Annotated in this window: 92 protein-coding genes (1 of these 92 cut by a window edge); 53 read left to right on the top strand and 39 right to left on the bottom strand. The window is 61.9% G+C overall.

Translation table 11 applies throughout. The features are described from left to right. Together ISS99_RS22515 and ISS99_RS22510 are read right to left on the bottom strand one after the other, a co-directional pair. Window positions 1-1,087 carry the 5' portion of a phosphoenolpyruvate carboxykinase (GTP) gene (locus ISS99_RS22515; RefSeq protein WP_204633827.1) on the bottom strand. It extends 686 nt beyond the left edge of the window, so the window shows 1,087 of its 1,773 coding nt (coding positions 1-1,087); its start codon is at window positions 1,085-1,087; its stop codon lies off the left edge, out of view. Between the two features lie 186 nt (window positions 1,088-1,273). Then, on the bottom strand, window positions 1,274-1,852 hold the full coding sequence (locus ISS99_RS22510; protein ID WP_204633826.1) for a TetR/AcrR family transcriptional regulator: 579 nt from the start codon (window positions 1,850-1,852) through the stop codon (window positions 1,274-1,276). A gap of 99 nt (window positions 1,853-1,951) precedes the next feature. Here ISS99_RS22510 and ISS99_RS22505 point away from each other — a divergent pair, with 99 nt between their 5' ends. The 3 genes from ISS99_RS22505 (at window position 1,952) to ISS99_RS22495 (ending at window position 5,885) form a co-directional block, all read left to right on the top strand. Further along, the gene (locus tag ISS99_RS22505; protein ID WP_239538302.1) at window positions 1,952-2,854 is read left to right on the top strand and encodes an alpha/beta fold hydrolase; all 903 of its coding nucleotides are present in this window, start codon (window positions 1,952-1,954) and stop codon (window positions 2,852-2,854) included. Between the two features lie 22 nt (window positions 2,855-2,876). After that, the gene (locus tag ISS99_RS22500; protein ID WP_204633825.1) at window positions 2,877-5,345 is read left to right on the top strand and encodes an acyl-CoA dehydrogenase; all 2,469 of its coding nucleotides are present in this window, start codon (window positions 2,877-2,879) and stop codon (window positions 5,343-5,345) included. Window positions 5,346-5,411: 66 nt separating this feature from the next. Next, entirely contained in the window at window positions 5,412-5,885 is a 474-nt protein-coding gene (locus ISS99_RS22495) for a hotdog fold domain-containing protein (RefSeq protein ID WP_204633824.1), read from the top strand. A gap of 5 nt (window positions 5,886-5,890) precedes the next feature. Here ISS99_RS22495 and ISS99_RS22490 read toward each other — a convergent pair whose 3' ends face one another. The 6 genes from ISS99_RS22490 to ISS99_RS22465 all read right to left on the bottom strand — a co-directional run bounded on the left by ISS99_RS22490 (window position 5,891) and on the right by ISS99_RS22465 (window position 12,934). Next, complete coding sequence (locus tag ISS99_RS22490) at window positions 5,891-6,796, bottom strand: CPBP family intramembrane glutamic endopeptidase (RefSeq protein ID WP_284343643.1); 906 nt, start codon at window positions 6,794-6,796, stop codon at window positions 5,891-5,893. Window positions 6,797-6,897: 101 nt separating this feature from the next. Then, on the bottom strand, window positions 6,898-8,499 hold the full coding sequence (locus ISS99_RS22485; RefSeq protein ID WP_204633823.1) for a peptide chain release factor 3: 1,602 nt from the start codon (window positions 8,497-8,499) through the stop codon (window positions 6,898-6,900). Between the two features lie 167 nt (window positions 8,500-8,666). Then, the gene (gene fusA / locus ISS99_RS22480) at window positions 8,667-10,805 is read right to left on the bottom strand and encodes an elongation factor G (RefSeq protein WP_204633822.1); all 2,139 of its coding nucleotides are present in this window, start codon (window positions 10,803-10,805) and stop codon (window positions 8,667-8,669) included. Window positions 10,806-10,919: 114 nt separating this feature from the next. Further along, window positions 10,920-11,591, bottom strand: coding sequence for a M24 family metallopeptidase (locus tag ISS99_RS22475; RefSeq protein WP_239538300.1), 672 nt, complete (start codon window positions 11,589-11,591; stop codon window positions 10,920-10,922). A 25-nt stretch (window positions 11,592-11,616) separates the two neighbouring features. Continuing rightward, complete coding sequence (locus ISS99_RS22470; RefSeq protein WP_204633821.1) at window positions 11,617-11,976, bottom strand: DUF1304 domain-containing protein; 360 nt, start codon at window positions 11,974-11,976, stop codon at window positions 11,617-11,619. 22 nt (window positions 11,977-11,998) lie between these two features. After that, window positions 11,999-12,934 (bottom strand): carbohydrate kinase family protein, encoded by a 936-nt coding sequence (locus tag ISS99_RS22465; protein WP_204633820.1) that lies wholly within the window; start codon window positions 12,932-12,934, stop codon window positions 11,999-12,001. A gap of 317 nt (window positions 12,935-13,251) precedes the next feature. Between ISS99_RS22465 and ISS99_RS22460 the strand changes: the two genes are divergently transcribed. From ISS99_RS22460 to ISS99_RS22400, 13 genes are all read left to right on the top strand, one after another. After that, on the top strand, window positions 13,252-14,298 hold the full coding sequence (locus ISS99_RS22460; RefSeq protein ID WP_204633819.1) for a rod shape-determining protein: 1,047 nt from the start codon (window positions 13,252-13,254) through the stop codon (window positions 14,296-14,298). A 203-nt stretch (window positions 14,299-14,501) separates the two neighbouring features. Further along, entirely contained in the window at window positions 14,502-15,506 is a 1,005-nt protein-coding gene (gene mreC / locus ISS99_RS22455; protein WP_204633818.1) for a rod shape-determining protein MreC, read from the top strand. Then, window positions 15,503-15,991: a rod shape-determining protein MreD gene (gene mreD / locus ISS99_RS22450; RefSeq protein WP_204633817.1), complete on the top strand. Its 489-nt coding sequence runs from the start codon at window positions 15,503-15,505 to the stop codon at window positions 15,989-15,991. The genes mreC and mreD overlap by 4 nt, the downstream gene beginning before the upstream one ends. A gap of 169 nt (window positions 15,992-16,160) precedes the next feature. Next, window positions 16,161-18,176 carry a penicillin-binding protein 2 gene (mrdA, locus tag ISS99_RS22445; protein WP_204633816.1) on the top strand — a complete coding sequence of 672 codons (2,016 nt, stop codon included), beginning with the start codon at window positions 16,161-16,163 and terminating at the stop codon, window positions 18,174-18,176. Beyond that, window positions 18,173-19,288 carry a rod shape-determining protein RodA gene (gene rodA, locus ISS99_RS22440; RefSeq protein WP_204633815.1) on the top strand — a complete coding sequence of 372 codons (1,116 nt, stop codon included), beginning with the start codon at window positions 18,173-18,175 and terminating at the stop codon, window positions 19,286-19,288. The genes mrdA and rodA overlap by 4 nt, the downstream gene beginning before the upstream one ends. 136 nt (window positions 19,289-19,424) lie before the next feature. Further along, a complete protein-coding gene (mltB, locus tag ISS99_RS22435; RefSeq protein WP_204634022.1) occupies window positions 19,425-20,393 on the top strand; it encodes a lytic murein transglycosylase B in 969 nt (322 codons plus the stop codon). Beyond that, on the top strand, window positions 20,390-21,298 hold the full coding sequence (locus tag ISS99_RS22430) for a septal ring lytic transglycosylase RlpA family protein (RefSeq protein ID WP_204633814.1): 909 nt from the start codon (window positions 20,390-20,392) through the stop codon (window positions 21,296-21,298). Before mltB ends, ISS99_RS22430 begins: the two co-directional genes overlap by 4 nt. A 67-nt stretch (window positions 21,299-21,365) precedes the next feature. Then, a complete protein-coding gene (locus ISS99_RS22425; protein WP_204633812.1) occupies window positions 21,366-22,610 on the top strand; it encodes a D-alanyl-D-alanine carboxypeptidase family protein in 1,245 nt (414 codons plus the stop codon). Window positions 22,611-22,694: 84 nt separating this feature from the next. Beyond that, window positions 22,695-22,985 carry a DUF493 family protein gene (locus tag ISS99_RS22420; RefSeq protein WP_204633811.1) on the top strand — a complete coding sequence of 97 codons (291 nt, stop codon included), beginning with the start codon at window positions 22,695-22,697 and terminating at the stop codon, window positions 22,983-22,985. Window positions 22,986-23,253: 268 nt separating this feature from the next. Further along, entirely contained in the window at window positions 23,254-23,922 is a 669-nt protein-coding gene (gene lipB / locus ISS99_RS22415) for a lipoyl(octanoyl) transferase LipB (protein WP_204633810.1), read from the top strand. An 8-nt stretch (window positions 23,923-23,930) separates the two neighbouring features. Further along, window positions 23,931-24,941 carry a lipoyl synthase gene (gene lipA, locus ISS99_RS22410; RefSeq protein ID WP_204633809.1) on the top strand — a complete coding sequence of 337 codons (1,011 nt, stop codon included), beginning with the start codon at window positions 23,931-23,933 and terminating at the stop codon, window positions 24,939-24,941. Between the two features lie 10 nt (window positions 24,942-24,951). Continuing rightward, complete coding sequence (locus tag ISS99_RS22405; protein ID WP_204633808.1) at window positions 24,952-27,273, top strand: carboxy terminal-processing peptidase; 2,322 nt, start codon at window positions 24,952-24,954, stop codon at window positions 27,271-27,273. A 137-nt stretch (window positions 27,274-27,410) separates the two neighbouring features. Then, window positions 27,411-28,040 (top strand): DUF4126 domain-containing protein, encoded by a 630-nt coding sequence (locus tag ISS99_RS22400; protein WP_204633807.1) that lies wholly within the window; start codon window positions 27,411-27,413, stop codon window positions 28,038-28,040. A 39-nt stretch (window positions 28,041-28,079) separates the two neighbouring features. On the opposite strand, the gene ISS99_RS22395 is transcribed toward ISS99_RS22400, so the two are convergent. The 4 genes from ISS99_RS22395 to ISS99_RS22380 all read right to left on the bottom strand — a co-directional run bounded on the left by ISS99_RS22395 (window position 28,080) and on the right by ISS99_RS22380 (window position 33,329). Next, window positions 28,080-29,462 (bottom strand): leucyl aminopeptidase family protein, encoded by a 1,383-nt coding sequence (locus ISS99_RS22395; RefSeq protein ID WP_204633806.1) that lies wholly within the window; start codon window positions 29,460-29,462, stop codon window positions 28,080-28,082. 176 nt (window positions 29,463-29,638) lie between these two features. Beyond that, entirely contained in the window at window positions 29,639-30,340 is a 702-nt protein-coding gene (locus ISS99_RS22390) for an HAD family hydrolase (protein ID WP_204633805.1), read from the bottom strand. A gap of 24 nt (window positions 30,341-30,364) precedes the next feature. Then, window positions 30,365-31,753, bottom strand: a complete 1,389-nt coding sequence (locus tag ISS99_RS22385; protein WP_204633804.1) for a LysM peptidoglycan-binding domain-containing protein — start codon at window positions 31,751-31,753, stop codon at window positions 30,365-30,367. A gap of 202 nt (window positions 31,754-31,955) precedes the next feature. Beyond that, window positions 31,956-33,329: a DegQ family serine endoprotease gene (locus ISS99_RS22380; protein ID WP_204633803.1), complete on the bottom strand. Its 1,374-nt coding sequence runs from the start codon at window positions 33,327-33,329 to the stop codon at window positions 31,956-31,958. Between the two features lie 355 nt (window positions 33,330-33,684). Between ISS99_RS22380 and ISS99_RS22375 the strand changes: the two genes are divergently transcribed. The 5 genes from ISS99_RS22375 (at window position 33,685) to ISS99_RS22355 (ending at window position 40,274) form a co-directional block, all read left to right on the top strand. Then, complete coding sequence (locus ISS99_RS22375) at window positions 33,685-36,954, top strand: LAGLIDADG family homing endonuclease (protein WP_204633802.1); 3,270 nt, start codon at window positions 33,685-33,687, stop codon at window positions 36,952-36,954. A 96-nt stretch (window positions 36,955-37,050) separates the two neighbouring features. Further along, on the top strand, window positions 37,051-37,545 hold the full coding sequence (locus ISS99_RS22370; RefSeq protein ID WP_204633801.1) for a hypothetical protein: 495 nt from the start codon (window positions 37,051-37,053) through the stop codon (window positions 37,543-37,545). 219 nt (window positions 37,546-37,764) lie between these two features. After that, a complete protein-coding gene (locus ISS99_RS22365; protein ID WP_204633800.1) occupies window positions 37,765-38,520 on the top strand; it encodes a TSCPD domain-containing protein in 756 nt (251 codons plus the stop codon). A 75-nt stretch (window positions 38,521-38,595) separates the two neighbouring features. Then, on the top strand, window positions 38,596-39,180 hold the full coding sequence (locus tag ISS99_RS22360) for a hypothetical protein (RefSeq protein ID WP_204633799.1): 585 nt from the start codon (window positions 38,596-38,598) through the stop codon (window positions 39,178-39,180). Next, window positions 39,177-40,274, top strand: coding sequence for a GmrSD restriction endonuclease domain-containing protein (locus ISS99_RS22355; RefSeq protein ID WP_204633798.1), 1,098 nt, complete (start codon window positions 39,177-39,179; stop codon window positions 40,272-40,274). The genes ISS99_RS22360 and ISS99_RS22355 overlap by 4 nt, the downstream gene beginning before the upstream one ends. A 64-nt stretch (window positions 40,275-40,338) precedes the next feature. On the opposite strand, the gene ISS99_RS22350 is transcribed toward ISS99_RS22355, so the two are convergent. Further along, window positions 40,339-41,796 (bottom strand): DUF4082 domain-containing protein, encoded by a 1,458-nt coding sequence (locus ISS99_RS22350; protein WP_204633797.1) that lies wholly within the window; start codon window positions 41,794-41,796, stop codon window positions 40,339-40,341. A gap of 435 nt (window positions 41,797-42,231) precedes the next feature. On the opposite strand from ISS99_RS22350, the gene ISS99_RS22345 reads away from it, so the two are divergent. The 7 genes from ISS99_RS22345 to ISS99_RS22315 all read left to right on the top strand — a co-directional run bounded on the left by ISS99_RS22345 (window position 42,232) and on the right by ISS99_RS22315 (window position 46,842). Further along, window positions 42,232-42,735, top strand: coding sequence for a hypothetical protein (locus ISS99_RS22345; protein WP_204633796.1), 504 nt, complete (start codon window positions 42,232-42,234; stop codon window positions 42,733-42,735). Between the two features lie 27 nt (window positions 42,736-42,762). Then, window positions 42,763-43,476: a hypothetical protein gene (locus ISS99_RS22340; RefSeq protein ID WP_204633795.1), complete on the top strand. Its 714-nt coding sequence runs from the start codon at window positions 42,763-42,765 to the stop codon at window positions 43,474-43,476. A gap of 335 nt (window positions 43,477-43,811) precedes the next feature. Next, entirely contained in the window at window positions 43,812-44,321 is a 510-nt protein-coding gene (locus tag ISS99_RS22335) for a hypothetical protein (RefSeq protein WP_204633794.1), read from the top strand. Window positions 44,322-44,663: 342 nt separating this feature from the next. Then, window positions 44,664-44,996, top strand: a complete 333-nt coding sequence (locus ISS99_RS22330) for a hypothetical protein (protein ID WP_204633793.1) — start codon at window positions 44,664-44,666, stop codon at window positions 44,994-44,996. 114 nt (window positions 44,997-45,110) lie between these two features. Then, window positions 45,111-45,377 carry an XAC0095 family protein gene (locus ISS99_RS22325; protein ID WP_204633792.1) on the top strand — a complete coding sequence of 89 codons (267 nt, stop codon included), beginning with the start codon at window positions 45,111-45,113 and terminating at the stop codon, window positions 45,375-45,377. A 169-nt stretch (window positions 45,378-45,546) separates the two neighbouring features. Next, window positions 45,547-46,239 (top strand): hypothetical protein, encoded by a 693-nt coding sequence (locus ISS99_RS22320; protein ID WP_204633791.1) that lies wholly within the window; start codon window positions 45,547-45,549, stop codon window positions 46,237-46,239. 189 nt (window positions 46,240-46,428) lie between these two features. Then, the gene (locus ISS99_RS22315) at window positions 46,429-46,842 is read left to right on the top strand and encodes a hypothetical protein (RefSeq protein WP_204633790.1); all 414 of its coding nucleotides are present in this window, start codon (window positions 46,429-46,431) and stop codon (window positions 46,840-46,842) included. Window positions 46,843-47,021: 179 nt separating this feature from the next. Here the strand turns inward: ISS99_RS22315 and ISS99_RS22310 are convergent, their stop codons facing one another. Continuing rightward, the gene (locus tag ISS99_RS22310) at window positions 47,022-47,561 is read right to left on the bottom strand and encodes a hypothetical protein (protein WP_204633789.1); all 540 of its coding nucleotides are present in this window, start codon (window positions 47,559-47,561) and stop codon (window positions 47,022-47,024) included. 166 nt (window positions 47,562-47,727) lie between these two features. Here ISS99_RS22310 and ISS99_RS22305 point away from each other — a divergent pair, with 166 nt between their 5' ends. From ISS99_RS22305 to ISS99_RS22295, 3 genes are all read left to right on the top strand, one after another. Next, the gene (locus ISS99_RS22305; protein ID WP_204633788.1) at window positions 47,728-48,582 is read left to right on the top strand and encodes a LytTR family DNA-binding domain-containing protein; all 855 of its coding nucleotides are present in this window, start codon (window positions 47,728-47,730) and stop codon (window positions 48,580-48,582) included. 143 nt (window positions 48,583-48,725) lie between these two features. Further along, a complete protein-coding gene (locus tag ISS99_RS22300; RefSeq protein ID WP_204633787.1) occupies window positions 48,726-50,954 on the top strand; it encodes a CocE/NonD family hydrolase in 2,229 nt (742 codons plus the stop codon). A 136-nt stretch (window positions 50,955-51,090) separates the two neighbouring features. After that, window positions 51,091-51,378: a DUF2845 domain-containing protein gene (locus ISS99_RS22295; RefSeq protein WP_204633786.1), complete on the top strand. Its 288-nt coding sequence runs from the start codon at window positions 51,091-51,093 to the stop codon at window positions 51,376-51,378. 91 nt (window positions 51,379-51,469) lie between these two features. Here the strand turns inward: ISS99_RS22295 and ISS99_RS22290 are convergent, their stop codons facing one another. From ISS99_RS22290 to ISS99_RS22280, 3 genes are all read right to left on the bottom strand, one after another. Then, window positions 51,470-52,723: an ABC transporter permease gene (locus ISS99_RS22290; protein ID WP_204633785.1), complete on the bottom strand. Its 1,254-nt coding sequence runs from the start codon at window positions 52,721-52,723 to the stop codon at window positions 51,470-51,472. Between the two features lie 14 nt (window positions 52,724-52,737). Further along, window positions 52,738-54,057 carry an ABC transporter permease gene (locus ISS99_RS22285; protein ID WP_204633784.1) on the bottom strand — a complete coding sequence of 440 codons (1,320 nt, stop codon included), beginning with the start codon at window positions 54,055-54,057 and terminating at the stop codon, window positions 52,738-52,740. A 168-nt stretch (window positions 54,058-54,225) separates the two neighbouring features. Next, on the bottom strand, window positions 54,226-54,849 hold the full coding sequence (locus ISS99_RS22280) for a hypothetical protein (RefSeq protein WP_204633783.1): 624 nt from the start codon (window positions 54,847-54,849) through the stop codon (window positions 54,226-54,228). A gap of 392 nt (window positions 54,850-55,241) precedes the next feature. On the opposite strand from ISS99_RS22280, the gene ISS99_RS22275 reads away from it, so the two are divergent. The 8 genes from ISS99_RS22275 (at window position 55,242) to ISS99_RS22240 (ending at window position 63,220) form a co-directional block, all read left to right on the top strand. Next, on the top strand, window positions 55,242-55,424 hold the full coding sequence (locus ISS99_RS22275) for a hypothetical protein (RefSeq protein ID WP_204633782.1): 183 nt from the start codon (window positions 55,242-55,244) through the stop codon (window positions 55,422-55,424). Between the two features lie 220 nt (window positions 55,425-55,644). Further along, the gene (locus tag ISS99_RS22270) at window positions 55,645-56,466 is read left to right on the top strand and encodes a prolyl hydroxylase family protein (RefSeq protein WP_204633781.1); all 822 of its coding nucleotides are present in this window, start codon (window positions 55,645-55,647) and stop codon (window positions 56,464-56,466) included. Between the two features lie 25 nt (window positions 56,467-56,491). Further along, a complete protein-coding gene (locus ISS99_RS22265; protein ID WP_204633780.1) occupies window positions 56,492-57,643 on the top strand; it encodes a hypothetical protein in 1,152 nt (383 codons plus the stop codon). Window positions 57,644-57,717: 74 nt separating this feature from the next. Continuing rightward, complete coding sequence (locus ISS99_RS22260) at window positions 57,718-57,873, top strand: hypothetical protein (RefSeq protein ID WP_204633779.1); 156 nt, start codon at window positions 57,718-57,720, stop codon at window positions 57,871-57,873. A 141-nt stretch (window positions 57,874-58,014) separates the two neighbouring features. Beyond that, complete coding sequence (locus tag ISS99_RS22255) at window positions 58,015-59,166, top strand: radical SAM protein (protein ID WP_204633778.1); 1,152 nt, start codon at window positions 58,015-58,017, stop codon at window positions 59,164-59,166. Window positions 59,167-59,458: 292 nt separating this feature from the next. Further along, window positions 59,459-59,821, top strand: a complete 363-nt coding sequence (locus tag ISS99_RS22250; RefSeq protein WP_204633777.1) for a hypothetical protein — start codon at window positions 59,459-59,461, stop codon at window positions 59,819-59,821. A gap of 5 nt (window positions 59,822-59,826) precedes the next feature. Beyond that, on the top strand, window positions 59,827-61,941 hold the full coding sequence (locus ISS99_RS22245; RefSeq protein ID WP_204633776.1) for a peptidase domain-containing ABC transporter: 2,115 nt from the start codon (window positions 59,827-59,829) through the stop codon (window positions 61,939-61,941). Beyond that, window positions 61,934-63,220 (top strand): glycosyltransferase, encoded by a 1,287-nt coding sequence (locus ISS99_RS22240; RefSeq protein WP_204633775.1) that lies wholly within the window; start codon window positions 61,934-61,936, stop codon window positions 63,218-63,220. The genes ISS99_RS22245 and ISS99_RS22240 overlap by 8 nt, the downstream gene beginning before the upstream one ends. Before the next feature lie 75 nt (window positions 63,221-63,295). Here the strand turns inward: ISS99_RS22240 and ISS99_RS22235 are convergent, their stop codons facing one another. Next, window positions 63,296-63,583, bottom strand: coding sequence for a hypothetical protein (locus ISS99_RS22235; protein WP_204633774.1), 288 nt, complete (start codon window positions 63,581-63,583; stop codon window positions 63,296-63,298). A gap of 233 nt (window positions 63,584-63,816) precedes the next feature. On the opposite strand from ISS99_RS22235, the gene ISS99_RS22230 reads away from it, so the two are divergent. Beyond that, window positions 63,817-64,476 (top strand): glutathione S-transferase family protein, encoded by a 660-nt coding sequence (locus ISS99_RS22230; RefSeq protein WP_204633773.1) that lies wholly within the window; start codon window positions 63,817-63,819, stop codon window positions 64,474-64,476. A 4-nt stretch (window positions 64,477-64,480) separates the two neighbouring features. On the opposite strand, the gene ISS99_RS22225 is transcribed toward ISS99_RS22230, so the two are convergent. The 3 genes from ISS99_RS22225 to ISS99_RS22215 form a co-directional block, all read right to left on the bottom strand. Next, window positions 64,481-65,080 (bottom strand): hypothetical protein, encoded by a 600-nt coding sequence (locus ISS99_RS22225; RefSeq protein ID WP_204633772.1) that lies wholly within the window; start codon window positions 65,078-65,080, stop codon window positions 64,481-64,483. A gap of 135 nt (window positions 65,081-65,215) precedes the next feature. Next, on the bottom strand, window positions 65,216-66,226 hold the full coding sequence (locus tag ISS99_RS22220; RefSeq protein ID WP_204633771.1) for a sensor domain-containing diguanylate cyclase: 1,011 nt from the start codon (window positions 66,224-66,226) through the stop codon (window positions 65,216-65,218). 177 nt (window positions 66,227-66,403) lie between these two features. Then, on the bottom strand, window positions 66,404-66,922 hold the full coding sequence (locus ISS99_RS22215; protein WP_204633770.1) for a nuclear transport factor 2 family protein: 519 nt from the start codon (window positions 66,920-66,922) through the stop codon (window positions 66,404-66,406). A 223-nt stretch (window positions 66,923-67,145) separates the two neighbouring features. On the opposite strand from ISS99_RS22215, the gene ISS99_RS22210 reads away from it, so the two are divergent. The 4 genes from ISS99_RS22210 to ISS99_RS22195 all read left to right on the top strand — a co-directional run bounded on the left by ISS99_RS22210 (window position 67,146) and on the right by ISS99_RS22195 (window position 71,653). After that, window positions 67,146-68,231, top strand: a complete 1,086-nt coding sequence (locus ISS99_RS22210) for a sensor histidine kinase (protein ID WP_204633769.1) — start codon at window positions 67,146-67,148, stop codon at window positions 68,229-68,231. After that, window positions 68,228-68,977, top strand: a complete 750-nt coding sequence (locus tag ISS99_RS22205; protein WP_204633768.1) for a LytR/AlgR family response regulator transcription factor — start codon at window positions 68,228-68,230, stop codon at window positions 68,975-68,977. The genes ISS99_RS22210 and ISS99_RS22205 overlap by 4 nt, the downstream gene beginning before the upstream one ends. A gap of 122 nt (window positions 68,978-69,099) precedes the next feature. Then, complete coding sequence (locus ISS99_RS22200; protein ID WP_204633767.1) at window positions 69,100-70,419, top strand: ABC transporter permease; 1,320 nt, start codon at window positions 69,100-69,102, stop codon at window positions 70,417-70,419. Between the two features lie 4 nt (window positions 70,420-70,423). Further along, window positions 70,424-71,653, top strand: a complete 1,230-nt coding sequence (locus ISS99_RS22195) for an ABC transporter permease (RefSeq protein WP_204633766.1) — start codon at window positions 70,424-70,426, stop codon at window positions 71,651-71,653. 21 nt (window positions 71,654-71,674) lie between these two features. On the opposite strand, the gene ISS99_RS22190 is transcribed toward ISS99_RS22195, so the two are convergent. The 7 genes from ISS99_RS22190 to ISS99_RS22160 form a co-directional block, all read right to left on the bottom strand. Continuing rightward, the gene (locus ISS99_RS22190) at window positions 71,675-72,256 is read right to left on the bottom strand and encodes a DUF3501 family protein (protein WP_204633765.1); all 582 of its coding nucleotides are present in this window, start codon (window positions 72,254-72,256) and stop codon (window positions 71,675-71,677) included. 21 nt (window positions 72,257-72,277) lie between these two features. Next, window positions 72,278-73,621 (bottom strand): heterodisulfide reductase-related iron-sulfur binding cluster, encoded by a 1,344-nt coding sequence (locus ISS99_RS22185; RefSeq protein WP_204633764.1) that lies wholly within the window; start codon window positions 73,619-73,621, stop codon window positions 72,278-72,280. A gap of 118 nt (window positions 73,622-73,739) precedes the next feature. Next, on the bottom strand, window positions 73,740-74,159 hold the full coding sequence (locus ISS99_RS22180; RefSeq protein WP_204633763.1) for a rubrerythrin family protein: 420 nt from the start codon (window positions 74,157-74,159) through the stop codon (window positions 73,740-73,742). A gap of 148 nt (window positions 74,160-74,307) precedes the next feature. After that, window positions 74,308-75,255: a DNA-binding transcriptional regulator OxyR gene (oxyR, locus tag ISS99_RS22175; protein ID WP_204633762.1), complete on the bottom strand. Its 948-nt coding sequence runs from the start codon at window positions 75,253-75,255 to the stop codon at window positions 74,308-74,310. 118 nt (window positions 75,256-75,373) lie between these two features. Continuing rightward, window positions 75,374-77,341 (bottom strand): S8 family peptidase, encoded by a 1,968-nt coding sequence (locus ISS99_RS22170; RefSeq protein WP_204633761.1) that lies wholly within the window; start codon window positions 77,339-77,341, stop codon window positions 75,374-75,376. 147 nt (window positions 77,342-77,488) lie between these two features. Further along, a complete protein-coding gene (locus ISS99_RS22165) occupies window positions 77,489-84,817 on the bottom strand; it encodes an ESPR-type extended signal peptide-containing protein (RefSeq protein WP_204633760.1) in 7,329 nt (2,442 codons plus the stop codon). Between the two features lie 421 nt (window positions 84,818-85,238). After that, window positions 85,239-86,009, bottom strand: a complete 771-nt coding sequence (locus tag ISS99_RS22160) for a response regulator transcription factor (protein ID WP_239538295.1) — start codon at window positions 86,007-86,009, stop codon at window positions 85,239-85,241. Window positions 86,010-86,152: 143 nt separating this feature from the next. Here ISS99_RS22160 and ISS99_RS22155 point away from each other — a divergent pair, with 143 nt between their 5' ends. The 4 genes from ISS99_RS22155 to ISS99_RS22140 all read left to right on the top strand — a co-directional run bounded on the left by ISS99_RS22155 (window position 86,153) and on the right by ISS99_RS22140 (window position 93,882). Further along, window positions 86,153-88,837: a M1 family metallopeptidase gene (locus tag ISS99_RS22155; RefSeq protein ID WP_204633759.1), complete on the top strand. Its 2,685-nt coding sequence runs from the start codon at window positions 86,153-86,155 to the stop codon at window positions 88,835-88,837. Window positions 88,838-88,870: 33 nt separating this feature from the next. Continuing rightward, entirely contained in the window at window positions 88,871-89,719 is an 849-nt protein-coding gene (gene prmC / locus ISS99_RS22150; RefSeq protein ID WP_204634020.1) for a peptide chain release factor N(5)-glutamine methyltransferase, read from the top strand. A gap of 106 nt (window positions 89,720-89,825) precedes the next feature. Then, the gene (locus ISS99_RS22145) at window positions 89,826-92,153 is read left to right on the top strand and encodes a TonB-dependent receptor (protein WP_204633758.1); all 2,328 of its coding nucleotides are present in this window, start codon (window positions 89,826-89,828) and stop codon (window positions 92,151-92,153) included. 106 nt (window positions 92,154-92,259) lie between these two features. Continuing rightward, window positions 92,260-93,882, top strand: coding sequence for a family 43 glycosylhydrolase (locus tag ISS99_RS22140; protein ID WP_204633757.1), 1,623 nt, complete (start codon window positions 92,260-92,262; stop codon window positions 93,880-93,882). Window positions 93,883-93,934: 52 nt separating this feature from the next. On the opposite strand, the gene ISS99_RS22135 is transcribed toward ISS99_RS22140, so the two are convergent. The 3 genes from ISS99_RS22135 to ISS99_RS22125 all read right to left on the bottom strand — a co-directional run bounded on the left by ISS99_RS22135 (window position 93,935) and on the right by ISS99_RS22125 (window position 99,105). After that, entirely contained in the window at window positions 93,935-96,535 is a 2,601-nt protein-coding gene (locus ISS99_RS22135; protein WP_204633756.1) for an MMPL family transporter, read from the bottom strand. A gap of 103 nt (window positions 96,536-96,638) precedes the next feature. Then, window positions 96,639-98,411, bottom strand: a complete 1,773-nt coding sequence (gene dxs / locus ISS99_RS22130; RefSeq protein WP_204633755.1) for a 1-deoxy-D-xylulose-5-phosphate synthase — start codon at window positions 98,409-98,411, stop codon at window positions 96,639-96,641. A 94-nt stretch (window positions 98,412-98,505) separates the two neighbouring features. Continuing rightward, window positions 98,506-99,105, bottom strand: a complete 600-nt coding sequence (locus tag ISS99_RS22125; protein WP_204633754.1) for an HNH endonuclease — start codon at window positions 99,103-99,105, stop codon at window positions 98,506-98,508. A 257-nt stretch (window positions 99,106-99,362) separates the two neighbouring features. Here ISS99_RS22125 and ISS99_RS22120 point away from each other — a divergent pair, with 257 nt between their 5' ends. Beyond that, window positions 99,363-100,124 carry a SapC family protein gene (locus ISS99_RS22120; protein WP_204633753.1) on the top strand — a complete coding sequence of 254 codons (762 nt, stop codon included), beginning with the start codon at window positions 99,363-99,365 and terminating at the stop codon, window positions 100,122-100,124. 93 nt (window positions 100,125-100,217) lie between these two features. Here ISS99_RS22120 and ISS99_RS22115 read toward each other — a convergent pair whose 3' ends face one another. The 6 genes from ISS99_RS22115 to ISS99_RS22090 form a co-directional block, all read right to left on the bottom strand. After that, entirely contained in the window at window positions 100,218-100,685 is a 468-nt protein-coding gene (locus tag ISS99_RS22115; protein ID WP_204633752.1) for a c-type cytochrome, read from the bottom strand. Window positions 100,686-100,753: 68 nt separating this feature from the next. Continuing rightward, entirely contained in the window at window positions 100,754-102,334 is a 1,581-nt protein-coding gene (locus ISS99_RS22110) for a flavin monoamine oxidase family protein (RefSeq protein WP_204633751.1), read from the bottom strand. Between the two features lie 133 nt (window positions 102,335-102,467). Further along, window positions 102,468-102,941: a GNAT family N-acetyltransferase gene (locus ISS99_RS22105; protein WP_204633750.1), complete on the bottom strand. Its 474-nt coding sequence runs from the start codon at window positions 102,939-102,941 to the stop codon at window positions 102,468-102,470. Between the two features lie 119 nt (window positions 102,942-103,060). Beyond that, window positions 103,061-105,037, bottom strand: a complete 1,977-nt coding sequence (locus ISS99_RS22100; protein ID WP_204633749.1) for a CocE/NonD family hydrolase — start codon at window positions 105,035-105,037, stop codon at window positions 103,061-103,063. Between the two features lie 314 nt (window positions 105,038-105,351). Then, window positions 105,352-107,127 (bottom strand): acyl-CoA dehydrogenase C-terminal domain-containing protein, encoded by a 1,776-nt coding sequence (locus tag ISS99_RS22095; protein WP_204633748.1) that lies wholly within the window; start codon window positions 107,125-107,127, stop codon window positions 105,352-105,354. Window positions 107,128-107,162: 35 nt separating this feature from the next. After that, a complete protein-coding gene (locus ISS99_RS22090; protein WP_204633747.1) occupies window positions 107,163-107,660 on the bottom strand; it encodes a hypothetical protein in 498 nt (165 codons plus the stop codon). 351 nt (window positions 107,661-108,011) lie between these two features. On the opposite strand from ISS99_RS22090, the gene ISS99_RS22085 reads away from it, so the two are divergent. Beyond that, a complete protein-coding gene (locus ISS99_RS22085) occupies window positions 108,012-108,479 on the top strand; it encodes an SET domain-containing protein (RefSeq protein ID WP_204633746.1) in 468 nt (155 codons plus the stop codon). A 50-nt stretch (window positions 108,480-108,529) separates the two neighbouring features. On the opposite strand, the gene ISS99_RS22080 is transcribed toward ISS99_RS22085, so the two are convergent. Next, the gene (locus ISS99_RS22080; RefSeq protein ID WP_204633745.1) at window positions 108,530-109,033 is read right to left on the bottom strand and encodes a GreA/GreB family elongation factor; all 504 of its coding nucleotides are present in this window, start codon (window positions 109,031-109,033) and stop codon (window positions 108,530-108,532) included. 138 nt (window positions 109,034-109,171) lie between these two features. Then, the gene (gene fusA / locus ISS99_RS22075; protein ID WP_204633744.1) at window positions 109,172-111,211 is read right to left on the bottom strand and encodes an elongation factor G; all 2,040 of its coding nucleotides are present in this window, start codon (window positions 111,209-111,211) and stop codon (window positions 109,172-109,174) included. Window positions 111,212-111,716: 505 nt separating this feature from the next. On the opposite strand from fusA (ISS99_RS22075), the gene ISS99_RS22070 reads away from it, so the two are divergent. The 3 genes from ISS99_RS22070 (at window position 111,717) to ISS99_RS22060 (ending at window position 115,230) form a co-directional block, all read left to right on the top strand. After that, on the top strand, window positions 111,717-112,763 hold the full coding sequence (locus ISS99_RS22070) for a hypothetical protein (RefSeq protein ID WP_284343649.1): 1,047 nt from the start codon (window positions 111,717-111,719) through the stop codon (window positions 112,761-112,763). Between the two features lie 94 nt (window positions 112,764-112,857). Next, window positions 112,858-114,807 (top strand): hypothetical protein, encoded by a 1,950-nt coding sequence (locus tag ISS99_RS22065; RefSeq protein WP_204633743.1) that lies wholly within the window; start codon window positions 112,858-112,860, stop codon window positions 114,805-114,807. Window positions 114,808-114,843: 36 nt separating this feature from the next. Continuing rightward, complete coding sequence (locus tag ISS99_RS22060; RefSeq protein ID WP_204633742.1) at window positions 114,844-115,230, top strand: hypothetical protein; 387 nt, start codon at window positions 114,844-114,846, stop codon at window positions 115,228-115,230. Window positions 115,231-115,343 lie beyond the last annotated feature (113 nt).

The following is a 115,343-nucleotide window of genomic DNA, read 5'->3' as shown; positions in this document are numbered from 1 at the left end:
GATGGGCGGCGGGGCCGTTGGCCGGATCGTACGGACGCCCCTGCCAATCGGTAACCGGAGTGCCCGGCAGGCCTTCCCACCATGGCTGGTTGTCGGCGGTGACGGCGACGTTGGTGAAGATGGTGTCGCGCGAAATGGTCTGCAAAGCATTGGGGTTGCTGAGCGTGCTCGTGCCCGGTGCGACACCGAAGAAGCCGGCCTCCGGATTGATGGCGTAAAGACGCCCGTCTGCGCCGGGGCGCATCCAGCAGATGTCGTCGCCGACCGTCCACACGCGCCAGCCTTCCTTGCGATAGCCCTCCGGCGGAATCAGCATTGCAAGGTTGGTTTTGCCGCATGCTGAAGGGAAGGCCGCCGCGACGTAGTGCGTTTCTCCCTGCGGGTTTTCGATGCCCACGATCAGCATGTGCTCGGCCAGCCAGCCTTCACTGCGCGCCTGGTGGCTGGCGATGCGCAAGGCATGGCACTTCTTGCCGAGCAGGGCGTTGCCGCCGTAGCCGGAACCGTAGGACTTGATCGACAGCTCTTCCGGGAAGTGGATGATGAAGCGGCGTTCCGGGTCCAGCTCGCCGGTGGAATGCAGGCCCTTTACGAAGCGGCCTTCGCGTTCGATGCGGGCAAGTGCCGGTGCGCCCATGCGCGTCATCGTGCGCATGTTCGCGACGACGTATGGGCTGTCGGTGATCTCGACGCCGCATCGCGAAAGCGGCGAATCGATCGGCCCCATGCAGTAGGGGATGACGTACATGGTGCGACCTTCCATGCAGCCATCGAACAGCGCATCCATTTTCGCGTGCGCCTCGGCAGGCGCCATCCAGTGATTGTTCGGACCGGCATCGGCTTCGTCCTTGGTGCAGACGAAAGTCAGGTGCTCCACACGCGCCACGTCCGACGGACTGGAGCGATGCAGATAGCAGCCCGGATGGGTCTGCTGGTTGAGTTCGATCAGATCACCGCTTTGCAGCATCTGTTGTACTAGCGCCCGATACTCGGTATCGGAGCCATCGCACCAATGGATCTTCGCGGGGCGGGTCATAGCCGCCACGTCATTAACCCATTGATCGAGCGAATCCAGCTTGCTCGTCATGTTTCCCTCGCCTTGGTCTACCCACAAAAAAGAGGAATGACGGTAAGTTACGGAAACTGGCATTGCAAGGTTGCATGCAGCAACGGACGGGGATCGGAGGGGTGGGTCGAGAATCGGCAACAGTCATCCGTCGCCGGGCAAGCCGTGCCCGGCGATTTCCGATTCTTTATTTTTGGGTCCCCGCTTTTAGGCCGGGATCAGGGTCGCGATCATGTGTTCGACATAGGTGTCGAACTCTTCGTGACTCAATCGTGGCAGCCCGAGTGTGAAATTCAGCTGCAGGAAGCCGACATAGGCGGCGTAGGTAAGGCGTGCCCGGTTGAGGGCCTCGTTCGAATCCAGCCCGGCTTCGATATATGCCGTGTGGAGAAACTCCGTACGCCTCTTTGAGACGCGAGCCATCACCGGAACGACCAGCGGATGGTCCAATGCCTTCAGCAGGGCGGCATAGACGCGATGAGGATGCAGTTCGTGAGCGACGCGGCGGAAAAGTTCGGGCAGACGCTCGCGCGGATCGGCAATGGCCTCGATCTGACTGATGATTTCGCGTTCGCCGTATTGCTCCCAACGCTCCAGCGCCGCCTGCAGCAAGGCTTCGCGCGTACGGAAATGCCAGTAAAAACTGCCTTTGGTGACACCCAACTGGCGCGCCAGGGCCTCAACGGCCAGGGCGCCGACGCCTTGCTCGGCGATCAGATTGAGGGCGGCATCTTCCCAGTCTTCTGCGGAAAGGCGCGTGCGTTCGGGTTTTTGGCGGACATTCATTCACGTATGGTAGCCCAGACAGGCATGGAACTGTGGGCGGCTTCATGCCTTGCTGTTGCAGTAGATCGCCGATACTGGCGTCAGTTGACGGCGCCTTGGATGCAATCCATACTCGTGCGTATGGACTCATTCGCATCCACTCGAACCACCTACTGTGCGGCCGATGGCGTCTCGCTGGCGGTGGATGTGTGGCGCGCATCCGGACAGCCCACGCTGCTGTTCGCGCATGGCTTCGGCCAGACCCGCGGTGCCTGGAATACGGCCGCGGCAACCATGGCGGCACAGGGTTATCGCTGCGTCAGCTTCGATAGCCGCGGGCATGGCGAAAGCGATCGCGTCCCTGGCGGCGACTATCACATGCAGCAATTCGTCGACGATCTGCTGGAGCTGGCGCGCGCCCAGCCGGAACCGCCGATCCTGGTCGGCGCTTCCATGGGCGGCCTGCTCGGCCTGGTGATTGCCGGCGAGACCCGGCCCGCACCGTTCCGCGCCATGGTGCTGGTGGATATCACTCCGCGCTGGGAGACCGCCGGTGTCGAGCGCATCCTGGCCTTCATGCAGGCGCATCCGGATGGATTTGCCAGCTATGCCGAGGCTGCCGAGCAGATTGCGGCCTATTTGCCGCAGCGGCGCGAACGCAAGAGCGAGCAGCAATTGCGCCCGCTGCTGCGCGAAGGTGCGGACGGCCGGCTTCGCTGGCATTGGGATCCGGCTTTGCTGGCGGGCGACCTGATCAGCGAAAGCGAGCGCTATCAACCGCGCTTGCTGGCTGCCGCGGGCCAGGTCGATGTGCCGGTATTGCTACTTTCCGGCGAGCGCAGCGACGTGGTTTCGCATCGCACCGTGGATGAATTCATGGCCTTGGTACCGCATGCACGGCACGTGCAGGTTCCAGGCGCCAGCCACATGCTGGCCGGGGATGCGAACGACGCATTCACGGCCCAGATAGCAGGCTTCATTGGAGGCCTTCAGTTCAGCGACGCGCCGGTCGGCGCGATCTAGCAACCTGCAACGAGGTGTTGAGATGTCCGTACTATTGACCGTGTTGGCAGCGCTATTGGCGACCGGTGCCTGCGCTTATCACCGCAGCAGTTTTCGCACCTGGGCCATCGTCACGATCGCGGCCACGCTGGTGGTCGGCTTGCTCACTCCCGCACCGGTGACGATGGTGTTGCTGCTGGCGATCGAGCTGCTCATCGCAGTACCGCTGCTGATGATCGATTTTCGCCGCAAGAACATCAGCGCGCCGCTGTTGAAGATGTTCGCCAAGGTGACCCCCAAGCTGTCCGACACCGAGCAGACGGCGCTGGAAGCGGGCACGGTCGGCTTCGAAGGCGAACTGTTCTCCGGCAAGCCCGACTGGCACGAATTGCTCAAGCAGCCCAAGCCGGAGCTCAGCGTCGAAGAAAAGACTTTTCTCGACGGCCCGGTAGAACAGCTGTGCGGCATGCTCGACGATTGGCAGATTACGCACGAGCTGGCCGACCTGCCGCCGGAGGTGTGGGACTTCGTCAAGAAGAACAAATTCTTCGGCATGATCATTCCCAAGCAGTACGGCGGCCTGGGTTTCTCTGCGCTGGCGCACTCGGCGGTATTGCAGAAGCTGGCGACCATGTCGGCCACCGTCGCCTCCACCGTGGCCGTGCCCAACTCGCTCGGCCCGGCTGAGCTGCTGCTGCACTACGGCAGCGACGAACAGAAGAATTTCTATCTGCCGCGCCTGGCGGTCGGCGAGGAAATTCCGTGCTTCGCGCTTACCGGTCCGTACGCGGGTTCCGACGCCACCTCGATTCCCGATTACGGCATCGTGTGCAAGCAAGTGGTCGATGGCGTCGAGACCGTCGGCATGAAGCTCAACTTCGACAAGCGCTACATCACGCTGGCACCCATTGCCACGGTAGTGGGTCTTGCTTTCCGTCTGTACGATCCCGAGCACCTGCTCGGCGACAAGGAAGACCTGGGTATCACGCTGGCGCTGTTGCCGCGCAATACCCCAGGCCTGGAAATCGGCCGCCGCCACTTTCCGCTCAATATTCCGTTCCAGAATGGTCCGGTGCGCGGCAAAGACATCTTTGCGCCGATGTCGACCTTGATCGGCGGCCCGCACATGGCCGGCCATGGCTGGCGCATGTTGGTGGAGTGCCTGTCGGTGGGGCGCGCAATCTCGCTGCCCTCCAACGCTACCGGCGGCGTGCGCATGGCGGTCGCATCGACCGGTGCCTATGCGCGCATGCGCAAGCAATTCGGTTTGGCCGTGGCGCGTTTCGAAGGCGTCGAGGAGGCGCTGGCACGCATCGGCGGACTTACCTATGCCACCGCGGCATTGTCGCGCGCGACGGCCGCGGCCGTGGATCGCGGCGAGAAGCCGGCCGTGCCTTCGGCCATCGCGAAATACCACGCCACCGAATGGGGCCGTGCGATTGCCGGTGACGCGATGGACGTGCACGGCGGCAAGGCCGTGCAGCTCGGCCCGAAGAACTACGCGGGCCGCGCCTGGCAGGGCGTGCCGATCGCCATCACCGTGGAAGGCGCGAACATCATGACGCGCAGCCTGATGATCTTCGGACAGGGTGCGATCCGCTGCCATCCTTATGTACTGAAGGAAATGCAGGCGCTGTCCATTGCCGACTACAGCGAGAGCCTGCGCACCTTCGATCGCGCGCTGTTCGGGCACATCGGCTTTGGCATTTCCAATGCCGTGCGCAGCTTTGCGCTGGGCGTCACCGCCGCGCACATCGGCGATGCGGCCGGCGACGCCTACACGCGGCGCTACTACCGCAAGCTCAATCGCTATTCCGCGGCGCTGGCGCTTTGTGCGGACACGTTCATGGGCGTGCTGGGCGGCAAGCTGAAATTCAAGGAGAAGCTTTCCGCGCGCCTTGGCGATGTGCTGAGCTATCTGTATATCGCCAGCGCCATGCTCAAGCGCTACGAAGATACCGGCCGTCCGGAAGCGGATCGTCCGCTGCTGGCGTGGGCGTTCCACGAGTGCATGTGGCGCACGCAGATGGCATTGGATGGCGCGATCCGCAACTTCCCGGTGCGTCCGGTGGCCTGGCTGCTGCACGTGCTGGTGTTTCCGTTTGGTCGCCGCGAAGTGCCGCCGTCGGATCGCCTGGGCCGTCGCGTCGCCGCCATCATTACGGCGCCGGGCGAAGCGCGCGATCGCCTGCTGGAGTGGGCGTATCTCACGCCGACGCCGAACAACACCGTGGGTCGCATGAACGAATTGCTGCCTGACGTCATTGCCGCGGAACCGGTCGAGCGCAAGTTCGGCAAGGCGCTGAAGGCCGGACAGTTCAGCTCGCACGATTACCTGGCCCAGTTGGACGAAGCCGTCAAGGCAGGGGTGATCGATCCCAGCGAGGCCGCTTTGCTCAAGCGCGTGCGCGAGGGTGTGTTCGAGTTCATTTCGGTGGACGACTTCGATCCGGCCGAATTGCGCTCGGCAGTCACTCGCAAGGATTCCAAGAAACTGGCCGACGCGGCGTAACGCTCGGCTCGTTCATGCCAAAAGATGGGCGGCGACCTCGGTCGCCGCGACGGGAGAGAGTGGGGGATGAGCATGCCGTTGTTGTCGTTGTACCGGCGCATCACGCGTTGGCCGGCCGGCCATTGGCTGTTCTCGCGCGCCGTGTGTTTTCGGGCGCCTTACTTTTCGACAATTTCGCCGCGCTTCGTAATGTTGGAGCCGGGGCGGTGCGAAGTGCGCATGGCGGACCGTCGTCGCGTGCACAACCACATCGGCACGGTGCATGCGATTGCCCTGTGCAATCTGGCTGAATTGAGCGCCGGCGTCATGGCGGAGGCGACCTTGCCGGCCAGCATGCGCTGGATTCCTCAGGGCATGACGGTCCAATACCTGGCAAAGGCACGGGGCACGATGCACGCCGTGGCCGCACCCGAAGTTGCCGCAGTGGAATCGGCCGAAGGCTACGAATGGCCTGTCGTGGTTCGCGTCAGCGATCCTGCCGGCAAGGAAGTATTTCGAGCACGGATCGCCTTGTGGCTATCTCCGCGCCCGAAACATTGAGCCGGTCATGCCTTTTTTCTGCGCCAGCTCGGCGGCACGATGAGCTGGCGCCGGCATGCGACAACCAATAGCGCCACCGACACCAATGAGCAGGTCGCGAGCGCAACCACCGATGCTTCGGCACCGAAGGCGCCGCCGCTGAGCCATTCCGGACCCGTGCGGTTGGAGATGAGCCAGCCATGGGCCTGGCCACCCGACACCGGAATGCCGTAGATCGTACCCTGCGTAATATTCCATGCGGCATGCAGGCCAATGCAGGCCCACAGTGAGCGTGTGACCAGATAAAGCAGGGCAAGCAGGATGCCCGCCTCAATGGCGATAGCGGCCGAACTCCACCACGTGGCGGCCGGATTGAAAATGTGCGCGATGCCGAAGAAGGCAGCGGAAATCACCAGCGCCCACCAGGTTCCGAGGCCTTCCTCCGTCACACGGAACAACACGCCGCGTGTCAGCACTTCTTCGCCGATACCCGCGGCAACGCCGGCAACCAGTACATCGGGCAGCCAATCGACGCCCGGGTTGGTGCCCATTACGTGGTAACTGCCGAACATCCACAGCAGGCCCACGACAACACTGAACAGCACAACGCCTCCGATGAATCCAGGGATGCCACGGGTCACGATGGCGCGCGGGGACAGTTCCCGTACGGGGCGTCGCTCGATCAGCAGCACCAGGATCAGATAGGAGAGCACCATCGGCACCAGTTCCAGAATCAGGTGCGCAACTGCCCGTTGTACTGGACTGGATGTCTTGGCCAGCCAGCCGGTGGGTTCCAGGCCGGCACGCGCGGCATAACCGATGCCGAACATCATCGCCGCATAAATGACGATACGCGCCAAGGGAGAAAACACCAGCCAGCGTTGCCATGCTGGGGCGGAAGCAGGAGTGCTGAACGCTACGCTCTGGACCACGTAAATACCTCCCCTTCAGGATGGTACGCAGCTTAGAGCATCGCCGATTGGCAATGTGGTTCCGGGTTTTGCGCGCGCCACAACGAGGGCGCGCGACGATGTCAAACGGCGACGGAAGCGGCGTGCTCGCGGGTCGCCGAGAAGCGCACGGACGGTGCGCGCTCCTGCGCCAGCTGCAGGTTGACGCGGGAAGGAGCCAGATAGACCAGTTCGCCCGCGGCGTCGATGCCGAGGTTCATGATGTTCTTCTCGCGGAACTCTTCCAGCTTCTTTTCGTCGTCGCAGTGGATCCAGCGCGCGGTAACCACGCCGACCGGTTCGAACGTGGCATCCACGCCGTATTCGTCCTTCAGGCGATAGGCGACCACGTCGAACTGCAGCACACCGACGGCGCCGAGAATCAGGTCGTTGCTCATCAATGGGCGGAAGAACTGCGTGGCGCCTTCTTCGGAAAGCTGCGCCAGGCCCTTCTGCAGCGCCTTCATCTTCAGCGGATCACGCAGTCGCGCGCGGCGAAACAGTTCCGGTGCAAAGTTAGGAATGCCGGTGAAGCTGATCGCCTCGCCTTCGGTAAAGGTGTCGCCGATGCTGATGGTACCGTGATTGTGCAGACCGATCACGTCGCCGGGGTAGGCGCTTTCCACGATTTCGCGATCGCTGGCCATGAAGGTGAGCGCATTGGCGATACGCACTTCCTTGTTGGTGCGCGTCTGCATCATCTTCATGCCGGCGGTGTAGGTACCCGAGCACACGCGCATGAAGGCCACGCGGTCGCGGTGGGCCGGGTCCATGTTTGCCTGGATCTTGAACACGAAGCCGGTGAGCTTTTCTTCCTCGGGTTTCACTTCGCGGCCCAGCGTGTTGCGCGAACGCGGCGAGGGCGCGTGTTCGACGAAGAAGTCCAGCAACAGCTGCACGCCGAAATTGTTTACCGCCGAGCCGAAGAACACCGGGGTGAGCTTGCCGGCGAGATACTTGTCCAGTTCGAACGGATGCGAGGCGCCTTGCACCAGCTCCAGCTCTTCGCGCAATTCGTTCAGCGCTTCGGTGCCGATGGCTTCTTCCAGCCCGGGGGCATCCAGGCCCTTGAAGATGGTGGAATCCTGCCGCGTGAAATTCTTGCCCTGCTCGAATACGTGCACTTCGTCCAGCAGCAAGTGATAAACGCCCTTCAGGCGCTTGCCCATGCCGATCGGCCAGGTGAGCGGTGCGCATGCGATGCCCAGCACCGATTCCACTTCGTCGAGCAGTTCGATAGGCGAGCGGCCTTCGCGATCGAGCTTGTTGATGAAGGTCATGATCGGCGTGTCGCGCAGGCGGCACACTTCCATCAGCTTGATGGTGCGCTCTTCGACGCCCTTGGCGCAGTCGATCACCATCAGCGCCGAGTCCACGGCGGTGAGCACGCGATAGGTATCTTCGGAGAAGTCTGCGTGGCCGGGGGTGTCGAGCAGGTTGACGATCTTGCCCTCGTAGGGGAACTGCATCACCGAGGAGGTCACCGAAATGCCGCGCTCCTTTTCCAGCGCCATCCAGTCCGAGGTGGCGTGACGCGCCGCCTTGCGGCCCTTTACCGAGCCGGCCATCTGGATCGCGCCGCCGAACAGCAGCAGTTTTTCCGTCAGCGTGGTTTTGCCCGCGTCAGGGTGGCTGACGATGGCGAAGGTGCGGCGGCGGTGGGTTTCTTGGAGGTGGGCGGACATGGCTGGTGTCAAGCTGGGCGCGAACCGGGCATTTTAGCGTGGATTGGCTTGCCTGGTTTGCGGCGCGTGCTCGCCCGTCCCAAAGTGTCGCCTGGGGTGAGGTGCTGGCGCAAAAAATAAAGCCCGGGATGACCCGGGCTTTGCGGTTTGAAGCATGAAGTAAAAACTTACTTCGCTTCCTTCTCCATCAACGCAGCGACCATGTTCGCCGGCACTTCTTCGTAATGATCGAAGATCATCGTGAAGTTGCCGCGACCGCTGGTGGCCGAGCGCAGGAAGTTGATGTAGCCGAACATTTCCGCCAACGGCACGAAGCCCTGCACGAACGCGTTCGGGCCTTTCTGGCCCTGCTCGGTGATCTGGCCGCGACGACGGTTCATGTCGCCGATCACGTCGCCGAGGTAATCGGCTTCGGTAACTACTTCCAGCTTCATCACCGGCTCGAGCAGCTTCGGCTTGGACATGCGCTGAGCTTCACGGAAGCAGGCGCGGGTGGCGATTTCGAAGGCGAGAGCCGAGGAGTCGACGTCGTGGAACTTGCCGTCGATCAGGCGCGCCTTGAAATCCAGCACCTGATAGCCGGCAACCTGACCCTGGCGCGATTCCTTGGTGATGGCCTGTTCCACCGCCGGGATGTACTCGCGCGGCACGCGACCGCCGACGACTTCGTCGGAGAACACCACGCCGCTGCCCGGTTCGCCCGGCTCGAAGATGATCTTCACTTCGGCGAACTGACCCGTACCGCCGGTCTGCTTCTTGTGGGTGTAGGTGTGTTCGACGGTGCCACCAAACGCTTCACGGAAGCTGACCTTGGGCTTGCCCATGTTCGCGTCCACGCCCAGTTCGGTGCGCATACGGTCGATGGTGATTTCCAAGTGCAGTTCGCCCATGCCCTTGAGCACGGTCTGTCCGGTTTCCTGGTCCACTTCCATGCGCAGCGACGGATCGGCCTTGACCATCTTGTAGAGCGCGGTGGACATCTTGTCGACGTCGCCACGGGTCTTCGGCTCCACCGACACGCTGATCACCGGGTCGGGGAAGCGCATGCGCTCCAGCAGAACCTGGTGGTTCGGATCGGTAAGCGAATCGCCGGTCTCGGTTTCCTTCAGCGAAACGAAGGCGCAGATGTCGCCTGCGCGCACTTCATCGATTTCCTTGGTGGCGTTGGCCTGGACTTCCACGATGCGGCCGATGCGCTCTTTCTTGCCGCGCGTCACGTTCTGCAGGGTGTCGCCTTTCTTGATCACGCCCGAGTAGATGCGCGTGAAGGTCAGCGTACCGAACGGGTCGTTGATGACCTTGAAGGCCAGTGCGCGAACCGGTGCGTCGTCGGTGACGTTCTGTTCGCCAATGATGTTGCCGTCTTCGTCCACCATCGAGATGCCGCCGTTCTCACCCGGGTACGGCATGTAGTCGATCACGCCGTCGAGCATCTGCTGCACGCCCTTGTTGCGGTACGACGAGCCGCAGAACACCGGCACCAGTTCGCCCTTCACGCAACCCTGGCGGATGCACTTCTTCAGCGTTTCCAGGGACGGCTCGTGGCCTTCCAGGTAGGCGTGCATGGCGTCATCGTCCATTTCCACCGCGGTTTCGATGCTTTCCGCGCGCAGCTCGGCGAGCTTGGACACCCATTCGGTGTCGGCGGAGGTGGTAAAGGCTTTCACTCGCGGGTGATCGGCGATCTGGTCGAGCGGGAGCGTGTCCCACTTGCTGTCCTTGTCGCTGGTTTCCCAGATGTAGCCGACGCCGGCGATCAGGTCGGCCATGCCGATGAAGTCGTCGTGGCTGCCCAGCGGCACCTGGCAGAGCACGATCTTGGCGCCCAGGCGGTTCTTGATGCCTTCCACGGCGTGTTTGAAGTTCGCGCCGATGCGATCCATCTTGTTGATGTAGCACATGCGCGGCACGTTGTACTGGTCGGCCAGGCGCCAGTTGGTTTCGGTCTGCGGTTCCACGCCGGCCACGCCGTCGAACACCACCACGGCGCCGTCGAGCACGCGCAGGGAGCGGTTCACTTCAATGGTGAAGTCCACGTGCCCTGGGGTGTCGATCACGTTGATCTGGTGACCCTTCCACTCGGTCGACACAGCGGCGGACTGAATGGTGATGCCGCGCTTTTTTTCCTGTTCCAGGTAGTCGGTGGTCGTGGAGCCCTTGCCGTCCTTGGTGTCGTGCACGTCAACGATCTGATGCTTCTTGCCCGTGTAGTACAGGATGCGCTCGGTCGTGGTGGTCTTGCCGGCGTCGATGTGGGCAATGATGCCGATGTTGCGATACAGGTTAAGGGGTTTTTGGCGGGCCACAGTCTTAGGTTCCGTAAGTAAAAGTCGTTGGGCAAAGCGGGGCGGACACTTCAGCACTGCCCGCAGCGTACGTTTTCATTGTGTATCCGGCGTTTCCGAGTGCCTTGGGCTTCCTCAGGAGGCTGCGTCGGTCAACAGGTCCTCGTAGAAAGCGCCGAACGGCCGGGTCGGGTGAGCAATCTGGATTTCCAGGATCCACAGGCCTTCACCAGGCTCGTGCTCGAAATCACCCAGATCGCCGCCCTTGTGTACCGAGTGCGGAAAATCGCTGACGCGATGGCCTTTGGTGGCGTGGTTGAAACGCCAGCCCATCGCTTCGGCGCGCTCATCCGCATAATTATACAGGTTGTGGCCGCTCAAACCTTCATTTCGCCATTTTGCGGCCACGTCCCGGTAGAGATCGCGCGCCGCCTGGGCGCAGGCGGCCTGTTCCGGGGCATGGCCGATGGTGAAGGTTTCGCCTACGTCGCCCTCGTGGCCATCGAAAACCAGCCCCAGGTCGATGAAGTAAATGTCGTTTTCGCCCAGGCGCACGCCGGGAATCGAGCGCTCCCGGTAGGTTTTGGTGGTATTGGGGCCGATACGGATGAGCACCGGATGCCACAGGCGCTCCATGCCCAGTGCGGCGAATACGTCGGCGGCCTCGGCCCTGGCTTCGTCTTCGCTGATGCCGGGGCGCATGCGCTCGCGGATGCCGTGCAGGGCCGCCCAGCTCCGGGAGCGCGCATGCAGCATGTGCGACGGATCAAACGCCGGTCCGACAGCTTCGCGATCTCGATCGTTCATGACACGGGCCGTTCCGCAATACGGGTCAGCTCAGCACTACCAGCGCCATGCCGATGGCGGCCGGCAGGGCCTGCACCCAAAACACTTTGCGCGTGGCCGTGAAGCCGCCGTACAGGCCGGCCAGCAGCACGCAGCCAAGGAAAAACAGCTTCAGATGCGTGCCCTCGCTGCCGCCGAGCAGCAGTCCCCAGAACAGGCCGGCGGCCAGGAACCCGTTATAGAGCCCCTGGTTGCCGGCCAGAACCTTGGTCTGCGCGGCGTATTCGGGCGTGATGCCGAAGGCGCGCAGGCCGGCGGGCTTGTCCCACAGCAGCATTTCCAGGGCGAGGAACCACACGTGCATCAATGCGATGATCGTGACCACGATGCCGGCGAGGGTGGACATGCTGCTCTCCCTTGTGCGCAGCTCAGGCCAGCGCGTAGCCGAACTGAGTCTTGAACTCGGCCGCGAATTCTTCGTAGTTGAAGTGCTGGTTCTGCGTGCCGGGGTGCTCGACCTTCAGTGCGCCCATCAACGACGCCATGCGGCCGGTCGTGGGCCAGTCCAGGCCTTTCATGATGCCGAAGATCAGGCCGGCGCGGTAAGCGTCGCCGCAACCGGTGGGATCGACCACTTGGCGCTCGCGCGCCGGCGGAATCTCGTGCGTGGTGCCTTCGGCGTGGATCAGCGAGCCGCGCGGGCCGAGGGTCACGATATAGGCCTTCACGCGCGAAGCGATGTCCGCGGCGCTCCATCCGGTGCGCTGCTGCAGCAACTGCGACTCGTAGTCGTTGACGATCACGTAGGTGGATTTTTCGATCATCGCCCGGAATTCTTCGCCGTTGAACAGCGGCATGGCCTGGCCCGGATCGAAGATGAAGGGTGTGCCGCGCGCCGCGAATTCATCGACGTGTTGCAGCATCGCCTCGCGCCCGTCGGGGGCGACTATGCCGAAGCTGATGTGCGGGATACTGCGCACGTGGTTTTCGTGGGCGCTGGACATCGCGCCCGGATGGAAGGCGGTGATCTGGTTGTTGTCCAGGTCCGTGGTGATGAAGCACTGCGGCGTGAACTGGTCCTCGAACACGCGGATGCCGTCCATGCGGATGCCGCATTTTTCCAGGTGTTCGCGATAAGGCGCGAAGTCCTGGCCCACCGCGGCCACTGGCAGCGGATCGCCGCCGAGCAGCTTGAGGTTGTAGGCGATGTTGCCGGCGCAGCCGCCGAATTCGCGGCGCATCCGCGGCACCAGGAACGACACGTTCAGGATGTGCACCTGGTCCGGAATGATGTGGTTCTTGAACTGGTCCTGGAACACCATGATGGTGTCGTAGGCAAACGATCCGCAGATGACGGCAGACATGGGTGTGGCGATCCCCGATGGTTAACTGGTATGGCCTTCAGCCTGAAGGCGGCAAACACATCATCGTAGCTTGAAGCGCGTGAAACGGGAAACCGGCGGGCCGTCGTTCCGGGTGGTGCGGCGCGCTCTGTTGGCCCCGAAAGGCAGGGAGGAGGCGTAAATCTGGCATTCGCCTGACCGGCCCCTTTTCCCCTTCTTCGATCCTCGTTCTTCAGCGAAAACAAGCCTTTCTTAACGAGAATATCCTTGCGGACAAGGGGTTTGCTGACTAGACTGGCGCGCTTACTTTTTAGCCAGAGTCGACACGCGGCGGACCCATGTTCAAGAAGTTTCGCGGGATGTTTTCGAACGATGTATCCATCGACCTTGGCACGGCCAATACGCTTATTTATGTGAGGGGTCAGGGCATTGTCCTGAACGAGCCTTCCGTCGTGGCCATTCGCCAGGATCGCGGCCCGGGCGGCCCCCGCACCGTGGCTGCCGTGGGCGGCGACGCCAAGCGCATGCTCGGCCGTACCCCTGGCAATATCGCCACGGTGCGCCCGATGAAGGACGGCGTGATCGCCGACTTCACCATGACCGAGGCCATGCTGCAGCACTTCATCCGCCAGGTGCATCGCTCGCGACTGCTGCGCCCGAGCCCCCGCGTACTGGTCTGCGTGCCCTGCGGCTCCACCCAGGTGGAGCGCCGTGCGATCAAGGAATCGGCCGAAGGTGCCGGTGCCCGCGACGTGTTCCTGATCGAGGAGCCGATGGCAGCCGCGATCGGCGCCGGCATCCCGGTGCACGAGGCGCGTGGCTCGATGGTGCTGGATATCGGCGGCGGCACCTCCGAAGTGGCGGTGATCTCGCTCAACGGCATCGTCTACTCGCAGTCGGTGCGCGTGGGCGGCGACCGCTTCGACGAGGCCATTATCAACTACGTGCGCCGCAACCACGGCACCCTGATCGGCGAGTCGACTGCCGAGCGCATCAAGCTGGAAATCGGCTGTGCCTTCCCGCAGAGCCAGGTTCGTGAGATCGAGATCTCCGGCCGCAATCTGGCTGAGGGCGTGCCGCGCATGTTCACGGTCAACTCCAACGAAATTCTCGAAGCCCTGCACGAACCGCTCGCCGGCATCGTGGCCGCTGTAAAGGCGGCGCTGGAGCAGACCCCGCCCGAGCTGTGCTCCGACGTGGCCGAGCGCGGCATCGTGCTCACCGGCGGCGGTGCCCTGCTGCGCGACCTGGATCGCCTGCTTTCCGAAGAAACCGGCCTGCACGTGCAGGTGGCAGACGATCCGCTGACCTGCGTGGCGCGCGGCGGCGGCAAGGCGCTGGAACTGATCGACCAGCACGGCAGCGATTTCTTCGCACCCGAATAAACCGTCCTCGCCAGCGAGGACTCATAGCCCCTCTCTCCGCCGGGGAGAGGGTAGGGTGAGGGGCCAAGGCTTGCGTCCATGCCGATTCGAAGCGCATCTAAAAAGGCACCCGCCGTGAAGTCTCTCGCGAGATTGTTCCCTCATCGCAACCTTCTCCCTGCCGGGGAGATGGTGTTGAATGCGGGCATGGATGGACGCTCCCGATGCCGCTGACGCGCGAGGAATCCTCGCCGCTGTTCGCCGGTACCGCTGCCGGCACGCTGCGGCTGATCTTTTATCTCGCCATGGCGATGGTGTTGATGGTGCTCGATCACCGCAACGGCTGGTTGTGGCGCATGCGCTACGCCACGGCGATCGTGGTGGAACCGGTTTACCGCCTGGTGAGCCTGCCGGCTGACGGCGCGCATGAACTCGGCGTGGCTTTCGCCGATCGCCGCATGCTTACCGAGCAGAATCAGCGCCTGCGCGAAGATCTGCTGCTGGCCAATGCCAAGCTCAACCGCATGGCGGCCGTGGCGCAGCAGAACCAACGCCTGAAGGAACTGCTGGATACCCAGCACAGTCTTGAGCTCCACGTGCAGCTCGCGCGGGTGATCGGCGTGGACATGGGGGCGTTCCGCCATCGCATGATGATCAATCTCGGCGCGCGCGACGGCATCAAGACCGGCCAGCCGGTGATCGACGCGCACGGCGTGATGGGTCAGATCATCGATGTCCTGCCCAATTCCGCCTCGGTGATGCTGGTGACCGATCCGGATCACGCCTTGCCGGTGATGGTCGAGCGCACCGGCTTGCGCACCATTGCCTACGGTTCTCGCAATGGCGAGCAGCTCACGTTGCCGACCATTCCGATGGCCGCCGACGTCCGGGCTGGCGACAAACTGCTCACTTCTGGTCTTGGCGGGCGCTTCCCCGAAGGTTTTCCGGTCGGCGAAATCAGCGCCGTGGCGCCGGCAGCCAGCGGCATGTTCCTGGAGGCGCACGCCAATCCCAGTGCCGACCTGGATCGCAGCGACGAAGTGCTGGTGCTGCACGACCTGGCCGAGCCGGCCGGTCCGCCGCCGCCGCCATCGCCCGCGGGGCCTCCGTCCGACGAGGCGCCAGTTCCTGCGCCGGCAAGTACGGCGGCGTTGCCGCGGCCGGCCATCCTGGTCAAGCCGGCACCGGCGCATTCCGCATCCACGCCGGCTGGAGTGCCGCAAACGTGAGCCGTCAGCGATTCTCCTTCTGGTGGTTTGTCGGCACCCTGGTGGCATCGTTGGTGCTGATGCTGATTCCGCTGCCGCGCGTACTCGATCCGTTCAAGCCCTACTGGCCGGCCCTGGTGCTGCTGTATTGGACGATGGAGTCGGGCGAGCAGCGTGTAACCCTGGGCCTGGCCTTCGTGCTGGGCGTATGCGCAGATATGTTCAACGGCGTCTTGCTGGGCGAGCAGGCGCTGCGCCTGTGCGTATTGGCCTTCATTGCGTTGCGCTTCCGCTCGCGCCTGCGTTTCTTTCCGATGTGGCAGCAGACGCTCGCCGTGCTGGCATTGCTGCTCAACGACCGTTTCCTGCTGCTGATCGTGCGGGCCTTTGCAGGCGAATCTACCCCGCCGGCGTTGTGGTGGGCCTCGCCCTTTGTCAGTGCGTTGCTGTGGCCGTTCCTGTTCCTGCTGCTCGACGACTTGCGGATGCGGTTGAGGGTGCAATGAAGGCGGGGAACAGGGAACGGGCAACGGGGAATCTGCAGGTTGCGCGAGCAGCGGCGTGTCGCTTCGTTCTTGCTGCAGCACGTGTGCTTCGGACTGAGTCCACGGGCAACGGGTACCCACACGTTCCCCGTTCCCTGTTCCCCGTTTCCGGCGGCGGAGAGCGTCGCCCATGAAAAAACTGCGTCGTTTCAAAGATACACGTGGCGAAGGCGAACTGTTCCGCCGCCGCGCGTTGTCGGGTTTTGCGTTGATTCTGCTGGGGCTGGCAGCGCTGATCGGGCGCTATGTGTTCCTGCAGGTTCTGCACCACGACGAATTCGCGCTGCGTTCGGTCAACAACAGCGTGAAGCCGCGTGCCATTCCGCCGGCGCGCGGCTTGATCTACGACCGCAACGGCGTGTTGCTGGCCGACAACGTACCTGCGTTTCGACTGGAAGTGCGGCCGGACCAGGTGCAGGGCATGAACCAGATGTTGGTCCAGCTGGGCAAGGTCGTGCCGCTGGATCAGGACGATCTGGACGCGTTTCGCAAGCAGCTCAAGCAGTCGCGCCGGTTCGACAGCGTGCCCTTGAAGATGCGCCTTACCGAGGACGATATCGCGCGTTTCGCAGTCAACCGCTGGCGTTTCCCAGGCGTGGACGTGGTGCCGTATCTCACTCGTTACTATCCGCTCGGGCCGCTGTTTGCGCACGTCGTGGGCTACGTAAGCCGCATCGACGCGGATGATCTGGTCAATCTGGACCAGGACCGCTACAAGGGCACCACGCACATCGGGCGCATCGGCCTGGAGCGCTCATACGAAGACATGCTGCACGGCACGCCGGGCTATGAACTGGATGAAGTGAACGCCGACGGGCGCATCCAGCGCGTGCTGAAAACCGATCCTCCGGTGCCGGGCAAGAACCTTTACCTGAGCATCGATGCGCGCGTGCAAAAGGCGGCGCAGGATGCCTTCCAGGGCCGGCCGGGTGCAGCGGTAGCCATCGATCCGCGCAACGGACAGGTGCTGGCCTTGGTCAGTGTGCCGGAGTTCGATCCGAACCTGTTCGTCAACGGCATCAGCCAGGCTGACTACAAGGCGCTGATGACCGATCCGGACAAGCCGCTGATCAATCGAGCGTTGAAGGCGGCATATCCGCCCGGTTCGACAGTCAAGCCGTTCATGGGCCTGGCTGGTCTGGAATACGGCGTGCGCACGCCGCAGGACACGGTGCTTTCCACCGGCGTGTTCTACATCCCCGGGCAATCGCGCGGTTATCGCGACGACCAGCGGGGCGGCGTGGGCACGGTCAATCTCTACCGTGCGATCGAAGACTCGGTCAATACCTACTTCTACAAGCTTGCGCTGGATCTGGGTATCGATCGGATCAGCGAGTTCATGGCGTCGTACGGTTTCGGACGGCCGAGCGGCGTGGACTTGCCGGGCGAGGTGTCGGGCATCCTGCCCTCGCGCGAATGGAAGGCCAAACGCTCTCCCAAGCATCCGGCCTGGTATCCGGGCGAAACCGTCATTGCCGGCATCGGCCAGGGCTACTGGAACGTAACCACGATGCAGCTGGCGCACGCACTGGCAACGTTCGCCGGCAAGGGCGTGCCGTATGCGCCCCGCGTGGTGATGGAGACCGCCGATGTCGGCAAGCGGCCGGTGCCGCTGCCCAATCCGCCCACCGGGCCTTCGGTGATCAAGAACCTGAAAGACTGGCTGGCGGTGAATCAGGGAATGCAGCTGGTGATCTACGGCACTGATCCGTTCTCCACCGGCGCCGGCATCAAGCTTGGCGACGGCTTCCCGTATCGCATTGCCGGCAAGAGCGGCACGGCGGAGCGCTTCTCGCGCACCAGCGATGCCTACAACGAAAACCGCAACACGGCGTACCTGGCTGCGCGCCACCGTGCGTGGTTCGAGATGTTTGCGCCGGCCGACGATCCGCGCATCGCGGTGGCCGTGGTGCTCGAAGCGGGTGCCTGGGGCGCCAAGGATGCGGGCCCGATCGCGCGCAAGATCCTCGATGCATGGCTTGCCACGCAGGGAGGAGCGGTGCCGGCGGACAATCCGTTGCCGGAATCGGCCGATGCGCCCGATACCCCTGTCGCAGCATCGAGCAGCGCGGTGACGCCGGAAGACACGCCGCAGGACGACATGCCCGCCACGGACAGTTCCAGCTCAGGAGACGATTCGCAATGATCGACACCTGGCGTACGCGCTTTTATCGCTTCCTGCGGCGTCACCTGACGCGTCCGCGCATCGACCTGCCGCTGGCCTTCGCATTGATGCTGCTCTGCGGTGTCGGCCTGGTAACGCTGTACAGCGCCGGCGACAGCAACCTTTCGCTGGTGGGCGGACAGGCTGCGCGCTTCGTGCTGGGCGGCGCGCTCATTCTGCTGATGTCGCGCATACCGCCGGCAACGCTGCGCAACTGGACACCGTGGCTGTATGTCGGCAGCACCGTGCTGTTGCTCGTAGTGGCCGTACTCGGCGAAGGGCGCGGTGCGGATCGCTGGCTCAATCTGGGCATCATGCGCTTCCAGCCTTCGGAGCTGATGAAGCTGACCATGCCGATGATGGTGGCCTGGTACCTGCACCCGCGCCAATTGCCGCCGGGCTGGAAAGATATTGCCGTGGTGGGCGCACTGATCGCCATTCCGGCGGGGCTGATCGCCAAGCAGCCGGATCTCGGTACCGCCTTGCTGGTCACGGCGGCCGGCGCCTTCGCCTTGTTCCTGTCGGGCATGGCCTGGTGGCGCATCGGTCTGTTACTTGCTGCAGCGGGTGGCATGGTGCCGGTCGCATGGCATTTCATGCACCAATACCAGCGCGAGCGCATTCTCACCATGCTCAATCCGGAATCGGATCCGCTCGGCAACGGCTGGCACATCATCCAGTCGCAGATTGCCGTGGGTTCCGGCGGCATCTTCGGCAAGGGCTTCGAGCAGGGCACACAATCGCGCCTGGATTTCCTGCCCGAACACACCACCGACTTCATCTTCGCGGTGTTCTCCGAAGAGTTCGGCTTGATCGGCGTGTGCGCGATCCTGGTGCTGTACGCCTTCATCATCGGACGCTGCCTGTGGATCGCCATGGAAGCACGCGATACCTACTCGCGCCTGCTCGCCGGCGCGATCGGCATGAGCTTCTTCGTCTACGTGTTCGTCAACGGCGGCATGGTGGCCGGCTTGCTGCCGGTGGTGGGCGTGCCGATGCCGATGGTCAGCTACGGCGGCACATCGGCGGTATCGCTGCTGGTGGGCTTCGGCGTGCTGATGTCGATCCACGCCAATCGCAAAGTGCACGACTGAACAGTCGTCGGTGCATTGCCTGCGTGCTGCCAGAGATTGCGCCGCATTGCATGCTACGCTTTGCGCAATGCCGATCACGATAGCGAAATCCATCTTGCAGCCGGCCCGCAGGCCGGGCCGTAGTCGTCCCTGGTGGATGTTCGCCTTGTTGCCGATGGCGTTCGCCATGCCGGCATGGGCCGATCATCCCGGGCAGGCGCAACTGGTGCAGGAAGTCGCACGCGACACTGGTAAAGATCCTGGCGCGCTCAACGCGCTGCTCAACGGTGCAACGCGGCAGCAAAGCATCCTCGATGCGATCAGCCGCCCGGCCGAAGCCAAGCCCTGGAGCCAGTACCGGCAAATCTTCCTGACCCAGGGCCGCATCGACGCCGGCATCGATTTCTATCGCGATCATCGCGCCCTGCTCGAAAAGATCGGCGCGCAATACGGCGTGGCGCCCGAATACATCGTCGCGATCCTTGGTGTGGAAACCTTCTACGGGCGCAACACCGGCAAGTACAAAGTGCTCGATGCGCTGGTGACGCTGGGCCTGTACTACCCGCCGCGCGCCGCTTTTTTCCGCAGTGAGCTGAAGACCCTGCTGGAACTGCCCGACAATCGCCTGGCCGGTCCGGTCGATACGCTCACCGGCTCCTATGCCGGCGCACAGGGCTGGGGCCAGTTCATGCCCAGCAGCATCCGCGATTTTGGCGTGGATGAAGACGGCGACGGCCACATCGATCTGCAAAATTCACTGCCGGACATCCTGGCCAGCGTCGCTAACTATTTCGCCAAGCACGGCTGGGTGACCGGCGGCATGGTGGCGGCGCCTGCGCAACCCGATGCGGCGGCCAAACCCCTCACGGTGAAGGATTCCACGCCGCAATGGACCATCGAGCAGCTCGAGGCGTGGGGTTACGCGCCGGTGCAGCATCTGGATCCGGGTGCGAGCAGCAGCCTGCAGACGCTGCAGGGGCTCAACGGTCCGGAACACTGGTTCACCTTCCAGAATTTCTACGTGATCACGCGCTACAACCGCAGCCCCATGTATGCGATGGCGGTGAACCAGCTCGCGCAGGCGATCGCGCAAGGCGTCAGCGGGCAGGAGAGCGCAACGCAATGAGGGCGGCCTCGCGCCTGCCCTGGTTGCTTGCGATCGTGCTGGTGCTGGCCGGCTGCGGCGGCCATGGCAGTACGCGTCCTTATGCCGCATCGTCACGCGGTGGCGGCGCAAGCGGTTCCGGCGGCCTGTACGACGACACCAGCCGGCCGCAAAGCAGCCGCTATCGCAGCAACAGCGACAGCGTGCCGGATGGTCCGCCGCCCGATTTCAGCAAGCTGCCCGAGCCGGTGCCGAAGGTCGAACCGCGCTCGCTCTACGGCAACAAATCGCCCTACAGCGTGCTGGGCCAGACTTACAACGTGCTGCCTAGCGCGCGCGGTTACGACGAACGCGGCATCGCGTCGTTCTACGGCAGCAAGTTCCACGGTTACAAGACCTCGAATCTCGAGGACTACGACATGTACAAGTTCACCGCCGCAAGCAAGGTGCTGCCGCTGCCGAGCTACGCGCGGGTGACCAATTTGCAGAACGGCAAAAGCGTGGTCGTGCGCATCAATGATCGCGGCCCGTTCCACGAAGACCGCATCATCGACCTGTCCTACGCCGCGGCGGTGAAGATCGGCGTGTGGCCCAAGGGCACCGGCCTGGTGGAAGTGCAGGGCATCGATCCCTCCGCCCCCGCGCCGGAAGTGGCGCCGCCCCCGCCGGTGGTGACGCTTTCGGCGCCGCCGCCGGGCATCTACCTGCAGGTGGGAGCCTTTGCCGACCCGGCCAACGCGCAAAAAGTGGCCGATCAGCTGCGCGTGGCGAATTTCGCCCCGGTGCAGGTGGTGGATGCCACCATTGGCGGCCGGCTCGTGCACCGGGTGAGGGTGGGGCCGCTGGCCGACGTGGACACCGCCGACCGGGTGACGTCGCAAATCGAACAAATGGGCCTGCCCCATCCGCAGGTCGCGGTAGACTGAGCGTTTCCTCCCAGTAAGTAGTGGCGCCTTGCGCCGAGACCAAAGCAAAAACGGAAGTAAGCCCACGATGAACCTGTTCCGCCGCCCCGTGTACGCCATCGCCGCCGCCGCCCTGGTGTTCGGTGCCAGCGCCGTCGCCCAGCAGACGCCGACGCCCAACCCGCTGCCGCCCAAGCCCGTTCCCACCGTGGCGTCCCCCGCCGCCGTGCAGGTGCCGGTGCCGCCGCCGCCGGATGTGGACGGCAAGGCGTGGGTGCTGATGGATTACGCCACCGGCCAGATCCTCGCCTCCAAAGAAGCCGACACGCGCGTGGTGCCGGCCTCGATCACCAAGGTGATGACCGACTACGTGATCTCCGCGCAGATCGCCTCGGGCAAGATCCACCTCACCGATCAGGTCAGCATCAGCGAGCACGCATGGCGCGCCGGTGGCGCTGGCACGGACGGCTCCACCAGCTTCCTCAAGCTCAACAGCCAGGTGCCGCTGAAGGACCTGCTGTACGGCATGATCATCCAGTCCGGCAACGATTCCGCCATTGCCCTGGCCGAGCACACCGCCGGTTCCGAAGAAACCTTTGCCAACCTGATGAATGCCTACGCCAAGCAGCTGGGCATGGTGAACTCGCACTTCGCCAACGCATCGGGCTATCCGGTCGACGACCACTACACCACCGCGCACGACGTGGCGATCCTCACCCGCGCGCTGATCCACGATTATCCCGATGACTACGCGATCTCCGCCATCAAGGAGTTCGAGTGGAACGGCATCAAGCAGGGCAATCGCAACACCCTGTTGTGGCGCGATCCCACCGTGGACGGTGTGAAGACCGGGCACACCTCCGAAGCGGGTTTCTGCCTCGACGCCTCGGCCAAGCGCGGCGACGAGCGCATGATCGCCATCGTGATGGGCGCCAGCAGCGAAAAGGCGCGCGCCGATTCGGCCATGGCCTTGCTCAACTACGGCTTCCGCTTCTTCGAGACCCACAAGTTGTATGAGGCCGGCAAGCCGCTGGCCACGCCGCGCCTGTGGAAGGGCGAAGAAGACCAAGTGCCGCTGGGCGTGCAGCAGGACGTGCTGGTGACGGTGAAAACCGGCGACTACGACAAGCTCAAGGCCACCATGGACATCCCGTCCACCCTGATCGCTCCCTTCAAGAAGGGCCAGCAGGTCGGCACGCTGCACGTGACCGACGATGGGCAGCCGGTGATGGACGTGCCGCTGGTGGCGTTGAACGATGCTCCGCAGGGCGGCTTCTTCAAGCGCTTGTGGGACAGCATCCTGCTGTGGTTCCACGGCAGCGGCAAGAAGTAAGCATGCTGCGGAACGTTTGAATCCTCGCAGGTTGGGGCTGGCGCCCCAACCTGTGTTTGTCATCGAGTCCGATGGAGGCTCCGCATGAAAGACCTGGGCGAGATCAAAGCGCAACAGGACGGCCAGGGGTTCCAGTTCCCCGGCGAATTCGAAATCACCGCGATGGGCAATGCCAGTGCGGACCTCAAGGCCCGCGTGCCGCAGATCCTGGAAGGCATCGGCTTGCACGTGCTGCACGAGACGGTGAAACACAAGCATTCACGTGAAGGCAACTTCCTATCCGTCACCGTGAGTTTTCACTGCGACACGCGCGAGCAGTACGACCTGGCCCATAGCTCGCTGCGTGCCGATCCGGATATCCGCTTCACGCTGTGAGCTTTTCCTTCTCCCCTTTCGGGCGACGCAAAGCTAGTCCCGTGGGAGAGATGGCAGGGTGAGGAGGGGGCTGGCGCAAGCGCACGAGACGAAGCGTTTTTGTTTGAAATGTTTCGCAAGATTGCCCCCTCATCCCAGCCTTCTCCCCCGAGGGGAGAAGGGGCAGAGCGTTGAGCTGCGGAAGCACGGCAGGGCAATGCGTTCCTTCACTTGCAACCTCCCCGTTCCGACCACAGATCGGCTCCATTCCCAAGCAGGCCCGCGATCCATGTCCCAACCGCTGAAAATTCGCCGCCTGGGCCGCCAGCCCTACGAGCCGGTTTGGCAGGCGATGAGCGCCTTCACCGACAACCGCACCGCCAACACCGTCGACGAGCTGTGGGTGCTGGAGCACGACCCCGTTTTCACCCTCGGCCAGGCTGGCAAGATGGAGCACGTCCTGGCCCCCGGTGAGATTCCGGTGGTGCCGGTGGATCGCGGCGGCCAGGTGACCTATCACGGTCCCGGCCAGATCGTGGCCTATCCGCTGATCGACCTGCGCCGCGCCGAGGTCGGGGTGCGGGAAATGGTCTGCAAGATCGAACAGGCCATCATCGATACGCTGGCGCATTGGAATATCGAGGCCGTGCGCCGCGAGGGCGCCCCGGGCGTCTACGTGGCGGACGCCAAGGTCGCAGCCCTGGGGTTGCGGGTCCGGCGCGGCTGCAGCTTCCATGGCCTGGCCTTCAACGTGAACATGAATCTGGAACCCTTCCACCGCATCAATCCCTGCGGTTACAAGGGCCTGGCGGTCACGCAGGTGCTAGACTTGGGGGGTCCGTCGCGGCTGTCGGACGTCGAAGACGTGCTGATCGGCGAGTTTTGCCGGCAGTTCGGCTTCGATGGCGAAACGGCTGCCCCCCTCATTCCCGAACTCCCCGCACGCGTGGCGGTCTGACCTACTACATGAGCGATACGTCAGCTTCATCCACGAAGACCATTCCGATCAGCGTCGTCAGCAATACGCCGGTTGTCGAGAAACAGTTGGGCAATGACAAGATCGCGCTCAATCGCGCGGGCTTCGATACCAACACGCCGACACTGCGCAAGCCGAGCTGGATCCGCGTGCGTCTTCCGCAAGGCAATGCGGTGCAGCAGTTGAAGGCGCGCCTGCGCGAAAATTCGCTGGTAACGGTGTGCGAGGAAGCCTCCTGCCCGAACATCCACGAATGCTTCAGCAAGGGCACCGCCACCTTCATGATCCTCGGCGAGGTGTGCACGCGGCGCTGCTCGTTCTGCGACGTGGCACATGGCCGCCCGGCCGCGCCCGATCCGCTGGAACCGGCTCGCCTGGCCGAAACCATTCACGACATGCGCCTGAAATACGTGGTGATCACGTCGGTGGATCGCGACGATCTGCGCGACGGCGGCGCCGAGCATTTCGCCGCCTGCATCCGCGCGGTGCGCCACGCCAGTCCGAACATCAGGATCGAAATCCTCACCCCGGATTTCCGCGGCAAGGGACGCATGGAGCGCGCACTGGAAGTGCTCAAGGATTTCCCGCCGGACGTGTTCAACCACAACCTGGAAACCGTGCCGCACCTGTATCGCGAAGTGCGCCCGGGCGCCGACTATCAGTGGTCGCTGGACCTGCTCAAGCGCTTCAAGGCGCAGCATCCGGACGTGCCCACCAAGTCCGGCATCATGCTCGGCCTCGGCGAAACCTACGAACAAGTCATCGAGACCATGCAGGACCTGCGTGCGCACGATGTCGAGATGATCACCATCGGCCAGTACCTGCAGCCCACGCCGCATCATCATCCGGTGGTGCGCTACTGGACGCCCGACGAATTCGAAGCATTGCGCGTAGCTGGCGAAGCGATGGGGTTCCATCACGTCGCCTCCGGTCCGCTCGTGCGTTCCTCTTACCATGCCGATCTGCAGGCCCATGCAGCTGGCGTCACCGAGCAAGCTTGAAGAGAATTCCATGACCTTTCGCTTTCGCCCCCTGCTCGCGCTGCTGATCGCATTCAGCGTCACGGCTCCTGCTGTCGCATTGGCCCAGTCCGCCGCAGACATGGGCGCGTCCAAGCCGCGCAAAGTTGCCGAGCTGCCGCTGAAGCCGAACGACACGCAGGCCAACGCCGCGCTGATCTCGGCCCACCTGCTGACCCGCTTCCACTACGACGCGCAGCCGCTCGACACGGCGATGTCGGAGAAGATCTACAAGCTGTACTTCAAGTTGCTGGACAGCGAAAAGGTGTTCTTCACCCAGCAGGACATGGCCAACTTCGCCAAGTACAAGGATCAGTTCGGCAACGAGATCTGGAACAAGGATCTCTCTGGCCCGTTCGACATCTTCAACCAGTACATCCTGCGCGCGATCGATCGCATGACCTATGCGCGCAGCCTGTTGAAGCAGGGCTTCGACTTCAACACCAACGACACCTACGACACCGACCGCAAGAACGCCGACTGGCCCAAGGACAAGGCCGAGCTCGACGACCTGTGGCGCAAGCGCACCATGAACGATTGGCTGCGCCTGAAGCTGGCCGGCAAGAGCGACGATGACATCCGCAAGACGCTCGACAAGCGCTACAGCAACTACATCGACCGCGTGAAGCAACTGGACGGCGAAGACGCCTTCCAGACCTTCATGACCGCGTACGCCAACTCCACCGATCCGCACACCGATTACATGGGGCCGCGCCAGGCGGAGAACTTCGACATCTCGATGAAGCTCTCGCTGGAAGGCATCGGCGCCGTGCTGCAGGCACGCGACGACTACACCCAGATCCGCGAGCTGGTGCCTGCAGGCCCTGCGGCCAAGTCCGGCAAGGTGCACGTCGGCGACCTGGTGCTAGGCGTCGGCCAGGGTGTGAGCGGCCCCATCACCGACGTGGTCGGCTGGCGCCTTGACGACGTGGTCAACCTGATCCGCGGCAAGAAAGACACCACCGTGCGCCTGGAAATCGTGCCGGCCGACCAGGGTCAGGACGGCAAGCACGAGATCATCAGCCTGGTGCGCCAGAAAGTGGCGATCGAAGAACAATCCGCCAAGAAGAAAGTCATCGACATCACCGACGGCGGCGTCACCCGCAAGATCGGCGTGATCGAGTTGCCGATGTTCTATTCCGACTTCGGTGCGCGCAGCGAAGGCGACAAGAACTTCAAGTCCGCCACTCGCGACGTCGCCAAGCTGCTCGGCGAACTCAAGACCGAAGGCGTGCAGGGCGTGGTGATCGACCTGCGCAACAACGGCGGCGGTTCGCTGTACGAAGCCAACGAACTGACCGGCCTGTTCATCGACAAGGGTCCTGACGTGCAGGTGCGCGGCGCCAAGGGCGACGTGACCCCGCTGGGCAAGGACGATCCGTCGGCGATGACCTGGTCCGGCCCGATGGCGGTGCTGGTCAATCGCGGCACGGCCTCGGCCTCGGAGATTTTCTCCGCCGCCATCCAGGACTACGGCCGCGGCCTGATCATCGGTACCCCGACCTTCGGCAAGGGCACCGTGCAGACGCTGATCGACCTCAACCGTTTCGCGTCCGATCCGGCCAGCAATCCGAACTACGGCCAGCTGAAGATGACCGTGCAGGAATTCTTCCGCATCAACGGCGGTTCCACCCAGCTGAAGGGCGTGACGCCGGACATCCTGTTCCCGACCAACGGCGACGAGAAGGAATTCGGCGAATCGACCTACGACAACGCCTTGCCGTGGACGCAGATTCCGCCGGCCGACTACAAGCCGGTCGCCGACATGAAGGCCTACCTGCCGCAGCTGGAGCAGGCGCACGAGGCACGCGACGCCAAGTCGCCGGCGTGGCAGCTGATGCTGGATGAAATCGCGCAGTACAAGAAACTGGCCGATCGCACCACCATCTCGCTCAACTACGACCAGCGCCAGGCCGAGCGCAAGCAACTGGATGCGACCCAGGCGGATTTCCGCGCACGCCACAAGGCGATCGGCGGCAGCGATGCCGAAGCCGACGACGACAGCCAGCTCGACGATGGCCTGAACCCCAGCGAGCGCAGCCTGAAGACCGAACTGAAGGAACAGGAAGACGCCAAGAAGGCACCCGATCCGCAGTTGCAGGAAACGGCGCACATCCTGTTCGACGCCATCGGCATGATCCAGGCCGATCCCAAGCTGGCAGCCGAAGTGCTGCCCTATGGCGGCAAGGAAAATGTCGACGCGGTAGCCGCGGTGACTACCGCGCCGTCCGTGCCGACGGCGCCCGCGGCGGCTCAAGGTGGCGCCAAGGACACCGGCGCACCTGCTGCGGCGAGTTCGGCCGGCGGCCACTGAGGTTTCACGCCTCGGTATCGAAAAAGCAGCGCTCCGGCGCTGCTTTTTTTATTTGCGGCCTGCAAACATTCAGAAGAGGATAGGGCGGGAGAACGGTCCGCACGCTGTCGCGCTGGTACACCAGGGAGGTATCGCTCGTGAACGAGGTATCGAACCTTGCACTGGCCGGCGGCCTGGCCTGGGCCAGCGGTATCCGGCTCTATGCCACGCTGTTCCTCGCCGGCCTGCTCGGGCGGCTAGGCTATGTGGATTTGCCGCCAGGGCTGGCCGTGCTCAGCCACGACTGGGTGCTGGTCGTGTCGGGCGTGCTGATGGTCGGCGAATTTCTCGCCGACAAGATTCCGGTCTTCGACAGCGTGTGGGATTCGATCCAGACCTTTGTCCGCATTCCGGTCGGCACGTTGCTCGCCTGGGGCGTGTTCAAGAACTCGGGTGTGGATCAGCAGATCATTGCGGCCTTGCTTGGCGGCGCCGTGGTCACCGGCACGCATCTGGCCAAATCGGGCGGACGTGCATTGATCAACACCTCTCCCGAGCCCTTCAGTAACTGGGGAGCAAGCGCGGGCGAAGATGTTTCGCTGCTGGGCATTTTCTACCTGATGATTGCCCACCCGGTGGTGCTGTTGGTCGTGCTGGCGCTGTTCCTGTTGCTACTGTGCTGGCTGCTGCCAAAGATCGTACGTGGCTTGCGCGTACTGGTGCAGCGCTTGCGCGGTGTCGGCACGTGGCTGTCCGGCAACGGGAAAAGTATCGATACAGGCCAGTGAGCCCCTCTACCGCAAGCAGAGGGGCTAGCGCCGAACCCGTCAACGCGACCGGTAGCGCTGCTGCAGCATCTCGAATATCGCGCGCAACCCCATCGCCTCGCCGCCGCGCGGGCGGCCCGGACGATCGCCGTCGTTCCAGGCATAGGTATCCAGGTGCACCCATGGCATGCCCTCGGGAATGAAGCGCTCCATGTACAACGCTGCCGTGATTGCGCCGGCGTGACGCGACGGTCCGCCATTGGCGAAATCGGCGATGTAGGAATCGATCATCTTGCGGTAAGGGCGCCACAGCGGCAGTCGCCACATCGGATCGGCCACGGCGCGTCCACAAGCCAGCGCCGCCTCGGCGATCGCATCGTCGTTGGCAAATAGCGCAGGCAGGTCCGGGCCCAACGCGACGCGTGCGGCACCGGTGAGAGTGGCGAAGTCGACGATCAGATCCGGCTTCTGCTCGGCGGCGTAAGCCAGCGAATCGCACAGCACCAGGCGGCCTTCGGCGTCAGTGTTGTCGATCTCCACGCTGAGGCCTGCGCGCGTCATCACCACTTCGCCCGGACGCAGCGCATTGCCGGCCACGGCGTTTTCAACAGCAGGAATCAGCAGCGTCAGGCGCACCGGCAGCTTGGCTTGCATCACCAGTCCGGCCAGTGCGATCGCGTGCGCGGCGCCGCCCATGTCTTTCTTCATCCAGCGCATGCCGTCGCTGGTTTTCAGATCCAGGCCGCCGGTATCGAAGCAAACGCCCTTGCCGACCAGCGCCAGCTTCGGGTGGTCGGCCTTGCCCCAGGTCAGCTCGACCAGGCGCGGCGCACGATGGCTGGCGCGGCCGACGGCATGGATGGTGGGGAAATTGTCTTCCAGCAATTCGTCGCCGACCCACTCGCGCACTTTGGCCTTGTGCGCCTTGCCCAGTTGCTTCACGGCATCGGCAAGATGCTTGGGGCCCATGTCTTCGGTCGGCGTATTGACCAGGTCGCGCACCAGGCTGGTTGCTTCAACCAGCGGTGCCAGCGCAGCCAGCGTCTTGGCATCCACGGCGAGCGTGGACGGTGCGCGGCGCGCCTTGCGGTAGCGGGTGAACTGATACGCACCCAGCGCCCAGCCGAGCGCGGCGAGTTGTAGGTCGAGCGGCACGCTTTCGCCGGCAAGCGAGTATTCGCCGACCGGCAAGCTCATCGGCAGGCTCGCCAGCGCAGCCAGCGCATCGTGGCGATCCACGCCAACCAGTACGCGTGCCAGCTTGCCGTTCGCGTCGGCAAGCAGGCAGAAGCTGCCGGGTGTCGCATCGAAACGGTTTTCGTCCAGCCAGTGGCGTTGCGCGGCGCTCAGGCGCTTGCGCGAGGAAGCCAGGTGCACGGCATCGGTGGCTTCGATCGGGGTAGGGGCCTGGCGGTTGGCGCGCAGTTCGGTCAAGGCGGGCATGTCATTCCTTGCGCACGTTGCGGCATGCGCTTGTGGTGGGTCGTTGGTCGGACATGATGCGCGTTTTTGCCGGGGCGATCAAAACGATGCGGCGTCTTCCCACGGCAAAAACTTGCTCCTCGCGTGCGGACAGGGAAGTGTCGCTGCCCATCCGGTGCGGCCGCGCGAAGATCTATTTATGCGCCGCCATCGTGCCGATGCAGCCAATCCACCAGCGCAGCCAGGTCCGGCAGATCCAGGTCTGGCGCAGTGCCCAACGCACCCGGCCAGGGATGGCCTTCGCGATTGATCCAGGCCGTGCGCATGCCCGCTTCGCGCGCACCGACCACATCCAGCTCCGGATCGTCGCCGACGTGCAGGATGTTTTCCGGCAGCACGCCCAGGCGTTCGGCCGCTGCCAGGAAGATTTTCGCATTGGGCTTGGCCGAGCCGATATCGCGTGCGGCGATGTGATGCGCAAAGTGCGCATGCAATCCGATGCGCGCCAGGTCGGCATTGCCGTTGGTGAGGCTGGCGACCGGCCGCGCGTTGCTCAGCCATTCCAGCGCGGGCAGGGCATCGGGATAAAGCTCGACGCTGTTGCGCGCCTTGGCGTAGATCTCCCACAGCGTGTCCAGCGGCGCTTCGGTCATGCCGCAGGCATCGAAGGCCATCTGCAGGGTGATGTAGCGCTGCGCGGTGAAATCGTGCGCCAGGTCGAGCCGTTCGGCGGCGACGCGGGCGCGCAATTCACGCATGGCCGGAATGGGCCACGTGCGCGCCACCTGCGGATAGTGCTGACGCAGGTAATTGTCCAGATCGCGATCAGCGCGCTCCAGGGCCGGCATCACCGGCCACAGGGTATCGTCCAGATCGATAGTGATGGCAAGGATGCGCATCAAAGCATCCCTCTGGCGCGGCGCTCAGCGCGCGTCGATGCGCAGCACCTGTCCGGTGCGCACGGTGTTGTCTTTCAGGTGATTCAAGCTGCGGATCTGCGCCACGTCCACGCCGTGCTTACGGGCGATCGAGTACAGCGTTTCGCCCGCGGCGACGCGATAAGTACGCGTCGCCTTGGTGCTGGTGGCGCTGGCCACCTTCTTGGATTCCACCTTCTTGTCGGCCACCGTGGCGGCCTTGCTGACCTTGGCCGTTGCCTTGGCCACGACCTTGCCGTAGCTCACGTACGCATCGGCGGTGACCTTGGCGAAACTGCCGCCGCGAGCGGTGGCGTCGGCCACGGTGAACGCATCGCCGCGCACGCCCTTGAGGCTGGTCGGCTCCGGCGCGGCCACGACCGCGCTGGTGACGTTCTTCAGGCTCGGCGTGCTGGCGACGGCGGCACGCGATGCGGCAGCCACGGCGGCCGGCGAAACCGGGCGCGGCGCAGCCGCGGCAACCGCGGTCGGCTCGGCGCTGGCGTGCGCACCCACGGCAGCCAGAATGCGGCTGCGACGCGAAGCATCCATGGCGACCAGTGCGCTGCCTTCGGCATACGGCACCAGGCTATGCGAGCGCAGCACGGCCTCGCCCTTGGCACTCTGCGTGAAGTCCACGAAATCCTTCGCGGCCGCAGCGTTCGGGCTGCTCGGGTTGGTCACCAGGTAAAGCTGGGTAAACAGCGGATAGGTACCGCTGGCCACGCTGGAAGCGGTGGGCGCCACGCCATCGATGCGCAGCATCTTGATCTTCGAATTGCCGGCCACGCTGGACAGCGTGGTCACGCCGAACGAGCGCGGGTCCAGTGCCACCGAGGCTTCCAACTGCGTGGTGTTGACGTACAGGCGCGGCGCTGCCACCGGCTGGCTGCCGCGGCCGAACAACAGCTTGCGCAGGCTGAATTCCACGCCGTCGCCAGGGCTCGCCACGGCGAACACGTCCATCGGCGCATCGTTGCCGCCGACTTCCTTCCAGTTGGTGATCTTGCCGTAATAGATGTCGTGCACCTGCTGCAGCGTGAGGCTGCTGACCGGGTTGGACGGGCTGGTCACCAACACCAGGCCATCCCATGCCACCGGCGTAAAGGTCAGGCCGCCGTCCTCGGCGCTGCCCGAGCTCGGGCGCGCACTGCCGGCGATATCGGCCGAACCGCCGGACACGGCATCCAGACCCGATGCGGTGTTGAACGGCTGCATGACGATGTTGCCGTGGCCGGACGACTGCCAGGCCTTCGCCATGCCCTTGACCACGCTGTTGCCGGTGACGACGTCGCCGCGCCAGGTCAGTGATTGCGTGGCCGCAGCAAGCACCACGGTGGAGAGGCCGGCGCTGATCAGGGCGACGGAGAGCAGGCGGGTAAGGCGTACTGGCATAGGATGGCGCGACCTACATAAGGGGATTAAAGCGAGTGTGCCGTGCACGGCAAGCACTTGCAGTGACGGGGTCGCAATATTTCAGCGGCCCGGAGGCAAAACATCAAGCAAAAACATCAAGCGCGTTCATATATTTGCGTCAAACAGTTGATTGAGACGGAACGAGTCGAAGGGAAAATCCGACACGTCCCGTCCAAATCCCCTACTGAATCACCACGTAATTGAGCCCGTCATCCGTCGCCACCAGCAACACCAGCTGACGTGGCCGAGCGCCTGCAAGTCCCTGCAAATCCCGCAGATTGGTGACGCGGCGATTGCCCACGCCCACAATCACGTCGCCCGCCGACAGTCCAGCCTGTGCCGCGCGACTGCCCGGATTGACCGATGCCACCGTGATGCCCGCCATCCCCTGGCTCGCCTGTTGTGCACTCAGGTCGCTGAACGTTACGCCAACCAGACGCGGGTCCAGCTTGCCTCCATCCAGCGTCGCCACCTTCTCCGGTGCAAGCTTTGCGCTGATCTGGCGCGTGCTGCCGTTGCGCAGCACGCTCAGGCTTACTGTGCTGTCGGCCGGCAGCAGGCCCTCGGCATTGTTGAGCTGATCGGAGTTTTGCAGCGAGCTGCCGTTGATCGCGGTGATCACGTCGCCCACCTGCAGCCCGGCGCGATCGGCCGCCGAGCCCGGCAGCACGCGCGTCACCACCGCGCCGTTGTTGTCCTTCAACCCAAGCAGCTTGGCGATATTGGGCGTGATGTCCTGCGTCTGCGCACCCAGGCTGCCGCGGCTCACCTTGCCGTGCGCGATCAGCTGCTGCATCACGCTGCTGGCGATATCGGTGGGAATTGCAAAGCCGATGCCCACGTTGCCGCCCGACGGCGACAAGATCATCGTGTTGATGCCGATCAGCTCGCCGCGCAGATTCACCAGCGCGCCGCCCGAATTGCCCGGATTGATCGAGGCATCGGTCTGGATGAAGTTCTGGAAGCTCGAACCGCCCAGGCCCGAGCGGCGCAGCGCCGAGACGATGCCCGACGTCACCGTCTGCCCCAGCCCGAACGGGTCGCCCACCGCCACCACGAAATCGCCCACGCGCAGCGCTGACGAATCGGCAATCGGCAACGCCTGCAGGTGATCGGCGTTGATCTTCACCACCGCCACGTCGGTAGCGGGGTCGGTGCCCACCAGCGTGCCTTTGAAATTGCGCCCGTCCTGCAGCGTCACCGTGATGTCGTCCGCGCCGCCCACCACGTGGTTGTTGGTGAGGATGTAGCCCTTGCTCGCGTCGACGATCACGCCCGAGCCCAGGCTCTGTTCCACCTGTTCGCGCGGCGAGTTGTTCAGCCCGAAAAACTGCCGGATCACCGGATCGTCGAAGAACGGATTGCTCACCCGCACCCGCGTCTTGGTGGAAATGTTCACCACCGCCGGCGTCACCTTTTGCAGCATCGGCGCGAGCGAAGGCAGGGGTTGTCCATCCACGATCGGCGGTAGCGCGGCGCGTGCGCCGAGCGGTAGCGCAGCCATCGAGGCGAGGGCGAAAGCAGTGCAGGCACTGCGAAGGAAACGGCGTTGCATAAGTCTCCTGGTCAGCGATCGAAAGTTTGGCTTGTTCGACTCGATACCTGGCAAGCGGTTCCCGACAAATGAGACCGGGTAGCCACTTTACATCGCCCGTGCGCGGGGGTAACGTTCGCCTACGTTCGCAACCACAACATCTTGTGTCCAGGTACCGAAGCTTGACCCAATACTGGTACCTGGGCGGATATCGCCAGCACGGGGGCTGCCGTTATTCGCAAGACCACGCCAGGCCTGGTTCATACGCGGGGTATGAGCTGGGCGGGACCGAGTCGTTTCCGGTCCGCTGACGCCTTCACATCTACCTATAAGAAACCAATCGGCCGCGAGGCCACACCGGGAGGTCAGGAAGCCGATGAGCACCTTGCGTGCAACAAACATGGGTCTCGATGCCACTGCCATTCCGTTGCAGCCTGCATCGCAAGACATCTGGGACAAAAAGTATCGCCTGCGCACCAAGACCGGCGAGCCGGTCGACGCCAGCATCGACGATACCTGGCAGCGCGTCGCGCGCGCCCTGTCCGAGGTGGAAGCCACGCCCGAGTTGCGCGAAGAATGGTTCGAACGCTTCCTGTGGGCACTGCGCCGCGGTGCCATTCCCGCCGGCCGCATCACCTCCAACGCCGGTGCGCTGGAGCACAAGCCCGCCACCTCCACGATCAACTGCACCGTGTCCGGCACCATCCGCGACTCGATGGACAACATCCTGGAGAAAGTGCACGAAGCCGGGCTTACGCTGAAAGCGGGTTGCGGCATCGGCTATGAATTCAGCACGCTCCGCCCGCGCGGCGCGTACGTCTCGGGTGCCGGTGCCTATACCAGCGGCCCGCTGTCCTTCATGGATATCTACGACAAGATGTGCTTCACCGTCTCCTCCGCCGGCGGTCGCCGCGGTGCGCAGATGGGCACGTTCGACGTCAGCCATCCCGATGTGAAGGAATTCATCCGCGCCAAGCGCGAAAACGGCCGCCTCCGTCAGTTCAACCTCTCGCTGCTGATCACCGACGGCTTCATGCAGGCGGTGGAGCACGACCAGGATTGGCCGCTCGTATTCCCGGTGCACGTCAAGGAAAAGGACGACATCGACCTCCACGACACCGCCAAGGTCGTGTGGCGCGAATGGCCTACCCACGAGAACTACGTCGAGCGCGAAGACGGCCTGGTCGCCTGCAAGATCTACGGCCACATCCGCGCGCGTCACCTGTGGGACATGATCATGGTCTCGACGTACGACTACGCCGAGCCCGGGTTCATCCTCATCGACAAGGTGAACGAGATGAACAACAACTGGTGGTGCGAGCACATCCGCGCTACCAACCCCTGCGTCACCGCCGATACCTGGGTGCAGACCGCCGAAGGCCCGCGCCAGGTGAGCAGCTTGTTGGGGCAGGGCTTCCTGGCCCGCGTGGACGGCAAAGACCACGCGACCGGTGTGGAAGGCTTTTTCCGCACCGCCACCAAACCGGTGCTGGCGCTGCAGACCGAAGAAGGCTATCGCCTGCGCCTCACCGCCGACCATCGTGTGCGTCGCGTCGCGCGGCTCACCCGTTGGAGCCTCGATACGGAATGGTGCGCGGCCAGCGAATTGCGCGCGGGCGATCGCGTGCTGCTGAACGATCATCGCGCCAACGCCAGCTGGGCCGGTGCGCTGACCCAGGAGCAGGGCTACCTGCTTGGCCTGCTCGTCGGCGATGGCACGCTGAAGAACGAAACCGCCGTGCTGTCGGTATGGCCGCAGGCCGCTGCCGTGAACGCAGCGAGCGACGGCGGCGCACGTGCCGTGATGCGCGAAGCGCTGCGCTGCGCGGCAACCCTGCCGCATCGCGCCGATTTCGCCGGCTGGTCCGAAGTACAGGGCCGCGGCGAGTGGCGCATGAAATCCGCTTCGCTGCGCGATCTCGCCTTCGACCTGGGCATGGCCCAGGGAGACAAGTGCATCTCGCCGGCACTGGAGCAAGCGTCCAGCGAAGCCTATCGCGGCTTCCTGCGCGGCTTCTTCGATGCCGACGGTTCGGTGCAGGGCAATCAGGCCAAGGGTGTATCCGTGCGCCTCGCGCAGTCGGATATCGCGCGCCTGGAAGCCGTGCAGCGCATGCTGCTGCGTCTTGGCATTCCCTCTCGCATCTATAAGCAACGCCGCCCCGCCGGCAGCGCCGTGCTGCCCGACGGCAAGGGCGGCTCCGACGTCTACGCCACGCAGGCCCAGCACGAGCTGGTCATCGCGGGCGAATCGCTGCAGCGCTTCCAAGAGCTGGTCGGCTTCGCCGACGGCGACAAGGCCGCACGCCTCAAGGCCGCACTGTCCGGCTATCGCCGCACGCTCAACCGCGAGCGTTTCGTTGCCACCGTGGCAACGCTGCATGAAGACGGCGTGGAAGACGTCTACGACGTGCAGGTGCCGGGCATCAACACCTTCGACGGCAACGGCCTGCACGCGCACAACTGCGGCGAACAGCCCTTGCCGCCCTACGGCTCGTGCCTGCTCGGCTCGGTCAACCTCACCACCTTCGTGCGCGATCCCTTCGGCCCCAAGGCCCGCTTCGACTGGGACGAATACCGCGACGTGGTGAAAATCTTCACCCGCATGCTCGACAACGTAGTGGAGATCAACGGCCTGCCGCTGGAACAGCAGCGCAACGAGATCCTCTCCAAGCGCCGCCACGGCATGGGCTTCCTGGGCCTGGGCAGCACGCTCACCATGCTCAAGATGCGCTACGGCAGCGAAGAAGCCGTGGCCTTCACCGAAGACGTCTCGCGCGAAATGGCCGTCGCCGGCTGGGAAATGGCGCTGGACCTCGCCAAGGAAAAAGGTCCCGCGCCGGTACTTACCAAGAACTACACCGTCACCGGCGACATGCTGCGCAAGCGTCCGGAAATGGCCGAGGACGGCTTCAAGGTAGGCGACCTGATCCCCGGCCGCGTGCTACACGCCAAATACAGCCGCTACATGCAGCGCGTGGCCAGCGTGGCGCCCAACCTGGTAAGCGAGCTGGCCGAAGTGGGCGCGCGCTTCACCCACCACAGCTCCATCGCGCCTACCGGCACCATCTCGCTGTCGCTGGCCAACAACGCCAGCAACGGCATCGAGCCCAGCTTCGCCCATCACTACTCGCGCAACGTGATCCGCGAAGGCCGCAAAACCAAGGAGAAAGTGGAGGTGTACAGCTTCGAGCTGCTCGCCTACCGCGCCCTGATCAACGCCGAGGCCATGCCCTACAGCGACGATCCCAGGACCAAGCTCCCGGAATACTTCGTGGCCGCCGATGACATCTCCCCGAAGGAGCACGTCGACATCCAGGCCGCCTCGCAGTTGTGGGTCGATTCATCGATTTCCAAAACCGCCAACGTACCTACCGACTACCCGTACGAAGACTTCAAAGACATCTACTTCTACGCCTATAAACAGGGCCTCAAGGGCTGCACCACCTTCCGCTTCAACCCTGCTGCATTCCAGGGTGTGCTGGTAAAAGAAGCGGATTTGGAGAACACCCTCTACCGTTTCGAATTGGAAGACGGTAGCGTTGTGGAGCTGAAAGGCAACGAGGAAGTGGAGTACGACGGAGAGATGCACACCGCTGCCAATCTGTTCGACGCGTTGAAGGAAGGCTATTACGGAAAATTTTAGTTGTGGCACGTAAAGCAAATTCGCGCTACGTTTCCGCTCACACCGTAATAGAATTAACGCAAGTTCCATAACAAACGTCCGGAGGGGAATACCCGCATGTCTATCGATACCGAGTTCGAAGTTCACCAAGACGATCTGCTTGCCCCGGTTGCACCGGCCGCCGAAGAAGCCGCCCCCGCACCGAAGAAAGCCCGCCGCAAGCGCGCTGCCAAGAAAGTTGCCGCCCCTGCCAAGAAAGCCGCCAAGAAAGCGGTGAAGAAGGCTTCCGCCAAGAAGGGCGCAGCCAAGAAAGCAACCAAGAAGGCCGCCAAGAAAGTTGCCAAGAAGGTAGCGAAGAAGGCTGCCAAGAAGGTGACGAAGAAAGCTGCCAAGAAGGTTGCCAAGAAAGCCAGCAAGGCCGTAAAGAAGACGGCCCGCAAAGCTGCAAAGAAGGTCAGCAGCAAAAAGACGGCCCGCAAGGCCGCCCCCAAGAAGACGGCCAAAAAAGCCGCTAGCAAGAAAACCGCCAAGAAAGCGGTGAAGAGGTCCACTGCCAGCAAGAAGGCCGGCCGTAAGGCGACCAAGCGCGTCGCCAAGAAGGCCCGCAAGTAAGCAACACCGATCCGGCCCGGCGAGCTGCCGGGCCGGATTTTTATTTTTCAGGCGCTCCCTTTTCGCAGTTACGCATCAGGTGAGCCCACGCTTTTCTCCCTCGCCCCTCCGGGGAGAGGGCCGGGGTGAGGGGCCAAGTCGCCACTGAGCCACCTACGCAGCACCCCCACACCTCCGCAAGCACCAGGCACCGCGCACGCACCACCTCAGGAGTCACCCATGACGATCAAGATCGAAAAGAAGATCAAAGGCTACGAGGTCGTCAAACCCGAGGACAAAAACGCGCCGGCCGCCGCTGCACCTGCCATCGAGCCCAAAGAGGCCCCCATGGCGGAAGTGATCCAGATGCACGAGAGCCTGGAGCGCCCCGAGGCGCTGATCGGCTCCACCTTCAAGATCAAATCGCCCCTGTTCGAGCACGCCCTCTACGTCACCATCAATGACATCGTGCTCAACGCCGGCACCCAGTACGAACAGCGCCGCCCCTTCGAGATATTCATCAACTCGAAAAACATGGACCACTTCCAGTGGATCGTGGCGCTCACCCGCATCCTCTCCGCCGTGTTCCGCAAAGGCGGCGACGTCACCTTTATCGTCGAAGAGCTCAAGGCCGTCTTCGACCCCCGCGGCGGCTACTTCAAGGCCGGCGGCATCTACATGCCCAGCATCGTCGCCGAGATTGGCGCGGTGATCGAGCAGCACATGAAAAACATCGGCCTCATCCACGATCCGGAGATGAGCGACGCCCAGCGCACACTGATTGCCGAAAAGCGTGCTGCTTACGAACAGGCTGCGCAAAAAAAAACTGAGCTGAGCGGCGCCGCTGCGCCCACCAGTCCTACCGATGCCGATACCAACGACTCAGCTGGTTTTCCGCCGGGGGCGACCCTTTGCGCCAAGTGCAATACGAAGGCGTTGGTGTTGATGGATGGGTGTCAGACTTGTTTGAATTGTGGGTATTCGAAGTGCGGTTAGGTCTCCAAAGTCTTTAGTGGTTGAACATCAGGTGTGACGAGTCTGATTTGGCTCGACGTTAAAAAAGGGAGCTTTGTGGCTCAGATTGACCGCGCGGACTTAATGAGGCAGGGCTTTAAGAGCGGGGTGCCTTTGCCCAAGCTTGCGATCAGAACGCTTTTACTCTCTCCCACCTACGCCTTTGAACAACATCATCAGACGGGCTTTGAAATCACAGAGAGGGTGGCGGAGTTTTTCAGCGTATCAGTACGCGCCGTGCATGCATGTGGTTCCGCGAAGCTTGGGTTTAGCCCTGTAAAGCGAACCCCCTTTTTACCTACTGAATCCGATTTAGATTTGGCAATCATTGATCATGACTGTTTTACTAGATATTTAGAAATTGTTATTAGAGAAACAGAGCAATATCGAGATCTTAGAGGGTTTCAGCAAGGAAATTATTTGTCATTCTCTAAGTACATAGCTAAAGGTATCTTTAGGCCGGATTTTATGCCGGCCAGCGAAGCCAGAAAGAAGTGGTTCGCTTTTTTTGGAAAATTGTCTCAAGAGTATTCTGGTCTATTTTTAAAAATATCGGCTGGTATATATTTATCCGATAGTTCGTTTGAACTTAAGCAGTCTGAGGCGCTTAAAAGTTTTCTAGAGGACGAGAGAGGTTTATGATTAAATATCACGTTAGATCAAGGGATTTAATAACTGTAATTAATGAAATTAAGGCGGGCCGCCTAATTTTAGATGCTTATTTTCAAAGAAATCTCGTTTGGCGAGAAATTCACAAGCAAGATTTTATTAAAACTATTTTGCTCGGCTTTCCTTGTCCTCAGATATTTATCTCCAGGGGCGCGATTGATGTTGTAAAGATGGAAACAACATCCTGCGTAGTGGATGGGCAGCAGCGACTAAGTGCGATCAAGTCCTATATTGAAGGGGACTTTCTTGTTGATGGCAGGTCTTATTCTGATCTGAGTGGTGACGAGAAATCGGATTTTTTAAAATATGAATTGGCTGTAATTGAATTAGATTTGGATAACAATGATAATAGAATTAAAGATATATTTCAGAGATTGAATAGAACGTCAAATTCTTTGACTGCCATTGAAAAAATTGCCTCGCAATATGCGCCTTCGGAATTTATGTTGGTTGCGACGTATCTGGCGGGTGAGCTGGAATTTCCCTCCGATGACGATAGTGAGGAAAGGTTTAGAATTGACCCGGAAGTTGATCGTAACTTTTTTGATTGGGCGGCTTCTCATTCAGTTTCAAATATTACAAGTCTTTATCAGGATTTTTCGATATTCCGTTCGCATGAGCTGTCTAGAAAGGTGCATTTGATGCACATTCTAAATTTGATGACAACTATGCTGGTGGGATTCTTTAATAGAAATGAGAAATCCAGAATTTGCCTCGAAGATTACGCTCAGACTTTTGCGGAAAAGGAAGAAATTTCTAATGCATTAGATCAGGCGGCTGCGGTAGTGATTTCCATGGATCTTTCGGTGGGGTCTTACTGGCTAAACAAGGCAAATGTATTTTCATTGCTCTATGCAATATCCGTCCCGCTTAGACAAGGTAAGACGGTGGATGCAAATATACTTCGAAGCGAATTGGATGCCTTTGAGAAGGAGTTGCCTAGCTCCTATAGAATCGCTGCTGCTGAGGGCGTCAACGATGTGCGTGAAAGAAAGATCAGGCACGAAGCACTTTCAAAATTGGTGGGCACGGCGACTCCAAAAATGGGGTCAGGTTCAATTGTCTAGTTCCGGCACGTATACCCCCTGATACCGGTCCCGATAACAGGGGGTATGGCTGGCGCCGCTATCCTCAATTCGTGCAATGACTCCCATCCAGCGTCACCGCCGTTCCATCGGCATCCACATTGCCGCTGAAAGAATTGAATGAGGCCGTGGCCGGAAGGTAATAGCAATTGCCATAGGCCCAGCCGCCGCCGAACGTGTTGTTGTTGAAAATCAGCCCGGTCGACGATTCGTTTGCCATCGTATAGCCGCCGCCATAGAGGTAGTTGCCAATCACCTGGTTGGCGCTCGATGCATTCTGGAAAAAGATGGGTGAGGTGGCGTTGACGTTGGTGCTGGCGATGTAGTTGCCCTGCACGAGAACGCCGCTGGCCCCTTCGTTGTAGACGCCGTCGACGTGGGCATTGCCTTCGTCCTGCACGTAGATCTCATTGTTCTCGATCACGCTGCCGTCGCCCATGCCAACCACGCCCTGCGGAAAGCCGCCGAATACGTCGTTGTAAAGCATCATCGGGAACGAGCCATTCGCGAAAATCGGGCCGTTGTCCGATGCGCCGCCGCTACCCGTGACGGACGTGGACACGGGATAAACGGCATTGGGCGCGGTTCCGGTAGGAAGCCCCGTGACCAGGGTGGAATTGCTCACCGTGATGGTGGCGTTGCCGTTCCAGGTCGCACAGTGATCGGCGATGGCGGCGCTGAATACACCGGTGATCGGTTGCTGCTCGATGATCGAGTTGGTGATGGTCACGTTGCCGCAACCGCTCATGTAGATGCCGCCTTGGATGTGTACGTGGTCGAGCGTCAGGTTTCCGCTTGCGTCGCCGCCGCAGCGCAGGCCGTAGGGTTCCCACTTGTAGCAATTCGCCGGCACCAGGCCATTGGCTGCGGAATACAGCGTGAGGGCGTCCATGGAACCCTGGTAGCCCTGGGTGCCTGGTTGCACATAGGCGGTCGTGGTCGTCGCAACCGCCGGAACGAACAAGGGCGTAATTTCGTAATTGGTGGCGTGGAACGAGGCCGTGGTGGGCGGCATGCCGGATGAGTCGGCTTCATATTTGAAAACGCCGGCATTGGCTGAAACCACCAGGTTGCCGTAGAGCGTCGTGGGTGAAGCGAAATAGTTTGATGTGTAGGCGTAGTGCCCATCTGCCGCGTGATAGGAAACTTCGTAGGGTGTCCCCGCCGTAATATTCAGCGGCGTGGGCAACATTACCGTCTGCCAGCCGGCGGTGGTGACATCGACCGAGGTGCTTGCCAGCAAGGTGCCCGCCCCGGTGGCCTGCCACACGTTGATCGTATGCACGCCAGGATTGAGGTAGGCCACTACGCCGGGAAGCGATCCATCTTGCGTCGTGCTGAACCACGCGCCGAGTTCCACCGAATTGGCATCGGTAGACGTCAAGGTTGCTGGCGGAGGTGTTGTGCCAAACAAGGTTTCCGGAGCGGATGCGTGCGCTTCCGAGAAGGCGCACGTCAGGAGCAGTGCCGTAAACGCCAAAGATAGTGCGGCGATCTTTCGCATAAAACCCTCCGTTGAATCGATGCCGTGAATCGAAAAGGGGATGGTCTGGTCCGGCGGCGCGCATCAAGCCATCGCACGCGACTTCCATGGATGCCGGCTTCTGCAACGGCTGAACTCTATTCCTTCGGCATGAGCGTGACCCATGACGGCACTGCGTCAGGCGTCACAGTTCCACGCGGTCCGGCGCTGACCGGGCTCGGCGACTGGCGATGTGGTGAGCTGGAAATGGGCGCGATCAGGGAGGAGCAAACGGGTCAAGAACCAAAGGGGGCGGAAGGTCTAGAGCCAAAGAGTTCAGAACACTTTTTGTGGTCCGGCGCGTGGCCGATGGTGCTTTGAGGTGGTCTCGGAGGGGCGCTGAAAGCTGTTTACCCTTTAATATCGGACGTGCAAAGGGAGGGGGCGTCGCCCCCATCATCATCTTCAGGGGGATGTATGAGCAAATGCGCAACGTGCGGCAAATCCATTATTGCCGGCGGCATCAAGGATCACGGGTTTCGCTTTTGCAGCAAGCCATGCCATCAGCGCAAAGCAGGCTACATTGCAAAGATGCGGCAGATTCCGGAGGCGGTGGTAAAAATCGAGGTCGAGAAGATCCGCAACATGCGCTGTTCCCGCTGCAAGAAAAACACCGGCATCGATGTACACAAGAGCGCTTTCGTCTGGTCGATGATCTTTCTCACCCGCTTCGGCGAAAACAAGCACATATGCTGCAAGACGTGCGCGCTGAAGTCGCAGGCGATGGATACCTTGCGCACCACGGCTTTCGGGTGGTGGGGCATTCCGTTTGGCTTGATCATGACGCCGATCAGTATCGTTGCCAATGTCACGCAGATGGTTAGTACGGCCAGAAGAAAGCAGCCGAGCGCGGCATTGAGCGAGTTTGCCAGGGAGCGCCTGGCGCGGCAGGCGGCAGCGCGGGAAGCGGCGCCAGGTTGAGTCACTGCGTGATATCAAAGGATGGACATGGAAGACGATCTCATACGCTATTTTGCTCATTTACCAAACGACGCATTGCTCGCGCAGTTCGCGTCCGGTGAAGTTGGTGAGCGTGCCTTGCCATTCTTGATTGCGGAGCTGAACCTGAGAGGCCTGCGATCGTACGCAACAGACCATGCTGCCGATGCGGAAAACAATGGCTCGTTACCGCCTCCGGGCTATCAGCATCTGGTGCGCGGTCTTTTGCCGCTGAATGCGCAAATCCTTCTTGGCCGCCTGCGAGCGGAAGGGATAGACGCGCATTTGTCGGGCGCGAATGTCACGCACCTCGATCCGTTCTGGTTTCAAGCCCTGGGAGGGGTTCGCCTCTTTGTGCGCAAGGAACATCTGGCCATGGCCGTCGATGTGATAAACGCTACCAGGGATGGCGAATATGACGTAGAAGAGCCCCAGCAAACCCCATCCGAAATGGATCGCTTAAACAGGAAGCGCATGCTTGGATGGACCATCGTGCTGACAGTAGCTGTCGTGTGGGGCGGGTTGACGCTTGCTGCTTTGTGGTCGTTGGCCAGCGTGTCCAGCGCTCAGGCCACCAGTTTCGCTATCGCAAAGATAGTAGCGAGTGTCTTGCTCATCGGTTATGCGGCGGTGTTTCTGCGTGTCGTTGACGTGGCTGTCAGGGTGCAGAAGAGAGCAGTCGAAGATGCTGCAAGATCCGTTTCGCCAGCAGGCGGGCAATAACCAAAGAGGCGGTGTATGGACACGTGGGTGAGCGCACGCACTGAAAGAGTGCCGAAGTATTGGTTCAAAAGAGGTTTGTTTGGGCGCGTTCTAGGGCGCCCGGTGACCTGGGAGGGTTGGACTGTCCAAACCATCTGGTTTGTGCTGACGCTGATCAATTCAGGCGTCCTGGAAGGCACGGATTTCTATGGTCACGCTCAACGTTGGCTCATTTTCCTCGTTCTTTCCATCGCCTTCTGTCTCATTACCCGGTGGACGTGCGAGCCGTGACGGGTCACCGGTTTCGGTTTTCGTTTGATTGATCACAACAAGCGTAGCTGGCTAAAGGAGCGGATATGAGCGCAAGGCAGTGCGTAGCGCTAGGTTTGCGTCTTTTCGCGATATGGATGTGTCTCGACGCCATTCAAGCCGCCTTATTCATGGTGGCATCGGGGACATCGGATACCGCGCCACCGTTTTGGTGGCAGAAGATTCTTGGGATACTCGTTACTCTGATCGTTGCGCTGATTGTCTGGGTGCTCAGCGGACCCGTCGCGCGCGGCCTGATGTCCCGTCTTGAGGACGTGCCAGACACGAAATTCTCGGCCCATCAAGCCGTGGTGGTGGGGTGTGTATTGATGGGTTTGTGGTGGCTCGAGCAATCCATCTTTGTGGTTGTCGTGGAGTGGCTGCGTACCCTTTCCGTTTCACCCGAATATGGCCAGTCGGCCAAGGACTGGCTCCGGACCGATCACAAGATCACCCTTTTCTCCGGGCTACTACAGATCGGCGTTAGCCTGTTCTTTGTATGTTGCCCTCACGTAATTGCGAACGCGGTGCTTCGTCGGGCGAATATCCGCAAGTAGTAGGGGATATAGCGCTCCCGCGTTGCGATACCAGATCATGCCGTGATGGCCACTGAGCCGAGTAGCGCGTGACTCGTGGGACGCACCTAGGAAATATCCGGAAGCAGAAGTGGATGCTCGGGCTGCATCGAGGCGGGCATGGCTTGCGAACTTTCGTGTACACACGAATCGGCAACCGCCTACATACCCGGAATTCGCATCTGGTTATTTTGGGCTTGCCATCGATGCAGTCTTTTGCGGCGACGTCGATGGCCATGGCAGTGATGCTGTGTAGAGCGCGGAACGTGAGAGATAGCAGCTCCCACGCTCCGCTAACCAAGCCAACTAGAAGGATTAGTTGATATGGCTGTGCCAGATCATACGTCACTCTCGCGCCTGTCGGGTCTCCCCGACCACCTGTTCACTCATCTTCCCGGCGCTCCGCCGGACAGCGTGAACATGACTGAGGATGCGCTACTGGAACTGCACTCCGCGCTGGCGGGCATCGAAGACGTCAAGCACGTCATCACGTGCCTACTCGCTGACAGCGATGCCTTTCGTGAAGTGTTGGAAAGTGGCCGTGGTACGTCTCCACGCTTGTGGCCGTTGCCTGCAGTGGTTTACGGCAGCTTGCTGGTGGCGATTCACTTCCTCGACGAGTGCGCGCTAATGCTTCGGCGTGAAGCGCACGGGTAACGCGCCAGGGTCCGCATGATCGTTACCGCGGCACACCCCTGGAGGTGGTGTGCCGCACCTGGTGCGAGCGTGCGGACGGATAAAACGAAATCCGTACGAAAAGGAGTCATCAATATGGCAGGAAAAGCCAATCCCACCTTGCCGCGTGCCGGCGAGGCGTATTACCGGCTGCCCGAATCGGCACACCAAAAGCTGGGCGAACTTCGCGATCAACTGGATATGCTTGCGCATCTCACCGAGCGTCATTGCTGCGGTGAAGACGAAGCTTTGCAGCTCTCGCCCACGGCGCTATCGCAATGCTTTGCTCGCTTATCGATAGATATTGGCGATGCGGTGGAGGCCTGTCTTGCGCCATCCGAATACACGAGGCGTTCCGTGTGACGAGCGCATTTCCCAATGGTCATTTGGAGAAAGGATCGGGCGGCGATAGCGTGCTAGGCTTGTTCGGATAACGAGTTCGGAACTCAATAACCTCTGAGACGCCAGAGGTGGTCAGCCAACCGCAATTGCACCCGTTCTTTTCCATCCATCGAACGTAGGGAGATGTGCAATGGGCAATACCCCTTCCCGAGGCGCCACGCCTGCAAATAAAACCATCGGTGCGCCGGCTGTTGTCAGTCGGCCCGCTGCTGTCGTGCCGCCCGCTCCTGTGGTCGCGGTTGCTCCGACCATCCCCATCGTGCCGGCCAAACCGGCTTGGGCGTATACCTATTTGTTTGAGGAGATTGTTGCCTACAACAAAAGGGAGGCCGAAAAGGCAGATGAATCCAGCAAGGCCGCGACGGCTGGCTATTACGAAAGGACTTTCAAGGAAACGACCGCCCAACTCCAGTCGCAATACAAATTGACCCACGGCTCCAATGACGAGAAGGCGGCCTGGTTGGAAGAGGCCAAGGGCATCGCAATGAGAATGGGCACCCAGTTCAAGCCCAAGGACGATGACCTCAAATCCACCGCTTCAACATCGACATCGGCCGAGTCTTCCGCGTCGGCAGCAGCCGAGTCCGCGGTAAAAAAAGTGGGGGATTGGGCCGGGGATTATGTAGATAACTGGCGGCAAGTGAGCGGAAACGCACCGACGGTCAGAGACATGGTGATCGCTGAACTCGAAAACGCCTACGAGCTGAAGATCGATGTTCGAAGGAAGGAGGTCATTGGAAAGATGTTTACCTTGGCGACGTCGACGTGGTCGACATTCGGAAGCTACGCCGGGCCATCAGACTCGCAATTTGTGAGGCGTTGATGGTGCGCTTCGCGGAGTAATTGGGCTCGAAGGCAAGAGCTTGATCTATCCAGACCCTCCTCCATCATGCGGAGGAGGCGGCAGTCTTCTCGCTATCGGGAGTCGACGAATCGGTTCAGGGTTACCTATGGTTAGGTGGTTGCAACAAGACGCCAATGACGATCAAACAAACGCAATAACGGTGCAGGGATGGAAGAGCTCTGGTTTCTGCTTGCTTTCGCTGCCGTGGCCCTGGCCACGCCAATACTCAACTCAAAAATGGGTGCTATGGGATGGAGCGACGAGTTGGAGGCATCGTTCGCTGAGCAGGATGTGACCGTTGATGACGTCAATGTTCCGGCTTCGGAGCTGACGGTTCTTCACCGCGCGCCCGGCGGGGCTGTGGGGGGACGTTCTGGTGTTGTGGCCATGGATGCGCAATGGTTGTGCCGTTATGGGCATGACGTTTATTTGCTTGCCATTGCTCAAGGGGCATCGGAGGAGGGGCTAATGGTTATCCGATGGAGCTGGCGCCGTTTGACCGAGGAGCGTGCGCGACATTCGTTGTTGAATGACCCAAAGGCGTATCGGGCAGTATTCGGGGATGGTTCTGACAGGCCGTAGCTACTCCTTCCGCGTCTAGCCACGAAAGGAGCGGCCTGACTCCCATGGGGAGTCGCCAACCCAATCTTCGTCGTCCCGGCGAAAGCCGGGACCCAGCGACTTGGCTTTGGCGACAGTCACTGGGCCCCGGCCTGCGCCGGGGCGACGGTTTATGGCGCTTCAAGTTTGGTTTGCGAACTTCAATCGCTGATCCCGCTCATCGACACCCCATTGGTCACATATCGCCCCAGCCCCAGCTTCCTCATCAGGTTGGACTGGCGCTCGCCTTCGTGCGGATAACCGGCATCGAGCTGCTTTCCGTTCAAGTCAAACAGGCGGGACCACTCGCGGTCGTCGCCTTCGCACTTTGGCCGCAACGGGCTCTCGGTGCAGGTGTAGCCGAGATAGAGGTAAGGCGTACCGTCGGTGGCGGTGATGCATGCCCAGCCGGTAACGGTCGCGTCGAGCACCGGCACGTGCTTGAGGAAGGGCTGGTGCAATGGCCGGCCTTCGTGCGGCAACGTGATTGCTTGGCTGCGCCCGGGTGGCGTCAAGGTGATGCGTTGGGCGACGGTCTGCCAATCCTGGTCGACGACATCCACATACGTGGTGCTGGCGACCAGCTTTGCGCCGCCGCAACTCAGATAGCCCATGCGCGGCGGGTTGGCCGTGGGCGGGGTGCCGGCCTGCACGCTCGATGCGGCCAGGGCGAGCGAGAGCAGGGTGTGTTTCGGGTTCATGGCTTCCCTGGCGGTATGGCGGCGTCTGTTCCTTGCGCTATGGTAGATCGTTCTGCCGGAGGCGCCATCCTCGCAAGGCCGGGGGTGTCGATGCGCTCACTTGAAGCCGTGACGGCAACCCTGCACGCTTCGCTTCCGGGTTGACGGGGAGGCGTTGGGAAAACGGATGAATCGGCGGTTTTTCGATTTACTGGCGGTCGTCGGCATCTTTGCCGCCTATTCGATCACGCTGCGGCTGGCCAACCACACGGGCTTGAGCGAGAGCCTGCTGGGCGGGCTTGCCAATACCATCCCCGTGGCGATTTTCGGCGGGATCGTGCGTCATCTGATCATCGGCAGGGTGGCGGGCCGGTCCGCGGCATTCCAATTGGCGGCTCACCTGGTGATGTGCGCGGTGTTCACGGTTCTGTCGTATGGCTTGCTGATCGTCCTGCTGGGCTTGTTCGATGGCGAAGGGCCGACCGGGTTCCTGGTGAAGCCGTTCACGATCCAGGGGGCAGCCTGGCAGTCGCTGGAGAATGTGACCACCTATGCCTTGATCGCCACGGTGTCGCACTTGCAGGCGCAAAGCGCGGGTCCCGTCGCGCGACCGGTTGTTCCGGCGCCGGAGGCGGAGCCGCCCAAGGCGGATGATTTTGTCGTCGCTCCCCCGGAACCGACGCCGGGCGAAGATCCCGATGCACGGGCCGATGTGGCGCTGTCGCGTTACTTCGTGCGAATCGGCGACGAGCTGCGCCCCATCGATGTGGACACCGTGGTCAGCATTGGTGGCGCGGACGACTATGCCGAAGTGCGAACGCTCACCGGCAAGCACCTGGTGCGCATGACCCTGGCCGAATTTGCCAAGTCGCTGGACCCGGCGCAGTACGTTCGCGTGCACCGCTCCTGGATCGTCAACGTGCATCGCATCGCCCGCGCGGAACCGGCCGGCGGCGGGCGTCTGCTGCTGCACATGGAGACCGGCCACACCGTGTCGACTAGCCGCACCGGCGCCAAGCTGTTGCGCGACCGCGTTATCTGACCCCTCGCCGGTGTCGTTCGCCGAACGGAGGTGTCCGTTCACCGATTTTTTGGCCGTTTCTCTCCGCTCGTGGGGATCATCGCCGTGTCCGTGCCGTCTTCGGCTCGACCGTCCCCTGACTTGTACCGGAGAGAAAAGCTCGTATGAAATCGCTCGCTTTATCGGCCCTGCTTGCCGTGAGCCTGGCTGCTTCCGCGGCCGCCGCGACGCCCGTGGCGGAAACCTCGTTCGCCACGGAGGCGGCCGCGCTGATTCCCGCCCATGCCTCGGCAACGAGCGCCAAGGACCTCAATACGCTGTTCCAGCTTCAGCTCGTCGCCGGGCATTTCACCGATGCCCAGGCCACGCTGGATCGGTTGGAGGCGGCAGACCGGACAGAGGACCCCAAGCGCGTCCCGAGCGTCACTCTCTGGCGTGTCTACACCCGGGCAAAAATCTACGAAGCGGCCGGCCAGGGTGCCTCGGCGGCGCGGTCTCGCGCGTTCTCCGAGCTGTATGGGGCGCTGCCCGACGTTGAGGCGGCCAAGGCCCTGCCGTGGTTCGAGGTGAACTTCGACAGCCTTCGCGACGAGGAGTCCGCGCAGCAAAAGGCCTGTGCGGGAACCACGCTCGCGCATTGCACTTCGGCAGCTGCCTATATCCGCGTCCACGGAGAAGGCATTGCCCTGAGCTACCTCATGCCTGCTTTGGAGCCGTTGCTGAAGGCGGATACGCAGCGCCGCTACTTGGTCGACGACCAGGTACTGATCCCCACGCCCGACGGTGCCCGGATTGCCGCCATGGTGGTGCGCCCGCGTTCCACCGGTGCGGCGAAGTTGACCAGTCTTTTGAACTTCACCATTTACGCGGATGACTTCTACGGCATGGGCGATGCGGTATCGATGGCTGCCCATGGCTATGTCGGCGTGGTGGCTTATACGCGTGGCAAAGGACGGAGTCCGGGGCCGGTGGTTCCCTATGTGCACGATGGCGAAGACGCGGCCACGGTGATCGAGTGGCTCGCCCGCCAGCCGTGGAGCGATGGCCGCGTCGGCATGTTTAGCGGCAGCTATAACGGCTTCACGCAATGGGCTGCCGCCAAGCACCATCCCGCCGCGTTGAAGGCCATCGCCACCCATGCCACCAACGCCCCGGGCATCGATACGCCGATGCAGGGCAATGTGTTCCAGAGCTTTATCTACTACTGGCCGTTCTACACCACGGACAACAAGACGCTGGATGCCAAAATGATGGGCGATCGGCAGCATTGGAACTCGCTGCAGAAAAAATGGTACGTCAGCGGCCGGCCTTATCGTGACATGGACAAGATCGACGGCCGGCCCAATCCGATCTTCGATACGTGGTTGCAACATCCTTCCTACGATGCGTTTTGGCAGCGCCTGATTCCGTTCCGCAACGAATTCGCCAGCATCGATATTCCGGTGTTTACGGAAACCGGCTATTACGACGGCGGGATGGTGGGCGCGCTCTATTACTTTCAGCAGCATCTCAACTATCGCCCGAACGCCGACGACCGCATGCTGATCGGTCCCTATCATCACTTCGCCATGGGCGACGGCGTGCTGCCCGAGATCGATGGCTATGTGATCGACAAGGCGGCGTTGATCGATCTGCAAGAAGTGCGGCTGGAATGGTTCGACCACGTGTTTCACGGTGCGCCGCTACCTGAGTTGCTCAGCGATCGGGTGAATTTCGAAGTGATGGGCGCGAACACCTGGCGGCATGCTTCGACGCTTGCCGATATGGCTCCAAGCCGGCAGCGCTTCTATCTCACCGGACAGAGCGAGGCAAAGCGATGGCTGCTTGCCGATGCACCCGGCACGCAGGCACCGCCCGCACTTTCGGTCGACTTTCGCGATCGCAGCGACGCGGATTTCGAACCGCCGCAGGGCATGCCCGATACGCGCAATGCCTTGGTGTTCGAAACGGCGCCGTTGAAAAAGCCGCTGGAGATCGAGGGTCTGTTTCAAGGCAAACTCAACATCGTCACCAATAAACGCGATCTAGACCTGCAAGTGAATTTCTACGCGCTGACGCCGGACGGCCATTACCTCGATCTGGCTTCCTATCTGGGCCGTGCCAGCTACATGCAGGACCGCACGCAGCGCCACCTGCTGCAACCGGGCCAGCCGCAACTGCTCGATTTTGAAAGCCAGGTGGTGACGGCGCGCCTGCTGGCTGCCGGAAGCCGCATCGTGGCGGTGGTGGGTGTACCCAAGGTGCCGGAGATCCAGGTCAACTACGGCACCGGTCGCGACGTAAGCACCGAATCGATCGCGGATGCAGGCGAGCCGTTGCGCATTCAGTGGTCGGAGGGCAGCTATTTCGATCTTGGCGTGCGCGGAACCGTCGCCTTCGACCAGCAGCGGTAAACACCTGTTGACGGCAGTGCGCTGGGGCATGGCTGACGTGAATGTCAGCCATGCCCTTCGCATTTTTAGGCGTGATTCCGTTCTGAGCGAGTTCGCAGCCCTGATAGCGTGAACGCTCCATGCCGATGGATTGTTTATGCGCCGTTATCTCGTTCTGCTTTTATGCTTCGCTTGCACAGTCGCCCAGGCGGCCACCTCGTTACGCGTCGGCAGCAAGGTGTTGACCCTCGGCGACAGTGCAACCAGGGTGCAACAGCTGATGGGCGAGCCGACCACGCGCGCCTTTACGTTTCAGCAAGTGAATGGCATGCCGGACAATCAACTGGCGCCAGCGGAAGAATGGCAATACGCGCAGGATGGGAAGACGGAAATCATTACCCTGGTCGGCGGCAGGGTGGTCAAGTTCGATACGCTTTACGAGTGATCATTTGTCCATCGCAAGCAAAGAACAGGAACGCAAAGGCCCGTATCTCAGCACGAGCTTTTACGATGGGTCGATCTGTGTGTTTCGGCCGTTACCGTCCCCGCGTCGCAACGGCGGGAGGGACTCTCGAGGCTCGGCGAGCCGGCACCAGCACTGCTCCCTGACCCAGTGCCAAGACGATCAACGCACCGGCAACCAGATACAGCGCCGGCAAATGGTTCATTTCAAAATAGCGCATCAGTAAAACGTTCAAGCCGATGGCCAAACCCGCTCCGGCAGCCGTGCCTGCGCCGGCGATGACCAGGTTTTCAATCTGAAAGTAACGCAGGATATCCTTGCGTCGCGCGCCCAATGCGCGCCGCACGCCAATCTGATGATGGCGTTGACCTACCCAGAAGCTGGTCAACCCGACGATGCTGGCTGCCGTGATCCCGAGCAACACCAGGCAGATACCGCCCATCAGAATCGCCATGCCTATATCCGCACGATAAGCATGCGCACGGACATCGGCGAAGGATTCCACGCTATCGTCGTCTAGCACCCGCATGGGGTTGACGGCATACAAGGCGGCCGGCACTTCTTTCATGGCTGCAGCCAGCCGGCCGGGCTTGGCGCGTACGACATACAGCAAATCTGCTCTATCCAGGCGTACCGGTTCGATGGCCGAATACCACGCGAAACCATTTGTCCAGCGCGAGGTTCCTGGAACCTGCAGCCTTTCCACCACGCCGACGATCGTGCTTGGAGAAGCGCTGCCATCGAAATAGACCTGCCTGCCGACAGCCTGGCCATCCGGAAAGAGTCGGTCGGCAAGCGCCTTGGTAACGATGGTCGTTGGGCTTTGCCCACCCGCCTGGCTGCGTCGGTGCTGCACGTCCGAGGCGCTGAAGTTCTGCCCCGCGACCAGCTTCAGGCCAAGTGTGGGTATGGCGTGGTCGTCGGCAAAATAAATGTTCGTGTGCAATAACGTGCCGGGGTTGTCCGTGCCGGGCTTTTGCGAAACCGTGCTCGTGTGAGAAGAAGGGTATAGCGGCAAAGAATTCATCGGACCTGCTGCTGCCACGTCCGGCAAACCGCGCAAGGTGGCGAGATCTTGCAGCAGCATGCTATCAAGCTTGTCCGTGCTGGCTGCGTCGGACCCTGCAGGCGCCCCTACCCACATTTGAGATACCAGAAACAGATCGCTTTCGTTCAGGCCAGTGGGGCGATCGATGCGGGCCATACGTTCGCCGATGATGAATAGCGCGTTGCAGACGATCGCCAAGGTGAGAGCGATCTGCAAAGCAATCAACGCGACGCCGAACGTGTGCTTGCGGAGTGCTGCGATGATGGGGTGAAGTCGCATGGCAGGTCCTCGCGTCAAGCGCTTTTCAGTTGCAAGGCGGGATGTATTTTGGCGACTCGCAAGGCAGGGTAGAGCCCGGCCAGGATCGTCGCGGTCACCGCCAATAGCAGCGTGTATAACAGGAGCCAGGTGTCTATGCGGGCCAGCCCCGCAATGTCGGTCGGCAACACCTTGCCCACGCAGGCAACGCCAACAATGGTGAGCAAAAGTCCCAATACGCCGCCTGCGGCGCCGATGATTCCCGCCTCCGTGATGAACTGCGCGTAGATCGCCGTGCGTGGCGCTCCAAGTGCCCGCCGAAGGCCAATCTCGCCGCTGCGCCTCATGAACTTGGCCAGTAGCAACCCGATGGTGTTGGCCAGGCATACCGCCATCAGGCCCAAGGCGATCACTAGCGACAGCTTCGTGTCAGGCGGTACGACCTGTTCGAAGTCGAGCCATTCCGGAACGTTGCGCAAGCGGATGTTCGGCGCCCACCCGAAGCGGCCAGCTTGCTGTTGCAGTGCGCTGTAGTGGTACAAATATTCGTGGTAACTGGCTACGGCGTCTTTGTTGTCCAGTTCCACCATATAGGCGATCCACGCGCACGAGGAGTGCTGCAAGCCGACGAAGCCTGTTTCGGCCGGAGGCTGCGCGCAGTTGATGCTTCCCTGGTTGGTGATGCCCGCATCGATGGATCGGGTAAACGGTAAAAAGAGGTCGTGGCTGTTGCTGTCGAATCCGCCGCCGTTATTGACGACGTCGTAGAAACGAGGTTGTGGATCCCAGTTGTCCAGTACGCCGATGACGCGGTAGTCCTTGCCCTCGATGTTTAGGGTGCGGCCAACGCTGTTGGCGCCGCCAAACAACTTTTCGTTGAGTTTGCTGCTGATGACGGCGACGGCTGCATGCTGGGCATCGTCTTGTGCGGTCCATCCACTGCCATATTTGAACGGCACGTCGAGCATGGGGAAAAATTCGCTATAAACGGCGTGTCCATCGACATTTACCGGATGCGCGCGTGCGTCGCTGGGTACTATCGAGGGGGAAATTTCATACATGGCGGACTGCAGCGTGGCGCGATGGTCGCGCATCAGTTGCATCGCATCCAGATAATCCATGGCGTCCGGCGGCTCGCTGCTATTCAGGTGTGCCTTGGGCCCAAACATGTCCAGCTGGGGTACAAAAAGTTTCGACGACTTCCAGGGAATCGGGTCGCCGGCCACCGCCCGAAACACGGCATAGGTCGTCATCGAAGAGGCAACCCCGACGGCGATGGCCAGCACCATGAGAGCGGTGAGGCCAGGGCTCTTTCTCAAGCTCAGCAAAGCCAATTGGAAGTAATAGGCGAACATGCGTTACCCGTAGAAAAAGAAATTTGGCGCGAAATACGGAATGTCGCATGCGACGCCAAATGCGAGAGGTCGGGTGATCGGATCGGCATCGCCCGGATAGAGCCTCATCCGGATTCACTGCCAATACTCGATAGCATCCTGCGGAAAGCCGTGTCGATACGTTCCAGATCATCCGGCCGCAGATGGCACGGGTCCTTCCCACGGTGTGGGGCCGAGCTTTTCACGGCCGTTGTACAACCTGTCTCGCATGGGGCCGTCGGCCGCTACGAAATGGAAGAACATCTGGCACCAGATGCCGGATGGCAAGGGATTGCGCCAATGGGGCAGGTCAATTCCCCGATAGATGAGTGCATCGCCAATGTCGAGATGGACGGGAATGTCCTGCCCGTCGCGCTCCAGGAAGATCGGCCAGATGCCGTTGGAGTTTCTATGTCCTACGGTCAGCGTCGCGCTTATTTCACACGCGCCGTGATCGATGTGTTTGGGCAACGTGGACTCGGTTGTGTAGATCCGTGCGTAAGAATAGGTAGGAAGTAGCGTCTTTCCGATCGCCAGACCCAATGCACTTCCTACATTCGGCAGAAGCGCTTCACTGAGAGCATCGGCATATCTGTCAAGGGCATTTGCGTACTCGTATACCCGATAGAAGCCGGGTATTCCTACATAGGACGTGTAATATCGAAAGGCGACGTCGAGAAGATCGCGGGAAAGCAGTTTCTCGTATATCGCATATCCGCGTTCGGAAAAATCCGACGATAAGCTGGATGCCAGTTCGCCTTCGACGACGTTCATGTAGTCCTCCTTGCGATGTACTGTGCGACATTTTGTCGCTCCTCTTTCAGCATGACACCGTCGTGGTTCGAGACCAGCGTATTTGGCGCGCCGAATGAGCATTGATCATGCTCGACGTTGCCGAACGTTTTCAAGAGTGTCGTTCGTTGGTGAACGATCATCACATAAAAATCACGTCTGCTTTTTTCTACTTCATCGAGCTGCAATTAGCTTGATTTTCGAATGCATTAACGCCCGGAACATTTTCTCGCCTGATGGGCCAATGCAGTTCTGTAAATCGTGGCGCAGTAGATAAAGAAATAAATTCGACTCGGTTTGCTTCGCACTTCCAGCAGCAAAAGTGCTGCATGGGCAGGGGCAGGGAGATGCCGATATGGGAAGGGAGTGCATGGATGAGCGATGAAGTTCTTTTGATCCCTGTCACTGACTGCGATGGCGGCGGCACGAGTGCGGCCAGTCGAGGATCTCTTGTTTTCAAGGAATTGAATGAAGGTGAGTTTTTTAGAGAAGGCTATGCCTTTGGCGGCTGCAATGCGCAAGTGAGCGCGCGAACGCCGGGCTCCGCATTCCGCTGAAAATTAAGGCTTCCGCGCGTCGAGGTGCTGTGGGCACGATGCCTCGAGCCTCACTTCGAGTGCTTCAGGAACTGCTGCCCTTCGATTCAGCATTTCGATGCTTCCCATGCTGCGGAGTGTTGGAGCGTAGAGAAAAATCGCTTTCGTCGTAGTTGATCGGTGCCAGTCAAATCGAATTTCAAAATCGCTGTGCGCGCGGGTTATGTGCAAGGAGATGCAGATGGACTCCCCATTCGAGGATCTGGTCGCAGAGTTGAGGAAGAGCGGCTTGGACCGGAGCCGGGCCCTCAAGTATTTGCTCGATCAAGGTTGGGACGCCGGTTATGCGAACCGGATTATCGAGGCTGAGGGCAAGGTCGAACGGTCGGCTCCAGGAGATCGCCCTGATCCTGATCTGTCAGGGTGCCAGAATGTCACCGTGAGTCAAGGCCGCGAGATAAAAGTCCTGATGCGCAGTCACAAGCCGCGCGCCTATTTGTTTGGCGACTTTCTCGACCGCTTCGAATGCGACAAGCTGATCTCTGAATCCATCGGCCGGATGCGCAGGTCCTCTGTATACACCGAGGACGATGCCGGTGAGACGCAAGCCGTGGCGTCCTACAACAGGACGAGCAACCAGACCACTTTCAGTCCCGGTGAAAACGCCTTCGTAGATCAGGTTTATGAAGCTGTTTCAAAGCTCATCCATTGGCCGATCAGCCACATGGAGCGCATGCAGGTCATTCAATATCAGGCTGGGGGAGAGTTCACTCCCCATCACGACTATTTTCTCGACAATCCGGATGGATCGCCGACCATGCCGTGGCAGCGGGTGGGGACCTTCCTGATCTATCTCAATGACGTGCCGCTTGGAGGCTCGACCTTCTTTCCCGGAGCGGGCGTGGAGTTCATTCCTCACCAAGGGAATGCGTTGCTTTTCACCTATGAGAAGGGTGATTTCCACCGGGAGCTTTCTCTTCATGCAGGAACCCCCGTAGGGCGCTCCAGCAAATGGCTCGTCAATATCCTGTTGACGGATTGCCCCATCAAAAACGCCAACTAGATCCAAAGCAGGGAGCTGGATAGTTATGAGTTTTGAATTGGCGGGGCAGCTCATTTTTCCTGGAGAGGCAGCGCTTGGGCTGTCGCGTGCCATTGCCGGGAAATATTTTTCGTCCATAGCGGAAAAATTGCTTTCACGCGCGAAAGCGGCCGGCGTGCCGGACACTTTGCTGGCTTTGCTTCACGAGGTTGGCGGCACGTCGCCGGCGCGCTGGGTTCCCGAACTCGAGATTGCCCAGGAGCTCATGCGGAAGGATGCCATTGCCGAAGCGATTATTCACCTGGCGCTAGTAAGTTGGCCCGAAGATTTCAAGTGCTCGCTGGACATTCCTGATACCGCAAATTTTGCAATAAATGGTGTGTCCGTTCTTTGCAAAGGAAAGACCGCCTTTCGTTCCCGTGGAGCGGACCTGATCATTGAAACCATGGGCGATACGTGGGTTATCAAAGACCCGCGGCGGCTGTCGCCAGGTGTGGATTCGAGCGTCGTCGTCGCGCAGACGGGCAATTTGCCGGAAACGCGCCATACGAATCAGGGTATCTACTGTCTTCGCCCACGCTTTCCGAATGGCTACCCGCCTCGACCGGTATCGAAAGACGAGCCAGGCTCCAACGTACCTGTCGAAGAAGTGGGTAAGTTGAATGAGGCATTTTCGATATTTAAAGATGACGCTCCGGACTATTACAACTGGATCACGGCCGTTGCGGCAGGGGCCTTATTGGGCGAGGGGCGCGGCTTCGAATCGAGCTCGAAGGTGTATCCCGGCTTGATCTTTCTTGGGAAAGATACGAGCCAACATCCCTATGTGGAGAAGCTGATAGAAGTTGCCGTTCTTCAATACCTGTATCAGGCACACATGATCTGCGATCTCTACGATCCGGACGACGAAGGGGTGGCCTATAACCCGGTGCGCAACAACTATTGGACAGCCAGAAAGGCGCTGGTCAGTGCGGTGAAGTCCGCCAATATGATTTTTGCGCTCGATCTGATCAACCGTGGGTCGCGTGCAAAGGGTCATCTTGGTCTGGCGATATCCAAGTACCGGTTCAACCTGGAAGTCGAGTGCGCGGGTGTGTTGAACGGCGCCAGAGGTTTGAACGAAAACGGAATGGGTCTGTGGGAGATCATCCAACGGACGGTGAACACTCGGTCTCTCACAACCGCGGTAGCGGGCTGACGGATCGAACATGGATCTGCGAAAGGCGCAGGTGCCTGTCGCCAGCTAGGCGACACATTTTAGGAGTCTAAGTTATGAGCGAGAAAGCCAAGAGTTCCGTGTCGCTCGAAGAAGCGGCTTCCCGGCTGGTTCTGCGTGAGTTGACCGATATCGAAGCGAGCGACATCTTCGGTGGCCAGAAAGCGGACTGGGGTCGCGTCACCGTGGGTCCGGCCACCCCGGCTGCCTGATGGTGGAGGATGCGCTGGGTATATTCCAGCGCATCCTTTTACCGCTTTGAAGTTCGCACGTGGAAGGTGCCGCGCATTTGATTTTTCAGGTTGCGGCGGTGCCGGGAAAAAGCGTCCGGTGAGTTGACGGGAGGTTTCGCCGTGGAAGTGCATACACTCTTTGTCGTGGTAAAGCTCGCTGAACGATGCAATATCAAGTGTTCCTATTGCTACTACTATTCGCCTTCCCACGCGGATGTGTATGACCGTCCGGTGTTGATGCCGACACCCACTTTGGACCGTTTGGCCGATTTCTTGGCCGAGACCGCGGCTTTCCGTGATTTGTCAACGCTGGTCATCGCTTTCCACGGCGGCGAGCCCACATTGATGAGGCCGGCAATCGTTGATCGATTCGCCAGCGATTTGAGAAGCCGGCTTCCCGCCAAGACCGTATTGCGGCTCGCCGTGCAAACAAACGGGGTTTTTCTGCCGCCGGGTTGGCTGGACATCATTAAGAAGCACGATATTCACGTTGGCATCAGCCTCGACGGCAGGAAGCCACAGCATGATCTCCATCGAGTCGATCACAAGGGCAGGGGAACCTATGATCGAATCCTTCGAAACATTCGGATGCTGCAGGAGACGTTGCCCAATCACACCGCAGCGCTGGGAGCCATTTCCGTTCTCAGCCCCGATACGGATGTTTTGAGTCTTTACCGTCACGTCTCCGAAGACATCGGTATACGAAGAATAAAATTACTGCTTCCCGATCAGACCCACGACACCGCGGTCGCCTCGGTGGGCCACAATCACGACTATTCGGCAGGTCTAAGCGCTACGTTCGATTACTGGATGATGAATCATCTCGATCTCGTCAATGTGGAAATGTTCGATCGGGTCGTGAGGAGCATCATGCTTTCCCGCGCGCGAAGCCGCCTGACTCCGAAATCGCCATCAGCAGCCATTGCCGTACTGAGCAACGGGGAATTCAGGATCGCAGATGAGTACATGGTGACGGACCAATGGTTCAAAGGCCAGCTGAAATTGAGCATCTTCTCAAACACCTTCGATGACTGGTTCGAGCAGGCGTCGGTAAAGGAGGTGTGGTCGGCTGATCATGGCATTCCAGCGAAATGTCTTGGATGCGAATACGCCACGAGTTGCGCGGGCGGCGAGGTCGCCAGTAGGTATTCGTCGCTGAACGGGTTCGACAACCGATCGGTACATTGCCAGACGCTTTGGGGTCTGCATCAGCACATTTCAAACCGACTTTTGCGCGCCGAAGATGTCGATCATGCGGCCGCGACAGCGTGATTGGACGGCGGCATTTCGTGGCCGACCAATGCCGTTCACTTTGGATCTCAAAGTATGGCGCCGTGAGCGGGCCGTTTCTTTCATGCTGAAGACGGCGGTCAAGTAAATGGAGGGCCGGTCTGACTTGCCGGGTAGTGGGCGGTCGTCGAACCTGTTTCGACACGAAGCGCTGAAGTCGCGGCTTCTTCCGGAGTGGTATGTGCCTAGATCGACGCATCGGCCGTTTGATCGATGGTTGAGGAAATGGCCCCCTGCTTTGTGGCTCGTAGTTCTGGTGCTTCTAAGTACGCCAATGTTCGGTTTGAAGTACGAGCGGAATCGCCGGGTTCCGGCGGAATCGTTGCAGAGCATTCAAAAGCTCCCGCTACACCAGGATGAATGTATCGCCGAAGCCAGGTCGCCTGGGACGTCGTCGTTCATCGTGCGCGGGCGCGATCATTCCGATATTGAAGATGGGGAACTTTGGATTTCCAGTGATGGTTCGTCGACCGAGCTAAGAGTGCGGCGCGCGTGCGATATTGCCATTCGCGGCGATGCAGTTTTGATTGTCGTTGAAAATCCCGGAGCATCGGATGCTCGAGCGGCGTGGTTGACGGTAAAGCGCGATAAAACCTTGCTCGGCTGGATGTTTAGCGGCCGCCATTTCGGCAGGTGACGTAGATGTTCAAATATTTACTCAGACTATTTAGACGCCGCTCCGTGCCGATGATTCTCCAGGCAGAGGCCAACGAATGCGGCATTGCATGCCTGGCAATGATATTTCGTGCGCACGGCGTAAATATCGGCATGAGAGGTATGCGGGATAAATTCCCCCCTTCGCCGCACGGGGCGAGTGTGCGTGAACTGATGCAGATCGGGCGCTTGATGAACTTTCGCGCGACCGCCTATCGCATCGATCCGGAGAACCTGGGAGAGATGTTGTCGCCGTGCGTGGTTTTGATGGATGTATCCCACTTCATGGTTCTCACGCGGCTTGGCACGGATGGAATCAATCTGCACGATCCTGCGGAAGGAGAGGTAAGTCTCGGCTTCCGGGAGTTCGCCAACAGATTTACGGGGGTGGTGATCGATCTCCGGCCTTCGGGGAGGTTCGATGACGCGCAAAAGCCCGAGCGCTCCAATGTATTTCGGTTTCTCGTCTCGGGCTTCGTTTCCCAGCGGTTGAGGGTGTCGGTGATCTTGCTTCTTGCCTTGATTTTGGAGGTCCTGTTCGCGGTCAGCCCGCTGCTCGTTCAGACTTTTACCGATAGCGTGGTTCCTTCCTCCGACTATCATCTGGCGTGGCTGCTGATGGGCGGATTTTCTCTCGTTGCGTTGCTTCAGCTGGCCTTTGGCTTGTATCGAGGACTGCTTTTGAGTCGTCTTTCCGAGCACCTGTTCGTGGAATGGAATATAAGGATTGGCGAAGCGCTCATGTCGCTTCCCTATGCTTTTTTCATGCGTCGCGCAGCTACGGATGTGTACTCGCGGTTCCGCTCCATTGACAACATACAGAGAACGGTCACGACAAAATTCGTCGAATCCGCCCTGGATGGCATCGGTGTGGTTTTTACGCTCACCATGATTGTCATTTATTCGAAAATATTGGCCATCTTTACGGTGCTTACGGCTATCGTCTATGCCGGATCGAGACAGTTGACCGTGGATCGGGCCAGAAAGGCTGAGCGGCACGAGATCCGCGAAACCTCCCAGCAGCATGGGAGGCTTTTGGAGATGCTGAATGCGATACACACCATCAAGAGCGGTGGCATGGAGGCCATCCAGCTCTCGCGCTATGAAGCCAGGACCCGGGCTGCCGCCCACGCTTCGGCGACGCTGCAGATGTGGACGTTTACGTCGTCGGCCATTGCAAAATTCCTCATTCAGTTCCATACCGTCATTGCTATCGGCCTCGGGTCGATCGTGTGTATGCGTGGACAAATGACGTTCGGCATGGTTATCGCGTACGTCAGTTATTCCACCCAGTTCATAGATCGCTCCACGAAGGTCAGCGACGTAGTGGCCGACAGCCGATTGGTGAAGATTCACGCTGAGCGCCTTTCCGACATCGTCGATGAAAAGAAAATGGTGCCCGGTGTTGTTCATCTTCCGTTTGGCGATGCCATCGGCATTCGGGTCGAGAATCTTTCATTTGGGTACGGCAATCACGACGACGACGTCATCGCGAATGCTTCATTTTCCATCGAGCCGGGTGAGTGCGTGGCCATCGTCGGAAGGTCGGGTCTCGGCAAGTCGACGTTGATGAAACTGATGAATGGGCTACTTGTGCCAAAAAGGGGCGAAATCCTCTATGACGGCATTTCGGTGTCGAGCATCAGTCCGGTCGATCTCCACAATTCCGTGGCGACGGTTTTGCAGGACGACCAGCTGTTCGGCGGAACGATTTTCGAAAACATCGCTTCGTTTGCGCCTCAATATGATCGGGAGCGCGTGATTGAAGTGGCGAAACGAGCAGAAATACACGACGAGATCATGCAGATGCCCATGGGTTACGAAACGGGCGTGATCAACATGGGCAAGTCGCTGTCTGGTGGGCAGAAGCAGCGGATACTGTTGGCCAGGGCGCTGTATCGACGTCCACGCCTGCTTTTTCTGGATGAGGCTACGAGCCATCTGGATTCAAGGAACGAGCAAGCGATTAACCGGGCCATTTCCGCACTGCGGATTACCAGGGTGATCGTTGCGCACCGAGCCGACACGATCCGCATGGCCGAGAGGGTGATCGATTTGGCTGCATTTTGCGCGGGATACGCATCGGAGGCCAGTCATGTATAAAGGCGGCCGAGTCGTCTTGGTTCCGGCCATCGATCTTCATTCCGGCTACCACGGCATGCTTCTGGAAATCGACCACGTGTCGTACGCGGTTTCCGATCCAGACCACGTATTCTTAGCCGACGGCACGATTGAATCGCCCTATGCTAACGAGCATCTGGGTGAATTTATCAATTGGCACGGCGGTTGCCAGTCCATCATCGTGCATTCGGCGCGGTTGCCCGTGATTGGAACGAGGCATTGGGTTATCGATACGGATGATTTGCTCTTGGCGCCGTTGTGCGGAAGGACGTATCTAGACAGGGAATTTGGTGAAAGGCTTTCCCGGTGGGACGAGGAGTCGTTCATCGGCACCACGACGAGGCGCGCGGAGGTGATGCTCAGTGCATACGCGCATCCATCGTGTGCGGGGGTTATTTTTCGGGGAGATCCGGACCGGAGTTTTCGGCGCGCCAGGTTCTGGTTCCAGCGGATGGGTTTGGTCGAGCTGGGCGAGCGCTATCTCGAAAAGGTGACTGTCGTTCAACCCGCCGGGAGGCCCGTGCACGATCAACTTCTCCGCGAAAAGTGGCGCGTTGGAACCGCAGCGCGGGTTCTATTCTGCGGAAGGGACTTCGAGTCGAAGAACGGCCTGCTGGCTTTGCAGGTTATGGATGAAATGGCGCGTCAATTCCGCGACGTTCAATTCACTTATATTGGCCAATTGCCCGCGGATGTCTTGGACGGTTTCGCTCACCTGGCGGCGCGGTTGCAGCATTTCCCCCGTCTCGATCGCAAAGGCGTCTTGCGAGAGATGGAGCGTTCTCACATTTTTTTTCATCCTTCGAAGTTTGAAACCGTGGGCATGTCGCTGGTGGAGGCTGCCAGTTGCGGCATGGCAGTGATTACCGCGTCCGGCCCCACGCTGGAAATGTCCGAGGCCTTATTCTCTGCAGGCGGAGCCATCTTGTTCGATCGCAGCGAAAGCCCGCTTTCTGCCGAGCAGGTTTTTTTCGGGCGGGCGCTTCAAGCGTTGCTGGAAAACCCGGCGTCAGCCAGGGAAATGGGCTTGTTCAATCACCAAAGGGCGTCCTCGGGTCAAGCATCGTTCGCGGCTCAGGTCGAAAAAATTTCGAAGGTCTATGAGAAAGCCATGCAATACGAAGGTGATCCGCTCGGCTTGGAGGTCGCTCAAGAGGCACCCGGAACGGGCGTAATCATCGTCAGCTCCCGCGAGTTGTGCGAGGAAAAATCAAGATATATCGACGCCATGCAGATCAGGTCTCTGCGGGTTGAATTGTGACGGGCGATTTCGGGGTGGTGTCCCGATGTTTTTGCCCGTTATCCAGCGAGGCTTGGCCCAAGGCCAATGCCTGCTTCAGGCTACCCGCACGCCGCTGGGGAAGGCATAAACACGGCCGGCGGGTTCTTCCTGGCGGCCGGTGATCCAGCGCCATGGCGGGGAAACACCGTATTTTGCGAGCAGGTCGTAGATGCGCTCGGTGACCCCGTCGCGCAGGCTCATCGGCGAGCGATCCTTGATGGTGTTGGCGCGGTCCAGAAATTCGATCCAGAACTCGGCACCCTGGTTGTCCTGCAGCAGGCGCGGAACGATGCGCCCGAGGTTGGCGAGTTCCTGTTCGATTTCTTTGTGGGTGAGGAGCACGGAAACACGTCCTTGGCGGCCGGGGTAAGAGCTATGACGTATGACCCGGCCATTTTTGAAATGCCCCCTTCAGCGTCCCTGGAGCCCCGATTACCCGGACCCGGCAGGCCGGGCAGGGCGCCCGACTCTATCGGTCTGGCTAGACAGCCTCGTGACAGCTTGTCGATTTCCGGCGACGCGCTTCGTCGCCTTACAAAGCGCCGATAGTGGCGGTCACCAACGGAACCCGGATCATGACCTTGAAGCTCTATGCACACCCCTTTTCTTCCTACTGCCAGAAGGTGCTGGTGGCCCTCTACGAAAACGGTACGCCGTTCGAGTGGCGCACGGTGTTGTACGACAATGCCGAGGTGATGGCGGAGTTCGCCGGGTTGTGGCCCTTGAAGCGCATGCCGGTGCTGGTCGATCGGGGGCAGACGGTGGTGGAGGCGACCATCATCATCGAACACCTGGGCCTGCATCATCCCGGGCCTGTATCGCTGCTGCCGAAGGACCCGGCGGCCGCGCTGGAAGTGCGCTTGATGGATCGCTTTTTCGACAATTACCTCAGCACGCCCGCGCAGAGGATCGTGGCCGATGCGCTGCGTCCGGAAGACGTGCGTGATGCGTATGGTGTGACCTACGCGCGTGAGCAACTGGAAACGGCTTATGCGTGGCTGGACCAGACCATGGCCGGTCGCGAGTGGGCGGCGGGGGATCGCTTCAGCCTGGCCGATTGCGGCGCGGCGCCGTTCCTGTTTTATGCAGACTGGACGCATCGCATCGATCCGTCCTTCCACAACGTGATTGCCTATCGGCAGCGGTTGCTGGCGCGCCCGTCGTTTGCGCGCGCCGTGGACGAGGCGCGGCCTTATCGCCCGCTGTTTCCGCTGGGGGCGCCGGATCGCGATTGAGCGTTCAGGCCACTGCCGGCAACAAGGTTTCGGCGAACGCGGCGTTGACGGTTTCGGCGATCAGCCTGGCCAGTTCGGCATAGGTGCCGGCGCGCGGATGGCGGTGGCGCTTGGGGGCCTGCTCGAGCAGGTCCTCACCTTCGCAATGCGCATACACGCAGGCGCGCGGGGCATCCAGGAAAAGCTGGACTTCGACATAGATTGGCGGCATCTCGCCGTCCATCGCCGACGGCCCGATCAGGATCGTCACGGCGCGATGGCCGCGGCGGCGCAGGTGCCGCATGGATTCTTCCAGCTCCACGATCATCGTGTAGCTTTCCGGCAGCATCAGGTAGCGCAGCAGGTTGCCTTCCACTTCGGCGACCGCCTTGCGGGCCTCCATCTCGATGCGCCCCAGGAAGCCCATGCGCAGGTCCTGGCGGGTGTAGTGCAGCGGCATGGTGGACACCTGGGTGTCGTTCTTGCGCACGATCCAGGAGTGGTTGACCCGCTCGAAGCGGATGCCTGCCTCGTCGTAGCTCTGCCGGCAGTGCTCGGCGCTGATGCTGGCATGCGCCGCCCAGGCGGCTTTGAGATAGGCGAGGTTCGGGCGCGTGCTGATCATGCAAGTCTCCGGCTAAGGCCTGGCGGGGTGCCGCAGGCCGGTCCAGGGAATGTATCGGCGGGTCTGGGGGAAACTTCAGCGCTGACCGGCCCAGGGTGCTTCACCCGTTGCAGGCCGCCCCCGTCATGCCAGCACTCAGTTGGACAGCCTCTGGGCTTCCCGCTCTTTGCGTGCGCGCTTGACGGCGTACATGCGTGCGTCGGCCGCGGCGATCAGGGCCTGGGGATCGGTGCAATCGGGCTCGGAAATGACGGTGCCGATGCTGGGCCCGGCATAGTCGAGCACGGTGTCGTCCAGCCGGAACCGGCCGCTGGTGGCCTGCTGCAGCCGCTCCAGCAGGGCACTGGCGGTGGTCAGTGCATCGCTACGCCTGCTGGTGGCCAGCACCACGAATTCATCGCCACCCAGTCGCGCGGCGAAGTCGCCGCTGCGCAGTACGCCCTGTAGGCGACCGGCGATCGCTTCCAGAAAGCGGTCGCCGATTTCGTGTCCGTAACGGTCGTTGATGGCCTTGAATTTATCCAGGTCGATAAACGCCACTACCAGCGCGTATTCATCGGCCCGATAAAGCCTCAGGCGTTGTTCCATGTCCTGCATCAGCGCGCGCCGGTTGGGCAGGCGCGTCACCGTATCGGTCAGCGCGCTGGCCGCAAGGGAGTTGTTGGCATCGCTCAGCTGCTGCACCAGCCGCTCGCGGTCCAGTTGTTGGCCGATGAGTTGGGCGAACAGTTTCAGCACGCTTTCGGTGTTGTCGTTGAAGGGCACGTGCTGGCTGCTGGCGGCGCAGAGGGTGCCGTACAGCACGCCGCCTTCAGTGTGGACCGGGCTGCTGGCATAGGTGGCAATGCCCAATGCCCGCGCGGCTTCGCAATCGCCCCAGGACTGGCTTACGTCGTCGGAATAGAAGCGCCCGTCATCCAGCGCACGCTTGCACAGAGTGCCCTCCCAAGGGACGTCCAATCCCTCGGGAATTTGCATCTGGTGCGTGTTGCGCGCAAACAGGATGTGCTGGACGCCGGCTGGGGAATCGATCGTGGTGAGATAGGTCGATTCCAGGCCCGTCGTCGCCTGCAGCATTTCCAGCAAGGGGCGCACCAGCTCTTCCAGCGAACGTGCCCGCGTGATGGTCGCGGCGAGGTGGGCCATTAGCTCCGGTGGGCGAGGGGTCGGCGTTTGGTTCATGGGGCCATTGCTGAGAGGTGAAGTGCCGTGGCGGCAAACCTATCAAAGAGCAATGGGGGCCGCCAGAGCGGCCGCGTGCGGCAGGCATCGTGGCACACCCCGCACGGTGGTCAATGCGGGGTGCGGCAGGTGCGGACGGGTTCAGCTGTGCAGGCTGGTGTGCTGCGAATACATCGCGTGCCAGTGGCCGTCTACATAGACGAAGATATCCGATGAGCGCACGCCCTTCTGCGGGCCCAGCTTGAGGTCATAGAAGGTCACGACGGCGGTGTCGCCGCGAATCGTCACGGCGCTGCCGTAGGGGTGTTCCTGGCGGTACGTTTCCATTTGCTGCTGGGCCTTGGCCAGGTCGGTACCTTTGCGCGTGGCCGCGTTGGCGATAATGGCCTGCTTGTCGTGTGCCATCCCGGTGTCGCCGATCGAGCGGTACTCCGGCAGCAACATCTGGTCCAGCCAGGCCGTATTGCCGGACAGTTCGGCGATGCTCCAATGCTGATCCACGGCCATCACCGCCGCTTCGCTGTGTTGGGTTTCATCGGAGGGGGCGTTCATCGCATCCTGAGCCTGTGCATCCATCGCCTGCGCGTGCAGGAAGATGGCTATCAGCGCCACGAGAACGGCCGTGCTTATCCATGAAAGGCGATGGGCAAAGATCGTCATGATGCATCTCTATGGGTGGAAGAAGTGCACGCAGCCTGCTTCTTGCAGGCCGGACGGCGCATGGGTTTTGTGACCAGGACCGTCTTCGTGGGGTAAGCGGTAGGTGGGCGTGGGTAAGCGGTAGCCATGCTTTTTCCGCACGGAAGAGGGCTCCGGTCGCACCCAAGGATTGCTACAGTTCGTACACTGGCGGCAGCGTACGCCGCGTCAGGTCTTTGCCGTGATGACTCCATCCACCTACGCAGCCAAGTGGAAAACCGTCGGCCTTGCCGTCGCGTTCTGGACGATGCTGGCGTTGTCGTATGCGGCCAGTTCGGTGTTCGGTTCGATCAGCGAAGGGCACCCGATGCCTTGGTTTCGCGCACTGTCCTGGAATTTCTCCGACTTTTATTTGTGGATGCTGCTGACGCCGCTGGTGGCGTGGCTGGGAAGATTGGGGGCGCAGAACTGGCGACGGTTCTGGTTGCTGCATCTACCCGCGAGCGTCGTGCTGGCCGTGGCGCAGAGCGTGGCGATGCTGTTGATTTTTTGGGCGTTGTGCGGGCCCAATCCGAGAGGGCACGTCTATACGTTTGCCGACCTGCTGCGCAATGAGGGCATCTACAAATGCCACCTCGCTCTGCTGACTTACTGGTTGATGCTGGTGGTGTTACGCGGCATGGCTTCGCGCCATTCGCTGAAAGACGAGCGCCTGCGCAATGCGCATCTGGAAACGCAGCTGGCGCAATCGCAACTGCAGGTCTTGCGCATGCAGTTGCAGCCGCATTTTCTGTTCAACACGCTTAACGCTATCTCGGCGCTGGCGCTGGCCGATCCGCCGCAGGCGAAGCTGATGATCGTGCGCTTGAGCGATTTTCTGCGCCTCACCTTGGAAGAACATCACACGCAGCAAGTGACGCTGTCGCGCGAGGTACAGTTTCTGGAAGCTTACCTGGGCATCCAGAAAGTGCGTTTTCAGGATCGCCTGGTGACGCATCTTGATGTCGGCGACACCGGCAATGCCATGGTGCCTAGCCTGATCCTGCAGCCGCTGGTGGAGAATGCGCTGCGCCACGGATTGTTGGCGAAAACCGGCGGCGGCGAATTACGCATCCTGGCGCGCCGGATCGAAGGCAATCTGCACGTGCAGGTGGAGGACGACGGCCTGGGCTTGCCGGTGACCGGACCGAAGGAAGGCGTGGGCCTCAGCAATACGCGCGCCCGCCTGCGTGCGATGTTTGGCGAAGCGGCAAGCGTGGTTCTTTGCAGCCGCCAGAGCGGAGGTACCCGGGTGGAGCTGTGCTTTCCCTTCGTGGAGTGCAGGCCGTGAACGCTCCGCGCTTGCGCGCCTTGCTGGTGGATGACGAAATGCTTGCACGCCTGGCGGTGCGGCAGGCGCTGGCGACGCACGCGGATATCGAAGTGGTGGGCGAGTGCGGCAACGTGCACGAGGCGAAGCAGGCCATGGTGGCGCTGGCGCCGGACTTGCTGTTCCTGGATATCCAGATGCCGGGCGGCGACGGCTTCCGGCTTTTGCGCGACGCGCATCCGGCCGATTCGCTGCCGCTGGTGGTATTTACCACCGCGTTTGCCGAGCATGCGCTGCGGGCCTTCGACGCCAACGCCATCGACTACGTGCTCAAGCCGATCGACCAGGTGCGCTTCGACCAGGCCATGGACCGGGTCAAGAAACATTGGCGCGGACTGCAGGCACAGCAGCGGCCGGCCGAGACGAACGGGGGATACCTCAAGCGCATCAGCGTGCAAGTGGCCGAGCACAGCACCTTGATCGCGGTGGGCGATATCGACTGGATCCGCGCCGACGACAACTATGTGCGGATTCACGTGGGCAGTCACACTTATCTGCATCGCGAAACGCTGCGGCGCCTGAGCGAATCGCTGGACCCCAATCACTTCCTGCGCATCCATCGCAGCATCGTGGTCAACATCGACCGCATCCGCGAAGTGCACACGCTGTTCCAGGGCCACGCCGAAGTGGTGCTGCACGACGGCACCCGGCTGGACATGAGCCGCCGCTTTCGCGGTGCAGCGCGCGCAGCGCTGGGGCTGCGTTGACCGTTCGCCACGCGTAAACCACCGTTCACCGCGCGGCTCGGCCGATCGTCACAAAGGCAGTGCCGCGCTGCGCATGGCATCGCAAGGTAGCTCCCGGGCTTGGCGGTGACGAGGAACGCGGGATGATTGCGTATTACGTGCAGATTGCCTTGCTGGGTTTCCGGCGCAGTCCGGGACTGGCCGTGCTGATGATCGTGATCATGGGTGTGGGTGTGGCCGCATCGATGACCACCTACGCCGTGTTTCGCGCGGTATCGGGCAACCCGTTGCCGGACCGGTCGGCGCAGCTGTTCGTGCCGCAGATCGACAGCCTGGGACCGCAGCGCGGTACGCCCGGCAACAAGATTCCCGATGAGCTTACCTACGCCGACGCGATGGCGTTGATGCGTGCACGTGCAGCCCAGCGCCAAACGGCGATCTATCCGATCGCCGACACCATCGTGCCGCACGATGACGCGCATCGTGCGTTTGCGGCGAACGGCTATGCCGCCTATGCCGATTTTTTTCCGATGTTCGAAGTGCCGTTCCTGTTTGGCCATGGCTGGAGCGATAGCGAGGATAGCGCCCGCGCCAACGTGATCGCGATCAGCCGTCGGCTCAACAATGTTCTTTTTGGCGGAACCAATAGCGTGGGCCGGATGGTCGAACTGCATGGACGCGATTACCGCATCGTCGGCGTGGTCGATGGGTGGAATCCGCAGCCGCGCTTTTACGACGTCAGCAACGGCTTCGGCTTCGCCGATGAGCCGGATTTTTATCTGCCGTTTACGCGGGCGGTCGACCAGCACCTGGATACCAACGGCAACAATGCCTGTTCTGGTTCCACCAAGGCGGTTGCGCCCGGTTGGGACGGATGGCTGCATTCGGAATGCGTCTGGGTTTCCCTGTGGGTGCAACTGCCGGATGCGAAAGCCGTCAGCGGCTACGGGCAATTTCTGCGGGGCTATGCAGACCAGCAGCAGCGCAGCGGGCGCTTCCATTGGTCGCCGCAGGTGCGCCTGTCCGATCTGATGACCTGGCTCGATTACGAAGGGGTAGTGCCGCCGGAGACCTGGATGTCGCTGCTGGTGGCGGTCGGCTTTCTGGTGGTGTGCCTGGTCAATACGGTGGGCTTGCTGCTGGCGAGAATCATGCGGCGTGCCGGTGAAATCGGCGTGCGCCGTGCGCTAGGTGCATCGCGCGGCGACATCTGCGGGCAGTTTCTTGCCGAAGCGGCCCTGGTTGGCATGGGCGGCGGCGTATGCGGGCTCGCGCTGACCGGTCTGGGCATGCTCGGCACCGATTTGCTGTTCGACCCGGCGATTGCACGGCTGGCCCGTATCGACGCGCGGCTGGTCGCCATGACCTTGCTGCTGGCGGTAGCGGCCACTGTCATCGCAGGCATTTATCCGGCGTTGCGCGCTGCGCGCGTGCAGCCTTCGTGGCAACTGAAATCGCAGTGAGGGCATGACCATGCGAGTCCATCCCATTCTCGCCGCACTGCGGCAGCACAAAGCCGGTACTGCGCTGATCGTGTTGCAGATCGCGCTGACGCTCGCCATCACCTGCAACGCGCTGTTCGTCATCCACCAGCGTGTTGCGCGCCTGTCCCGCCCCAGCGGCGTGGACGAGGACAATGTGATGGTGATCCAGAATCAATGGGTGGGCGATGCCGACGCGAAGCAGCGGTCGGCAATGATCGCGGCGGACCTGGAGACCTTGCGCCGCGTAGCGGGTGTCGTTGATGCCTTTTCCACCAATGCCTTGCCCTTGAGTTCGGGCGGCTGGTCCAAAGGCGTGCGCTATACGATGGATCAGGTTACCGCGACCTCGCCCACGGCGATCTATTTTGCCGACGATCACGCGCTATCGACACTTGGCCTGCACCTCGTGGCCGGGCGCAATTTCACCGCGGAGGAAATCGGCCAGGTTGGCGCGCGCGACAGTTTGCTGGCGCGTGAAGTCATCATTACCCAGGCACTGGCCGACAAGCTGTTTCCGAACGGTGCTGCGGTAGGCAAGACCATCTGCCTGGGCAGTGCCCCACCCAGCGTGATCATCGGTGTGGTGGATCGCCTGCAGACCTGGATCGACAGCTATACCGAAACCTGGGTCGAGCGCTCCACCCTGGTGCCGTTTCGCCTGCTCGCCAGCAACAGCATCTACGTCGTGCGCGTGCAGCCGGGACGGATGGCGGGCGTGCTGCGCGATGCACCCAAGGCGCTCGTGGCGGCCAATCCCTTGCGGGCGATCGGTGCGAAGGACGTGGAAACCTTCGCGCAACTGCGCGCCGACGTCTATCGCAGCGATCACGGCATGGCCGTGATGATGGGGGTGATCTGCCTGGTATTGCTGGCAACGACGGCGGCGGGCATCGTCGGCCTCACCAGTTTCTGGGTGGGGCAACGGCGGCGGCACATCGGCGTGCGTCGTGCGCTGGGTGCCACGCGGCGAGACATCTTCAACTACTTCTGCACGGAGAATTTGTTTATCAGCGTTGCCGGCGCCGCGATCGGAACGTGTCTGGCGGTCGGCCTCAACCTGCTGCTGGTGGATCGCTTCGAAACGGGGCGCTTGTCGCTGGGCTACGTGCTCGTGGGTGTCGCGGTGCTATTGGTGCTGGGGCAACTTGCGGTGCTGGTGCCTGCCTTGCGCGCTTCGCGCCTGTCGCCGGTGGAGGCGACGCGTTTGCGCTGATCCGTTCGTGTGCAAGAAGGATCAGGCAAAATCGGCCGACAAAGCGGTTTGCAGCGAAAGGGGCAGAACGGCCTGTTCGCGCATCGCCGGCAGCGTCGACGCAAGTTTTACCGCTGCGCCGGCTTTCCAGTCCGCGATCATCGCTTCGTCCAGTTCGAAGCGAAGGAAATGCACAGCGGCGGTCTTTTCCTCGGTGCTGCGATCCATGTCTTCGTCCGCCACCGCCGTGACGGCTGCGTGACCGGAGACCGTGAGCGCGATGTGATGCTCGATGCCGACCAGTCGGGCCAGTTCGCGCCGACGCTGTTCCACCTCGGGATATTCCACGAACAACGTGGCCTTGAGGTTGGCGCCATCGGGGATCAGCGGATTGTAGGCTTCGAGTTCGTCGGCAATGCCGGCTGCTTCGAAGATGCGCTCCACGCGCAGCATTTCCTGGATCTGGTAGTGGATGGTCAGGCGATCTTCGAAGATCAGCTTGAGATGTTGGCCAAGGTGCATGCTGCGGGTTTTCTTGTGCGCGATGACGCGGGAACGGAACGCTTCGCGTTCGGTCGCATAGGTTTCGAGCGAGAGAAGGTCGTGGCGTTGCAGTTTATTCATGGCTTGAAGGTCTTTGTCCGATCAGATGGCGTAGGCTTTGCGCAGCAGGCTCAGCGGATGTTCCGCCTCCGGCTTGTCGCCCAGGCCGTGCGCGATGTGGCTGCCGGCCATCGGGCAGTCGCTGGTGAAGTGGTCGGCTTCGGCCTGCGCAACGCGGCTCTCCACCGGTTTGGCCAGCTTGCGCGACAGCGCGTAGGTTTTGTGTTTGACGCCGTAAGTGCCGTCGTGGCCCGAGCAGCGTTCGATCGTGGTGACTTCGGCGTCCGGCACCAGTTGCAGGATGTCGCGCGTCTTGGGGCCGATTTTCTGCACGCGCTGATGGCAGGGGACTTGCCAGGCGACTTTGCCGAGCGATTGCTTGAAGTCGGTGCGCAGCAGGCCGGCCTTGTGCCGGTCGGCCAGATATTCGAAGGGGTCGAAGAAGTGGTCGCGCACCAGGGCGACATCGGCGTCGTCGGGGAACATCAGCGGCAGTTCCTGCTTGAACATCAATACGCAGGAAGGAATTGCCGCGGTGAAATCCCAGCCTTCGCGTGCCATCTTGGCCAGTACCGGAATGTTGCGTTCCTTGTACTTGCGCACGGTGTCGAGGTCGCCCAGCTCGAACTTCGGCATACCGCAGCAGCTTTCGCTCTCCACCATGCGAACCGGAATGGCGTTGTGCGCCAGCACGGCGGCAAGATCCTCCACCACACCAGGCTCGGAGTGATCGCAGTAGCAGGTGGCGAAGATCGCCACTTTGCCGCGCGTACGCCCGGCCGGCTTGGCCTCGCCGCTGCCGTCCAGCTTGCGCAGGCGTTTGCGCGCGGTAGGCACGTGGTAGGTCGGCACGCGCGCTTGCGCGTCGACATCCATGGTTTTTTCCAGCAGCTTGCGCGCGGTTTTGTTTTTGTTGGCAGCGTTGATGGTTTGCACGACCACCGGGATGGAGGCCAACTTGCCGACGGCGCGCGTATTGGAAAGCACACGTGCGGACAGCGGTGCGCCGTGTTCGCGAAATTCGACCGCCTTGGCGCGCAGCATCAGGTGCGGGAAATCCACGTTCCACGGATGCGGCGGCACATACGGGCATTTGGTGAGGTAGCACAGGTCGCACAGATAGCATTGCTCAACGACCTTGTTGTAATCGCTTTTCGCGACGCCGTCGATTTCCATCGAACTGGAGGCGTCGATCAGGTCGAACAGAGTGGGGAAGGCGTGGCACAGGCTGACGCAGCGGCGGCAGCCGTGGCAGATGTTGAACACGCGTTCCAGTTCGCTGTCGAGCGCCTGGCGATCCCAGAACTCGGCTTGCGTCCACTCCAGCGGATGGCGGGTTGGTGCGTCGAGGCTGCCCTCGCGCGAACCCGTGATCGGCTCGGCCATGCTCGTTCCTCCTGGCTAGGCGTTACGTGCAACACGCATCGCTCCGGCGGTTCTTCAGCGATGAAGGATCACCAAAGCAAACCGGCGGTCTCTTTGCAAAGGCCGCCGGGATGGGTTGTCAGGCAAGTTCGTTGAGCGCTTTCTGGAATCGATTGGCGTGCGAGCGCTCGGCCTTGGCGAGCGTTTCGAACCAGTCGGCGACTTCCTCGAAACCTTCGTCGCGCGCCGTCTTGGCCATGCCCGGATACATGTCGGTGTACTCGTGCGTTTCGCCGGCAATCGCGCTCTTGAGGTTCAGATTGGTGCCACCGAAGGGCAGGCCGGTGGCGGGATCGCCGCACTGTTCGAGATATTCCAGGTGGCCGTGGGCGTGGCCGGTCTCGCCTTCGGCGGTGGAACGGAACACCGTCGATACGTCGTTGTAGCCTTCCACGTCGGCCTTGGAAGCGAAATAAAGATAGCGACGGTTGGCCATCGATTCGCCGGCGAACGCGTCTTTCAGGTTCTGCTCCGTCTTGGAGCCTTTCAGCTTGCTCATGACATCACACCTCGTGGCGTTGGGCTGGAGAGGGAATGCAGAGGCGGCCGCATCCGGCCGTGTCCGCCGAGCGTAGCGCAGCGCAGGCAAGTTATGAAATTGATTGTTCTTATGAAGGCGATTGACTAAAGCTATGGCGCAATTGCCATCACGCCGAGCGTCGGCGCTTGGCCGTACTTGCGCTGGCGGAGCTGTGCGGATCGAGCAAATCGCGCGGCAATGTCTTGAATACGTCGGCAAGTTGTTTGAGGAAAGCGCCCATCGCGGAGCTCTTGCGCCACACCATGGCGATCCGGCGGCTCGGCGCATGCCCGCTGAATTCGACCAACTGCAAGTTCGGCGCCTGCGCTACCGGCGGTTTCACCGCGAGCGTCGGCAGCAAGGTGATGCCCACGTTGGCAGCGACCATCTGGCGCAGCGTCTCCAGGCTGGTGGCGCGGAAGCCGCTCTTTTCGCCGGCGCCGGCCATGTGGCAGACCTCCAGCGCCTGATCGCGCAGGCAATGGCCGTCCTCCAGCAACAGCAGGCTCTGGTCGGAGAGATCGTTGAGCTTCAGTTGCGGGCGCTTGGCCAACGGATGGGACTGCGGCACGGCGAGCAGAAAGGGCTCTTCGAACAAAAACTCCGCATGCAGATTGTCGTCGTGCAGCGGCAAGGCGAGCACGGCGGCATCCAATTTACCCTCGCGCAGACGATGCAGCAGGACTTCGGTTTTTTCCTCGACCAGCAGCAGTTCCAGGCGCGGAAAGCGTTCGTGCACCATCGGCACTACGTGCGGCAGCAGATAGGGCCCCAGGGTCGGAAAAATGCCCAGCCGCACCGTGCCCGATTCCGGATCCACCGTACGGCGGGCAATGCCCTTGATCTGCTCGATCTCGTTGAGCACTTCGCGAGCGCGCTTGGCAATTTCCTTGCCCACCTCGGTCAGCAGAACCTTGCGCGGCGTGCGTTCCACCAGCGCTACCCCCAGTTCGTCTTCCAGTTTCTTGATCTGGGTCGAAAGGGTGGGTTGGCTGACGAAGGAAGCTTCCGCCGCGCGGCCGAAATGCCGGTGCTCGGCCAACGCTACGAGGTATTGGAGATCGCGTAGGTTCATGGCACTGGATGATAGTCCATATCTATGAATTTATCTCTAGTAATCGATATTTATGATGTCGAAAATTAAAAAAGCCCCGGCTGGAAACCGGGGCTTTCCGCTTCAGGCGAGGCAAATGTCAGGGTGCGTTGTAGGCGGCGAGCATCGACACTTGGTCGAAGCCGATGGAGTTCTTGCCGCTCAGCAGAACGTAGTAGGTGGTCGCCTGCGGCTTGGGAATGACCACGGCCTGATTGCTGCCGGGTTTGGACGAAGTGAAGTCGGCGTTGCCGCCGTCGGCATTGGGCACGGCACCGGCCTTGACGTACAAAGTCAGGTCGCCCGAGCCGCCCATGCTGCGGATGTTCAGCGTGGTGGCTCCCGACGGCACGTTGATCGAGTAGAGGATGCTCGCGCCGTCGTTGGTCGACTGATCGGGCACGATCATGCCGTTGGTCAGCACGATGGAGGTGGGCGGGGGTGTAGTGCCGCCGTCATTGCCAAGCGCGGCGTTGACCGCTGCCGCCGCATCCACGATACCTGCGCCAATCGGGTGATCTTCGGATACCGGGAACGGGCGTGCCGAATCGACCAGCATCTGCTTGATTTGGGCCGGTGTCGGTTCGGTCAGACCTGCGGCTTGCGCGGCACTGAGCATCAGCGCGACCGTGCCTGCTACGTGCGGGGTAGCTTGCGAGGTGCCGGCGTAGCCGCCGTAGTCGGCCGTGGTTGGCGTAGTGGCGCCATCGTTCAGCGCTGACCACACGAAGCCATCATTGACAGGCGTACCGGAGCTACCGTCATTGGGATAGATGCCGCCGCCGGGTGCAGAAAGAGTGACAGTCTGCCCGTAGTTGGAATAGAACGCGCGCTTCTCGGTAATGCCATTGGAGGCCACCGTGATAACGCCCGGGCAACTGGATGGCGTGAAGTTGGCTGCATCCGCACCGCTATTGCCTGCAGCAACCACGACCGTGGTGCCGCGGCTGATGGCCGAGTTGATGGCTGCAGCGGTCACCGCATCGCAGGTACCGCCACCGCCGAGACTCATGTTGATGACTCGCGCGGGATGGGTATTGTCCGGCACGCCATCCACGTGGCCGCCGGACGCCCACACGATCGCATCGGCAATGTCGCTGGTGTCGCCGCCGCAGTGGCCAAGCACGCGCACTGGCAACACCTTCGCTTTGTAGGCCGTGCCGGCCATGCCGACGCCGTTGTCGGTAAGTTCGGCGACGGTGCCGCTTACGTGGGTGCCGTGCCAACTGCTGTCTTCGGGTGGATTGCTGGCGTCCGTGCATTCGCTCAACCACGGTTCCGTAGTGGTCCAGTCGCCGGTATCCCAGCCACCGGGTACGCGGCCGTCCGAATCGCGTCCGGATAAGAACGAATCGGTGATGAAATCGTAGCCTTCGTCCGCCAGCGAGGTGTCGAGATCCGGATGCTCGGTAATGCCGGTGTCGAGCACGACAACCGTGACGCCGCTGCCGTCGGCCAGATCCCAGGCGTTGTTTGTGTTGGCGCCGCCCACCAGGTTCCAGTAATCCCATTGATACTGCTGATAGTACGGGTCGTCAGGCGTGTAGGTTTGAGTGCCTGCACGCTGGACGGCCGCATTGGCCTTTTCCTGCAGGGAAGCAGGTGCCTTGATATCGCGCACGGCCTGCAAGCGGTAGTCGGGCTGCACTGCGAGCACATTTGGATCGGCGGCAATTTGCAGCATCAGCGCGCTGGCTTGTGCTTGATTGAGCTTGCGGGAAGTGCGTACGACATCCGCACCGTTGAAGACTTTTCGCTGGTACGTTGCCGTCAACGGTACCAGCGCAGTACCCGTGGACGACGTCGTCGCACGATTGAGGCCCGCGCGGCCGATGGCGCTGTTGACGTTCTGCACGGCCGCTGCACTGTTGCTGCGTTCACTGCTGCCATCTCGATAAGTGATGATGAAGCGGCTGTAAGTCTGATTGGCCCGCGCCACGGGAAACAGCTTGCTCATCGAAAGCTTGGGTGCCGGCAGCGTTGGCGCATCGGCCGCATGGATGGCCGCGCTAACCAGGGCGATCGCTGCGGCCATGGCACCGATGCGAATGGAGTGGAATGACTTCATGCATGGATCCTTTTAGATGTATACCGGGGCTTTCCGCGTCCCGGAGGAAAGCTGGACAAGCGCGCTTGCCCACTCGTATTGCGTCATCGAACGCGGGAACAAGAAAGGCGCCCTCTCCGGAAAAATCTGTGGAGAGGGCGCAAATCGTCACCAGCCGTAGCTGAAGCCGACCGTGCCGCTGGCTTCGCCACTGCCGGAGACCGAACCGCCGACCAGCATCGAGGCGTTGTTGCCGAGGCGTCGGGAAACACCCACGGCCAGTGCGCCTTCGCCGCCGTAGGTGCCGGCTGCCGCACTGATGTGGTTGTCCGTACCCGGATTAGCGGCAATCGCGCCCGCCATGCCGGCCAAGGCAGCTCCCATCGCGCCGACACTGTTGATGCGCTTATTGACGGTGCGGAAGCGATCGTCCACCGAACTCTTGAAAGCGTTGAAGTCGTCGTTGCTGACCAGGTTCGCCACCTTGGAATCGGTGTATGCATTGGCGCTGCTCAACGTCTGCGCGCTTTGCGAGTCGGCATAGTCCTTGGCTGCCTGGATCGCCTGCTGGGTGTTCTCCGTCATCTGGGTGACGTTGACAGCGTCGGTGCCATTCACACCGGTGGCCACATTGGTGATTTGGCGCTCGTTGCCTGCACTGCCTACCGAAACGGTATTTGCCTGGTCAGCGACGGAGCCTGCACCAATGGCAACCGAATTCGATTCGGTAGCACTGCTGTTTGCGCCGATCGCCGTGGCGTTGCTGGCTGTGCTCGCAACCTGGGCGTTGTCCCCTGCGACTACATTGCCGCCGGTTGCCGCAGGTGCGGCCGTCGTAGCGACGTTGCTCGCAGTCGTGGCAGGTGTTTCCGGTGCGCCCAACGCAACGCCGCTGGCGTTCGGTGTGGAAGCACTGCTGCCATTGACTTGCGATTCAAGCGAGCTCACTCGGCCGCCCAGCGCAGTGACCGCCCCATCCAGTGCAGTGAAGGCATTGCCCACGGTGTTGTAGGTGCCACCCTGGATAGTGAAGGCCGGAGCAGAGAACAGACCATTGGGCCCCATTGCCATGCCGCCGCCGATCGCCGCCGCGGTCGATTGCAACTGATTGACGTTGGCAACGTCGGTGATGGAAGTGCCCGCTGCGACGTTGGTGATCTGCCGCTCGGCACCCTTTCGGCCTACCGATACGGTGTTATCCCGATCGGCCACGCTGCCGTTACCCAGTGCAACGCTGTTGAAGCCATTGGCTGATGCATAGGCTCCCAATGCCAAACTGGCATTGCCCGAGGCATTGGCGCTGAAGCCCAGTGCAGTGCTCTGCGAGGTGGCCGCATTGCTATAAGCACCCAGTGCAACGGCGCCATCGCCGCCCGCCTTGGCATTGGCGCCGCCAGCCAATGACTGGTCGCCGCTGGCTGCCGCATCGTCCGTGCCATCGTTCTTGCCGCCGGCCTTGAAGTAGCGATTGGCAGCGGTGCCAGCCTGAGCCACCTGATTCAACTGCGACACGTTCACCGCATCGGTGTCCTGCGTGCCCGCTGCAACGTTGGTGATCTGGCGCTCGCTGCCCACGTCACCCACCGATACGGTGTTTGCCCGGTCTGCATAAGAGTTCGTACCGATGGCAACGGCATTGTCGGCGATGGACCAGGCCCGATAGCCAAGCGCCACCGATCCGTTGTTATTGGCCAGCGCCTGTCTGCCGATTGCGACTGTGTTGGCGCTTTTGGCAATGGTTTCCTCGCTGCCGATGGCGAGCGAAAAATCGCCGGTGGCATAGGCGCCTGCGCCTATCGCCGTAGACCTCGTTGCGGAGGAGACGGCGCCTACGCCCAAGGCAAGCGATTCCAGACCACTTGAGCGGCTTGCAAAACCCAGTGCAGTGCTGTGAGCGCCGAGTGCTGCAGCGCTCGCGCCAATTGCCGTGCTGTCGGAATCGAGTGCTTGGGCGGCTGCGCCGAAAGCGACAGTGTATTCTCCCGTGGCCGAACTGTTGGAGCCCAGGGCCATTGCGTCCCTGGCGGAAGCTTTGGCCGAATTACCGATGGCAAGAGAATCGACGCCGGTTGCTTGCGCAGACTTGCCGATGGCCGTGGCATAGGCCGAGCTTGCGTACGCAGAGCTACCCACGGCGACGGTGTAGTCGCCATCAGCGATGGCGTCGTCGAGTGTGATCGGACCGTTGTCGCCATTGGCCTTGAAGTACTTCGAGGCCGCTTGGGTGTTCTGTGCCACTTGGTTCAACTGGTTGACGTTCACCGCGTCGGTGCCTTCCGTACCGGCCGCGACGTTGGTGATCTGCCGTTCGTTGCCGGCACTGCCGACCGACACGCTGTTGGCACGGTCGGCAAGGGATTGCGCGCCGAGTGCTACCGAGTTCTGTGCAAGGGCGTAACTGTTGGCGCCCAGCGCCATGGCGTTTACGCCCAGGCTGGTTGCGTTGGCGCCGAGGGCGAGGCCGTAGTCGGCGTAGGCGCCGCTATTGGCACCCAGCGCGATGGAGTAGGCGCCGAGCGCATTGCTGTCCGAGCCAAGTGCCACGCTCTTCCAACTGGTGGCCTGAGCTGTATTGCCCATGGCCAGTGAACCTTCGCCTTGCGCACTGGCATTGACGCCAACGGCAATACTGTTCGGTCCGCCTGCAAGGCTCTGAGCGCCGATAGCTATGGCTTTCCAGTTTGCTGCGCTGGCGCTGGACCCCATGGCGACCGAGCCTTCGCCCAGTGCACTGGTGTTGACGCCTACTGCCGTGCTGTTGGCGCTGCTGGCGACACTTTGTGCGCCGATTGCCACCGCTTTCCACGTGGTTGCACTGGATGATTGCCCCAACGCAATGGAGCCTTCGCCCAGTGCGCTGGAACGCATGCCGATGGCCGTGCTGTTGACGCCGGATGCGTTGCTGGACATGCCCATGGCGGTGCTTGCCCAGCCCTTGGCCTGACTTTGGTCGCCAGTCGCGACGCTATAGTCGCCGCTGGCCTTGGCATTCGATCCGGCGGCCACCGAGCGCTTGCCGCTGGCGATGGCATCGTCGGTGCCGTCCTCCCGGCCGGCTGCCTTGAAGTACGGAGATGCTTGCGCGGTGTTGTCCGCGATCGCCTGGTTCAGCTGATCGACGTTCACCGCATCGGTACCTTCGGTGCCACGGGCAACGTTGCTGATCTGGCGCTCAAGCCCAGGCTGGCCCACCGATACGGTATTGGCGCGTGTCGCAATGGAATTCGCGCCTAGCGCGACGGCGTTGTTTGCGCCGAAGTCGACCAGGCTGGCCTGGCCAATGGCGATACCGTTGACGGCTCTGCTTTCGGCGCTGGTGCCGACGACGGTGCTGCCCGCGGCATTTTTCCAGACCAGGCTGTCAGCGCCGAGCGCCGTTGCATCGTCGGCATACGTTTTGGCATTGCTTCCCACGGCGGTGAAACTGCTGTAGCCCTCGCCGTTGTCTCCCGCAGCGCCGCCGATGGCCGTGGACCTGTCGCCGGTAGCACGTGCACTGTCACCGAACGCAGAGCTGCTCTTGCCGAGTGCAGCAGAATAAGCGCCCACGGACGTAGTGAAGTCGTTTAGTGCTTTTGAATTGACACCAATCGCCGTGCCACCCATTTGATTGGCCGATGCGTTCTCGCCAATGGCAATGCTGCGCACGCCAATGGCCTGGCTGTTGGTACCCATGGCAATCGAAGACCAACTGCTCGATAGCGCGTTGGCACCCAGGGCAATGGCGTTGATGTACGAAGCGTTGGCGGCATTGCCGATGGCCAGCGAGTTGGTGCCGGTGGCCTGCGCTTGCTTGCCGATGGCTGTGGCGTACGCTGCGCCGGCATAAGAGGAGCTGCCTACCGCGATCGCATAGTTGCCTTCGGCAATGGCATCGTCGAGCGTGATGAAGCCATTGTCGCCATTGGCCTTGACGTATTTCGAGGCGTCTTGAGCGTTTTTCGCGACCTCGTTCAACTGGTTGACGTTCACCGCATCGGTACCTTCCGTACCGGCGGCTACGTTGGCGATCTGGCGCGTTGTGCCCGTCGCGTCGTTGCCCACGGATACGACGTTGGCGCGATTGGTGTAGGAGTTTGCGCCCAACGCAACGGAGTTGTCAGCATCGATGGCCGTGGTAGCGTTTGTACCAATGGCCGTCGAATTCGTGCCTACTGCGTAGGAGTTGTAACCCAGTGACGTGGCGTTGTCGCCGGTAGCCCAGCTGGCATATCCCACAGCGGTCGAGTTTTGACTATGAGCGAGGGAGTCGACGCCAATAGATACCGTGTGGTTCCCACTTGCGTCGGCATTTTGTCCCACGGCCGTGCTGGCAAAGCCTTCGCCTTGAGCCCCCATGCCTACAGCGGTGGAGGCGAAGCCCGTTGCGTTGGCGCCGATGCCTACGGAGAGCGAGTAGTCGCCGGTTGCCTGGCTGGCACCGCCGAAAGCTGCGCTGAAAGCACCGGTTGCAGTCGTGCTGTAGCCAACGGCGGTGCTGCCTTGGCCGGCCGTAGAGTCACTACCTACCGCCGTGGCGTAGTCACCGATGGTTTGGCTGTTGTGCCCGATGGCGATGCTGTAGTCACCAAACGCGTTGCTGGCATAGCCACTGGCGATGCTGTATTCGCCAATCGCATTGGCGCCATTGCCGTAAGCGGTCGCGCCAATGCTAGCGGCGTAGCTGCTACCGCCTATAGCAGTGGCATAGTCGCTATCGGCCACGGCCTGGTCGCCCACGGCGATGCTCTGCGTCCCGCCTGCGTAGGAGCTGTTGCCTAGCGCGATACCTTGAGCACCTTCGGCATCGCTGTCTTTGCCGATGGCCATGCTCTGCGGTCCGCTGGCGCGGCTGCCGTATCCCATGGCGATGCCTTCATCGCCAAATACCCAGGCTTGCGGACCAACGGCCACGGCGTTGTCGGGGTAAGCAATGGCGCCTGCACCGATGGCGAGCGTGGAAGCTCCGAGGGCTTGAGCGGAGGTGCCAAGCGCGGTGCTGTTGTTGCTGACGGCGAATGAGCCGCTACCCAGTGCCGTGGCATTGCTCCCGCCAGCAGAAGCATAGGCACCGATTGCCGTGGACGAATCACCCAATGCCCAGGTTTGCGTGCCGAGTGCCGTAGCCTGGTTGTTGGCGGCCCATGCATAGTTGCCGAGCGCCGCGCTGGATGCGCCAATCGCTTGCGCGTAGCTGCCTACGGCCGTGGCGTTATCGGCCGTGGCGAAGCTGTAGGTGCCCGTTGCGGTAGCGACTTTGCCCGTTGCCGTAGCGTGATAGCCGGTAGCGACGCTGCCATCCCCGGAGGCAGTAGAGGTGCTGCCCACCGCGCTGGCGTAATCGCCCGTTGCTTGCGCGTTGGGGCCCACGCCGATGCTTTCGACGCCGGTAACTTGCGAGTTTGCACCGATCGCAACGCTCGCTTCGCCGATGGCTGAAGCATAGGCGCCGTGGGCGATACTGAAATCGCCGTTGGCCGCCGAAGCGGTGCCGGTAGCGGTACTGAATGCACCCGTGGCGCGACTGTACGAACCCGTCGCCATGCTAGCCTCGCCGGCGCTTAGCGCGCTGTTGCCCAGTGCCACGCTGCTGTCGCCGACCGCAGATGCATTGGCACCTACAGCCGTTGCTTCTTCGCCGCGCGCACGGCTCTGCGCACCCATGGCAATGCCGCGATCGCCGGTGGTTCTTGCATTGGCGCCGATGGCAAGCGCTTCTTCTCCGGACGTTTCAGCATTGGCGCCGACGGCAACGCTGCCATAGCTAAGGGCAGAGGCGAATGCACCTTGTGCGACGCTGAAGTCGCCGGACGTATACGCGCCAGCGCCATTGGCGGTGCTGAATTCGCCCGACGCGTAGCTTTGCGAGCCGATGGCCAGGCTATCGGCGCCGGTGGCTCCAGCGCCAAGGCCCAGTGCGGTGGAGCGATCGCCCCAGCCATAGCTGTCCGCTCCAATGGCCGTGCTTTGATTGGCGGAGGCATCGCTGTTCGCGCCGTAGGCGCTGGATTGGTCTCCTGCATGCGCGTTTGCGCCGCTTGCAGTGCCCTGCGCGCCGGCATAACTGTTCGCGCCGATGGCCGTGCTTTGTTCGGCGGTAGCGTCGCTGTTGGCACCATATGCGCTGGACTGGTCGCCAGCAGTGGCGTTAGCACCCGTGGCGGTACCCAGATCCTCGGCGGCGCTGTTCATGCCCAGTGCCGTGGAGAAATTGCTTCCTGCCAGGGAGAATGTGCCCAATGCGGTCGCGCCGTAGCCATAAGCTTGGGCATTGCCGCCCACCGCCGTGGAGGCGTTGCCTTCGGAGATGCTGCCGCTACCCAACGTGGTAGCGAAGGCTCCACGAGCTTCGGCCTGTGCTCCCACCGCCGTGGCGCCAAGCCCTTCGGTAACGGTGTCGGCGCCGATGGCGATATTGCGTTGGCCGTGTGTCGTGCTGTTCTTGCCTACTGCGATACTGCCTTCGCCTTCGGCCACGCTGTAAGCGCCGGTCGCAATGCTGGCCTCGCCGACGCTGGTTGCGCCAAAGCCGCTAGCCACGCTGCCGTCGCCCAGTGCACGCGCCGCACCGCCGGTGGCAGTGGAGCCGGTGCCGATGGCTTCGCTCAGCGCACCCACTGCCGTGGCGGCTTGCTCGGCGTTTGCTGTGGCATGCGCGCCCACTGCGGTGTTGCCGAAACCGTCCGCGTAAGCGGATTGCCCCATCGCTACGGACGAATCGCCGGTGGCGATGCTCGCCTGGCCCACCGCCGTACTGCCGATGCCGGTGGCGTAGGATTCGCTGCCGATAGCCGTTGCCGCGTTGGCGGTTGCGTTGGCATTGGAACCGGCCGCCACGGCATTTTCGCCGGTGACGTCGGCATCGTCGCTGCCATCCTGCTTGCCGCTGGCTTTGAAGTAATGCTGCGCATCGCCGACCGTTTCGGCGAACATATCCAGCTGATGCTTGTTGACCGCGTCGTGACCGTCGACCGCATCGGCTACGTTGGTGATCCGGCGTTCGGCGCCGGCGCTGCCCACCGACATCGTGTTGGCCTGGTCGGCCACGGAACCCTGGCCCACGGCTACGCTGTTGTCAGCCGAGGCAAGGCTGTCCTGGCCCAGCGCCATGCTGGTGTTGCCGGAAGACAATGCATCGTGGCCCACGGCGATGCTGTTTGTGCCGCGTGCCTGCGCGGCGTATCCGATAGCCGCCGCATAGTCGCCGGTTGCAGTGGAGCGATTGCCCAGCGCAGTGGAGTAGTTGCCAGTTGCCGAGGCCAACGCGCCGCATGCGAGTGCATTGGCGGTGGCGAGGGGCTGCATGCCGTCGGCGAAGCTGCCTTCGCAGACGTCGGCGCGAGCCATGGAGGGGAGCAACGCCACGCCGATCAAAGCCGCCAGCGCGCCGCGCAGAAGTGCGCGCGATCCCCTCGGATCGGCGCCTTTGCATACTGCGGCTTTGCCGCTCGCCAGTTCGGAAGCCACCACGATAGCGCCCAGCGCAACGCTCCAAACTTTGCTGTAGATCCTGTTCATTGACTGCTTCCTCTCCGAATGAATGCCCCGCCCGCCTGCACGTGCAAACGAGTGGTTTTGATGTGCGGTGTCTGGGTGAGAGCCACTGCGCTTTGCTTTCCCTGCGCGACGATGCTCGTCACGTGTAACTGATCGATCGCGTTGTGCGCAGGATCGATTTACCAGCGCGGTAATGTCACTCACCGAAACTCACCAAAAATCACGGAAAATCACATTCGCGTGCGTTGCGTCAGACTTTTTTTGCCATCGAAAAAAGCCTTCTTTTGCCGATGCGGCGCCGGAAAGTCGCGCACGACAACGGCTCGCCACGGAAAGTGCCGTGGCGAGCCGATTTTTTCGTATTTGTTCTGGAAGTTTTCCCCTACACGATCGTTTTGAAAAGCTTTATGCCGCTATCAGGCCGATCGGTAATGACGCCCGATCAAATGCGCGGGATCGATGTGTCGCTGTCGCAGGCAAGCATGTAGCCGTTTCCGCGAAGGGTAATCAATGGCAGCGCTTCGCCAGTGCTGGAGATCGCTTTTCGCCGCCAGCGGTGAATCATCATTTCGAGCCGATGCGGATCGAAATTGTGAACCTTGAGGGCCAGGGCCTGGATCAGCGAGTCCCGCGAGACGGGAGTACCGTTTTCAGCGGCGAGTGTTGCCGCCACACATTGCTCGGCGGCGGTGAGAGCCAGCACTTTGCCTTTGGGTGACACGAATCGCCAGCAGCCGGCTTCCAGTCGCCAGCGAGGCGGTTGCGTTGCATCAGGCATGGCATCGCGTATCAGGGAGGCGGGTGACAGCCGCCGGGCGAGGTTGTGCAGCGTGGCGGCAAGCACGTCGAGGTCCACCGGTTTGGTGAGATAGAAGTCGGCACCGTTTTGCAGGGCCGCCAGGTGGTGCTGGCGGCCATCATTGCCGGTCAGCATCACGATGCCGATATCCGACAGGGAACGCAGTCGCTGAGCCACGTTGAAGCCGTTGTCGTCGGGTAGGCCTACGTCGAGTATGACGATGTCCAGATGTTGCTTCGACATGATTCGGTGGAGCTCGGCTGCGGTGCCGGCGCCGTGCACGCGAAAGCCGTAGTCGCGCAGGCCCGGCAGCAGAATCTGCTGGCGCAGTTCGGCGTTGTCTTCCAGCACCAGGACGTGAAGCGGCCGAGCATGCGCATAGGAGGCGGGTGGGCGGTGACCTTTCATCGACATGGAAACTCTTACAGTCGGTAATCAGACATTAAGCTTAGGCGGGTCGGATCATTCCGATCAGAGGCCTTTGCCCTATCGTCTTGTGGCAGTGTGCCTACGTCGGGTACCGTTAATCCTTTTTCATCTCGTAAGCGAGGCCCGTTATGCGTCGTCTTATCTGTCTGTCGGTATCTCTGGCCTTGGCTGCGTGGTGTGCGGCGAGTCTTGCAAATACGCCCGCCGACACGGCTCCCGGCGCGCGATTGCCCGACTGGGCGGTGCCAACCTCATATCGGCTGGCTCTCACGGTCAACCCGGCTGCGGGAGAGTTCTCCGGCACCGCCACGATCAAGGTGGACCTGAAGCAGCCCGCGGATCACCTGTGGCTGAATGGGCGCAGCCTGCACGTCAGCAAGGTCGTGGTGACCGATGCGAAAGGCGAGGTCCACGCAGGGACATACGAAGAAGCTCAACCGCAAGAGGGTGTCTCGCGCGTCGACTTCGGCGCCGTGCTGAAACCGCAGGCGTTGACGCTGGAGATCGCTTACTCCGCGCCTTTCAATCAGCAACTGCAGGGCTTGTACAAAGTGACGCACGCGAGCGTGCCATATGTCATGACCCAGATGGAGCCGGTCAGTGCGCGCTTCGCTTTTCCCGGTTTCGACGAGCCCGGCTTCAAGACCCCTTACGACATTGCCTTGACCATTCCTGCGGATCAGGTGGGTGTGGCCAACGCCAGGCAAATCGGCGAAACCTCCGGTCGACCCGGCTGGAAGACCCTGACATTTGCGCAGACGCGTCCACTGCCCACCTACCTGGTGGCCTTTGCGGTCGGGAAGTGGGACATCGCCAATGCGCCTGCGATTGCGCCGGACAGCTTTCGCAGCGAGGCGCTGCCTCTGCGCGGTATCGCCGCACAGGGTGAAGCCCATCGTATGCAGCACGTATTGGGCGAAACGCCAAGCATCATTCACGCGCTGGAGAACTACTACGGTTTCGGTTATCCGTTCGGCAAGCTCGATCTGCTGGCGGCGCCGGATTTCTCCGCCGGTGCCATGGAGAACCCGGGCCTGGTCACGTTCCGCGACTGGCTGCTGCTGCTCGACCCCGATTCGCCGGCGCAATATGTACGCGGTTCCTTCAATGTCACTGCCCACGAACTGGCGCATCAATGGACGGGCGATACGGTGACCTTGGCCTGGTGGGACGATCTCTGGCTCAACGAGGCCTTTGCCACCTGGATGCAGCAGAAAGTCACCATGAAGGTGCACCCGGAATACCGTGCCGACCTGGACCGCATCAGCGGTGCGCAGCAGGCCATGCAGAACGACAGCCTCGTCAGCGCGCGCAAGATCCGCCAGCCCATCACCGGCAACGGCGATATCGAGACCGCATTCGACAGCATTACCTATCGCAAGGGCGCAGCCGTGCTGGGCATGTTCGAGGGTTACGTCGGCGAAGACACCTTTCAGAAGGGCATGCGTGCGTACATCCAGGCGCACAAGTTCGGCAACGCTACTGCGGACGATCTGGTTGATGCGATTGCCGCCGCGGCGAACCAGGGCGACAGCTTCAAGCAGGCGTTCAACAGCTTCCTCGATCAATCCGGCGTGCCCTATGTGCGGGTCGCGCTGGAGCACCAGAACGGACAGGTGGTTTTGAACCTGAGCCAGGATCGCTACCTGCCTCTGGGCAGCAGCGGCGAGGCGAACCGTACCTGGGGCATTCCCGTTTGCGTGCGCTATGCGGTTGCCGGTGGAACCCGCACCGGGTGCCAGCTCTTGACCAAGCCGACCGGCACGATGGTTCTGTCCAACGCCAGCGCCTCCACTTGGGTCATGCCCAATGCGGATGCGCGCGGTTATTACCGTTTCAGCCTCGACAAGTCGCAGTGGCAGGATCTCGCGCAGCACCTGGGCGAATTGAATGCGCGCGAGCAGTTGGCTTATGCCGACAGCATCGATGCAGGATTTCGCAAGGGCGAGTGGAACGCAGCCGAGACCTTGGCGGCGTTGAAGCCGGTGACCGGCGTGGCGACCGATGAAGTGGCGATCGCGCCGCTGAATACCATCGCCTGGATTTATCGCTACGAAGCAGCAAGCGATGCGCAGCGTTCGGCCATCGTTACGTGGGTGAAGGATGCCTATTTGCCGCGGCTGCAGCGGCTTGGCTACCAACGTAAGCCAGGCGAAAGCAGTGCCGATGCCGTGCTTCGCGGCCAGCTTGCCGAAGCCCTCGCGCTCGATTTCAAATTGCCGGAAGTGCGTGCCGCGATGCTGCAGTTTGGCGATGCGGCGCTCAGCAAGACGCCGGACGGCAAGCTGAATTTCGATGTGGTCAATCCCGATCTGCTTGGTGTGGCGCTGGCGGTGGCCGCACAGGAGCATGGCAAGCCGGTCGTCGATGCGCTGATCAGCACCTTGCCAAAAGTCAGCAGTCCGGATCTGCGCAACGCGATGCTCGCCGGCCTCAGCAGGGTCGAGGATCCCGCCTTGGCCGATCAGGTGCGCGACTTTGCGATCGGCAAAGACGTCAAAGTGGGCGAAATGGCGATGATCCTGCGTGGCAGTTCCGAAACGCCGCAGCAGCGCGACGGCTTGTGGCAGTGGTTTACCCTGCGCTACCCATTGGTGCTGGCGCGCACCGGAAGCTTCGCCGGCGGCCTGCTGCCTGGATTGGTGGGCGGTGGGCACTGCTCCGTGGCTGCGGCCGATCACCTGCAGTCTTTCTTCCAGCCACGCTTGAAGGATTTGCCCGGTGCCGATCGCGGCCTGGCCCAAACGCGCGAGCGCATCCTCTTGTGCGCGGCGTTGAAAGCGAAGCAGGATCCGGCATCCATCCCGCATTGAACGAACATTCCGCCGCCATGGATTCCTCCAGTGATGGTTAAAGTACGCGAAGCCCTGCAAACGGCGACACAGCGACTCGGTGACCGCACCGATGCGGAAGTGCTGTTGGCTTATGCGCTGAGCAAATCGCGCAGCTGGTTGATTGCGCACGCGGACGATGCGCTGTCCGCGGAACATGCCCTGGCGTACCGCGTGCTGGTCGAGCAGCGCGAAGCCGGCGAACCGGTCGCCTACATTACCGGCCGGCGCGGTTTCTGGTCGCTGGATCTGGAAGTAACGCCTGCGACATTGATACCTCGCCCCGAAACCGAGCTGCTGGTGGAACTGGCGCTTGAGCATTTGCCCATCGATGCCGACGTCCGCGTTGCGGACCTCGGTACCGGCAGTGGTGCGATTGCCTTGGCTATCGCGCGCGAGCGTCCACGTGCCGAGGTGACGGCTGTCGATGCCAGTGTAGACGCACTGGCGGTCGCGCAGCGCAATGCGCAGCGCCACGGGATCGCCAATGTCAGCTTCGCGCAGGGCGACTGGTTCGCGCCGCTTCAAGGGCTGCGCTTCGGCGTGATCGTGTCCAATCCGCCGTATATCGAGTGTGACGATCCTCATTTGAACCAGGGCGATCTGCGTTTCGAGCCATTGAGCGCGCTCGCATCCGGTGCGGATGGGTTGGACGATATCCGTCGTATCATCGCTGATGCAAAAGCACATCTGCTTGCAGATGGGTGGCTATTGTTCGAGCACGGTTGGGATCAAGGGGAGGCCGTGCGTACGCTGCTGCGCAACGCATCTTTCGCGAAAGTTTCAACGATGCAGGATCTGGAAGGTCGCGATCGCGTCAGTGTCGGATGCTGGTCGATCAGCAAAAGTTGTGACTCACCTTGAACATGAGCGTAGACTGCGGGCGACACTAAGGAGCCCGGGTTATATCGGCGCATCCGGGCATTTCTAGGGAAACTAGAAAAGCAAAACCTGCCCCGGATGTATCGCCATGAAGCACACTCATCGCGTCATCGTCAGTCGTGAATCGGTTGCGCACTCCTTGCCACGTGCGATCCGCCTGCTGCTTCCTTTCATGCTTCCTGCCGTTGCCACCGCGGCGATGGCGCAGACCGCTACCGCGCCGGCAACGTCGTCAGGCACGCCACCAGCGACGCCGTCGAATCGCAAGTCCGCGGTGACCTTGGGCGAGGTTATGGTAACGGCGAATCGCCGGCGCGAACCGGAACGCGAAGTGCCTATGCACGTCGACACGGTACAGGCTGTGTCTTTGCAGCAAGTGGGTGCGAAGAATCTCAACGACTACGTGTCTTATCAGCCTGGTGTGTTCTTTGCGAGCGCGGGCGGCACGGGGCAGGGCGAGCTGATCATGCGCGGTGTGTCGACCGGCAACCAGACCAGCCCCACAGTGTCGCTGTACATCGACGATGTGCCGGTCGGCGGCAGCACGGTGTATGCGGCAGCCGCAACGTTCGTATTCGACCCGGCCCTGCTCGATCTGGATCACATCGAATTCCTGTATGGGCCGCAGGGCACCTTGTACGGCGCAGGATCGATGGGCGGCCTGGTGAAATACGTGACCGTCAAGCCGGATGCCAGTGGATTTTCCGGCAATGTCGGCGGCGACATATCCAACACCAACCGCGGAGGCATGAGCTACACCGAGCACGCCAGCTTGAACATTCCGCTGATAAAGGACAAGGCGGCGTTGCGCGTGGCAGTGGTCGATCAACACGTCACCGGCGTCTATCAAGCCGTGGGCGAAACGCCGGCCGGCGGCGACGATCGCACGCATACGCGAGGCGCGCGCGTGCAACTGGAATTCGATCCCACCGACAAGCTCACCTTCAACGTAACCGCCATGGCCCAGCAGATCGCTGCTGATGGATTGTCCATGGCCGACTACAATTTGCAGGGGCAACCCATTTCCGGTGGGCCGTATGTGCGCCGGCTGAACCATCGCGAGCCGTTTGCGCAGACACTTGAGCTTTACTCGTTCCACGTCGGCTACGATTTTGATTGGGCTACGCTGGACTGGATCAGTTCATACCAGAATTTCGTCAATCACAGCGTGCAGGATTATCCCGATTCATTCCTTGGCCTGCTCAATGAGCTGGGGCCGTTGTTCGGTGTGGATCAGCCGATGAGTTCGCTCTATGTGGATTCCCAATACACCGTGCACAAGACCTCGCAGGAGATTCGCCTCACCTCGCGCAAGAACGAACACTTCGATTGGCTGGGCGGGTTGTGGTTCAACCGGGAGAATGTCTGGGAGCAATACGCGCTCGAGGGAGACAATGCTCCGCCCCCGGGGAAAACCAGTCTCATTCAGCAGAATGTCAACGCGGGTTTTGCCGAGTATGCAGGCTATGGCGATCTCACCTGGCACATCAAGCCGACGCTCGACTTGACCGTCGGTATGCGCGCCAGCGGCAATTCGCAGCATCTGTCCAATCTGGAGGAAGGGCCGTTTGCCGGAAGCCAGGGCGGATTCCGCGAACATCTGTTGAGCGACGACGTGACCAAGATGGTCACGCTGAGCTGGCGGCCGAACGACCACGACAATTACTACGCGCGTGCATCCACCGGCTATCGGCCGGGTGGACTGCAAGCGCCCCTCCAGAGCACCTTGCTCGGTCCCAATCCCAACGCGAAAGACAGCTTCGGTTCCGACAACCTGGAGAGCTACGAGCTCGGCTACAAGAGCAGCCACCTCGATGGTCATTTGAATGTCGGCATCGACGGCTACGACATCGAGTGGCACCACGTGCAGCTGTACACCTACACCTTGGGCAACACCATTATTCAGAACGCCGGCGACGCGCGTGTCGAGGGCGTGGAGATGCAGGCTAATTATTCTCGCGGGTCGTGGCAGTTTGCAGCGTCTTCGGCCTACACGGACGCGTACACCATGAACGGCAGCCCGCAACTGGGCATCCAACCCAACTCGCCGCTGCCGTATTCCGCTAAATGGGCGGGTACCTTGAGCGGCAAGTACACATTCATCCTGGCTGGGCTGGATGCGTACGTCGGCGCCAACGTGCGCGCGTCGAGTCATCGCAACGCAGGTTTCTCGGGCGACAGCAGCGATCCGAATTTCTACCTGCCGGGATTCACCTTCCTGGACATCAATACGGGCGTGAACTTGCGCAATGGCGCAAACATCGATTTTTACGTGCGCAACCTGCTCAACCGGCAGGTGCCGATCGGCACCCTGAACGACGAAGCGGTGAATTTCCTCTCCACGGTGGGCGGGCCGATGCTGGTGCAGATGTCGACGCCGCGCACGGTGGGGGTAGCATTCAACGTGCCGTTCTAGCGATCCGATTCGCAAAAAAAGTAAATAAAGTCGTCGTTTTTCATAACGGCGATCTTTGGCGCGACCATTGCACAATGCGAAATCAGTTAAGACGCAGGGTGCCCAAGTGGTCAGTCAATCCCGCCGCAACGTGTTCAAAATGATGCTGGCCGGCGCTGCGGCAGCACCGTTTTGCTTTTCTGCGGCTGCGGCTGGCGAAGGTGATGAGAACGGCGAACGGCCAGTGAGTTGGGGCGCGGGCATTGAAGGCCAGCGCAAGGCGGACCTTGGCGACGGTACCTACCGCAATCCCATCATGCCCGGCGATCATCCAGACCCGACCATCCTCAAGGACGGCGGCGACTACTACATGACGTTCTCGCCGTTCTATGCCACGCCCGGGCTGGTGATCTGGCATTCCACCGATCTGGTGAACTGGGCGCCGATCGGCCCGGCGCTTTCCAAGCCGCTTGGCACGGTATGGGCGGTGGACCTGTGCAAGCACGACGGACGTTATTTCATTTACCTGCCGGCCGATCCGGGAACAGGATGGTCCATCTATGTGATCTGGGCCGATCGCATCGAAGGTCCGTGGAGCGATCCCATCGACTTGAAGATCGGCGATTGCATCGATCCCGGTCACGTCGTCGGCGAAGACGGCAAGCGCTATCTGTTCGTCAACGGCATTCGCCGCATCCGGCTTGCGGACAGCGGCCTGGCGACCGACGGCGAGTTGCAACACGCCTACAAACCCTGGCATTACCCCGACGACTGGGTGGTGGAGGATTTCGCGCCGGAAGGCCCGAAGCTGTTGCGCCGCGGAGAATGGTTTTATCTGATCAGTGCCATTGGCGGCACGGCCGGTCCGCCGACCGGGCACATGGTCATCGCAGCGCGATCGCGATCGGTGCATGGGCCTTGGGAAGATTGTCCGCACAATCCGCTGGTGCGCACCTTGAGCGCATCCGAACCATGGTGGTCGCGCGGGCATGCGTCGCTGGTGGAAGGGCCGGCGGGCGATTGGTGGATGGTTTATCACGGCTACGAGAACGGCTTTCGGACACTCGGTCGGCAAACGCTGCTGGAACCCATGGTGTGGACAGACGACGGCTGGTTTCGCGCCACCGGCGGTGATCTTTCCAGGCCGTTGCCGAAGCCGAAAGGCGGCATCAGCGGACCCGCGGGACGCGCCTTGTCGGATGACTTCACGCAGAATCGTCTCGGCACGCAGTGGAGCGTGCTGGATGCGTCGCCCGGCGAACTGCAGCGCGTGAGCTACGCGGCAGGCGGCCTGCACCTGGCAGCAAAAGGGCGCTCGCCAGCAGACAGTTCGCCGCTGACCTGCCTGGTCGGCGATCGTTCCTACGTCGCGGAAGTCACCATCGAACTCGTTGGCCAAGCGGAAGGCGGATTGTTGTTGTATTACAACCCGGTGGCATTCGTCGGCGTGGGGTTTTCATCGAGCGAGATGAAAACCTTCGAATACGCGCAGGAGCAGAGCTGGATGCGCACGCCGATGAAGACGTCAAGCGTGCGTATTCGCCTGACCAACGACAACAACGTCATCACCTACCACTACTCCCACGACGACGGCAAAACCTGGGTGCTGCACGGCCTGCGCATGGAAGTGTCGGGTATTCACCACAACGTGTTCGGCGGTTTCGTCAGCCTGAAGATCGGTATCTACAGTGCGAACGAGGGAAGTATTGTGGTGAAGGATTTCACCTATCGCGCGAGCAACGATGCCTGACCGTCGCGGGTTGGGTTAGCTGCGTGTAACCCAACCTGCGGTGCAGCTTCTATCAGTGCGCGATACCGCTGATCTGCCGCGGCGGCTTGATCGCATACAACAGCGCAGGCAGGAATACGAAGGTCGCCAACAGCACCGCCACCAGGCTGACCAGCAGCATGCGCCCCATACTCGACATGCCCAGATCGTGCGAGAGTGCCAGCGAGCCGAACGCCGTACCGGTGGTGAGTGCCGAGAACAGCACCGCGCGCGCCGAAGCCGAGCTGATGAAGCGGCGCATGCCGGCGCGCCAGTTCATCACGAAGTACACGTTGAACGACACGCCCACGCCCAGCAGCAGCGGCAGCGAAATGATGTTTGCATAGTTGACGGCCATGCCCAGCATGCGCGCGAGCAGGGCGGTCAGCAGTGCGGACATGCCCAGCGTCAGCAGCACGATGCCGGTGTCCTTCAGGTGACGGATGACCAGCATCAACACGATGGCGATGGCGATGGTCGCCAGCACCGCGGCCTGCTTGAAGGCACGCATCATGGTGTCGGCGGAGGCCACGGTGGTGACTGCCGGGCCGCCCGCGTCGGGTGCAATGTGCTGTACCGCTTCCACGAAGCGGCGCAGGCCTTGCGTGTCCTGGTCGTTGACCGTGGGCGACACCTGCACCAGCACCTGTCCGGAAGGACTGACCCAGTTGCGCTTGATCGATTCGGGCAGCGTTGCCAGAGTCACAGGCTTGGCGTCCAGTGCATCGCGCAGGCTTTGCAACTGGGCCGGCAGGAAGCGGCTCACCGCTTCGTTCATCGCCATCAGGCGGTCGTCGGGCGCCTTGGCAAGCTTTTCCAAGGCAGCGTCGATGCTGCGCAACGGCGAGTCAGCAGGCATTTGCGAGTTGGCATCGGCAATCGCGCCACGTGCATCTTCAATGGCCGAGCGCAGCGCGGCAGGTGTGAGCGGCGGTGCGGAAGGGTCGACATCCAGCGATGGCAGCATCAGCACCTGTGCCTGGTTGAGCTGGTCGAGCGAGGCTTGCTGGTCGGGCGGCACGAAGGTGGCGGCGGAAATCACCTGGGACACTTCCGGCAGCTTCGACAGCTTGTCGGTGAGCGTGCGTGCGGTGGCCAGGTCCGGCACCATGATGTTGATGTTGAAGGGGTTGGTGATCGGGTTGGCGGCGAGGCTGCGCAGCGTGCGCATCGGCTCGGAATGCTGGTCCTGCGTGTTGAGCGGGTTGGCATCGAACGGCATGCGTATGGCGGCGTACAGGCCAATCACGCCGAGCAGTGCGAACACGACCAGCACTGGCTTGTAGCGTCGGTGCAGGAACACGTCCATTTTCGGGCCGAACGGCAATGCCAGCTCGCCACTTTGGCGCTTGGGCTTGAACCGGCTGAACAGTGCCGGCAACAAGGTCAGCGTACATACCAGGGCGATGCCCATGCCGACGCCGGCGATGGTGCCCAGCTCGGCCACGCCCACGAAACTGGTCGGCGAAAACGCGAGAAAGCCGCAAGCGGTGGCGGCGGCGGCGACGGCGATCTGACTGCCGGACACGCGTGCGCATTCGGCGATGGCCACGTTGATGTCTTCGTGCAGCATGCGCATCTCGCGCATGCGCACGGCAAACTGGATGCCGAAGTCCACCGCCAGGCCCACGAACAGCACGGCGAAGGCTACCGAGATCACGTTGAGCGTGCCGATGGCGAGCGCGGCGAATCCGATCGTCAGCGCAAAGCCCACCAGCAGGGTGATGAGAATGGGAATGATGCGGCGGAACGAATGCATCGCCAGGTACAGCCACAGCGTGAGCAGCAACAGGCTGCCCAGCGTGCTCCACACGATGCCCTTGGTCAGCGCGCCGAACTGCACGTCGGCCAAGGCCACCGGCCCGGTGTAGTCGATGCGCACGCGGCCGGCCTTCACATCCGGCAGGCCGTCGCGGATGTGCTCCATGGCGCGGGTGGCCGCTTTGCCCGGTTCGAGCGAACCTTCTTCCAGCACCGGATGCGCGAGCACCATGCGCAGATTGTCGGGTTGCTGGGTGACATCCGAACCCAGCAGGCCTTGCCACGACAACGGTACGGGATGGCCGTCCGCGGCGTCGTCGAGCACCTGGCGCAACTGGTCCAGCGCAGGCTTGTAGGGAGAGAGATCGGCATGCTGGATGCGCACGCCGATCGCCATCAGCGACACGCCGTTCAACAGCCCGCGTGCTGAAGGATCGGCGGCCAGCGGCCCCAGCAGGGCCTGCGCGTTCATCAGCGAATTGAGCAGCTTGGTCAGGTCGTCCGGGCCGAGCAGCAACAGGCCCTCGGTGCGGAAAAACGGATCGGCATCCGGGCGGCTCACGTCGATGAAATGCTTTTTGTCCGCCTCCATCGCTTTGGCCAGCTGCGCGGCGGTTTCGTCGGTTTCCTCGGCGGTGGCGCCGCGCACCACCATTACCAGCAGGTTGTTGAACTGCGGGAATTCGCGGTCGAACGCCATGGCGTGCTGGCGCCAGGGCAGCGTCTTGGCGAACATGTTGTCGGTGTCGGTATCCACGCTCAGGCGATGCGCGGCCAACCAGATGCCGGCTCCCGCCATCACGGCGTAGAACACCAGCACATACACGGCAAAGCGCCGGCAGAATTGAACGATGCGGACGATAAGCTCAGTCACGGGCCTAACGCTTCCTTATTGATGGATGTATGTCGCAACCACGGGGCTTTGCTTCTTCTCCCCGGAGGAGAGAGGGCATCACGCGGCCTTCGGCAAATTGTTTTTAAGCACTCGCCTGGTTCAACGAACCGAGCTTGGGGAAACGGGCAAGAATCGCCTTGCGGATGCCGGGCAGATCCAGTCCCGCTTCGCTCAGCACTTCCTCGCGGGTGCCGTGTTCCAGATAGGCATCGGGCAGGCCCAGATGCAGGACCGGCAAGCTTACACCACGCGCCATCAAGCACTCGGCCACGCCCGCACCGGCACCGCCCGCCACTGCGTTGTCCTCGAGGGTGACGAAGGCACTGTGGTCTTTCGCCAGTTCGAGCAGCAAGGTTTCATCCAGCGGCTTGACAAAACGCATGTTCACCAGGGTCGCGTCGAGTTCCTTGGCGATTTCCTCCGCTGGCGGCAGCATCGCGCCGAAGCTCAATATCGCCAGGCCATGGCCGCGGCGGCGCAGTTCCGCCTTGCCTAGCGGCAGCGTATCGAGGGTCTTGGCGACGGCAACGCCCTGGCCGGTGCCGCGCGGATAACGGATGGCCGCCGGGCCGTCGTGGCGGAAACCTGTGGTGAGCATCGCGCGGCATTCGTTTTCGTCGGCCGGCGCCATGATCACCAGGTTAGGCAGGCAGCGCAGAAAACTCAGGTCGAAGCTGCCCGCGTGGGTGGCGCCGTCGGGCCCCACCACGCCGGCGCGATCGATGGCGAAGGTCACGTCCAGATTCTGCAGCGCCACGTCGTGGATCACCTGATCGTAGGCGCGCTGCAAGAACGTGGAATAGATCGCCACGACCGGCTTGGCGCCTTCGCAGGCCATCCCTGCGGCGAGGGTCACGGCGTGCTGTTCGGCAATCGCCACGTCGAAATAGCGTTGCGGATATTCCTGGGAAAAACGCACCAGTCCCGAGCCTTCGCGCATGGCCGGCGTGATGGCGAGCAGGCGGTCGTCCACGGCCGCCACGTCGCACAGCCAGTCACTGAATACATCCGAATAGGTGGGCTTGGACGGGCCGGCTTTTTTCACCACGCCGGCGTTGGGATCGAACGGACCCACCGCGTGGTATTCGATCTGCGCCTTTTCCGCCGGTGCGTAGCCCTTGCCCTTGGTGGTGACGACGTGCAGCAACTGCGGGCCGGGCAGATTTTTTACGGTGCGCAAGGCTTGCAGCAGTTGCACCACGTCGTGGCCGTCGACCGGGCCGTTGTAGTGAAAACCCATTTCCTCGAACAGCGTGCCGGGCAGGCGCGCCACCGATTTGGTCAGGCCGCCCACGTTCTCGCTGATCGACATGCCGTTGTCGTTGAACACCACCAGCATGTCGGCGTTGATATCGGCCGCGTGATTGAGCGCCTCGAACGCCATGCCTGCGGTCATCGCGCCGTCGCCGACCACGGTAACGAGCTTGCGCCTATCGCCTTTGTGCCGCAGTGCGATCGCCATGCCCAGCGCGGCGGATATCGAAGTGGAAGAGTGGCCGACGCCGAAGGTGTCGTACTCGCTTTCGTCCCGGCGCGGAAATGGCGCCAGGCCGTCCTTCTTCTTGATGGTGGTGATGCGGTCGCGCCGGCCGGTGAGGATCTTGTGCGGATAGCACTGGTGGCCGACGTCCCAGACCAGCCGGTCGCGCGGGGTGTCGAACACGGCGTGCAGGGCGACCGTCAGCTCCACCACCCCCAGCCCCGCGCCGAAATGGCCGCCAGAACTTGCGACCGCCTCGATCAGGTACCCGCGCAACTCGTCCGCGACGATGGGGAGTTGTTCATCGGGAATGCGGCGGAGATCCGCCGGCGACTCGATCGCGGACAGATGCGGGTAACGGGACAGATCGATCATCGGCGTATTGTTAACCCTGCGTTAGGGCGGGGCAAGGGAACCCGGGGCCGCCCCGGGGTTCCGGTCAAGCGCCACTCAGCTTGGCGCGACGGCCTTACGCCAGGGCTTCGCGCCGGTGCCGAGGCAGGTGGCTGACCAGGAACTCCATCTGGTCGGCCAGGATATTGCGATTGGAAAGGATCAGGTGCTCCACCCAGCTCGGCCGGTATGGCACGGCCAGCAACGGCATGTGGGCCTCCTGCGGGGTGCGGTTGGCCTTCCTCAGGTTGCAGGCAAGGCAGGCGCTGACCACGTTTTCCCAGTCGTCGCGGCCGTGCTTGGAAATCGGCAGCACGTGGTCGCGGGTCAGCTCGCCCCGGCTGAAGCGCTCGCCGCAATACATGCACAGATAACGATCGCGCCCGAAAAGGGCGCTGTTGGTGAGGGCGGGGGCGGGGTCGATGGCATGGTCGCGGCAATGGCCGGTACTGGCCACGATAGGGTGCAACTGGATCTGGCTCTGCCGGCCCAGGTCGCGATTGTGGCCGCCGTGCACGGTGAGGCAGGGGTCGCCCAGGGTCCAGGCCACGGCCTCCCTCACGTAGAGGCATACGGCATCCTGCCAACTGATCCAGTCGAGGATCCTGCCGGCGGCGTCCAGCGACAGCACGCGGGTCGAGTTGAGATCGGCCAGCTTTGGCACTTCCATCAGCATGCGTTCCGTCCTTCACCTAGGTAGCGAAAGGAGCGCCCATCCATGCAACGGTGCTCGGTTTGACCGCAGCATAGACCAACTTGATTGCAAAACGCATGCAAAATCCAGCCCTTACCTGTCAAAAAGATCAGGTTTTGGCCGATTCCCCCCGGGAACCCGGCGCTGATATAGTGACTATTCATCTGTAGACCCGACGCCGGGTTTGGGAGGGGAAGCCTGGGTGGCGACCCCGGCACGGCGGGGCAGAGGAAAGCAACGTGGCTGAAGTACTTTTCTACGAGCGTCCGGTTCCGCTCAATCGCAATGCACACAAGGACCTGCGCATCAAGGGCGTGCAGAACCTCAAGTTCGCACACGGCGCGCACTCTGTGCCGCTGACGTGCACCGAGTTTCCCATCGCCGCCCGCGATATCCCGATCCTGTTCGCCGGCGCTGACGTGTCCAACGTCGGTCCGATGGCGCTGCTGGGTCTGCGCCAGAGCGAGAACCTGTTCCTGGACAACGACGGCTATTGGGAGCGTGGTGTTTACGTTCCGGCGTTCGTGCGTCGCTATCCGTTCGTGTTGGCCGAAAAGCCCAAGGGCATGGAAGGCGACGATTTCACCGTCTTCCTCGACGAAGGCTACGAAGGTTTCAGCAACACCGAAGGCGAGCGCCTGTTCAAGGAAGACGGTACCGATTCGGACATCCTGAAGAACGCCGTCAGCTTCCTCGGCGAATTCCAGCAGCACGTGGCCCGTACCCGCCAGTTCGTGGAAGACCTGGTCAAGCACGACCTGCTCGAAGCCCGCAACATCCAGCTGCAGCGCAACGGCAACGCTCTGAACCTCAATGGCCTGTTCGTGGTCAGCGAGGAAAAGTTGCGCAACCTCGACGCCGAGACCGCGCATCGCTTCCTGCTGGACGGCACCATGGGCTGGATCTTTGCCCATCTGCTGTCGCTGCAGAACATCGACCGCGTCAGTGAGCGTCTGGCCAAGCGCGAAGACGCCGAAGCGGGCAACACGACCAAGAACTGATCGCTTTTGCAGCGATCGGAAAAAAGCCGCCCGTTGGGGCGGCTTTTTTTGTCCTGCGGCGACGGATGCCTGCGTATCGTCGCTGCTCGCCGTCTACGTTCCGGGTTTGGACGCCTTGTCCTGCGGATGCATCGCTGCCACCTCGGCAGCGCTGATGTCGTCGCCGTAATGATTGCCAAAATGCGTGCGTACGTAGTGGATGACCTCGGCGATCTGCGCATCGCTGAGCTGGGCGTCCTGGAAGAAATGGTGCGGCGTTTCCGGCTTGCTCTCGAACGAGGGCATGTCGTGGCGACCGAACAGAACCACTGCGGCCACGTATTGCGGCGAAGCCAGCCTGGGGTCGCCGGCGAGTGCCGGATAGGTGCCGGCGCCCGTCGAGCCTTTCGCATCCGGCATGTGGCATCCCTGGCAGATGCTGTGGAAGATTTGCTCGCCGTTGGCCGCCTTGAGGGTGGCGGGCGTGTAGAGAGCGTTGTCGGAGGACTGGGCGCGGGCGGTCGTGGCGCATCCCGCGCCGATGCTGATCACACCGGCGAGCATGGCGAGGAAGCGCTTCATTGAGCATCGGCTCCTCCTGCAAGCATGCGAACGGGCAGGTTGCGGCAATCGGCTGCGCGGCAAAAAATTCATCCCGCAACTCCCGCCATCACGCGTTGATGCAAGCGCTCCACCGCATCCAGCGCGGACGTCACCGCTCCTTCCTGCCATGCGGGCAAATACGACACGTGTTCGCCGGCCAGCGCGATGCGTCTGTCGATCTGGCACAAGTTGTCGTAATGCTTTGCACGCAATGCTTCCGACCAGGAGGCGAAACATCCCATGGTGAACGGCGAGCGATGCCAGGCCACGGCCACGCCGTTGTCGAATTCCGTTTTGTATTGCGGATGGATCTGGCTGCCGTATTCCACCGCGCGGCGGATGCGTTCGTCCGGCGACATGGCGGTGAATTCGTAGGCGTCCAGGCCCCAGATATAGGCGCCGAGCAGTACGCCTTTGCCGCGGCTGTTGAAGTCGTTGCTGGGATAGCTGATGGTGTTGATCGGCAGGTCGGTGGCGGTGAGTCCGCCGTAGATGTCTTCGTCTTCCTCCCAGAAGCGGCGCTTGAATTGCAGGCCGACTTTTACGGTGGCTGCATAGGGCACGGCACCGATCGCGGCGGCCATCGGTGCACCGACGTTGATCGGGATCTGGCTGAGAATGGATAACGGAATGGTGCAGATGCACCAGTCCGCACGTGCTTGCCGCACGGCGCCGGGATGTCGCGCGTCCACGTAACTGGCCGTGACGCCGCGCTCGTCCTGCTGGATGGCCGTGACCTTGGCGTTGTAATGAATCAGTCCCTTCAGCTCGCGGCCGAATGCCTCGCCGATGCGTCCCATGCCGCCTACGGGCTGAAACAGCGTGGTCTGGAATTCGTAGATTTCGCCTTCGGTGAGGCTGCGCCACAGGCGCGAATCCAGCACGTCGTGCAGTTGCAGCGGTTGCGAATCGATCGGTCGTGCGGACAGTCCGCCACCAGGCGGCTTGTCATAGCCGCGCCGGTTGCTGACATCGGGCCCCTTCGCGTAGGCGTATTTGTCGTCGAGCGCGCCCCAGCCGCGCAGCGATTCCAACAGTTGCGCCTGATCGTCTTTGCTGACCTGCGCATCCAGCTTGCCTTGCTGCGTCGCCTTGGCCAGCAATTCCGCCACGTGGCCGCGGTAGTCCGCGTTGATGGCGCGATAGCGTTGAGGTTTTCCGCCGAAGGCTTTGGCGCCGTGCAAATAGGCGTTGTGGTTGATCTGCACGAAGGGTTCGAGCGGCACGCCGAGTTTCTTGCAGTAATCGAGCAGACCGCGGTGGTGGTAAGGAATGCGCCACGGCCCCGGGTTGAAGTACAAGCCGCGATCGAACCGGCAGTGCTGGGTGTAGCCGCCCATTTCGGTATAGGTGTCGCCGCCGCGCAGGGTCCAGTTGCGTCCGCCCGGGCGCGGGTTGTATTCCAGCAATTGCACCCGGTAACCGGCCTGGCGCAATTCATAGGCGGCAACCATGCCGGCCAGCCCGGCACCGAGTATCAATACCGAAGCGCCGTGCGGCGCGCCCTGCAATTTCGGCGTGCCTTTGTAGGGCGATTCGGCGGCCAGGCCCAGGCTGCTCATGGCCTGGTACATGGCGGCACCGCCCGCACTCAGGCCGATGACACGCAACAGATCGCGGCGCGTCATCGACGATCGTGGTCCTTCCTCTTGCATGATTGCCCCTTCCCGACTCAAGCGATCAGCACATCGCATTCGGGGGCGCTACAACAGTGACATAAGACATGGCTGCCGCATTGAATCCATTCCACCGGATGGGAATTCAATGCGTCGGCTTGGCCAGCCGCATCAGATCCACGCTGTATCCCGCCGCCTCATACAGTGCCCGTGCGCGCTCGTTGCCCGGAAACACCGCAAGCGTCACCAGTTGGCATTGGTGCTCGCGCGCCCACGTTTCGGCGTGTGCGATCAGCGCCTTGCCCACACCCTGACCTTCGTGGCGCGGTACCACGGCGAGATCGGAGATGTGGCAGTTGGCGCGGCTGGTGAAATAGTCCTGGGTTTTCTGCAGATGCACGAAGCCCACGCGCTCGCCTGCGCCGTTTTCGGCGACGAATACATAGCTGTTGGAGGGCTGTTCGTCCAGATGGCGACCGAGGTCCTTGCGGATGCCTTCGATGCATTCGTGCCGCTTGCGCCAGGCAGGCAAAGTGAAGTCGACGAATCGGGGAACCAGACCGAGGATGAAGTCGTCGTCATCCTCGGCCAGGCGGATGTGAAAATTGTTGTCGCTCATGCGTCGGCCGGTCAGTAAGAACGGGAACGGATGGCTTCGGTTCTACACCCAAGACGGCGCAGGTGGAAGTACCAAAAGCGTGGATGCCCTGCCCCTGGGTACAGGGGCAGGGCATCGCATCAGTCGCCGATCACCGGCAGCGAGATATAGCTGGCCTCGTCCGCCGAGTGATAAATGCGCTGCGTCGCCTTTTTGTAATCGGCCGGCTTGGCCCAGAAGATGTTCGGCACGAAGGTTTGCGGATTGCGGTCGTAGAGCGGGAACCAGCTCGATTGCACCTGCACCATCACGCGATGCCCGGGCAGAAAGACGTGATTGGCATTGGGCAGATCGAAGCGATAGGTCAGCGGCTGATTGGCGGCGAGCGGTTTGGGGTTGTCGTAGCCTTCGCGATAACGGCCGCGGAAAATATCCATCGCCACGGCGAGCTGATAGCCGCCCATCTCGGGTTGTTCTGCCACCTGGTCCGGATAGACGTCGATCAGTTTCACCACCCAGTCGCTGTCGGTGCCGCTGGTCGATGCCACCAGGTGCACGATCGGTGCGCCGGCAATGGTCAGCGGTTGGGTCAGTACGTCAGAAACATAGGTCACCACATCGGTACGGCCTGACGCCTCGCGTTGATCGTCCACCAGCCACTCCGACCAGGTGAGGCCGTTGTCGTAACCCATGGGCTGGATCGGGCGAGCGCGGAACGGTACCGGATGCGCGGGATCGGAGACGTATTCGTCGAAACCCGCACCGGCACCGGGCGCGCTGAAACCGAGCTTGTTGTCGGCTTCGAGATAAAGCGGACGGCTTTTGCTGGCGCAACCCTGTTCGCAGGCGAGCGGCCAATGGTCCAGGCGTTGCCACTGGTTGGTGCCGGTCTGGTAGGCGGTGACCGGTGCGAGGTCGGCCTTGGGCGCGCCATCCTTCAGATACTGCGCAAGATACGGCCGCAGAATGTGCTCGCGAAAATATTTGCCGGTATCGCTGCCGAACTGGATCGCGCCGAGCGAACTGGCGTCTTCGATCTCCTGACCGTGATGCCACGGCCCCATCACCAGTTTCACCATGTTGCCACTGGTGTCCTTGGGCTTGATCGCGCGGTACACGGCCAGCGCGCCGTAGATGTCTTCCTGGTCCCACAGGCTGTGCACCAGCATCGTGGGCACTTTCAGCGGCTGCGCGGCCAGCACCTTGTCCACCGCCTGCTCGCTCCAGAACGAGTCGTAGGCGGGATGCGCCAGCATCTTGTTCCAGAAGCCGAGCTGTTCCATGCCGTACGCGCGGCCCAGTTCGCCGGCGGAGACGTAGTGCATGAACAGGTCGTATTCGTCGTGATAGCTGGTCCACCACTTGTAGGAGTTGTCGCGGCTGGCGCTCTGCTCATAGATGTAAGACATGTTCTGCTGGCGGAACGCGCCGTGGTGGAACCAGTCGTCGCCCATCCAGCCGTCCACCATCGGGTTCATCGGCACGGCGACTTTCAACGCCGGATGCGGATGGATCATGGACATCAGCGGCTCGAAGCCGTCATAGGAAATGCCGATGGTGCCGACCTTGCCGTTCGACTCGGAAACGTTTTTCACCAGCCAGTCGATGGTGTCGTAGGTATCGGTGGCATCGTCGACCGGCGTGGGATTGAGCGGGCCGTGAATCGGCCGGTTCATCACGTAATCGCCTTCGGAGCCGTATTTGCCGCGGATATCCTGGATCACGCGGATGTAATGATCCTCCACGATCACGTCGGTGGCGTTGTCGTAGCCTTCCAGCATCGGGCCGAGATGGCCGCTCATGACGTGATGGGTCAATTCTTTCGCGCTATAGGGCGTGCGCGTCAGCACCATGCCTGCGTGGGTGACGCCCTTGGGAATCAGGATCACCGTGTAGAGCTTCACGCCGTCGCGCATCGGAATCATTACGTCGCGCTCGACGTAGTCGTAGCTGCTGGTGACCGGCGTGAACTGCGCGGGGGTTTCGCTGGGGTAGTTGGGGTATTGCGGTGGCGGTGCCCCGTCGGTGGCTAGTGCGGCACCGCTCAGGCTGAGCAGCAGGGCAAGCGTTGCGGGCTTGAATGCGCGCAACGTCATCGCGACACGATTCGACATCATGGTGACTCCCCGGTGGATATGCATCCCTAGCCTAGCCTTTAAATCATCGATCGGGCACGTGGGAGTGCCGAAAGGCCTACTGGGTTCCGGGGAAATTTCCAATTCCTGTGAGTGGTTGGTGACGCGTTCACGCTCCTACGGAGCGATGGACAGTCCCCTCTCCCCTCCAGGGAGAGGGAGCTGATGCGCTTCACAACAGCGAAGCTGGTCAATGATGACGGGGCAAGATGTCGCCGTCAGATAAAAAGAGTGTCTCTTGGGCGCACAAAAAACGCCCGGATTGGCCGGGCGTTTTTTGCCGTGCAAGTGACCGCTTACGCAATCGCCGGCAAAGTCTCCACGCCCGCTTCGATCGCTGCCTTGTGCAAGTGAATGCGCGGCAGGATGCGTGCGAAGTAGAACGCGGCGGTGTCGCGTTTGGCCTGCTTGAACCCAGCCTGCTGCGCACTCTTTTCTGCGGCGGCCACCGCCTTCGCCCAGAAATAGGCGAGGGTGATGTAGCCGCTGTAGTAGAGGTAGTCGTTGGCGGCAGCACCCAGCTCTTCCGGATTGCTCTGGACGCGCTGTGCGAGCTTGAGCGTCAGCTCGCCCCACTCTTTGGCGAGTGCGCCGAGCTGGCCGACATACGGACGCAGTGCTTCGTCCGCCGCGTGCTGCTTGCAGAAGGCGCCGATCTCGCCGAGGAAATGCTGCAGGCCCACACCCTTGAGCTGGAGAATCTTGCGGCCGAGCAGGTCGGCCGCCTGGATGCCGGTGGTGCCTTCATACAGCGTGATGATGCGGGCGTCGCGCACGAACTGCTCCACGCCGTTTTCCACGATGAAACCGTGGCCGCCGTAGATCTGCAGTGCTTCCTTGGTGCACTCCTGGGCCAGTTCGGTCACCACGCCCTTGGCGATCGGGATCAGGAAGGCGAGCAGTTCGCCGGCCTTCTGGCGCGAGGCTTCGTCGGTGCCGCGTGCCTCGATGTCGGTCTGTAATGCGGCGTACATGATCAAGGCGCGCGAACCTTCCACGAAAGCGCGCTGAGTCAGCAGCATGCGGCGTACGTCCGGCTGCACCAGCAGATTGTCGGCCGGCTTGTCCGGGAATTTCGGACCGGACAGCGAGCGCGACTGCAGGCGCTCGCGCGCATAGTTGAGGCTGTTTTGCAGCGCGCGCTCGGACAGCGCCAGACCTTGCAGTCCCACCGACAGGCGAGCGGCATTCATCATGGTGAACATCGCTGCCAGGCCCTTGTGCGGCTGGCCGATCAGAACACCTTCGGCTTCATCGAAATTCATCACGCAGGTGGCCGAGCCGCGTATGCCCATCTTGTGCTCGATCGCACCCGGATAAGCATTGTTGCGCTCGCCCAGCGAACCATCCGCGTTCACCTTGAACTTGGGCACGATGAACATGGAGATGCCGCGGCTGCCGGCTGGAGCGTCGGGCAGGCGCGCCAGCACCAGGTGAATGATGTTCTCGGCCAGGTCGTGATCGCCGGCGCTGATGAAGATCTTGGTGCCGCTGATCTTGTAGCTGCCATTCGCGCCGGGTTCTGCACGCGTCTTGAGCAGGCCCAGGTCCGAGCCGGCCTGCGGTTCGGTCAGGCACATGGTGCCGGTCCACTGGCCGGCCACGATGGGCTTGAGGTAGGTGTGCCGCTGATCGTCCGTGCCGTGCAGTTCCAGGGCGTGGCAGGCGCCCTCGGAGAGCAGCGGATAAAGGCTCCACGACAGGTTGCCCGACTGGAACATTTCGGAGGTGGCGATGCCCATCACCGACGGCAGCGCCTGGCCGCCGAATTCCTCCGCCATGGTGAGACCGGCCCAGCCGCCTTCGGAGAACGCGCGGAAGGCTTCCTTGAAGCCTTTTGGCGTGGTCACCGCACGGGCGGCCTTGTCGAAGCGGCAGCCTTCTTCATCGCCCGGCGCGTTGGTAGGCGCCAGCACCTGTTCGCTCAGCTTGCCGGCTTCTTCCAGCACTGCGTCGAGCAGGTCGCGGGTGTGTCCTTCGCCGCCCTGCAACTGGGTCAGCACGGCTTCGGCGCCGAGTACATCGAAAAGGGCAAAGCGCTGGTCGTCGAGCGGTGCCTTGTAGAGCGTCATGGCGTAAATCCTTGGTGGCGATTGCGGTCAGGCGGTCAGCGGTACGTGTTGGCGATGCCGGGTACCGGCGACAGGAAGTCGCTGTGGGTGAAGGGGAAGTCGCGCGGATTCTTGTTGTCCGGGTGGTCTTCCAGATTGGGGGTGCAGTGCACGATGCCCTTGATGGTGTAGGCCAATGAGCCCGCACTACCCTTGGCGGCGACGGCCTTGAGCGCGTCGCTCATCGCCTGCGTAGGCAGCACGCTGACCTGCAGCACGTCGCCGGCGAAGGACGGTATGCCCAGATCGAACTTGGCGTGCAGGCGCACCGGAATGCCTTGTGCAACTTGCAGCTCGCCCTCGATCGACTGGTAGTCCATGCCGGTGTAGCTGTTGTTCTGGAAGCGCACAGTCAGCTCCCAGGTGCCATCCGGCTGCACGCGCATCTGCTGCAGGGTGAGGGTGGGCGGGAACACGCTCTGGCGCTGCGGTCCGCACGCGGCCAGCAGGCAAACCAGCAGGACGATGGCCAATCCGTGGAGCAGTCGTTTCATGGAATCACCTCAAACGATTGTTTGAATATAGCAGGGAAAGGGAAGGGTGGAATGGGGTGGCGCAACACCCCAAACGTTTGAAACCCGGATGGTTATACAGCCTGGCATGCGTGTAGACAGGCACCGGGTGCTCCCTTCCCTGCGACGCAAAGCTAGTCCCGTGGGACGAAGTGGGGGGCGTTGTGATGGGGCGCGTTCTTGCTCCAAGAGCAGGGGGAGCGAGCAAATCGATCAGTCGCTGAGATTCGACACCGCCCAGATGCACGCAAGGAACGGAGCCAAGCGCACGATTCCCAATGTCACCCGGAGCAGGCATCATTGGAGATTGCGTCCCTTGATTCCCGGTAACCCATGACCCGTCGTATCGCCGCTCGCCGCTCTCCCATCCACGGCAATGGTGTGTTTGCCGTCGCTCCGCTCAAGAAGGGCGAGGAAATCATCCAGTACAAGGGCACCCTGATGACCCACGACGAAGCCGACGTGATGTACGGCGACGGTGGCGAGACGGGGCACACCTTCCTGTTCACGCTCAATGACGACTACATCATCGATGCGAACCGCAAGGGCAATATCGCGCGCTGGATCAACCACAGCTGCGATCCCAATTGCGAAGCGCTGGTCGAGGAAAACGAAACCGGCAATCCGCGCAAGGACAAGGTGCTGATCCAGGCCAGGCGCAACATTAAGCCGGGCGAAGAGCTCACCTACGATTACGGCATCGTGCTCGAGGTGCCGCACACGGCGCGCCTGAAGAAGCTGTGGAAGTGCCTGTGCGGTTCGCCCAAGTGCACCGGTACGCTGCTCAAGCCCAAGCGCTGATCGGCGACACCAGTCCCCTGCTTCTAGTGCTAACAAGCCCTAGCAGGGGGCTACTGGGCGGGGTAATCGATCTGCAGCACCTCGATGACCACGTCCCCGGCCGGCCGCCGCCAGCGCACTTCATCGCCCACGCGCGCCCCCAGCAGGGCCTTGGCCAGCGGGGAAACATAACTCACCAATCCGTGCTCGGCATCGGCCTCGTCTTCGCCGACGATTTGCCAGCGCCGCTCGCCCTCGGTACCGCCAACGGTAACCAGGGCGCCGAATGCCACGCGGTCGCGCGGTTGTTTGGAAAGATCCATTTCGATGGCGCTGTCGACTCTCGCGGTGAGCCAGCGCAGCTTGCGCTCCAGCGCTGCGAGTTCCTGCCGCTGGTCCAATGTCTGGTCCTCGCCGGCTTGCAGCTCATCGCGCCGTTCCCGGGTTTGGGCAAGTCGCTCGCGCAGTATCGCAATGCCGCGTGGCGTGACGTGGTTGGGGTGTTCGCTCAGCGGTAGCTCGGGCAATGCGTCGTGGGCATCGCCGTCGTGATCTTTGACGAAGGCGCGACTCATGCGGCCCTCCGTAGGTGGTGTCGATAGTGTTGTCGAAACCCTGATGGCTCGCGCCAGGAGGGGAAATGCAGGTTCGACGTGCAAGGGCGACCGGGCGGCTGTTGCGTCGCCCGGCCGTTCCAATGGGCGAATCAGCGGTCAGTCTTCTTCCAGTTTCGGTTTCCAGGCATCGCTGAGTTGCCGCTGCACCGGTGGCGGAACCGGTTCGTAGTGACTCAGGTCGAGGCTGTAGCGGCCCTGGCCGCCCGTCATGGCTTTCAGTTCGGTGGGATAGTCGGTGAGTTCTGCCAAGGGCGCCTGAGCCTTGATCACCAGTTCGCCGCCGCGCTTGGCATCGGTGCCCATGATGCGTGCGCGCTTGCCGGCCAGGCCGCCGGTGACGTCGCCGACGTTGTCTTCCGGAATCGATACCTCGACGTCGACGATCGGCTCCAGCACGATCGGATGGGCTTTGCTGATCGCATCCAGAAAGGCCTTCTTGCCGGCACTGACAAAGGCCACCTCCTTCGAATCGACCGGATGGTATTTGCCGTCGAACACGGTTACGCGCAGGTCTTGCAGCGGGTAGCCGGCCACCGCACCGTTCTCCATCGCCTGGCGCACGCCTTTCTCGATCGCCGGCAGGAACTGGCCGGGAATCACCCCGCCCTTGATCGCGTCGACGAACTCAAAACCGGCGCCGCGCTCGAGCGGGTCCACGCGCAGGAACACTTCGCCGAACTGTCCGGCGCCGCCGGTCTGCTTCTTGTGCCGGTGATGTCCTTCGGCGGAACCGGCGATGGTTTCGCGATACGCAATGCGCGGCGGATGGGTGACCACTTCCACGCCGTAACGGTCTTTCATGCGCTCCAGCACGATCTTCAGATGCAGGTCGGACAGGCCGCGGATCACCGTTTCATTGAGTTCCTTGTGATGCTCCATGCGGAAGCAGGGGTCTTCTTCGGTGAGCCGGGTCAGTGCCTGCGAAAGTTTCTGCTCCTGTCCCTTGTGCTTGGGCTGCAGCGCCAGCCCGAACATCGGCTGGGGGAAATGCACGGGCTCCAGGTGGATGCTGTCTTCGTCGTGCGAATCGTGCAGCACGGCATCGAAATGCAGGTCATCCACCTTGGCCACCGCGGCGATGTCGCCGGGAATGGCCTGTTCGATTTCCACGTGGCTCTTGCCGTTGAGGCGGAACAGGTGGCCGACCTTGAACGCCTTGCGGTTGTCGTCGATGTAGAGCTGGCTGTCGCGGCGGATGGTGCCTTGCCACACGCGAAACACGCCGAGCTTGCCGACGAAGGGATCGTTGATCACCTTGAACACGTCCGCGACCACGTGCGAAGCGGGATTGGGATCGACCGCGATCTGCACGTTGTCGCCGTTGCGGAACGGCGGCGGATTGGCCTCGGCCGGATTGGGCAGCAGCCGGTCGAACACATCCAGCAGCTCGCGCACGCCCGCGCCGGTGCGCGAGCTGGCGAAGCAGATTGGCACCAGGTGGCCCTCGCGCAGGCATTGCTCGAAGGCGTCGTGCAGCTGTTGCGGAGTCAGCGCGTCTTCGCCTTTGTCCAGATAATCGCCCATCGTGGTTTCGTTGATTTCCACCACCTGGTCGAGAATCTGCTGGTGCGCGTCGGCGAGTGAGGAAAAGTCGGTCTTGCCGTCGCGATGGAAAAAGCAATCGAGCACGCGGCCAGCGTTGTCGGCGGGAAGATTGATCGGCAGGCATTCCTGCCCGAATTCCTCGCGCAAGGCATCGACCAGTGCGGACAGATCCACGACTTCAGTGTCGATCTTGTTGATCACCAGCAAGCGGGCCAGACCGCGCTCCTTGGCGCGCTCCATCATGCGGCGCGTGCCGTGTTCGATGCCGTTGGCGGCGTTGACGACGATGGCGACGGTTTCCACCGCGGAAAAAGCCGACAGCGTGCCGCCGCGGAAGTCGGCGTAACCGGCGGTGTCGACCAGGTTGATGTGGCTGTCGCCGTGATCGATCCCGGCGATGCAACTGTCGATGGAGTGGCCGCGCGCTTTTTCCTGCGCGTCGGTATCCGATTGCGTGGTGCCGCGCTCTATCGATCCAAGGTTCTGGATCAGTCCGCCAGCTTGCAGCAGGGCTTCGAACAAGGTGGTCTTGCCCGTACCGGCGTGACCGGCGAGCGCGACGTTGCGGATGTTTTCCGTGTTGTAGGACACGATGCGACCCTCCTTTGGAAAGAGGCGCGGGATCGTGCTGGCAACGCATGAGGCCGCGCATTTTGGCGGGCCGTCATGGTCGTCCTTCGCGTGCGGGACGCAGGGGCGGTCATGGCGGGAGGGCGGCGCTGGGCCGCGCCCGTAGGGTTCTCCCATTGCGGGCAATGGTCAAGTTGCAGTGCGAAGACGTTAACTCAGTGTGAGTGCTGCGGGAACCTGAGGCTCGGCGAAAGGTCTGTGTGGCACTGTCCTAGGGCCTGTTAGCACTATTTTCGTGGCCCGCGCCGGGAGCTGTTTGCACGCCGACCAAGGAAGAGTGAGGGAGTGTACGTCCGTACACGACCGAGCGATGACGCAGGACGGCGGGCAAACAGACCCGGCCCGAAGAGTTGCCGTTGAGTGGCCGCCATGCGGCAGCACGCGGCACCGGCTTGGCAGCCAGCCAAGTCAGTGCCGCGCACTACCACCTGACGGCCACTCAACGACAACGCGGGCTACGAAAATAGTGCTAACAGGCCCTAGCATCTCCCCCAAGCCGTTACCCGCCGAGGACTATATCGAGCGCCCCGATCAGGTCGAACACCACCGCTGGTTTCCGCCGCCCGAGGGCAGCGACCGCGGCCTGCGTCCGTTCGACGGCCCCACGCGCGCCATGCTGCATCAGATGCGCTGGCGCAAAGCACCGCGCGATCATCGCCGCCTGTGGGCGGCCTTGGCGATCGCGCTGCTCTTGCACGCCTTTTTCCTGGCGGTGCTGTGGTACGAAATGAAACCCACGCGGCGGCAGTACCGGCCGCAGGTCGTGCAAGTGCAGACGGATAACGCCATCCAGGTGCGTTTCATCACGCGTAGCGCCGGCACGCGCACCGCACCGCCGCCGCTAGCGGTTCCGCCACCGCCGCCCGCCGCGCCGAGGCCCGCGCGCGAGCCCGTTGCGAAAAATGCCATGACGTTGCATCTGCCCGGGCCGGCTCCGATACCGGCATCGCAGCCGCAACCGGCAGTGGCTGCCTCGACGGCGCAGCCGGTGCTGTTCGACCGCACCGGGCGCATCATTCTTCCGGCGAACGCTTCCAGCGCGCCGGCTGCTCCGCAAGCCGACTACGTGCAGCGCGCGCCGCAGGGCGATACGCAGATCATGCGCGATCAGGACCCGGTCAAGTACAAGCCGACCAAGCTCGATACTTACTGGCGCAAGAGCTCCGGCAATGCCATCGACGACGCCTTGCACAAGCTGGTGGAGAAAACCACGGTGTCCAAGACCATCCAGTTGCCCAAGGGCATTCGCATTCATTGCGGCGTGTCGATTGCAGCGCTGGCCGGCGGCTGCAGTGGCGATCCGCCGCCGCCGCCGCCCTCGAACGACGGCGACGAACGATTGAACATGGCGCCGGCATCGCTGCTGAAAAATGCCAAGCCACCGCCGAAGCCCGATCTCGCCACCTGCATGGCCATCTACAAATCGGGCAAGCCGTTGCCTTACGGTTGTCCGGTCGATACGCCCGCACATGCTGCCAGCGTGCGGCAGCCGGCGGCGCCGCAACAGCCCTGACGGCGTACTTTGGGACTGATCCAGGCGCACACCGCGGGCGAAGCGGTGTGTCAAGCCATCAAGAAATGTCGCGGCGGCCATTACACTGGCGCGCATGCCTTCATTGCCACCGGACAAGCCAGCAGCCCGAACCACGCCCACGGTGGTGATCCGATCGCCTCGTGACGCGACGACCTGGGCGCTCGTCTATCGGCGGCGCACGCGTGAGCGCCCACGCGATTATCTGCTGAAGCTGGCGGGCATCATCGGCGCACTGCTGGTGCATCTGATCGTGTTGTTGGGCTCCAGCATGGGCTCGCCGTACGAATTGCCCAATCCGCCGGAGCCCAAAGGCAATGCGCTGCAAGTGCGCTTGATCACCAACAAGCCGGCACCGCCTCCGCCGCCGCCGATTCTCGGCGTACCGCCCAAGGAGCACGGTCCCCGGCATCGCGGAAACACCTCGCAAGTGGTGCATGCGACGCACGAGCCTTCCACGGCCGCTCCCGTCGCAGCTGTGACGCAACAACCGCCGGCACCGGCGCCAAAGCAACCGCCGGTCGTGGCGCAAACCAAAACCGCGGCGACGGCGGAAAAGCCGAAGCCGGTCGCGGCACCGCTGCCGCCCATCAGCTTGCCCAAGCCGTCGCCGGCGCCGCTGGTCGAGGCCAAGCCGGTCGGCGTGCCGCCGCCTCCGCTCGCGCTGCAGGCGGTACAGGCGCCGCAACCGGTGCCGCCGTCCTTCCAGCCTCAACCCGTGCGCAAGGCGCAGGCGGAAGGAACGCAACCGATGCCGCCATTGCCATCGCTCGCGCTGCCGACGCAGCCGGCGCAATCGGCACCGACTGCGACGCCACCACAGATGGCGGTCGACAAGCCTTCATTGCAGCCGGTTCCGATGCCTAACGTAGTGGCCGTGGCGCCGGCGGCAGCTCCCGCGGCACCACCGGCACCCGCGTTGCAGCCGATTCCGATGCCGGCGCAACCGGCGCCGACGGTGGATTTGCAATCATCGGCAACGCCGCTTGAAGCGCCCAGTGCACCGCGCGTCGCGCAGCAGATCGTGTCGCCGGCCGCGCTGCCGCAGCAGCAGGCGCAGCTCGCGCCCGTGCCAGTCACGCCGGTGACGGTGCCTGCGTCGAACCTCACGCCTTCGGTTCCCATGCCAGCGCTGGAGGCGCCGAAACTGGCCGCGCCGGCAGTGCCCGTGCAACCGCAACTGAGTGCGGTGCCGACGCCTTCGACATCGCCGAGCAAAACGGCCCCGTCGCCTTCGCAAGAACAATCCTCATCGGAAACGGCGTCGCCGGCCAACAACCCTGTATCGCCGAACGCACCTGCCGCTCCCGGCGAAAGCAGCGTCAGCACGGCGCCGAACGCCACCCCCGAAGGCAGCGAGACGGCCAACCCTGGGCGGCCCAATGGCGTGGCCCAGCAGGCGGAAAACAACGGCCAGGGCACCCAGCCTTCGCCAGCCATCGGTACGGGCAGTACAGCGAGCGAGCAGGGCGGCGGTACGCCGGGCACGCCCAACGGCACGTATATCCAGCTCAAGCCCCGTGGCGATACGCAGATCATGTCGCACAACACCAATCTGCCCAAATACACGCCGACGCGCTTCGACCAGTATTGGACGCCGGAAGGCGAAAGCTCGGTCGATACCGCGCTGCGCCACGCGGTGGAAAAGACCACGGTCAGTCACACCTTCAATCTTCCCAAGGGCGTGCGCATCAAGTGCGCGGTGACGCCGTTGCTGCCGTCGGCGTTGTTCGGCTGCACCAATCCCGATCCGCCGGCCGCGCCGCTGCCGCAGAAAATCTACGATCGCCTCAACCTGCCCACCGCCAATGCATCGGTGCCGAAGGTGGCGCCCGCAGCGTCTGCCACCCAGGCGTCGTCGGTGGCGCCGGTAACTTTGGACAACGATGCCGAATGTGCCGCGGCGCGTATCAGTGGCGGCCCGATGCCGCCCAGTTGTCCGCCATCGCCGGAGCAGGCCAAGCCGGTGCGCCTGCCGTCATCCGCGCCGGGGTCGTGGGTACCGGCGAGCGACCAGTTCCATTGAACGTATGGGCAACGTGGACAAGGACCGTGAACGACTATGCGAACACGCCTGCAAACCAGGCACGCGATGCTTTGCGCGGGCTTCCTGCTGCTAGCTGGGCCGCAAGCCGCTTTCGCTGCCGATGAAGGCGTCTGTACCGGCAGGGTGGAGGCGCCGCAACAGTGCCGTTGGATGGCGGGCCGGGTGCAGGTAGGCAACGGCACACCGGCGATCCGCATCACGCAGCAGGGTGGCCATCGGGTTTACGCGGTCGGCCCATCGGAGCACGAATGGATGCCCGACAATCTGCGATCGCGCCTGACGCTGGACAACGCGGTGCAGGCCGATTTCCGGATTTGCCCCATCCACCGATCACAGCCCAACGGTCTACGCGAGGTTTGCGTGGACGAAGTGAAACACCTGAAGGTGATCGACCATCCCTGACCGGAGTTGGCGCGCGCTCCTGCCGGAGCGCGCGCGACTGCAACACAGCCAAAGCCGCCATTACTTAAACAACGGCGGGCGACGCACCCGCACAGCGCTGACGCGGTACACCC

Origin of the sequence: Dyella mobilis, assembly GCF_016904945.1 — a bacterium.
GTDB lineage: Bacteria > Pseudomonadota > Gammaproteobacteria > Xanthomonadales > Rhodanobacteraceae > Dyella_B > Dyella_B mobilis.
This window is presented reverse-complemented; position numbering and strand designations above follow the sequence as displayed.

Bases quoted from the DNA above. Each gene is read 5' to 3' on its own strand.
- ISS99_RS22510 (WP_204633826.1), bottom strand. From the start codon at position 1,852: ATGAATGTCCGCCAAAAACCCGAACGCACGCGCCTTTCCGCAGAAGAC.
- ISS99_RS22505 (WP_239538302.1), top strand. From the start codon at position 1,952: ATGCAATCCATACTCGTGCGTATGGACTCATTCGCATCCACTCGAACC.
- ISS99_RS22500 (WP_204633825.1), top strand. From the start codon at position 2,877: ATGTCCGTACTATTGACCGTGTTGGCAGCGCTATTGGCGACCGGTGCC.
- ISS99_RS22495 (WP_204633824.1), top strand. From the start codon at position 5,412: ATGAGCATGCCGTTGTTGTCGTTGTACCGGCGCATCACGCGTTGGCCG.
- ISS99_RS22485 (WP_204633823.1), bottom strand. From the start codon at position 8,499: ATGTCCGCCCACCTCCAAGAAACCCACCGCCGCCGCACCTTCGCCATC.
- ISS99_RS22475 (WP_239538300.1), bottom strand. From the start codon at position 11,591: ATGAACGATCGAGATCGCGAAGCTGTCGGACCGGCGTTTGATCCGTCG.
- ISS99_RS22470 (WP_204633821.1), bottom strand. From the start codon at position 11,976: ATGTCCACCCTCGCCGGCATCGTGGTCACGATCATCGCATTGATGCAC.
- ISS99_RS22465 (WP_204633820.1), bottom strand. From the start codon at position 12,934: ATGTCTGCCGTCATCTGCGGATCGTTTGCCTACGACACCATCATGGTG.
- ISS99_RS22460 (WP_204633819.1), top strand. From the start codon at position 13,252: ATGTTCAAGAAGTTTCGCGGGATGTTTTCGAACGATGTATCCATCGAC.
- mreC (WP_204633818.1), top strand. From the start codon at position 14,502: ATGCCGCTGACGCGCGAGGAATCCTCGCCGCTGTTCGCCGGTACCGCT.
- mrdA (WP_204633816.1), top strand. From the start codon at position 16,161: ATGAAAAAACTGCGTCGTTTCAAAGATACACGTGGCGAAGGCGAACTG.
- rodA (WP_204633815.1), top strand. From the start codon at position 18,173: ATGATCGACACCTGGCGTACGCGCTTTTATCGCTTCCTGCGGCGTCAC.
- mltB (WP_204634022.1), top strand. From the start codon at position 19,425: ATGTTCGCCTTGTTGCCGATGGCGTTCGCCATGCCGGCATGGGCCGAT.
- ISS99_RS22430 (WP_204633814.1), top strand. From the start codon at position 20,390: ATGAGGGCGGCCTCGCGCCTGCCCTGGTTGCTTGCGATCGTGCTGGTG.
- ISS99_RS22425 (WP_204633812.1), top strand. From the start codon at position 21,366: ATGAACCTGTTCCGCCGCCCCGTGTACGCCATCGCCGCCGCCGCCCTG.
- ISS99_RS22420 (WP_204633811.1), top strand. From the start codon at position 22,695: ATGAAAGACCTGGGCGAGATCAAAGCGCAACAGGACGGCCAGGGGTTC.
- lipB (WP_204633810.1), top strand. From the start codon at position 23,254: ATGTCCCAACCGCTGAAAATTCGCCGCCTGGGCCGCCAGCCCTACGAG.
- lipA (WP_204633809.1), top strand. From the start codon at position 23,931: ATGAGCGATACGTCAGCTTCATCCACGAAGACCATTCCGATCAGCGTC.
- ISS99_RS22405 (WP_204633808.1), top strand. From the start codon at position 24,952: ATGACCTTTCGCTTTCGCCCCCTGCTCGCGCTGCTGATCGCATTCAGC.
- ISS99_RS22395 (WP_204633806.1), bottom strand. From the start codon at position 29,462: ATGCCCGCCTTGACCGAACTGCGCGCCAACCGCCAGGCCCCTACCCCG.
- ISS99_RS22390 (WP_204633805.1), bottom strand. From the start codon at position 30,340: ATGCGCATCCTTGCCATCACTATCGATCTGGACGATACCCTGTGGCCG.
- ISS99_RS22385 (WP_204633804.1), bottom strand. From the start codon at position 31,753: ATGCCAGTACGCCTTACCCGCCTGCTCTCCGTCGCCCTGATCAGCGCC.
- ISS99_RS22380 (WP_204633803.1), bottom strand. From the start codon at position 33,329: ATGCAACGCCGTTTCCTTCGCAGTGCCTGCACTGCTTTCGCCCTCGCC.
- ISS99_RS22375 (WP_204633802.1), top strand. From the start codon at position 33,685: ATGAGCACCTTGCGTGCAACAAACATGGGTCTCGATGCCACTGCCATT.
- ISS99_RS22370 (WP_204633801.1), top strand. From the start codon at position 37,051: ATGTCTATCGATACCGAGTTCGAAGTTCACCAAGACGATCTGCTTGCC.
- ISS99_RS22365 (WP_204633800.1), top strand. From the start codon at position 37,765: ATGACGATCAAGATCGAAAAGAAGATCAAAGGCTACGAGGTCGTCAAA.
- ISS99_RS22355 (WP_204633798.1), top strand. From the start codon at position 39,177: ATGATTAAATATCACGTTAGATCAAGGGATTTAATAACTGTAATTAAT.
- ISS99_RS22350 (WP_204633797.1), bottom strand. From the start codon at position 41,796: ATGCGAAAGATCGCCGCACTATCTTTGGCGTTTACGGCACTGCTCCTG.
- ISS99_RS22345 (WP_204633796.1), top strand. From the start codon at position 42,232: ATGAGCAAATGCGCAACGTGCGGCAAATCCATTATTGCCGGCGGCATC.
- ISS99_RS22340 (WP_204633795.1), top strand. From the start codon at position 42,763: ATGGAAGACGATCTCATACGCTATTTTGCTCATTTACCAAACGACGCA.
- ISS99_RS22335 (WP_204633794.1), top strand. From the start codon at position 43,812: ATGAGCGCAAGGCAGTGCGTAGCGCTAGGTTTGCGTCTTTTCGCGATA.
- ISS99_RS22330 (WP_204633793.1), top strand. From the start codon at position 44,664: ATGGCTGTGCCAGATCATACGTCACTCTCGCGCCTGTCGGGTCTCCCC.
- ISS99_RS22325 (WP_204633792.1), top strand. From the start codon at position 45,111: ATGGCAGGAAAAGCCAATCCCACCTTGCCGCGTGCCGGCGAGGCGTAT.
- ISS99_RS22320 (WP_204633791.1), top strand. From the start codon at position 45,547: ATGGGCAATACCCCTTCCCGAGGCGCCACGCCTGCAAATAAAACCATC.
- ISS99_RS22315 (WP_204633790.1), top strand. From the start codon at position 46,429: ATGGAAGAGCTCTGGTTTCTGCTTGCTTTCGCTGCCGTGGCCCTGGCC.
- ISS99_RS22310 (WP_204633789.1), bottom strand. From the start codon at position 47,561: ATGAACCCGAAACACACCCTGCTCTCGCTCGCCCTGGCCGCATCGAGC.
- ISS99_RS22305 (WP_204633788.1), top strand. From the start codon at position 47,728: ATGAATCGGCGGTTTTTCGATTTACTGGCGGTCGTCGGCATCTTTGCC.
- ISS99_RS22300 (WP_204633787.1), top strand. From the start codon at position 48,726: ATGAAATCGCTCGCTTTATCGGCCCTGCTTGCCGTGAGCCTGGCTGCT.
- ISS99_RS22295 (WP_204633786.1), top strand. From the start codon at position 51,091: ATGCGCCGTTATCTCGTTCTGCTTTTATGCTTCGCTTGCACAGTCGCC.
- ISS99_RS22290 (WP_204633785.1), bottom strand. From the start codon at position 52,723: ATGCGACTTCACCCCATCATCGCAGCACTCCGCAAGCACACGTTCGGC.
- ISS99_RS22285 (WP_204633784.1), bottom strand. From the start codon at position 54,057: ATGTTCGCCTATTACTTCCAATTGGCTTTGCTGAGCTTGAGAAAGAGC.
- ISS99_RS22280 (WP_204633783.1), bottom strand. From the start codon at position 54,849: ATGAACGTCGTCGAAGGCGAACTGGCATCCAGCTTATCGTCGGATTTT.
- ISS99_RS22275 (WP_204633782.1), top strand. From the start codon at position 55,242: ATGAGCGATGAAGTTCTTTTGATCCCTGTCACTGACTGCGATGGCGGC.
- ISS99_RS22270 (WP_204633781.1), top strand. From the start codon at position 55,645: ATGGACTCCCCATTCGAGGATCTGGTCGCAGAGTTGAGGAAGAGCGGC.
- ISS99_RS22265 (WP_204633780.1), top strand. From the start codon at position 56,492: ATGAGTTTTGAATTGGCGGGGCAGCTCATTTTTCCTGGAGAGGCAGCG.
- ISS99_RS22260 (WP_204633779.1), top strand. From the start codon at position 57,718: ATGAGCGAGAAAGCCAAGAGTTCCGTGTCGCTCGAAGAAGCGGCTTCC.
- ISS99_RS22250 (WP_204633777.1), top strand. From the start codon at position 59,459: ATGTTCGGTTTGAAGTACGAGCGGAATCGCCGGGTTCCGGCGGAATCG.
- ISS99_RS22245 (WP_204633776.1), top strand. From the start codon at position 59,827: ATGTTCAAATATTTACTCAGACTATTTAGACGCCGCTCCGTGCCGATG.
- ISS99_RS22240 (WP_204633775.1), top strand. From the start codon at position 61,934: ATGTATAAAGGCGGCCGAGTCGTCTTGGTTCCGGCCATCGATCTTCAT.
- ISS99_RS22230 (WP_204633773.1), top strand. From the start codon at position 63,817: ATGACCTTGAAGCTCTATGCACACCCCTTTTCTTCCTACTGCCAGAAG.
- ISS99_RS22225 (WP_204633772.1), bottom strand. From the start codon at position 65,080: ATGATCAGCACGCGCCCGAACCTCGCCTATCTCAAAGCCGCCTGGGCG.
- ISS99_RS22220 (WP_204633771.1), bottom strand. From the start codon at position 66,226: ATGGCCCACCTCGCCGCGACCATCACGCGGGCACGTTCGCTGGAAGAG.
- ISS99_RS22215 (WP_204633770.1), bottom strand. From the start codon at position 66,922: ATGACGATCTTTGCCCATCGCCTTTCATGGATAAGCACGGCCGTTCTC.
- ISS99_RS22210 (WP_204633769.1), top strand. From the start codon at position 67,146: ATGACTCCATCCACCTACGCAGCCAAGTGGAAAACCGTCGGCCTTGCC.
- ISS99_RS22200 (WP_204633767.1), top strand. From the start codon at position 69,100: ATGATTGCGTATTACGTGCAGATTGCCTTGCTGGGTTTCCGGCGCAGT.
- ISS99_RS22195 (WP_204633766.1), top strand. From the start codon at position 70,424: ATGACCATGCGAGTCCATCCCATTCTCGCCGCACTGCGGCAGCACAAA.
- ISS99_RS22190 (WP_204633765.1), bottom strand. From the start codon at position 72,256: ATGAATAAACTGCAACGCCACGACCTTCTCTCGCTCGAAACCTATGCG.
- ISS99_RS22185 (WP_204633764.1), bottom strand. From the start codon at position 73,621: ATGGCCGAGCCGATCACGGGTTCGCGCGAGGGCAGCCTCGACGCACCA.
- ISS99_RS22180 (WP_204633763.1), bottom strand. From the start codon at position 74,159: ATGAGCAAGCTGAAAGGCTCCAAGACGGAGCAGAACCTGAAAGACGCG.
- oxyR (WP_204633762.1), bottom strand. From the start codon at position 75,255: ATGAACCTACGCGATCTCCAATACCTCGTAGCGTTGGCCGAGCACCGG.
- ISS99_RS22170 (WP_204633761.1), bottom strand. From the start codon at position 77,341: ATGAAGTCATTCCACTCCATTCGCATCGGTGCCATGGCCGCAGCGATC.
- ISS99_RS22165 (WP_204633760.1), bottom strand. From the start codon at position 84,817: ATGAACAGGATCTACAGCAAAGTTTGGAGCGTTGCGCTGGGCGCTATC.
- ISS99_RS22160 (WP_239538295.1), bottom strand. From the start codon at position 86,009: ATGTCGATGAAAGGTCACCGCCCACCCGCCTCCTATGCGCATGCTCGG.
- ISS99_RS22155 (WP_204633759.1), top strand. From the start codon at position 86,153: ATGCGTCGTCTTATCTGTCTGTCGGTATCTCTGGCCTTGGCTGCGTGG.
- prmC (WP_204634020.1), top strand. From the start codon at position 88,871: ATGGTTAAAGTACGCGAAGCCCTGCAAACGGCGACACAGCGACTCGGT.
- ISS99_RS22145 (WP_204633758.1), top strand. From the start codon at position 89,826: ATGAAGCACACTCATCGCGTCATCGTCAGTCGTGAATCGGTTGCGCAC.
- dxs (WP_204633755.1), bottom strand. From the start codon at position 98,411: ATGATCGATCTGTCCCGTTACCCGCATCTGTCCGCGATCGAGTCGCCG.
- ISS99_RS22125 (WP_204633754.1), bottom strand. From the start codon at position 99,105: ATGCTGATGGAAGTGCCAAAGCTGGCCGATCTCAACTCGACCCGCGTG.
- ISS99_RS22115 (WP_204633752.1), bottom strand. From the start codon at position 100,685: ATGAAGCGCTTCCTCGCCATGCTCGCCGGTGTGATCAGCATCGGCGCG.
- ISS99_RS22110 (WP_204633751.1), bottom strand. From the start codon at position 102,334: ATGACGCGCCGCGATCTGTTGCGTGTCATCGGCCTGAGTGCGGGCGGT.
- ISS99_RS22105 (WP_204633750.1), bottom strand. From the start codon at position 102,941: ATGAGCGACAACAATTTTCACATCCGCCTGGCCGAGGATGACGACGAC.
- ISS99_RS22100 (WP_204633749.1), bottom strand. From the start codon at position 105,037: ATGATGTCGAATCGTGTCGCGATGACGTTGCGCGCATTCAAGCCCGCA.
- ISS99_RS22095 (WP_204633748.1), bottom strand. From the start codon at position 107,127: ATGACGCTCTACAAGGCACCGCTCGACGACCAGCGCTTTGCCCTTTTC.
- ISS99_RS22090 (WP_204633747.1), bottom strand. From the start codon at position 107,660: ATGAAACGACTGCTCCACGGATTGGCCATCGTCCTGCTGGTTTGCCTG.
- ISS99_RS22085 (WP_204633746.1), top strand. From the start codon at position 108,012: ATGACCCGTCGTATCGCCGCTCGCCGCTCTCCCATCCACGGCAATGGT.
- ISS99_RS22080 (WP_204633745.1), bottom strand. From the start codon at position 109,033: ATGAGTCGCGCCTTCGTCAAAGATCACGACGGCGATGCCCACGACGCA.
- ISS99_RS22065 (WP_204633743.1), top strand. From the start codon at position 112,858: ATGCCTTCATTGCCACCGGACAAGCCAGCAGCCCGAACCACGCCCACG.
- ISS99_RS22060 (WP_204633742.1), top strand. From the start codon at position 114,844: ATGCGAACACGCCTGCAAACCAGGCACGCGATGCTTTGCGCGGGCTTC.